Origin of the sequence: Pseudomonas sp. SCB32, from assembly GCF_009189165.1 — a bacterium.
Taxonomy (GTDB): domain Bacteria; phylum Pseudomonadota; class Gammaproteobacteria; order Pseudomonadales; family Pseudomonadaceae; genus Pseudomonas.
Genome location: NZ_CP045118.1, coordinates 3,900,765 through 4,013,571 on the forward strand (window position 1 = coordinate 3,900,765; position 112,807 = coordinate 4,013,571).

Here is a 112,807-nt window from a genome sequence, read left to right on the forward strand (position 1 = left end):
CTCGTTGATCTCGGCAGCGCCGCCTTCCTGAGCGCGGATGCAGCCGGCGTAGTAGCGGAAGTGGTCGGCGGCCAGCGGCACATCGGCGTTCAGCGTCTCGCGCACGGCCTTGCCGTTGTCCCAGGTTTCGGCGACAGCGAGCTGTTCCAGGTTCTGCTCGATGCGGTCGGCGATCTTCAGCAGGATCAGCGCGCGATCCTGCACCGAAGTGCGACCCCAACTGCCCGCGGCGGCATGGGCCGCATCCAGCGCGAGCTCAATGTCCTCGGCGGTGGAGCGCGGGAACTCGGCGATGACTTCACCGTTTACCGGCGAGGTGTTACTGAAGTACTGGCCCAGCACCGGCGCGATGAACCCGCCGCCGATGTAGTTGCGGTAGCGCGGCTTGAGCTGGAGAACGGAACCGGGCGTATTCGGAGCAGCGTAAATCACAGGCACACCTCATCTCTTGTTGTCAGCGAATGCATGTCCAAGCCCAACCTTCCGTAGGCCCAATCACACGCAGTCCGCGCAGTCTAGGGAGAGATGAATCACCGAAATATCGAGAAACGGCAGCGCCCAGCTCGTTGACTATCAAAATTCGGCAACACCGCAACACCGTCCGCCGGATGTGCCTTGCGCACTTATCTTTTCTTACAAAATAATTTTCCTGCTTCGCCACAAAGCCACCAGCCCCGGCGTACCTGAGGCGTGGGTAGGTACAACAAAAACAAGAGACCCGCTTTACCGTGAGGTAGCTATGCGATCCATCGATGAGCTGATTCACCCCGAATCTGCACCTCCTGCCTTGTTCACCCTCAGTGAAACCACTGATGTACTGCTTCAGGCATCTGCGTTGCCGAAATGGAATCAGGAGTACGTGCAGCTCAGCGAAGGCACCTTCTCAGGCGGCTTGCAGGATCTTTCTCTGGGGCCAGTTCAGATCTTTCGCGAAACGATGGACAAGGCGGTAGATCAACGGGGTCTCCCCTGGCGCAACAGCTTTGCGATAGGGGTACCGATAGCTATTGCAGGTGACGGCTACTGGTGCGGAGACAAGCTTGAGCAAGACTCCGTCTTTTTCCTGAAGCCTAATTCGGAGCTGAAATTCAGAACGCCTGAGCGCTCCGACATCTACGTCGCGGTGATCGACATGGAACTTCTCAGCTCCTATGCCGAATCGGTAGAGGAAATGGACGCAGCCCGCATCACCACGTTGAGTGGTACAAGCTCCGCTTCCCATCAGCTCTGCAGCTCGATCAGGACGAACCTCAGCCACCTATTCGATGGCTTAGCTGCCAATCCAACCGCGTTGGACAGCGAGCTAATTCGACAGGAATTGCTAAGCGAGACTATGCACACGCTTTGCGCGGGCTTGTCTCACCTCAGCAACATGACTCCACACAGCCCTGGTCAGTTTGTTCACCGCCACATCGTTGAAAAGTCACGCGAGTACATCCTGTCCCGGCAAAGCCAGCCACCCAGCGTCCTCGAAATTTGCAATGAGCTGCGGATAAGCCGCCGCACGCTTCACTATGCATTTCAGAAGGTGCTCGGCGTCAATCCAGTCAGCTACCTTCGTTACGTTCGCCTGCATGGTGCACGCCAGATGCTTCTGCTTTCCCCGCCTGGAAAGCTGCTAATTAGCGAAATCGCGGCCCGCTGGGGCTTCTACCATTCGGGCATGTTCTGCACCTATTACAAGCTCCTGTTCGGTGAAACCCCCTCAGCAACTATCGCCAGGATCTCCGGTGACGCTGCTTGCCAATACAAACGGATGTCGAAGGCGCGCTTGTCCAGGCACTGAACGGGGCTGCATCTCACTCCTCCGCTGGATTGAGCAGGAAGCGTGGCCGCGCTTCGCAATGCAGGCGACAGGCCCCCCCCCCCCAAAGCACACCATCCGTTCTAGCTACTTCATCTCGATTCCGCACGCAGCGGTTTTGATCATTTCGAAGCGTTTTGCACCAGTGTCCGCTTTGGGTCGGTAGCGGCCCTCCAGCTCCACGCTGGCCATTTGCCTTGATACAGGACAGAATCCTCCACTAAGAATCGGAGTTCAGGGAAAGAAGTTCATGACATGGCAGGTCATATTGCGGCTAGACGGGCAGGCCTATTCATCCGGCGCCATACAGAGGGCGGCCTACAGCGTCGCCAGGGATTTTGCTACTGAGATCCAAGTGCAGGATAAGCACGCTACCCTTCTGATCACTCCCAATCCGACCTCAGCTAACGCCTCCACCCTCTCCTCCGAGCAGGTCAAAGCTCTGCTGCTCCAGCAGCTAAATGATTTCGCCTTGCGCGAACGAATCCAGCAGGAAACGGCCGGCATCAGAGAAATACTGATCCGCGCGGCACTGATCGGCAGCAGCCATTGAATGAGCGCGGTCATTACCACGGACAGCAGCTATCGACTACTGCCTCTCCGTTTCATGCGTTTGGAAGGCGAAGGCGCGCAGGACGTGCTGATCACTGGAGATACTGGCGAACACCTGTTCATCACGGATACGCAACTGCGTGATCTGTTGAATAAGCGCCTGCGACCAGGAACCTCGCTCTACAAGGACTTGCTGGCCCGGCATTTCATCTATGAGCCAGGTGGCCATGACCCGCTGCCGGAAATGGCCGCGCAATATCGCAGCCGCAAGGACTTTCTCCTGCAGGGTCCGGCGCTGCACCTCTTTGTTGTCACTTTGCGCTGCAACCATACCTGCCAATACTGTCAGGTCTCGCGGGCACCGCTTGCCGGCAGCGGCCACGATCTCTCCGAGCAGGACGCACTGCATGCCGTGGAGCGCGTTTTCGAATCCACGTCTCCCACTCTCACTATCGAGTTTCAGGGTGGCGAGCCTCTGCTGGCCTTCGGGCGCATACGTCAGATCATCGAGCGTATGGTCGAGCGCAACGAAACCGAACAGCGTGACATCCAGTTCGTCGTCACCAGCACCCTGCATCACCTGACTGATGAGATCCTGGATTTCGCACACGATCACCGCCTTCAGTTTTCAACCTCACTCGATGGCCCTGCCGCCCTTCACAATGCCAACCGGCCGACTCCGACTCGCGACTCTTACGAACGCACCCTAGAGGGCATTCGTCGAGTGCGTGCACGTCTGGGTCACGATGCGGTATCGGCGCTCACGACACTCACCGCCAAAAGCCTCGAGCAACCGCGAGCGATCATTGATGAGTATGTGAAACAGGGCTTCTCCAGCATCTCTCTGCGGCCGTTGAGCCCATATGGGTTCGCCTCCAAGAGCGCGCAACGCCTCGATTATCCGATGGAGCGTTACGTTCGTTTCTACAAGGAAGCACTCGCCTATCTACTGGAGTTGAACCAGCAAGGCATCTACCTCTCCGAGGGCTATACCGCGTTACTGCTGAACAACATCCTGACGCCCTTCTCTTCCGGCTACGTCGACCTGCGTTCCCCGCTGGGCGCTGGGACTGGTGCTCTCGTTTACAACTACGATGGCTATGTCTATCCGTCCGATGAAGCTCGGATGCTCTTGGAGATGGGCGAGGACGGATTACGGCTCGGCAGCGTTCGACAACCGCTGCACGAGCTCCTGAACGCCCCGATCATGAGGCTCTTGCTGGAAGCTGGCGTTGCCGAGGCGCTGCCCGGCTGCTGCGATTGCGCGCTGGTCCCCTACTGCGGCGCTGATCCGGTGGAACATTTCGCCCGCTACGGAGACCCGATTGGCCATCGGGCCTTCAGCAGCTTCTGCGAAAAGAACATGAATCTGCTCCAGCACCTGTTCGGCCTGCTGCGTGATGGGGACGACAGTATCCAGCGAGTGTTGCTGTCCTGGCTGACTCGCCGCTCGTTCGCTGACATCCCCCATATCGGCTACAGGGGATAGTCCATGCTTCGCAGAGAGACTCAGTTCGATATCCAGAACCTGGTTGGCCCGCGCTTGTTGAAAGTGATCACCGCCAGCGAGCTTATCGAAAAAGGCACGGCCGTCTGCGCAGGGCATGCAACTTTTGATGACCTGGCACTCTGGGTCGAGGCGCACGAGCTACGGGAACACCCCGGCTTGCTGGCACTACCGGTGGGCGCCTTCCTGTGCCCAGACCAAGAAGCGCCCGATCTACCCCATGAGGTGTTACAGCTTCGAGCGCCGAAGGATCCGCAAGTCGTGCGCCCCGGAGACGTCATCGCCCTGACGCCGACCAGCAACCTGGTGCGCGTACTGTATCGACGTGGCGCCAACTCCAACCTGCTGTTCATCACCGATCGCTGCAACAGCTTGTGCTTGATGTGCTCGCAACCGCCGAAGGACATCGATGACCGCTGGCACATCGAGGAAAACCTGCGCCTGATCGACCTACTGGATTCGGGAGAAGAACACCTCGGCATCAGCGGCGGCGAGCCGACGCTGTATCGCGAAGGGCTACTGGCGATTCTCGCCAAGTGCAAGACCGTGCTGCCGGAGAAACCGATCCACCTGCTCAGTAACGGCCGGCTGCTGAAGGATCCCAGTTGGATCGCCGAGCTGAAACAGCTGGGCCATCCCTGCCTGAGTTGGGGCATCCCACTCTATGCCGACAATGCCACCGACCACGATCACCTGGTCCAAGCACCCGGTGCCTTCAGCGAAACCATGCAGGGGTTGTACAACCTCGCCCGAGCCAATCAGGCCGTGGAAATCCGCGTGGTACTAAACCGTCTGACCATTCCCAGGCTGCCCGAGTTAGCTCACTTCGTGTTTCGCAATCTTCCCTTCATCCGCCACGTCGCCCTGATGGGAATCGAAAGCACCGGCTTGGCGAAGAAGCATTACGAGGAACTCTGGATCGACCCACTGGACTACCAGGAACAGCTCAGCCAGGCCGCCTATTTTCTGCATAACCGAGGCGTGCCGGTTTCGATCTACAACCTGCCCCTATGCATCCTGCCAGCACACCTGTCGCGCTTTGCCCGCCAGAGCATTTCCGACTGGAAGAACTTATTCATCGACGCCTGCCAAAACTGCGCTGCAACCAGCCACTGTGCAGGCTTTTTCAAATCCCACACCGACCGCTGGCAGAGCCGCGGCATTCGTCAGTTATCCACGGAAGAATTCACCACCTACGCAAGGAGCACCCCATGAGTTTGCTCGACCGCTGGAAAGTCTTGATTGGCCACATCACTCTCCTACCAGTCGTCGGCACAGCCTTCGCGCAAGGCAATCAACTGCCACTCGCCGATTCAACCTGGGAACCCCGTAGCGACGCACAGCCGCCCGTATTCATGAACACACTGAATGCATCCGACGCGGTAAATATTTATGCAGCACACCGCTCGCACAGCTCCCATCGCTCGCATAGTTCACATAGCTCGCACTATAGCGGCTCTGGTGGATACAGCGCTCCGCGCTACTACAGCCCACCGGCAGCCCCAGCGCCGAGCTACACGCCCAATACCTACTACAGCGTCCCCAGCACCTCGAGCAGTAGTAGCAGTCAGTCGAGCTCAAGCTTCAACAATGCAACGACGCCATCGGTGGATACACCCTCTACGAGGACGGCACCTGCTCGACCTGCTGCCGGAGAGCTATCCAACTTGGTCATGCGGGTGCAGACCGCACTGCTGGTGCGCAAGTATTACGAAGGCACCATAGACGGCATCCTCGGCAAGACGACCCGCGGCGCACTGATGTCATTCCAAGCGGACACTGGCTTGGAAATTAATGGCCGTATGGATACCCCTACGCTGAATGCATTGGGTATTCGAATTCCCTAAATCCAGGCTGAGTAGCGACGACCATGACGATGCATGACATCAAATCCAACTTGTATCCTTGCGCCCATTGCGGGGGCGGCGGGACTTGTCGTAATGGGGAACAGCAGCAGTCCTGCGCGGTGTGTATCAAGGAGAACGAGCTGAAGGGCAAGAGTTTCGCAGGGTTGCCCTGCGCAGTGTGCGGTGGAATTGGTCAGGCGGAGCCCAAGACGGAACGCATCAACAAACGCCTCCCTGCGCTGGTCGGCCTCTTGGTGATTTTCACCTTGCTGCTGAGTGTGCTGCTCTGCGGAATACTACAGAGTCGCTACTTCAGCGAGGTCCTAGCCTTTTCCGGTCCCTTGATTGGCAGCGTGTTGGCGTACTATTACTCGTCCCAACGGCATACAACGAGCTAGCGCCGCGCCGCCCAAGCGAAGCGACGCAGTGCATCAAGCGCTTGATCACCTCAAGCGCTGAGCCAAGACTCCACGGTCGCATTGCCGTATTCGGCCTTCCAAGCCTTGAGCACCTTGTGATTACCGCCCTTGGTCTCAACAACTTCGCCAGTGTGCGGATTCTTGTAGACCTTGATTTGACGTTCGCGGCGAGTAGACTGCGCGCCACGTGGGCCACGACGCAGCACATCACGTGCGGAGTCCGGATCCAAGATAGCGATCACATCGCGCAGTGACTTGCCATACTGGTTCATCAGGCCCTTTAGTTTCTCTTCAAATTCGATTTCCTTCTTGAGCGCGCCATCATTTTTGAGCGACTCGAGATAAGCCAGTTGTTCGGCCAAAGCTCTTTCGGCAGCACGGAATTCGGCAAGTTTAGACAATGTCTTATTCCTCATTAGGAGCAGATAACTGGACAGTTCTGAGCTTACCGCTTGCGCAGAATTATTTCTATCTAGAATTCCCCACCTTACACCCATCAGCCTGTCTAATTAGACTACCGTCCCCACCTACAACTCAACGAGGACGCATCGAATCCGACCTTATGTCTATAGCTCACATAACTCAGCGACAACCTTCTGGAATCGAAGTAGCGGATAAGAGCTTGAAAAGTCAGAACGAGGGAATTACTTGAAAATACAAGCTCAATTTACTGCGGCTCATTCCATCCAAGCAAACAGCTTGTCCCAGTCGCGGTGGACAAGCCTCTCGCAGGCACGTGGTGCTCCGCCAAAGCAGCGATTAGAAACTCTTTCCATTCGCTCTTTAGAGTCATAGATAATCGGGGTCGCGTTCTAGTCAAGAAGAACCCCTCTTGCACCGATGAGAAGCGCGTGGCCTGCCGCGACATCATGCGCAGAAACAGGTACCAAGGAGACCCCTGCGACAGCATCACCGGCAGCCACCCGGGCCAAACGATAGGCAATGCTAGGCATTGGAACGAAGTCAGCCGGAGCACGGAGCTCGGTATTCAGCTCCGGCTTGAGAGCGGCAGCAGTGCTGACCAATACCTGGCTTCCGGGAACCAAATCCAAGTTGCCCAATCGCTCTCGGAGAGTCTTGCCATTTCGCCAAATGCCTCCGGCTGTGGATTCAACCGGTCGACGCAACAGCGTGGTTAAAACACTCGGCAGGAGTCGAGTAGCCCAGAGTTTTCCTGGGGCGCTCGTTCAACTGCCGAGCGACTTCATCCAGTTGATCCTGCGGAGTAGAGCGAGAGATCCATTCCCTTCGGGAAGTACTGCCGCAACAGGCCGTTGGTGTTTTCATTCGTCCCTCTCTGCCAGGGATTTTGAGGGTCACAAAAGTAGACCTGGATATCCGTCGCCAGGCAGGTCTTCCTTGCGAAGGCCGGGGAACATTGCGGCCATCTCCGGCGAGCCTTGGTGGTGTCCATGTAGTCGATCTTCGGCAGCAGAGGCGGCGGGTCACCGGTCAAGCACGCCTCCACAGTCGGCAGACGCCATCGATCACTCTGGGACCTGACTTACCAACGATGAGGCCAGCGCCTGGTTCAGCGCGAGTATTGCCACTTCTAGCTGGCCCACGGCGTGTTCGAGTTCCCCGAATGGAGCCTGGGGGGGCAGGCAAGCCTCCTCCAGCTGCCGGCAGCGTTCGACCAGTTGCTCCCCCTTTACCACTCGAGCAGCGCCCTTGATACGATGCGCCAGCTCACTCAGCTTGTCGGTGTCTCTCTCCTGCAGCAAGGCATTCAATTGCTGACAATCCTTGAGATTGTTATTGATCAGTTCGCCGAGTATCTGGCGAAACCTCACCGGTTCACTACTGATCAGCAGCTCCAGCGGGCCTAGGTCGATCAGGTTCATGGCTTCAGGCCGTGACACCAATTGCTCTGGCTGACAACGCTCAATCGGCTCCTTGTCGAACGCTTCCCCTGGCTGCAAGGCAAGCAGGCGCGCATCCAGTTCATCCAGGCCAAGCGGCTTGATCAGGCAATCGCTCATGCCGGCCTGGATGCACTGTTCGATTTCTTCCGGCTGGGCGTCAGCGGTCAGGCCGATGATCACTGTAGTGTCCAGACCCCGCTCCTGCTCAGCCTGGCGGACCGCCCGGGTGAAGTCGACGCCATTCATTAACGGCATGCGGCAGTCGGAGATGATGATGTCGAAGGGTTGTTCGCACCAACGCTCGTACGCTACCCGGCCATTTTCCGCCTCGAAAACGTCATGTCCGAGAAAGCTCAGTTGCTGATGCAATACCTGCCGATTGATCCGGTGATCATCCACCACCAGCACTTGCAATCGATACCTAGGGACGTCCTGGATCAACGCAGGCGCAGGCATCTGGCGTACGTCGATGTGCTCCAGCACCTGCAGGCGCATCTCGACATCAACCCGCGTGCCCCGGCCCAGGGTACTGGTGAGGTGCACCCTGCCGCCCATCATTTCGCACAGCGAACGGCAGATCACCAGGCCCAGCCCTGTGCCTTCGGTATGCTGAACATTGCGCAGGGCCTGGACAAAGGGTCTGAACAAGCGCTGCTGATCGGCCGTGCTGATTCCCACGCCGGTGTCTTCGATACTGAGATTGACAGTGAGCAGGCTGGCATCGATCAAGAGCCCAGAGATACTGACGGTGATCGAGCCCTCCTCGGTGAACTTGATCGCATTGCCGATCAGGTTGGAAAGGATTTGCTTGAAACGCTGGGCATCGATCAGCACATCACAGTTGATGCTCGAGTCGATATCGAGGATCAGATTCAGTCGCTTTTGCCGCGCCAGTCCTTCGAACACCCGGGCCACCGACTCCACCAGTTCGCGCAGGTTGGCGCGCTTGGGCGATAGACTCAAGCGCCCGGACTCGATACGGGCGATGTCGAGAATATCGCCGATCAGCTCGAGCAGGCTCTTTGCCGAGGCATGGGCGATTTCGATGCTGGCGCGGTCGATCGGCTTGCTGTCGGCGCGCTTGAGGGCAAGCTCGAGGATGCCGATCACGGCGTTCATCGGTGTGCGTATTTCATGGCTCATGGTGGCCAGGAAACTGGTCTTGGCACGGCTGGCGTCGTCGGCATGGGTCTTGGCTTCTTGCAGCTGCTGAACCAGCTGACGGTGTTCGGTGATGTCCAGCCAGCCACAGATAACCCCCTTGATCATACCTTTGGAGTCCCGGAACGGCTGCACCCAGTGGTTGATCCACACCTCCCTGCCCTGGAGCTGAACAGCATGCACCGACTCGATCGTCTGCCCGTCACGCATGGCCTGCAGGTAGTGGCGATGAAAATCCGGGAGGCTCTCGAAATTCTCCTTGGGTAATTGACGCACAGTTTTGTTCAGCACCTGGTCAGCGCTCAAGCCAACGCTTTTGAGGTAGCTACGGTTGCATGACAGCATGCGCCCCTTGATATCTCGCACATACAGCGGCGGCGGCATGCAGTCGGTCAGAGTTTCGACAAACTGCAGCTGATCGTTGAGCATCCGTTCAGCCTTGAGCCGGGCCTTGATCTGACTTCGCAGATAGAACACCCACGCCAGCAACAGCACCAGCAGCACCATGGCAGCGGCGACAATTTCGCTGATCACCCGCTGGTAGTCGATCCAGGTCTGACCGCTCATGCCCGGTGGCGAACGCCAGCGATTGGAAATCGCATTGAGCTCATCGGGGGCAATGCTCTGCAAGACCTTGTCGATGATCGATTGCAGCTCGACATCACTGCGGCGCATCGCGAAGTTGGTCGTCGATGGCCCGAGATCGAGCATCTGATTGATGGCCAGCTTGTCGCGAAACAACCGCTCGATGTAATAGCGCGCAGCGGGCAATGCCACCATGGCGGCATCGGCCTTGCCTTGATAGAGCAGGTTCATGGCATCCAGTGAGCCGCCCGCTTCGACCACCACGGCTTCAGGGTAACGCTGGCGCAATGGCTGGATGGCCACATGACCTGTGGGAACCGCCACACGACTGTCGGCCAGATTTCCCAGCTTGCCGTGCTGGTCAATGTCGCTGAGCAACACAAAGGGACTGTTGAGCAGCGGCCGGGAAAAGCGCAGGTACTCTTCCCGATCGGGGCTTGCCGTCATCAGCGCCAGATCGGCCCTACCGTTTTGCACCGCATCGATGAGCTGCGGGAAGCCGCCACTGCGAGAAACCACGTCAAAGTGCAGGCCGGTACTGAGGGTTATCATTTCGAGAAGATCGGCGATCGCACCAGAAAACACCCCGCTCGAATCGAAATACGCACCTGGCGCAAAGTCATCATTGATCACCAGCCGTACCACCGGGTGCCGCTGGATCCAGCGCAACTGCTCTGCGGTCAGATCGACGGGCTCTTCACCGGGAATGAAGCTGTTGCCGACCCAGCGCTTGGCAAGTGTGCGCAGCTGATCGACGCCGATGGCCTCGATAGCAACGTTGATCAGCCGCTGCAAGCGCGTGTTGTCGCCCCGCAGGGCATAACTGTAATCGCCTCCGCGAACGTCGGAGAAACGCTCAAAACGGACAAAGTTGTAGAACGAACGATTGATCAGGAAATATGCGCTGTACAGATCGTCCAGGTACAGGTCGGCCTGGCCAAAGGCGGTAGCAGCAATCGCCTTTTCATGACTGGCATATACCTGAAAATCGGCCTGCGGGTAGCGTTGCTTGAGCTCGGCGCTGTGTTCGTCGGTGATCGCCACGCGCATGTCGGCAAGATCGGCGGGCGAATGCCGGGATTCGGCATTGCGCTTGAACACCGCCAGCCGATCCCGGGCGTAGGGAATGCTCAACAGCAAGTCCGGGCGCGGCTCAGCACTGCCGTGAATGCTGATCACGTCGACGCGACCATCCTGCAATGCCTGGCGCGCATCCTGCTCATTGGCAAAGGCCACGATCTTCACCTGCAATCCCAACAACTGCGCGACCAGGGCAGTTGCATCGGCGCTGATGCCCTCGTACAGGTTGTCCTGGGCATTGACCGAAAACGGCGCAGACTCGGTTGCCGACACGCCGACCTTGAGCTCGGCCTTGTGCCGCAACCAATGCCAGTCTTCGGTCGAGATCGCCATATCATGGTGAGCGATATGCAGCTGGCTGGACAGCGCCTTCGGGGCCACAGGCAAGGATGCAGCCATGACCGGCGCGCTACTCAACAGCAGGCCGATGGACAGGCAGAAAGAACGTAGATACATGCGAGATAAAAAGCCGATAGAGCCTGGGGATCGCCGCGATGGGCGGCGCAATGATAGTTCAATGCCGTTGCTGTCGCTCGTTCATCAAGACCTGCCTCGCCCCGCTCGCTGCGCGCAGAAATCGATAAAGTGACTTTCCGGCATGGGCCGAGCAAACAGATACCCCTGGGCAAGGGTACCGCCCAGCTCAATCAGGCGGACCTGTTGCTCGACGGTCTCTACACCCTCGATGACCAGTGAGATACCCAGCGCCTTGGCCAGCGCCACCGAGCACGTGATGATTGCAGCGCTTTTGGGCTGGCTTTGCATCTTGCGCACGAAGGCCCGGTCAAGCTTGATCTGGCTGAATGGCAGTTCGCTGAGTCGATCCAGCGAAGAGTAACCGGCCCCAAAATCATCCATGGCCAGGCCACAGCCGAGCATACGCAGCCGCACCAGGCTCTCCAGGCTTCTGGCCGGTGCACTCATAAGGCAAGACTCGGTGATTTCGAACATCACACTGGTCGCGGGTACCTGCGAGCGCTTGAGCAGCAGTGTGATGCGCTCGGTCAGCACGCCGCAGTCCAGCTGTGCTGGACTCAAGTTGAACGCCAGGTTGATCTCGTGCCCTTGCGCAGACAGCCTTTGCTGCAACCCCAGGCCTTGCTCGAACAGCTGCCAGAACAAGCGGCTGATCAGATTGTGCTCTTCCATCACCGGTAAAAAATGCGCAGGCGACAGCACCCCCCATTGCGGATGCGTCCAACGCGCCAACACTTCTGCGCCGACCAGTAGCTGCCCCGCCAGGGTGACCTTGGGTTGGTAGTAGGCCTCAAACTCACCGTTGTCCAGGCCCTGCCGCACGTCGCTCAGGGTGGGTAGCTCTGCAGGCGACAACCGTCTGGGGGTGGCACTGCATTGTTCCCGGTAGCATTTGACCAACTGGCTGAATCCCTCCAGTTTGAACGGCTTGCCCAGATCGCCCAAAAAGGTCAGACCCAGGCAGTGAATCATCGCGACCGTGGCCTGACGCAGAACCGGGTCCAGTTCGCTGCATAACACTACCGCCCCGATTTTGCCGCTGCTACTGGCATGGCGAAGAAACGCCAAGCCATCCATGCCGGCCATTTTCAGGTCACAGAGGACAATATCCACAGCGTCGCAGGCAGACAGCACGGCAATCGCCTCATGGCCATCCGCCGCTTGCAGTACGCGCCCCGGCAGCACTTTTTCCAGCGCGGTCACGGTGACGAGGCGCTGGAAGGGTTCATCCTCCAGCACCAGAACAGTCAAGTTTTGCATTGCAGGTCTACACGCACGCAATCGAAGGGGAGGTAGTGTGCAAGGCTCGCCCCTGACATCTCTATGGGAGATTTCCTGCGCACGATAGGAAATTTCCCAAGACAAACTACAGCGATGTCCTACGCGACTAATGCTGTTAACCTTTACCGCCCAGGCCGTACCGTTCCGTAACAAGCGCGTTTTGAAGGTGAACTCACACTATGCATAGCGTTCTGATAGTTGACGATCATCCGGTCATTCGACTGGCCGTCCGGGTTCTACTGGAAAAGCACGGCATGCGCGTGGTGGGTGAAGCGGACAATGGACTCGATGCTGTTCAGCTGGTACGCGAACTCACTCCACAAGTGATAATTCTCGATATTGGCATTCCTAAACTGGACGGATTTACCGTTATTTCCCGGATCAAAGCACTGAATGTGCGTAGCGAAATACTGATCCTGACTTCGCAACCTGCCGACTCGGTGTGCCGACGCTGTATCCAGCTAGGTGCTCGTGGCTTCGTCAATAAAGAGGAAGACCTTGGCAGCCTGATCTCCGCGATCAAAGCGGTGGAAGCCGGCTACACCTTCTTCCCCTCCCTGGCGTTTGACAGCGTCGCTCCTTCAGAGCAACTAACGGAGCTGGAGCAGATTCGATCGCTGACTGATCGGGAAGTGACAGTATTGCAATACCTGGCCCAGGGTTACTCCAATAAGCGGATTGGTGAAATGCTCTTCCTCAGCAATAAAACCGTTAGCACCTACAAAACCCGCCTATTACAAAAGCTGGGAGCCGCGTCGCTGGTTGATCTGGCTGAGTTCGCCAAGCGCAACTCATTGACGCCCTAGTCGGCACTTAAAATACCTGTAGGAAATTTCCTAGGCCTGCGTCGGCAACGTCCCATCCACCTCGTCCATATCTACTCCTAAGCTTACTCCTGCTCAACGGCACACAGACATTCGAGCAGAAAGAGTGTTCCATTGAGTTCCCTGCAAGGACTTCAATATAAATCTAGGAGTATGAAATGAAAGTTCGTTCGCTGGCTGGCGCGATCATGGCAGTCACCCTGGCAACAACTTCGGCTGTGAGCTTTGCCAAAGATCAGGGTCACGGTGTGATTACCTTCAAGGGCGCAATTATCGATGCGCCGTGCTCCATCGCTCAAGAGTCGCAATACCAGACTGTCGAGATGGATCAAATCTCCAATGTCGCCTTGAAAAACGGCGGCAAATCCAGCCCGAAAACCTTCAAGATCGAACTGCGCGGCTGTGAACTGGGCGCCCTGAAGGCGGCGACTGCAACCTTCACCGGCTCGCCTTCGTCCAACCCTGACCTGCTGGCAATCAAGGGCACTGCCCAAGGCGCCAGCCTGGCCATCGCCGACCACACCGGCGCGCTGATCAAGCTGGGCAGTGCTTCGCCTGCGCAGGCGCTGACCGATGGCGACACATTCCTGCAGTTTAACGCCTATCTGCAGGGCGACATGGTCTCAGAAGGTGGCGGCGCAGAAGTGCCAGCCGAAATCGTACCGGGCAACTTCGAAACGTTCGCCAACTTCACCCTCGCTTATCAGTAACGGACGTCGTCACTGAAGCGACTCGCAGTACGCACAGGTTGCGTACTGCGAGGGGCTCGCGAGGTTTAGATGATTCGTTCAACCACACTGCTACTGACCCTCGGCATCCTGGGCGTGCCCATCAGTGCTGCCGATGCGCTCAAGGGGCGCGTGCAACTAGCCGGGAGCATCGTCGATAGCGCCTGCACCATCCGTGTGGGTAATGACAGTCAGACGATCGCGTTCAATCCTCTAGCGCTTAATAGCTTGGTAAGCGGCAATACATCACACCAGCAATCCCTGAATATTTATATCAGCGATTGCATTGCGTCGGACACACAGAACAAAACCGACCCTGCCCAGCGTTTCGAACTGACATTCGAAGGTCAGCCGGATGGTGAAAACTTCGCCATTCAGGGCGACGCGAAAGGCATTGCATTGCGAATTAAAGATGAACAAGGGCAGTTGATTTCACCCGGCATGTTAATTGAGCACAGCACACATTCCACCGACAGCTTGATGCTCAATTATTCACTTGCGCTCGTCGGTAGCGGACGTGCTCTGGAAGCGGGCGAATACCACGCCACGATCAAACTGAGTATTCAGCACTTCTGAACTGCAGACACTCAGCATTCAGTTCCGCTCAAGGATTTAGTCACGTGGATCACCGTAAGGTACTGGCTACCACGGCGTTGTTTTGTCTCGCGCCGTGGGCAACTGCAGCCGAAGAATTCCGATTCAACACCGATGTACTGGACCTCAAGGATCGCGAGAACCTTGATCTTGGCGTGTTTTCTTTGGCCAACTTCATCATGCCCGGCCAATACAGCCTGATGGTGCACGTGAACCGCGATACGTTGATGGAGTTTGCCGTCGACTATTTCCCGGCCGAAGACGATCCGAAAAGTAGTATCGCCTGTCTTTCGCCGGCCTTGGTCAATGAACTGGGCCTTAAAGAACAAGTCACCAAGTCCCTGACCTGGTCGCACGACGGTGCCTGCCTGGATCTGGGCAGCGTTCCTGGCATGCAGGCACGTGGCGACCTGGGCACCTCGGCACTGTACCTGAGCATCCCCCAGGACCAGCTGGAATACACCGCAGCGAACTGGGATCCGCCTTCACGTTGGGACGAAGGCATTTCCGGAGTGCTCTTCGACTATAACCTCAACGCCCAGACAACCGAGCGCAAGCAGGGTAAAGGCCGCAGTGACAGCCTCAGTGGCAACGGTACCGCCGGTATCAACCTGGGCGCCTGGCGCTTGCGCGGCGACTGGCAGACCCAGATGCAACGCAGTGACGACCAGCCTTCACTCGACCAATTCGCCTGGAGCCGCTTTTATGCCTTGCGTGCTGTGCCGTCACTGCGCTCGAACCTGATCGTCGGTGAAGACTACCTGGACTCCAACCTGTTCGGCAGTTTCCGCTACACCGGCGCCAACCTGAGCAGCAACGACAACATGCTGCCCCCCAACCTCAGAGGGTATGCCCCGGAAGTCACCGGTGTGGCGCGGACCAACGCGCGCGTGGTGATTCGCCAACAAGGCCGGGTGCTCTACGACACCCAGGTGCCGCCGGGCGCTTTTCGGATCCAGGACCTCAACGACGCGGTCTCTGGCCAGCTTGACGTGCGCGTCGAAGAGCAGGACGGCAGCGTCCAGGAATTCCAGATGGACACCGCCAGCATCCCCTACCTGACCCGTCCGGGCACGGTGCGCTACAAGCTGGCCGCCGGCAAACCCTCCGACTGGGAACATCAGATGGATGGCCCAGCGTTCGCCACCGGTGAGTTTTCCTGGGGTGTGAGCAATGGCTGGTCACTGTATGGCGGCAGCCTCGCTGCCAGGGACTACGGTTCCCTGGCCGTGGGCGTCGGTCGCGACCTGATGGCCTTCGGTGCGTTGTCGTTTGACGTCACCCAGTCGAGGGCGACGCTGCCGGAGCACGACACACTCAGCGGGAAGTCCTACCGTGCAAGCTATTCCAAGCGCTTCGATGAGTACGACAGCCAGGTCACCTTCGCCGGCTACCGGTTCTCCGAGGAGAACTACCTGAGCATGAACGAATTCATCGAAGCCCGACGTGGCGTCCAGTCGTTGAATCAGAGCAAGGAGCTGTATACGGCGACACTGAGCAAGCAGTTCCGTGATTCCGCGCTCAGCGTGAACCTCAACTACAACCACCAGACTTACTGGAACAGCCAGGCGAGCGACCGCTACAGCCTATCGTTGTCGCGCTATTTCGATGTCGGCGGTTTGAAGAACCTCAGCCTGTCGCTGACCGCATACCAGAACAAGGCCAACGGCACCTCCGATGACGGTGCCTACTTGTCGGTCAGCATCCCCTGGGGCGACACCGGATCAATCAGTTATGGCTCGTCGGCCAGCCGCGGCGACACTACCCATAGCCTGAGTTACTACGACCGTATCGATGAGCGTAGCCACTACATGCTCAGCGTCGGCAAGGCTTCAAGCGGTGAAAACGCCAGCGGTTTCCTATCCCATGACGGGGACCAGGCCCAGGTAGTGGCCAGCGCCAGCTACCAGGCCGGTGAGTACACCTCGGCCGGGCTGTCCCTGCAAGGCGGCGCCACCCTCACGGGCCAGGGCGCTGCACTGCACCGCAGCAACGTCATGGGCGGCACCCGGCTGCTGCTCGACACCCAGGGTGTGGCCGACGTACCGGTGCGCGGTAACGGCGGGGTAACCCGTACCAACCGGTTCGGCAAGGCAGTGGTGACCGACGTCAACAGCTACTACCGCAACCAGGCCAGCATCGTACTGGACAGCCTGGCCGACGATGTCGAAGCCACCCAGTCAATCACCCAGGCGACCCTGACTGAAGGCGCGATCGGCTACCGCCGTTTCGATGTGATCGCCGGCCAAAAAGCCATGGTCATCATCCGCATGGCCAATCGCAGCGCGCCGCCCTTTGGCGCCTCCGCACAGAACAACCGCGGCCAGGAAACCGGCATCGTCGGCGAGGAAGGATCGACCTACCTGAGCGGCATGAGGCCGGGCGAAACCATGTCGCTGCATTGGGACGGCAGCGCGCGCTGCCATTTCACCCTGCCCGACCAGGTGGTATCGCCTGACCGACAACTGGAGCTGCTGTGCCAGCCCACCAGCGACGCGGACAACTCCACCGCCTAATTCATTACACCAGGTACCACTATGAAGACTTGTTTCATACGTAACACCCTGCCTCTGCTTGCCTTGTTGGGCACCTGCGCGGCACAAACCAGCCTGGCCGCCGTTTCGCTGGACCGCACCCGGGTTATTTTTACCGGTAGCGAGAAATCGGTCAGCCTCAGCGTCAGCAACCAGAATACCCAGCTGCCCTACCTGGCCCAGGCCTGGATCGAGAACGAGCAGGCCGAGAAAATCACCAGCCCCTTGGTGGTGGTGCCACCGATCCAGCGCCTTGAAGCCGGGGCCAACAGCCAGGTGAAAATTCAGGGTCTTCCTGAACTGAGCCAATTGCCCCAGGACCGCGAATCGCTGTTCTACTTCAATCTGCGCGAGATTCCGCCACGTAGCGATAAACCCAACACCTTGCAGATTGCGCTGCAGACGCGGGTGAAACTGTTCTATCGACCTGCGGCGATCGCCCCAGGGGCCGGCGTCAACGAAGCCCCCTGGCAGGAAAAACTGACCCTGACCCGCCAGGACGACCGTTACCTGGTGAACAACCCGACGCCCTATTACGTCACGCTGATCGATGCCACACCCAACCTCAAGTCTGCCAGTGCAACCGACTTCAAACCCCTGATGGTCGCCCCCAGGGGGCAGCTCGACCTGGGCGTAAGCAGCAAGGCGCTAGGCGACAAGCCGGTGCTGACCTACGTCAATGACTACGGCGGCCGCCCACAACTGCAGTTCAGCTGCGTTTCAGGCACCTGTACTGCCAGTCCCGTTGCCAGCAAACGCTGATATCCGATGACCCATTCCAGTGAGGGCAAATCATGAAGCCTGGACCCCGTTGCTGTCTGGCAGTCTTGCTCTGCAGTGCCAGTGTTTCGGCTCACGCCGCCGGCAACCCTGCGCAATCGGCCGAGTTCCAGGTCACCGGTACCTTGATTGAAAGCGCCTGCTACCTGGACCCGAGCTCCACCTATCAGACCTTGTCGCTGGGCGAACTGAGCACCGCCCGCCTGCTGCGCATCGGCGACCAGGGTACGCCTGTGGCCCTGCACCTCAAGCTTCAAGGTTGTGTACGCAGCAACGGCGGCCGCCATGATGAGCACCAAGGCACCCTGGCCTGGAGTGCTATCGAGCCGGTGGTTGCGCTGGCTTTCAGGGCAGTGGCCGACACCGATACGCCCGAGCTGATCAAGGTGGTCGGCGCCGAGGGTTTTGGCCTGCGCCTGCTCGATGTTCAGGGTAATGATGTGCGCCTGGGCCGCACCGCCCCCGCCTGGTTCGTCTCGCCCGGGGACAGCCAACTGACCTATTACATTCGCCCTGAGCGCACTGCGGCCCCCCTGCGCCCAGGCGCCTTCCGCGCCAGCCTCAATGTGAGCCTGGCGTATGACTGAGGCCCCCGCAATGACTGCCGCACGTCCCGCACTGCTGGCACTGCTGCTCGGCTGTGCATCCTTGACCCAGGCCAGCGAGCAGCAGGTGGTTACGATCAAAGGTGTCGTCTATGCGGCGATTCCTTGCGTGATCAATAAAAACGCACCCATCAGTGCTCCCTTTGGCGATGTGCAGGTCGCCGGCATCGATGGCCAGTACAAGACCATCACCTTGGAGTACACGCTCGATTGCACCCGCTCGGCGACCAATGAACTACGGATGCAGGTGAGCGGCAACCCCGGGTTCGATCCCGCGTTGCTGATGGTGCCGGGTTACGACAACCTCGGCATCGCCCTTAAAAAAGATGGCGACCGGTTTGCGCTCAATACCTGGGCTGACTTCGACCCCCGTAAAAAGCCCGTTCTGCAGGCAGTACTGGTCAAACGCGAAAACAGCGAAATCAAAGCCGGTGCGTTCAAGGCCAGCGCAACCCTTGTGGTGGATTATCGATGAGCATCCTGCGTCGCACCTTGGCGATACTGTCGATCGCCGCCCTGCCCTTGTCGGGCGTTGTCGCGGACAATCTGCAGTTCACCGGCAACCTGTTGGCGCCGCCCGCCTGTACCGTCAGCGACAAGGGCGGGCGTATCGACGTGCGCTTCAAGCGCAATATTGCCGTCAACCGCATTGATGGCGAGCTCTACCGACAGGCGATTCCCTACCAGATCGAATGCCCGGGTGCGTCCAACGCCGATATCACCTGGCACATGCGCCTGACCCTCAAGGGTACCCATGCGCATTTCGACCCTACTGCGCTGAAAACCTCGGTGAACGACCTGGGCATCAAGGTGCTGCTCGGCGGTACCGCACTGACACCCAATGAACCCCGAGAGATCGATGTCAGCGCATCGACACCGCCCGTGCTGGAAGCTGTACCCGTAAAGCTAACCGGCGCGGCGTTGCCCAGCACCGACTTCACCGCTTCGGCGCTACTGATGGCCGAACTCTACTAGGAGGATCTATGGGCAAGTGGGCAATGACCCTGAGCGCCTGGATCGCCGCCTGCCTCTGGTTGCAGGCAGCAAGGGCGGCAGAAGACAACCTGTACTTTTCCGGCACCTTGGTGAATGAGCCTTGCATGCTTGCTGAGGAAGATGAGTTGATCAAACTGGACTTCAAAAGCGTGATCGACAAGGACCTTTACCTTAACGGCAGAACCAAGGGACATCCCATCGAGCTGCGCCTGCAGAACTGCGACCTGGAGGTCGGTAAGCGCATGGTCAGCATTACCTTCAGCGGCAACGAAAGCAGCGATCCACCCGGGCTTCTACCGCTTCAAAGCGCCACCGTACAAGGCCTGCTGGTGGGGCTGGAGACAACCGGCGGCACGGCCCTCCCGTTGAACAAGACCCACCGCATGGGCGTACTGAGCAGTGGCGACAATCTGCTCAGCTTCAATGCTTACCTGCAAGGCGCGCCGGAGGTGCTAGCCAATCGCAGTCTCGGACAGGGCGACTTTGAAGCCTCCCTGACCTTTGCCTTGAGTTACGAGTGATCACCATGAAAAAACCTTGCGGAACTGTGGTGCGCAGCGTTCTGGCAGCGGTGCTGTCATGCGGTGCTGCCGTCCAGGCACAAGCCATCACCATTACAACCACGGAAAGTCAGTATGAGCCGGGTGGCGTGCGTTATCACTTCGTCGTGAGCGACTGGAGTTCGGGCGCGCCAGGGCAGCCCAGCCCGTGCAATTCGAATGACGGGTGGGTATCAACTTGTAACATTATGCTGTATGCGTACAAACGTCCCGGGGCCAGCAGCTCGGTTGGAAAATATGGCCAGTGGGCCGTGCCGATTCGCCGCGGCAGCTCGACCATGGGCCAGCTACAACGGGATCTGGAAGCCAGGGGTTTTCGAATACCGCTCAGTGGGTCGATTCTAGTCTCTCACAAGGACGCCAATGATGAAGCCTGCATCACTTTCAGCTACTCGCACACCGGGCCCGCCATTGGCGGCGCGATAGGTCCTTTCGGACCCTGCAGCCGTGTAGCCGCGCCAGTCTTGTCGTGCGAGATCAAGGGAGATACCACGATCGACCACAAAAACCTGCCTGACAATGCCCTGGACGGGGCGAAGGCCTCGACCCAGCTCAATGTGCAATGCCGGGGCCCGGCCAGCGTGACCGTCTCGGCCTCCAGAACGAATGTCTATGGCGTACGGCTCAGGGACGACGACAGCCTTTACAGCAAGATCACGGTGAACGGCAAGGACGCCACGGCGGGCATCAATGTGCCAATTTCACAGGGCCTGGCCAGCCCACTGGATATCACCTCGACCTTGGTCACGCGCGGGACCGTTACACCAGGTGCGTTCTCTGGCTCCACGGTGGTTACCGTGTCGCCGCCGTGAGACAGCCATGTGCATTCAAGCGAGTGACCCGAAAGACTTGGAACTCCGTAGCGTCGTGCTAGATCAACGAGCGCTGCGCAGTGTCCATGGCTTGAATCAGTCTCTCCAGCGCGTTTGTTGGCGCTTGCCCCTGGCGGGTTATGCAATGGAACTCCGCCCTGTACGCAAGCCTCTGCGGGGCGATCGAACGGAGCATTGCGCGGGCGACCCAAATTTCGGCGTAGTGCGTCGGTAGATAGCCAATGCAGGTGCCGGAAGCTATCAAGGTGGCAATCGCTTCCATTGACAATGCGCTCACGGAGTGGCCGAAACGCAAGTTATGCGGCCTTCGGCTTTCGAGCATGTAGCCACGATCCACATAGTCCGCTGTCTCGATTTCCTCATTGCTGAGTTGTTCATCCGGGCGCTCAAAGAGCGAATGCCCGCGCCCGCAATACAGGTTCTGTTCCTCTTCGAACAACGACTGATAGTGCAGGCCCGATAGCTGGTGGTTGAAACAACCGACTGCCAGGTGCAGACGCCCTTCGAGCACCGCTTGTTCAAGTTCATCGGCGCGCATGATCTGCAGGTCTATTCGGGTGCGCGGCGACGCTTTGCGGAACAGACTCAGGGCCAGCGGTAGCGGAGCCTGGGGATGCGAAAGCAGGTTGTCGGCGCTGCCGATTTGCAGGAACTCCGGGTACTGCTCATTGAGCATCACCACCCGCTGGTGAAAACGATCGATATCGGCATACAGCTCCTGTGCGGCAGCGTAGGTCTGCGCACCCTGCTCAGTCAGCTGAAAACCGCCCTTGCCGCGTCGGCACAAGGAGTAACCGAGGCGAACTTCCAGGTCTCGAACCAGCGTGCTCAGACGTGGCAGGCTGGTATTCAAGCGCACCTGCGCGGCGGTGAAACCACCGGCTTCCACGACCGAACAGAAGATGCGCAGCCTGCGCAGATCCACGTCTGAAAGGTTGGTCAGCATCAAGACCTCCGATACACGTTCACGACCGCCATGAGGATCTGTCTTATACCAGCTAATTTCCCTCCGGTTTATCCGTCCCGGTTGTTCTCCCATCGTCCCTACCTCCCGCCTGGCACAACACGAAACACTGGCTCGCTTTAGTTGCGTTTTTCGAGCAAGTCAGCTTCTGCGTTTGAGAATTTACCGGCCATTTCCTGGTTCCGATACTTGCGGCGCTCCTGGGACAGCGGTCGCTAAAGGCGCTGAAAACACAGCAGCGGCCCACGCGAGCGCTACACCACCAACAAAAATAATCAATCTTTGACGGAGTGCGGCATGGCACCTCAACGCAACGGCGAGTCAGGCAGACCCACAATCGAAGCCCGCTCAATCGACTATGTGCCGCGGGCAGAAAGGCACGGGAAGGTCTGGCATCAGGGCCCCTTCTGGTTCAGTGGCAACTTCGTGTTTCTCACCCTGATGGTCGGCTTTGTTGGCCCGGGCATGGGGCTGAGCATCCTGTGGAGCGTCCTGGCCGTTGTCGCAGGCGCAGGCTTCGGCACATTGTTCATGGCCCTCCACGCCAATCAGGGGCCGAAGATGGGCTTGCCACAGATGATTCAGTCGCGGGCACAGTTCGGCAGCCGCGGGGCCATCGTTCCCTTTGCCGCGACTCTCTTTGTCTACGTGGGCTTTATCGTGTTCGGCGTCATTCTCGTGACCCAGGCGCTGCAATTGGTATTGCCTGGTTCGAAGTGGTTCTGGTACCCGATGCTGATTGCCGTGAGTATCGTCATCGCAGTGTTCGGCCATGACCTGCTGCACTTCGTGCAGCGCTGGCTGACCTATCTGCTGATTGCCGTGTTCAGCATCGTCACCATCATGGCCATCACCGCACTTCCTGCCGCCAGCCCGGCACCGGTAGAGGCCGGGTGGAACACCACCGCGTTCCTGGTGCAACTGTCGTTGGCCGCTGGCTACAACATCAGCTACTCGGTGTATGTCTCCGACTACTCGCGCTACCTTCCCGAAGACTCATCCAGCTCCAGATTGATCTGTTGGACCTACCTGGGCGCTGCGGCTTCTGCGGCCTGGCTGATGTCGCTGGGAGCAGTGCTTGCCAGCTACATACCTGGAGCCGATGGCATTGTTTCGCTGGTGCAGACCGGTGACTACTTTTTCAAAGGTTTCGGCACCCTTGTCGTACTGGTAGGCGCCGTTGCGCAGTTGTCGGTGACAGGCATCAACAGTTATGGCGCGATGCTGACCGGCATCAGTGCGGTCGATGGCTTTAGCCCTGTGCGCCCGACCATCCGGCTGCGGGTGACAGGCCTGACCATTGTCGGCCTGGTTTCACTGCTCGTCGCCCTCGCATTACCCGAAGCCTATATGGCCAGCTTCAACGGTTTTGTACTGCTGATGCTGTATTTCCTGATCCCCTGGACGGCGGTCAACCTCGTCGACTTCTACGCGATTCGCAAGGGCGAATACGCCATCACCGAAATATTCAACCCGCACGGCGTGTATGGCCGTTGGGCCTGGCGTGGGGTGCTCGCCTATGCCGTCGGCTTCGTGGCGATGATTCCGTTCTTCTCCATCCCGTTTTTTGTCGGGCCCGCGGCGCAGGCGCTGGGGGGCGCAGATATCGCATTCATTCCCGGGCTGTTGATTGCGGGCGGTATGTACTACCTGCTGGCACGCAATCTCGAGCGTTCGGCGGAAATTTCCGCGCAACGCCAAAGCCAGATGCTGCTTGAAAGGGTTTCCGGTTAAGACGCCTTGACCTCCAGGTTCCGGCTGCCGCACTGCGAGCAGGCGAACAACGCAACGAACATAGAGAAGGTATTTGGAATGACCAGCAATAAAGAAAAAATTGTCGCCATCGTGCAAATGCCCGCAGCGGTTCTCGATTTCGCCGAATCACTTCGCAGGGCAGCCAAGCATATTCGTGACGCAGCGCTTATGGGCGCAGAACTCGTAGTGTTCCCTGAGACCTGGCTCAGCTGCTATCCGGCCTGGGTGTTTGGCATGGCCGGCTGGGACGATGCGCAAGCGAAATCCTGGTATGCAAAGCTGTTGGCCGACAGCCCGGTCATCGGTTTGCCTGACGCCATGGACGATGACCTGGCTGTGCTCCGCGAGGCCGCACGTACCAACGAAATCACGGTAGTGATGGGCATGAACGAGCGCGCGCGTCGGCACGGGGGCTCGCTATACAACTCGCTTGTCACCATTGGTCCTGATGGCGTGATCCTGAATGTGCACCGCAAGCTCACCCCCACACATACCGAACGCACCGTATGGGCCAACGGTGATGCCGCTGGGCTGAGGGTGGTCGACACCGAAGTTGGCCGTGTCGGAGGGTTGGTGTGCTGGGAGCACTGGCACCCGCTGGCACGCCAAGCTTTGCACGCGCAAGACGAGCAGATTCACGTGGCGGCCTGGCCAGACATGCCTGAGATGCACCATATCGCCGCCCGATCATATGCCTTCGAAGGTCGCTGCTATGTAGTCTGCGCAGGCCAGTACCTCACCACCGATGATGTTCCGGCCGAATTACTGGCGGCATATCGCAGTGGAGTCGGTTGCGAGGCGCCAGAAGCGGGCCTGTTGTTCAACGGCGGTTCTGGTGTGATCGGGCCTGACGGTTCCTGGGTAACGGAGCCACTTTTCGATGAGCCAGGCATCGTGCTGGGAAAAATCGACCTCACGCAGATCGACGCCCAGCGCCATGACCTGGATGTGACTGGGCACTACTTGCGCCCAGATGTCTTCGAGCTATCGATCGATCGGCGCATTCGCACCGGTGCGAACATCTGCGACGTTTGATTCCACTCCCAACTCATTTTTGGGTGGCGCCGCACGGCTCCACCCAACCTCACAAAAGGTTGCTTCATGGGTAATGTGCTTTTAGTTACCGCATTGCTATCCATCTCCCTGGGCGCGCTTTCCGGCTTTGCGGTGCTTGCCGCGGTCGACTATCCAGCGATGCTGCGTGCTGTCGGCGTTATCAACCCAATGCGACTGCGCCAAGCACACCTGGACTGGATCATCATGGGGACGGTAATGGCCGTCACTGCTCTGGCCGTTCCTCAGCTTTCTGGTTGGGCGACGGTGCTGGTGATTTTCGGTGGTGTGGTTAATCCGCTGACATTTGTCCCGATGGCGTTTTCCACCAAGGTGGACAGCACCAAGATATTTCGCTTGGTTTCATTCCTCTCCTTTGTGTCGCTTACCACGGGGCTGGTAGCCGCAACGGTGGCACTTATCCGTGCCTGAAAGCGCTCATCTGGGGGCGGTACATTTGGCTGGCTGTTGCAACAAAGCATCCCCATCATCGAGGGGCCGCACCGGATCGGGCCAGGTTGCATTGCGCTGTTCATCCGCGCCCCCGACGGCAACGTCCTGGAGTTCAACCAACCATTGGCCAATAACAAGGAAACGTCATGAAGCTCTATGACCTGGAACTGTCTGGTAACTGCTACAAGGTCCGCCTGTTCGCCCACCTGGCAAACCTGGACCTGGATATCGTCCCCGTCGACTTTCTCGACGGCGAACACAAGCGAGCGCCGCTGATCGACCTCAATCCCTGGGGAGAGCTACCTATCCTGGTGGATGGCCAGCAGGTGCTGCGCGATTCTCAGGCGATCCTGGTGTACCTGGCCGGCACCTATGGTGGTGCGGCCTGGTGGCCAATGGAGCCGCACCTGCAAGCGGAAATCATGCAATGGCTTTCGACGGCGGCCAACGAGATCCAGAACGGCCCCTGCGCCGCGCGGCTCGTGGACAAATTCGGCTACAGCATCGACAAGGCCGATACCCTCGCCCGGGCTGCACGCATCCTGCCACTGCTGGACGCGCACTTGGCTAAACATGACTGGCTGGCGCTTTCCCGCCCGACCATCGCCGATTGCGCGGTGTTCCCCTATGTTGCGCTGGCGCCGGAAGGTGGTATCGACCTGGCGCCGTATACCCACATCGAACGCTGGATCAACCGGATCCAGCAACTGCCCGGATTCGTGCCAATGCCGGGGATCTGAAGGAGGCCTACCAGGACCACTTTTCCGTTTCCTGAAGCAACGACTGTCACCATCCTCTTGCGAAAATGATGGTAGATATCCTCTCCACAGCCGACCAAACCCGTAACAGAAAAGCCGCTCCTGAAGAGCGGCTTTCTGCTAAATCGAATAGTCCAATTCGGTGCTCGTCACCGCTGGCTGGCACTTAATGCGGCCTGCATTCTTTTCAAGAAGATTTCCTCGGCCTGAGTGCGGACCTGGTGAGCGCTCCACATCAATACAATCAATACCTCGCAAACGTTCATTTCAGGCATGAGTTTTCGCAGAAGCCCACGCTCCTCATACTCCCGGCATAAATGCTCAGGGAGCGAACTTATACCTAGGCCCGCTAAAACCAACCGCAAAATCTCACCTGTATTCGCCGACGACGCCGATATGTTATGGCGTATATATTTACTGCCATAGTGCTCTGACAGCTTTGGCAACGTCCCCCCTAGCGACTCTCCCGAAAAGCTCACGAGTTTAGATGACTTGATTTTTTCAAGCGTGACATTGCTGTCATTGAACAGAGGGTGAAAATTGCTGCAATAGAAAAAGGATTGCTCTCGACTGAGCGTAAGTTGGTTTATGTCAATGTCGCCGGGTTGACTAATGCCAATACCGAAAGTCGAGTCGTTGCGATGCAGAGAGCTTACTATTTCCTGGGTTGAGGCCACTTCAATACTAAAAGTGATACCAGGGTGATCTTCGTGCATGCCACGCAAGACATCGTCGTACTCCGGGCAATTCACTCCACTGACGGTTAGCAGGCGAATGCTGCCTTTAACATTACTGCGCGTCGTGTCGACTATAGAGTCAATTTCTCGGATGCTTTGCCGAGCCGTCAGTGAAACTCTGAACAGAGACGATCCTATATCTGTCAATTCGAATCGATGACTGTCTCTGTCAATCAACGTGCATCCGAGTTGCTCCTCCAGCCGTTTAATTGCTTGGCTAACGGCCGGCTGAGAAAGATGTAGCCTTTCTGCACCTCTACTGATGCTTTTTTCGGTCGCAACGGTACAGAACGTCTTCAGAAGATTCCAGTCCATGCGCTCGCTAACAGAGCGAGGCTCTCCAGAGTTTGATCCAGAAGCTTGTCTGAAGCCCATGTGCTAGACCCTCCATTGGCTTGGCGAATAAATAATATAATAAAATATGAATATGCGCCATCGACTGAATTCAATAGTGTTCCTCAAAATAACACAAAAGAGAGGATCGCCATATGAGTTTCCCCAACAAGTTTAGCTCACAGGAATGGTCAATTCGCTGCGATCTCGCGGCATTGTTCCGCCTGCTGGCATACTATCGAATGACGGATCTCGTTGATTCCCACGCATCGGCATGCATCCCTGGAGAGCCAGGATTCTTTCTAATAAATAAATATGGCGTTCCGTTCGAGAAAATGCGCGCAAGCGACCTTGTGAAAGTTGGCCTTGATGGGATTCCTGTATATCAAGGCGAAACCGATGGCCCAATGAATGTTGCCGGCGCTGTAATCCACTCCTCTATTCACCGCGCCAGACCGGACATGAAGTGCGTTATTCATACCCACACTGCCGCAGGGATCGCTGTCTCGACGCTTGAGGAAGGACTTCTGCCGCTGTCTCAGCATGCAATGAAGTTTTACAGGAAGCTGAAATATCACACTTACGGATCTTTTATCGACACCAGGCTAGAAGAAAAAGCAATGATTGAAAGTCTTGGTGACGCTAACGCAATGCTACTGCACAACCATGGGGCCATTGTCGGTGGGCGCACTATTGGTGAAGCATTTCACAGTGTTTACATGCTGGAGCGGGCCTGCCAGATTCATTTGCAAATCAGAAGCACTGATCAGAGTGTCGTTATTCCCGACCCCGAGATGTGCCAAAAGACCTATGAAACATTTGCAGCTGATTTTGACTGCGGAATCGTGGACTTAGCGTGGAACGGAGCGCTTCAAATAATTTCATCACAAAAGGACTCGTACTGCAGCTGAGTAATGCGCACCGAACTGACCGGCCAATTAAAATCCAAAACTACTGCGCATCACTAAAATTGCCACGGCAACTTTAGTGCGTGCCTTGTGCATGGTAATAACTTATGAAAAAGCAAGCAGCCGTAATTGGGTTTTTGTATTTAGCGCTCTTGGGCGGATGGAATGGCGTTTCCGCGACTGAAGAACAGGCTCCGCTGAAAATAGGCATGGAGATCACCTACCCACCATTCGAGTCCTACGACGAGAACAACAACATTGTAGGTTCTGACCCTGAGCTTGCAAGGTCAGTTGCCAAGGCCTTAGGTAGAACCGTAGAGTTCGTTGATACAAAATTCTTGAACTTGATAAACGGGCTTAACTCAAAAAAATATGACGCAATAATTTCTGGAATGTATATAACCGAAGAAAGAAAGCGCCAAGCTCTAGTCATTCCCTATGCCATAACAGGGTCAGCAATATTGGTGACACGAGGCAGTGAGTTTCAGCCTCAGACCCCAGAAGAGTTATGTGGCAAGAAAGTTGGATTGGAGCAAGGGAATTCCTGGCTGCCCAAGCTGCAAAAGCTTTCTCAGAGCTATTGTCTTCCTAACAAGAAGCCCGCCGTCACACTTAGTGAGTACCCCTCTGCACCAGAGGCAACACAAGCCCTGCTCTCTGGCAATGTGGAAGCCCAAGTAGAAATAGCTGGCGCTGCCCATATGATTTCTGAGCGCACAAGAGGGCGGGTTGTAATTAGCTCAAAGGAGCTGATCTCTCCGGAGGTACTGGGGGTATTTATAAGGAAGGGGAACGATTCGACGTACGCCGAGATCTCCAAGGCACTAGCGCTAAGTAGAGAAAATGGAGAATACCACGACATTCTAAAAAAATACGGCCTTGAACCAACTTCAGAACAATAAATACATAGCGCCGCGCTGATTTGGGCGGACGCTATTGAGAGGCAAATATGTCGTTCGATTGGAATTATTTCGCATCCCTATTCACCCTCGACTTGTTCTGGATAGCGTGCTTACAAGTCATAAAACTTAGTGCCGCAGCGTGGGTTTTGGGTGGGGTGATAGGGTTCTTGCTAGCCATGGCGAAGCTGTCCAGTTCGCAGCTACTTAGAAGTCCTGCTTCAACCTACATCTGGTTCTTTCGCAGCATCCCATTACTGGTGCTAATAGTGTTTGTCTACAATCTCCCGCAGCTGATCCCAGCTTCCGGGGGGGTGCTTTCAAATCCATTTTGGTCAGCTCTTATCGCACTCGTGATTACCGAAGCAGCGTATATGGCCGAGATTCATAGAGGGGGACTTATTTCTGTAGCCAAAGGGCAACGAGAGGCAGGAAAAGCGTTGGCTATTGGCGCGATCGGGGCCCAGTGGCTTATCGTAATTCCACAAGCCATTCGCATATCGCTTCCTACGCTTATCAACGAGTACGTTACGATTGTCAAGCTAACATCCCTTGCCTCAGTCATCTCCCTCACGGAGATCCTGACTGTTGGGCAACGCCTTTATGCACAGAACTTCCTGGTTATGGAAACTCTTGCTGCCGTGGGCGTGTACTACGTCTTGATCGTGACGGTCTTTGGGTTCTTCCTTGAACGATTCGAATTGTCTCTTGATCTGAGTCGGCGCAAACCCCAAACCTTAGATGCAGATCAGACCTATGCACTGAGGAGTCAGGCCATTGGACATAAAAAGCGCAATCAGTCGTATTCCATTAGTGGCGGGCCTGTTTTGCAGCTACTTGGGATTCATAAAAAATATGGCAATCACGAGGTTCTTAAAGGTGTCGACCTGGAAATCAAAAAGGGAGAGGTCGTTTCTATAATTGGCCCGTCCGGGTCAGGAAAAACATCTCTTATCAGGACTATAAATGGGCTGGAAGATATCAACCAGGGAAGCATCAGGCTGTTTGGTCAAGATTTCATTAAGAGTGGTGCCATGGCGAATGGTGAACTCCGAACCTTCCGGCAGCGTGTAAAGCATATCGGCATGGTGTTTCAGGGCTTCAATCTATTCCCTCACCGCACCCTTGTTGAAAATATCACACTTGCTCCCCAATACCATGGCGATTGCAAAAGTGAAAGTCGGCTAAATGCTTATGCACTTCTGGACCGAGTAGGGCTTCTCGCTCACTCATGCAAATACCCACATCAGCTATCAGGTGGTCAGCAGCAGCGAGTTGCAATTGCTCGCGCACTCGCCATGTCCCCGGACATCATGTTATTTGATGAACCTACCTCCGCGTTAGATCCTGAGTTGGTTGGCGAGGTGCTCGAGGTGATCAAGGGGTTGGCGGACGAGGGAATGACGCTAATAATTGTGACCCATGAAATGGAGTTCGCGATGTCCATTTCGGACAGAGTCGTGTTTATGGAAAATGGAAACATTCAGTTTGATGCGTCTCCCGAGGAAATCCGCGAGGCGGTTTCTGCTGAACGTGTCAGACGATTCATCGGGCTGCCTGAACCCGATGTGGAAGTAATCTGCTGAATATTGTCTAATTACTCAAGGAGTAGCGTTGGCGCTCCAGAGGCGTTGAATTTAAAAATTTTGCCTCCCCATGAGCGCCAACTTTAAGCTTATCGAGAAAGCAGGAGTCGATTGGAAAAAACCTCTCGCCCTGCTCCACATTATGAGTTCAGGACGAATAAATGCAGGCTCGTCCGACCTTATTCCTTTGGATTTTTCACTGGATATGTCGTTGTCCGCTGCGCCAGGCAGGAGTTTTCTTGGGTACCACCCAAGGTAACTCAGAAATTGCAAAGCTCTGCGTAGATGGGGAATTGAACCTGGATGAGTTTTTTCGTAAAAGAGAAGTGGATGTCAGCAAATGCATTTGTGACTGATATCGTTTGACGGTTTTTGTAGTAGTGAGGTGAACCTATGCCATTCGTATCTCTTCGCATCACCCAGGGCGCAACCGAAAGCCAGAAGCAGGAAATCATCCGTGAGTTCACCGCGACACTGGAACGTGTCCTGGACAAGCCCCCGGAGTGGACCCACATCGTGATTGAGGAAGTCGACCCCGTGAACTGGGGGCATGCGGGCTTTTCCGTCAAACAGCACGAGCAGTCTAAAAAGGGCAGTTGAGCGAAAGGCCGGCTCCGGATCAGGGCCGGCCTTCCAGCCCCCATTCACAGAAGCCCCCAAGGACACCTTCCATAAACCTGCCGCAGCTTAACAGCAAGAGCCTTCGAAGCCGTCGCGCAACTAGGCAGCGTCTCCGCTATCGCGGGGAGCTGAATGTGACCGCGGGAGCCGTCAGTCAGCAGGTCAAGCTCCGCTAAGGGCACCATGACTCGTAATTGATGACCCGCCGCTTGGGGATACCTGGTGCTGACCGGCAAAGGCAGTCCGCAGCAGGAGTGGCTCTCCCCTGCCGTGGCGCGGTCCAGGAAACAGTCCGAATTCATTGTCCCATGAGACTCAAGCTGGTGCTCCCTACGGAGCATGCCATCGACTGGTCGGCGACTCCCTCATGCGAGTTCATAGTCCCTGACGACGGTGATGAGGTCGACTAGGAGATCGGGGATTACGCGGTGAGCCGATCATCGACGGCAGCTGGTAGCCGCCAGTAATTAAAAAAGTTAAGTAAATTGGCATGACGGAAAAGCCGCCACATTCAAAATGTGGCGGCTTTTATCTGTGCTTGGGTGACAGTCCGCTTCGGGTCGGTAGCTGACGCTCTCCAGAGGCTGCAATCGGCCAATAGCTGCCTCTTGCAACCGGCTGAAATCGACCCATAGATGCCCTTGGCGGAGGGCTGCTAACGCTACACCGAAAACAAAAAAATCCCGCTGTTTAGCGGGTTTTTCGTTTCCGGCGGTGATTACCAGTTCATGGCATACATCTCCGGTCTTGAGTGGGGGTCACTTCAAATGAACCTTCAGCTCTTCGGAAGCCTGCAGCATTGCAGAGCGTACCGCCGGAACCTGGCTGACCACGTTCAGCAAGCCGTAGTCATGGATCATGCCGTTGTAGCGCACCGCAGTGACCGGCACGCCGGCTTGGTCCAGTTTGCGCGCGTAGGCTTCCCCTTCGTCACGCAGCACATCGGCACTCGCGGTCTGGACCAGCGCTGGCGGCAGGCCTTTCAACTGCTCAGTGGTAGCGCGCAGCGGCGAGGCGTAGATCGCGGCACGTTGCTTGGGGTCGGTGGTGTAGTTGTCCCAGAACCACTTCATCATGTTCTTGGTGAGGAAGTGCCCCTCGGCGTACTGGTTGTACGACGCTGTCTCGAAGTTGGCGTCGGTCACTGGCCACAGCAGCACCTGGTACTTGATGGCCGGGGTACCTTTATCCTTGGCCATCAGGCTGACCACGGCTGCCATGTTGCCGCCGACGCTGTTGCCCGCTACCGCCAGGCGCTTACCGTCGACATTGATTTCCTTGCCGTGCTCGGCCACCCATTTGGTTGCCCCGTAGGCCTGGTTGATCGCCGTCGGGTAATGCGCTTCAGGGGACGGGGTGTAATTGACGAACACCGCCACCGCCCCGGACCCGACGACCAGATCGCGCACCAGGCGCTCATGGGTCGGGAAGTCGCCGAGCACCCAGCCACCGTCGTGGAAGTACATGAACACAGGCAAGGTCCCCTTCACACCCGCCGGACGCACGATGGTCAAGCTGATGTCCTGGCCGTCGACGGTGATGGTGATGGTCTTCTCGCTGACATCCGCCTTGGGCAGGGTCAGTTTTACCCCGGCCTGAGCGCCGGTCAGTACAGCGCGGGCGTCCTTCGGCGAAAGCTGTTCGATGGGTTTACCACTGCCTGAGTTCAGTGCATCGAGGAATGCCTGGGTGTTGTGTTCGACGCCAGAGTCAGCGAATGCGTTACCGATCGACAAGGCAAGGAGCGAACCAGCGAGTGTTTGGCCAAAACGTTCATTTCATATTTCCTGTTTCTGGTGAGGCGGGAAGTTAGACGGTGACGTGCAGACGGACATCGACGTTGCCACGGGTCGCATTGGAGTACGGGCACACTTGGTGGGCCGCCTCCACCAACGCTTGTGCATCGACTTGCTCCAGGCCTGGCAGGTTGATGTTCAGGTCGATATCCAGGCCAAAGCCGCCTGGGATCTGGCCAATGCCGACCCGCGCAGTGATCGAGGCGTCGGCTGGAATGCTGCGTTTGCTCTGGCTGGCGACGAACTTCAGCGCACCGATGAAGCAGGCCGAGTAACCAGCGGCGAACAGTTGCTCAGGGTTGGTGGCGTCACCACCGGCACCGCCCAGTTCCTTCGGAGTGGCCAGTTTTACGTCGAGGTTCTCGTCGTTGGAGATGGCTCGGCCATCACGACCACCGGTTGCGGTTGCGACTGCGGTGTAGAGAACTTTCATGGCTTTCCTCACTTTTGAATGTCTTCGGGGGATTTTGTTAGCGATTAAAATATTTGTTCACTAACAATACACAACTAGTTATCGCTAAATAAATTTGCGCGTAAGCCTTTTAAAGATTCATCTGTCGCTGTAACAAATTGATTTTCAAAGGGTTACACCTCAGTCCGCTTGGGCTCGCCGCCGCGTTGATGATGCCTTACCGTCTCAAGCAGCGGCCGGAATCGGGCAGATTGCTTGTTGCTGCCAAGCCTGCGGTGTCATGCCTTCAGTCTTCACGAAGGTACGGCAGAAGTGAGATTGATCGCAGAAGCCGCATTCCAGCGCGATCTCTGCGAGCAACATCGTGGAAGCCTTCAATAACTCTCTGCTCTTCATGACCCGCTGTTCACGCAGCCATCGCTGCGGGGACATCCGGGTGCTTTCCTTGAACATGCGTGAGAACTGACTGCGCGACAATGCGCAAGCTTCGGCTAGTTCGGTCACTGAAATGCCGGTATCCAGCCTGTCCAGCATCAGTTGTTTGGCAGTTCTTATCTGCCAGGGTTTGAGCTGCCCTGTCGAAGCCAGTGCGAGAATCGCCAGCACGGTAGGTTTGTCCTTGTTCATACACATCCATTAATTCAGGTATGGGTTGAAAGCAAACGCTATCAACCCATCGCTCCACTCTTTGCGCCGCGCATGAAGGCTATATCCCGTTGCCTGAGCGCCCCCTGTGCGTGCGGCGAGAACGTTCGGTGCACGCGGGCGCTACAATGGCGCCCGCGCCGATTCCCCGGATCGGGCACGCCCGGAGCCAATTCCTGATGTTCACCCTTGTAAACCTGGACACACCGCCGCCCGAATCCCTGAAGAGTCAGGTGCTACAGATGGTGGTGGACTATTTCAGCGACATCAGCCCGGTGCCGCTGACGCCCAGCAATCCGCTCTATCAGCTGTATCAGTACGTGGTTGGCTACGAGGTGCACCTGTATCTGCAGACCATGGACGGCGCTCTGGATGGCACCGTGCGGTTGATCCTGGCCCTGGATGATGAAGACCCCTCCCAGGTGCTCGGTTTCGCCCTGTACCTGCCGAGCCAGGATGATGCCGAGGCCTGCACGCTGGCCTATATGGCGGTCACGGCCAGCCACCGCCGACGCGGCATTGCCCGGGCGCTGTTGCAACGGATGATCGAGCATCGTCCCCACGCCGAGCTGGCTTGCGCGGCGGGCAAGGTGCCGACCTTCGAGGCGATGGGCTTTCGGGTACTGGCGGCGCAGGGACCGCATGTGCTGCTGAACACCCGCGATCACCGCTCGGACGGAATGGTCGCTGTGCAGGATCTGGCCCCGATCTTCCAATCCAAGGAAGTGCGGCAGATCCACGCCTACCTGGTGAAGCAACACGGCAGGAAGGCCATGAGCGAAGCCGAGAAAAAGCGCGACCGCCTGCTCGACCAGATGGCCCATCAGGCCCAGGCATTGGTGACGGAACGTTTTCCCACGCTGCACTGATGGCCGAGGGGGACGGACTGCAAAGACCCGCTCATCTCCGGCGGCGCCTTGAGTCGCCGGGTTCTGCCCCCAGGTTCATGCGCTTCGGATACCAGACGGCCGTCAGCCAGGAAACCGAAGCATTACCGACGATACTCGTCCGGCAGGCCCCTCTGCCGGGCAAACATGGCGAGCCGCGTAAAGCAGGCATCACCGGCATCGGCCCTGCCCGTCTCAATGCCCTCATCGAGCGAAGGGCTGCAGCCTGCCGGCGCGATGCGCTCCTCCATCGAGTCGAGCACCAGCGAGCGCCGATAGAAGCGCCAGATGCCATCGCGTTTTTCGTAGCGGTCGAGATAGCGCCCCCGGGCGATGACCTCACGCAAATCCGGGCCGGGCGTGCGGTGGTAGGCCAGCACCGCCAGTTCGCCTTCGGCCTGATGCCCCTCGACAAGAAAGAGCATGTTCGAGATGACGTGGGAGGTCGATTCCCAGTTGGCCAGCATGCCGGGCAGCCAGGCGACATACTCGTCGGGCGAGCCGCGGAACATCGGGCCGTGATCGTCGATCGCGTCGTCGTGGTAGAGGCTGCGTAGGAGCCGTAGATCGCCGCGGTCGATCGCATGGCAATAAGTCCAGGCGAGTTGCTGGAGCGCGAATTTCTCGACCATCTCCGACAGGTCGACCGGGTGCGGCTGCAGCGTCGCAGTCCTGCTCGCGGCTGCATCGGGCAAGCCCTCGGTCGGAAGCGCGCCGGGCTCTGCGCGCCCCATAGCGTCCACCTTGCTCTGCTGATTCATGCTGCACTTCTCCGTGGCCACTCGGGAAATGTGGCTCAGGCGCTGAGCCACTCTCCTTCCCCGCCGACTTACTCCGTCGCAGATCCGGGGCAATGCCCTAGATGCCGTAGCCGCCGGACACGTTCAGTTGCTGCCCGGTGATGTAGGCCGCGTTGTCGGATGCCAGGAACACGGCGGCACGACCGATTTCCTCGGGCTTGCCCCAGCGCTTGAGCGCCAGCATCTGCAGCGTTTCGTCGATCCACTTCTGGTCGAACTGCCCCTGCTCCAGGAGCTGCGGGAACATGCCGGCCTCGATGACACCCACCAGGACGGAGTTCGCGCGGATGTTGTAGCGGCCTTCCTCGCGGGCGAGGCCCTTTATCAGCGACTCATTGGCGGCCTTCGGCGCGACCGACAGGCCATCACGATCCGGCCAGCGCAGGTGGCCGGCGGAGCCCAGCGTGACGAACGAACCGCCCCCCGCGGCGCGCAGGTGCGGCAGCGCGGCCTTGGCGGCATTGAAGAAGCCCATAACCTCGACATCGATGGCGCGCTTCCAGTCATCGGGACCCATTTCGCTGATATGCAGCTGGTTCACGAAAGGACCTGCCGCCCAGACGATAGTGTGCACGCGGCCGTGAGCGGCAATGGCGGCGTCCAGCGTCGCCTTGATCTGCGCGGGGTCGGTGACATCGACCGGGTGGGTGCTTGCGTTGACGCCCTCCTCGCGGATCTGGCCGGCGACGCGCTCCGCCACCTCGGCCTTGCTCCGATAGCCGACGGCTACCGGCACTCCAGCGCGTGCGAACTCAAGGGCAACGCCCTGCCCGATGCCACCGCTACCGCCAAAGATCAGTGTGGCGCCTTCTGGGAATCCGCTCTTTCGCATGGCTGCTTCTCCTGACCTCGGTGGTTCGACACATTGTCGTCGAGGAAAAGTATCAGCAAGCGATCCCGCCTCAATACGCTGATGCCTGGATTTTAATTGAGTATCATCAGGAGACACTTTTCGGTGGCGCGATGCGGTACGCGCGGGAAGGGTGACACCTCGGCCGGTGTCACTTGGCCCAGAAAATCCGCGGATCGGTCAGGCGAGCCATGCAGAGCATGCTGTACCACTCGGTCTGCCCCGCCGGCAGGGAGCGATCGTCGGTGGCGAGTTCGCGCATGCGCTGAGACAGCGACGCCATCATCTGCCGCAGCTGGTCGATCGATCCGCGCGACAACTTGACGGTTTCGAGCTGCCAGAGCGACTGCGAGTCATGGAAATCCATCGCCTCGAACTGCCGGCGCATGGCGTCGTTCACTGCCCGTCGCAACGGGCCTCCCGGAATCCACTGCGGATGCCGGACCGTCAACAGACGGACACGGTTACCGGGGAACAGGTCGAGCAGGCGAAGTTTTTCCAGGTGGCGCAAATGAAGGAAGATGCCTGGCTCATCCAGGCCGAACTCCTGCTGTATCTCCCGGGGTGTCCAGTCATAGCGCAACAGCAGGAAGATGAACGCGGTGAACGGGGCATCGGCCAAGCCCTGCTCCTGTTCCAGGCTCAACGCCTGAATCTTGTTGTCGCTGCGCCGCGCCGCCAGCTCGGCCAGATCGATGAGGCGGACACCGGCGATGGCGCAAACCGACTCGAGCATCGAAACGCTCAGACCATGCCCGGTCAACTTGCGCTTGATGGTCGTCTCGCTGACGTTCAGCTGCTCGGCGATACCGCAGTAACGGATATTGCGATCCTTCAACAAGCGCTTCAGCTCCGCGAGCAGCAGCGTTTCATCGGTGGCCCCATCGAGGTTCTTCGGATGCATGGTCGGGCGTCCTTCCAGTCGCACGTTCGGAGCGTTGGCATGGCCGTGACGAGTTGAGCGGCTCGGCGGGCACGAAGGGTGGGCAGGCACTCTATCTCCAGCCAACCTGGCTGAGTAGGCAACGCGCCGGGTGCCACGGCCCCAAGCATCACCTGTTCGATCTGCACCGGATCAGCGCCCCGCGCACTGTCAGTTCTGGCGGTCGCCGGCTTCGGCCACGGGCGGCCGCTCCTGAACCGAGCCCCATCTCCGCGCGCTTCCGTGAAATGCGTCATGGCCCTCCGCCAACACTTGCCTATGCTCTGCAATGCGCCCACCAACGGCGGCGCTTCCTGACCCGATCGGACCCGAGCATTTTCATGGCCCAATCCGCGAACCCCGCGACAGAAACGCCCACCACCCAAGCCAACACCCGCCTCTCCCCACGGCCGGAGTGGCGCCCCGCATGATCAGGCACCGCTCCATCACCCTGCGCGGGCTGATCCTGGTCTTCGTGCTGCTGAGCACCCTCGCCACGCTGTGCAACAGCCTGTTCGTCGCCTACCGGGTACAGCGCGATGCGCTGATCCACTCGGCACTGGAAGCCAACAGCGCCTACGCCGCGAAGGTCGCCTCCGGCATCGGCGAGTTCCTCGGCTCGGCGCAACGCCACCTGCGCTACAGCACCACGGTGCTGTCCCGGCACATGGACGATCCGACGCTCATCCGGGCCGAAGCCATGCGGCTGCAGGCGCAGGACTCGTACTTCAATTCCATCACCGTCGTCGACGCCTACGGCCAGGTACTGCAGGCCTACCCCGACGCGCTGCAGATCGTCGGCACCACGCTGCGCTCGGAGGGGGTCGCGCAGGCGCTGAAGGAGCGTCGCCCGCTGGTCAGCCAGGCCTATGAGTCGATGGCCGGGAATCTGGTGGTGTTCATCTCCCAGCCGATCTTCAGTCCCTCGGGGGAGTTCCTCGGCGTGGTGGGCGGCTCGGTGTACATCCTCAAGCAGAGCGTGCTGCATTCCATCATCAGCAGCCACTTTCAACACGACGGCACCTTTGCCTTCGTCGCCGACGGCAACCGGCGCCTGCTGTTCCACCCCGCCCCTCCCCGGCTCGGCGCGGTGATCGGCAAGAGTGCCTCGGTGGACGCCGCGCTGCGCGGTGAAAGCGGCGCGAAGCCGATCGTCAACTTCCAGGGCATTTCGATGATCTCCGGCTATGCGCCGGTGCCCGAGGCCAACTGGGCGGTGGTGGCACAGCAGCCACGTGAGCTTACGCTGGCGCCGTTGCACCGGCTGATGATCGCCATGCTCATCGACATCATCCCGGCGAGCCTGATCGGGCTGGTGATGATCTGGCTGGGCACGCTGTTGATCACCCGGCCCTTGCGGCAACTGGCCCAAGGCGCGAATCACCTCGCGGCAGCGGAGACCACTGGGCAGCTGCGCGACGTGAAGGCCTGGTACGCGGAAGCCGCCGCCATACGCCAGGCGCTGCTCACCGGTGTGCAACTGCTGCAGCAGAAGCTGGGCCAGCTCAGCCACGAAGCGCAGAGCGACCCGCTGACCGGCCTGGCCAACCGGCGGGCGCTGGATGCGGCGCTGGAACTGCTGCAGGAAACCCAGCGGCCGTACTCGGTGCTGGCCCTGGATATCGATCACTTCAAGCGGGTCAACGACACCTTTGGCCACGACGCGGGAGACGAGGCGCTGAAGCAGGTCGCGGCAACGCTCAAGCAGCACTCGCGAGGCGAGGACCTGGCCTGCCGCTCGGGTGGCGAGGAGTTCATCCTGCTGTTGCCGGACACGGCGCTGGACATTGCCGGCGGCATCGCCGAACGCATCCGCCAGGCCATCGAGGTGACCGAGGTGCCCGGGGTCGGGTTCCTGACCATCTCCATCGGTGTCGCCTACGGTGGCGGCGAGCCGGACGCCATGCTCAAGCGCGCCGACGAGCGCCTCTATCAGGCGAAACAGACCGGACGCAACCGGGTCGTCGCCAGCTGAGCGGACCTCACGCAGGGCGCCCCGCCGCTCACCATGAGACGCCATGGCGGGCGCGGCCCGTCGGTCGGTAGCCGTGAGAGCGCACCACAGGGATACGCACGGGACTCGAGGTCGAAACGGCCTGTCGTAAGCGATCGTCCTGCGATGAGAAGAAGGTGTGCTCCGGAAAAGGCCAAACGGGTTCGCGAAGTCGCAAGAAATGGCAAACAGAGCGCCCTTCTCGATCGCTCTTCCCAGCCCCTCCCCCGGAGGTGCCCCATGCGAGAGTTTCTCCCCATCCCCTTCGCCGGCCAACCCGGCAACAACGTTTTCTTCATCAACGCCCTGGCTCCCGCCGAATATCTGCGTGAAGCCGCACTGCGGCGCATCACGGCGGTCGAGGACCTGCTGCAACTGATGGAGGACGACAGCGATCGTGGCCTGATCCACGCCACCGCCCGGCTCGCCTCCGCACTGGCCCCGCTGGTGAGCGAGGCGCGCCAGCTCTACGAACTGGCGCTGGAGCGCCCCGGCTACAAGGCGGGGCCAGCAGAACGATGAGCACCGACCCGGCCATGGCCCACTAGGGCGCCGCCATGCAGACCATCGAGTCGATGCGCGCCCTGCCACGGCACCACCAGGAACCTCAACTGTTGGCCTTGCTGGAGCGCGCGCAGGAACACGTCGAGCACGGCTTCTGGCTCGCTCACCTGAAGGTGCTGAGCAACTTCCGGGAAATCCCCCGCGACGCCCTACTGCCGGCGCATCCCACTGACACCGACCCAGGGCAAGAACCTCGGACTATTGCGACGGGGCATGCACGAGGCGCAGCTCGCCTTGGCGCCGGACGGCCAGTCGGCCCCATGGAATGCGCTGTTCAAGGTACGTCGTGAGTACGGCGCGGGCGTCGCCCGCGAATGCTTCGAGGCGGGCTATCTGATCCGCTTCTTCCAGCTGCTGCAGGAGGCCCGGCACGGCGTGCCGCACTGGTCGCTCGGCAAGTGTTTCATCACGCCGAGCGTCCGCTACCGGCGCTCTCCGGAATGATTCGTCCGGCTGCCGCAGGCGAGTCTCCTGCGGCAGCCGGGCGAACGAAGGGGCTTACTTCTTGGACGTCAGCGTGCTGTAGGCGGTGATCAGGTTGCGGTAGTCCGGGATGTGCGCGGAGAACAGCGCGGCCAGGCCTTCGATGTCGTTGCGCCAGTCGCGGTGCAGCTCACAGGCCACGCCGAACCAGGTCATCATCTGCGCGCCGGCGGCCTCCATGCGGCGCCAGGCGGCATCGCGGGTGACTTCGTTGAAGGTGCCGGACGCATCCGCCACCACGAACACATCAAAGCCTTCGGCCAGCGCCGAGAGCGCCGGGAAAGCCACGCAGACCTCGGTCACCACGCCGGCGATGATCAGCTGCTTCTTGCCGGTGGCCTTGACGGCCTTGACGAAGTCCTCGTTGTCCCAGGCGTTGATGTTGCCCGGGCGGGCGATGTAGGGGGCTTCCGGGAACAGGTCCTTCAGCTCCGGCACCAGCGGGCCGTTGGGGCCGTTTTCGAAGCTGGTGGTGAGGATCGTCGGCAGCTTGAAGTACTTGGCCAGGTCGGCCAGGGCCAGGACGTTGTTCTTGAACTTGTCCGGTTCGATGTCGCGTACCAGGGATAGCAGACCGGCCTGGTGATCGACCAGCAGTACGGCGGCCTGGGTCTTGTCGAGACGGACGTAGGGCTTGCTCATGGCGTTTCCTCGTTTGCGGGTGAAGTGCCCGGCGCGATCGCCGGGCCAGGGTGAGTCAGCGTTGCGAGTCCAGTACTTCGTGCGCGGTCACTACTTGCTGCGCCTTGGTGTAGCTTTCGATCAGCAGACGGTAGTGGGGGAAGATCAGGCTATAGGCCTCGGCCCATTGGGCGGCGTCGGGGCGGTTCCAGGTGCGCTGGATTTCCGACGCCACCGCGGCGGTGTCCATCGGTACCACGCCGGCCTGTACCACACGGGCCAGGGTGATTTCCTGGGCGGCCTTGGAGTAGGTGCCGGAGGCGTCGATCACGGCGAAGACCCGATAGCCGGCGTTGACCGCGGCAATGGCCGGGAAGGCCATGCACACGCTGGTGATGGTGCCGGCGATGACCAGGGTCTTCTTGCCGGTCTTCTCCACGGCGGCGACGAACTCGGGGTTGTCCCAGGCGTTGATCTCGCCCTTGCGCGCCACGTATTGGGCGTGCGGTGCGGCTTCGTGGATTTCCGGAATCAACGGGCCGTTGGGACCTTGTGGTACCGACGCCGTGGTGATGACCGGGATCTTCGCCAGGGTGGCGATCCGCGCCAGGGTGATGGCGTTGTTGCGCAGCTCGGTCATGGGCATGTCCTTGACCGTCTGGAACAGGCCGCTCTGGTGGTCGATGAGCAGCATGGCGGTGTCGTCGGGATCGATCACCGGACGCTGGCCGTTGAAGTTGGCGATCTGAGAGAAGTTGCTCATGTTGGTTTCTCCTCGGAAGGGCCGTCCCGACCCACGGTGCCCCTCGCACTCCAGCGAGGGAGATGATCCAGACTAGGCGCTCGCCAAGTCCGGGATGTGACACTCATCGGATCAGTTGGCCGAAGCGGCCTTCGCGGAAGTCGTCGATGGCCTCGCGGATCTCTGTGTCGCTGTTCATCACGAAGGGGCCATAGCCGACGATCGGCTCGTTCAGCGGCTCGCCACTGAGCAGCAGGACCAGGGCATCGCTGTCGGCTTCCAGCAGCAGGCTGTCGCCTCGCGGGTCGAACAACGCCAGTTGCCCTTCCCGCAGGCTTTCGCCACTGCCCAGCCGCAGGTTGCCGCGCAGGACTACCAGGGCGGTGTTGCGCCCGGGGGTGACCCGCAGGTCCAGCGTGCGACCCGCATTCAGGCGCATGTCCCAGACATCCAGTGGGCTGAAGGTGTGGGCCGGGCCCGCTGCGCCGTGGTAGCGGCCGGCGATCACCCGCAGGGTGCCAGCGCCGTCGGGCAGCTCGACCTGCGGGATGTCCGCCGCCAGCAGCGTCTGGTAGGCCGGCGCGGTGCGCTTGTCACGTGCCGGCAGGTTCACCCAGAGCTGCGCCATGTGCAGCGTGCCGCCACTGCGGCTGAAGTCGGGCGAGTGGAATTCCTCGTGGAGGATGCCGTTGCCGGCAGTCATCCATTGCACGTCGCCGGGGCCGATGCGCCCACCGCCGCCGCTGGAGTCGCGGTGTTCCAGTTCGCCCTGGTAGACGATGGTTACCGTCTCGAAACCGCGGTGCGGGTGCTGGCCGACGCCGCGTGGGCTGTCGCTGGCGGTGAAGTCATGGGGACCGGCGTGGTCCAGCAGCAGGAAGGGGCTCAGGTGCTCACCCAGGTTGTCGTAGGAGAACAGCGAGCGGACCGGGAAGCCATCACCGACCCAGTGCGGCCGGGGTGCGCTGTAGATACCAAGAATCTGTTTCATGGGGTGCCTCCTGTAGTGCATGGGAGACACGATAAATCTGCAACAATGGAGTCGGTAGACGGCGATAATTCACCTCAGAGTTCCATCCGGAGAACACTGAAATGGAAGACCTCAACGATCTCTATTACTTCGCCCAGGTCGTCGAACACGGCGGCTTCGCCCCCGCCGGGCGCGCCCTGGACCAGCCCAAGTCGAAGCTCAGCCGACGCATCTCCTCGCTGGAGGAGCGCCTGGGGGTACGCCTGATCCAGCGCTCCACCCGGCATTTTTCGGTGACCGAGATCGGCCAGGAGTACTACCGCCACTGCCTGGCGATGCTGGTGGAAGCCGAAGGCGCGGCCGAGGTGATCGAGCGCCACCGTTCCGAGCCCCAGGGCGTGGTGCGGCTGAGCTGCCCCACCGCCCTGCTGAACTTCTGGGTCGGCCCGATGCTGGCGCGCTTCATGATCGAGCACCCGCTGGTGGCGCTGCATGTGGAAAGCACCAACCGCCAGGTGGACCTGATCCAGGAAGGCATCGACGTAGCCCTGCGGGTGCGCTTCCCGCCGCTGGAGAGCAGCGACCTGGTCATGAAGGTGCTGGGCGAGAGCCGCCAGCGTGTGGTCGGTTCGCCGTCGTTGCGCGAGCGGTTGACGGCGCGACCGATCCCCGCCGACGTGGCGGCGTTGCCGACGCTGCACTGGGGCTCGGTGCAGCGCGAATACCACTGGCAACTGGACGGCCCCAAGGGCGCCAGCGCCCAGGTGCGCCATCACCCACGGCTGGTCACCGATGACCTGATGGCGCTGCGCCAGGCCGCGCTGGCCGGGGTCGGCGCGGTGCACCTGCCGGCGGTGGTGGTGTGCGAGGACCTCAATGACGGCAGCCTGGTCAACCTGCTGCCCGACTGGTCGCCACGCACCGGGGTGGTCCACGCGGTGTTCCCCTCGCGTCGCGGCCTGCTGCCATCGGTGCGGGCACTGCTGGACTTTCTCGCCGAAGCGTTCGAGCGCAGCGACATGGCCTGAACCGCTCGCGCCTTAAGGCTGCATTCAGATTCGCCACGGATACTCTCCTAACGAACTATCTCCAAAGTGTTGGGGGGGACGTCATGACCCAGTCCGAATGGGAGTCACTGTTTCCGTTCCGCTTCGGTCCGCGCGACACGCACCTGGCGAGCCTGTGCCTGATCGGCCGTGACGATCCGCAGCGGCACGAGATCGAAACCTTCGTGCACGAGCGCTTCGACCGCATCTACCACGCCGACCTGCACCAGTACCTGCCCGAGCTGCTCAGCCTGCGCGACCGCCATGGCGCGCTGGTGGCGGTCGCCGGCATCCGCCTGGCGCTGCGCGAGCCGCTGTTCCTCGAACGCTACCTGGACGAGCCGCTGGAATATCCGGTATCGCGCCTCGCCGGTTATGCCGTGCCGCGCGAGGAGCTGGCGGAAGTGGGCAACCTGGCCGCCCGGAATGCCGGCAGCGCACGCCTGATCATTGCCGCGATGACCTGGCTGCTGGCCGCGCGCGGGCTGCGCTGGGTCGCCTTCACCGGCGCTGCGCGGCTGGTCAACAGCTTCCATCGCCTGGGCCTGGAGCCGACGGTGCTGGCGCCGGCCAACCCGGCCCGGCTGAACGGCGAGCTGGCCGACTGGGGCAATTACTACGACCAGCACCCCCAGGTGTTCACCGGCAGCATCCGCTACGGCCATGAACAGCTGGAGAACAGCGGGGCGTACCAGCGCCTGGGGCTCCCGGTGCTGCTCTACCGCGCGAGGCTCGTGCATGCGGCCTGAGCTGGAAGACTTCCTGCACCATCTGCGCCACCACGCCCGTGACCATGGCGAGCGCCTGGCGCTGCGGGGCGCGACCCAGCGCTACAGCTACGCGCAGTTGCTGGAGGCCGTGGAGCAGCGCGCGGCCCACCTCGCCGCACAACCGGGCGGCGCCTTGGCGCTGGTGCTGGACAATGGTCCGGAAGCCCTGATCTGGGACCTGGCCGCGCTGTTCAGCGAGCGCCCCTGCCTCATCCTGCCGCCCCTCTTCAGCAAGTCCCAGCGCGCCCACTGCCTGATGCAAAGCCAGGCCAGCCTGGCCCTGGTCGAGCCGGGCCTTGAGGACGAGCTGCGCAGCAACGGTTTCAGCCGTGGCGAGACCTTCTGGTACCGCCCGGCGGTGGTGGACGCCGGCCTGCCCCTGGGTACGGCGAAGATTACCTACACCTCCGGCAGTACCGGCACCCCCAAGGGCGTATGCCTGGATGCCGGCGCCCTGCTGCGGGTTGCCCGTGAACTGGAAGCCGCGAGCCGGCCAGCCGAGCCCGACCGCTACCTGGCGGTCCTGCCGCTGGCGGTGCTGTTGGAAAACCTCGGCTTGTACGCCGCCCTGTGCGCCGGCGCCACGCTCACCCTGCTGCCCACCGAACAGCTGGGGCTGAGCGGGTCGAGCAACGTGAACTGGAAGCGCCTGCTTGGCGCCATCGCCCTGAGTGGCACGCAAAGCCTGTTCCTGGTGCCGCAACTGCTGCTCGGCCTGGTCACCGCCATCGAGCGCGGCGTGATGCGTCCCGGCGCGCTGAAGTTCGTCGCCGTGGGCGGCACCCGGGTGGCGCCGTCGCTGCTGCAACGCGCCGCCGCCGTCGGGCTGCCAGTGTTCGAGGGCTACGGGCTCTCCGAATGCGCCTCGGTGGTCTGCCTGAACCGCCCTGGCGCGGTGCGTCCGGGCAGCGTGGGCAGGCCCCTGCCCCATGTACAGGTGAAGCTGGCCGAGGATGGCGAGGTGCTGGTCAGCGGCTCTGCCCTGCTCGGCTATCTCGGTGAACCGCCACACGCCGGGCAGTGGTGGCCGACCGGCGACCTCGGCCGTTTCGACGAGGACGGCTACCTGTACCTCGCCGGCCGCAAGAAGAACCAGTTCATCACCCGCTTCGGCCGCAACGTCAACCCGGAATGGATCGAAGCCGAACTGACGCAGAACGGCGTGGTGCTCCAGGCCTTCGTCCATGGCGAAGGCCTGCACCAGACCCTGGCGCTGCTCTGGCCGGTGGACCCGACCTGCACCGATCAGGCCCTGGAACAGGCGGTGCACCAGTGCAACCAGCTGCTGCCGGACTACGCCCGCGTGCATCGCTGGGCGCGCCTGCCGGAACCTTTCAGCAGCGCCAGCGGCCTGCTCACCGCCAACGGCCGCCCACGCCGCGCCGCCATTCTCGAACGGTACCGCGAAGCCCTTTCCGAAATGGTCACCGAGTGAGGCGCTGGCCCATGCCCTTCTTCGATAGCCTGCAGTCGGCCACCGCCACGGAGCGCGAAGCGCTGTTCGGTGTCCCGGTGGTCCGCGAGGCGCCAGGCCAGGCGTCGGAGATCGCCCGCCACCGGCATGTCGACACCCGCCGCGCCCTGCCAGGCGCCCGGTCGCAGCACGACGAGGTGCAGCATGCGCTTGCCTGAGTGCCGCGTAGTGCTCACCGGCGCCAGCGGCGGCATCGGTCTGCAACTGGCCGAGCAGCTCTGCGCGGCCGGTGCCCAGGTCCTGGCGGTGAGCCGCCACGCCGGCGCGCTGATCGAGCTGATGCAGCATTACCCCGAGCATCTGCACTGGCAGGCCGCCAACCTGCGCAATGGCGCGGACCGCCAGGCCCTGCTGGATAGGGTGCGGTGCAACGGCGGGCTCAACCTGCTGATCAATGCCGCCGGGGTCAACCAGTTCGCCATGCTCGACCAGTTGGATGAGTCGCGGCTGGACGACATGATCGAGCTGAACATCGCCGCCACCCTGCACCTCACCCGCCTGCTGGTGCCGATGCTGCGCGAGCAGCACGAGGCGCTGGTGGTCAACGTCGGCTCGATCTACGGCTCCATCGGCTATCCGGGCTATGCGGTCTATTGCGCCAGCAAGTTCGCCCTGCGCGGCTTCTCCGAAGCCATGCGCCGCGAGCTGGCGGACACCACGGTGGACGTGCTCTACGTGGCCCCACGCACGACCCGCACCGGCATGAACAGCGCCGCGGCGATGGCGCTCAACGACGCGCTCAAGTCCCGCACGGACGATCCCCGTGATGTCGCCCGGGCCGTGCTCGCAGCCATCGAAGGAAAGCGCGGCGAGCTCTACCTGGGCTGGCCGGAAAAACTCTTCGTGCGCATCAATGGCATGCTGCCCGGCATCCTCGATCGCGCACTGCGCAAACAGCTGCCGCTGATCCGCCGCCACAGCCGCCATGGGCAACAGCCCTGATGTCATGCGTGCCCGCTCCGTCGCTCCACCACCCGAGCGCCCTGCCCTAGGCGCCCCAGGCGCGGGACGGCGCGCCGGGTTCGATGCTTTACTCATGGAAATTCACGCAGTACAGGACTGATCATGCGTTTGCTGTTGGTAGAGGATGACCAGGCTCTGGGCGAAGGCGTTCGCACCGGCCTGCGCCAGGAGGGCTACACCATTGACTGGCTGCAGGATGGCGCCAGTGCGCTGCACGCCTTGCAGACCGAGGAGTTCGACCTGGTGGTGCTCGACCTCGGGCTGCCGCGCCTGGACGGTCTGCAGGTGCTCGGCCGCGTGCGCGCTTCCGGCTCGACGGTGCCGGTGCTGATCCTCACCGCCCGCGACGCTACCGAAGACCGCATCGCCGGGCTGGATGCCGGCGCCGACGACTATCTGGTCAAACCTTTCGATCTCAATGAACTCCAGGCCCGCCTGCGCGCCCTGCTGCGTCGCAGCAGCGGCAGGGCACGGGCGCTGATCGAACACGCCGGGGTCAGCCTCGACCCCTCGACCCAGCAGGTCCATTTCCAGGGTCAACCCGTGGTGCTCACGCCCAAGGAGTACCAGCTGCTGCACGAGCTGCTGGCGCAACCGGGCAAGGTCTTCACCCGTGACCGCCTGACCCAGCTGCTCTACGGCTGGGATGAAAGCGCCGAAAGCAACACCCTGGAAGTGCACATCTCGCACCTGCGCAAGAAGCTGTTCAGCGGCCTGATCCGCACCGTGCGGGGCATCGGCTACCTGGTGGAAGCCTGATGAGCTCGTTGCGCAACCGCACCCTGTGGCGGGTGATGCTCCTGCTGCTGGTGGGCACCGGCCTGCTGGCGCTGTACAACCACCACGACAGCAGCCACGAGATCGCCGAAATCTACGACGCCCACCTGGCGCAGAACGCCCGCCTGCTACAGGGCGTGATGAGCCTGCCGCTGGCCGGTGCCGAGCGGCGGACGCTGTACCACGCGTTCAACGAAGCGCTCAGCCAGTCCGGCGAGGGACGTCCCGGACACCCCTACGAAAACAAGCTGGCCTTCGCCGTGTGGAGCGATGACGGTGAACTGCACGTACGCTCGCCCAGCGCGCCGGGCTTCGATACCCCGCCGAGGGTACCCGGCTTCACCACCGAGACCCGCGACGGTCAGCAATGGCGTGGCTTCGTGCTGCCGGTGCCGGCGCAGAAGCTGGTGATCTGGGTCGGCGAGCGCTACGACGTGCGCGACGACCTGGTTGGCCGCATCGTCCGCCACACCCTGCTGCCCTTCCTGGCCGGCAGCCTGGCGCTGGCGCTGCTGGTCTGGCTTGCCATCGGCTGGGGGCTGGAGCCCCTGCAGAACATGGCGCGAGTCATCCGCGCCCGGCACGCCGATTCGCTGGAACCGTTGCAACTGGTGCCGCTGCCGCGCGAGCTGGAGCCGATGCAGGCGGCCCTCAACCGCCTGCTCAGCCAGGTGGATTCGCTGCTCCAGCGCGAGCATCGCTTCATCGCCGACGCCGCCCATGAGATGCGTACGCCGCTGGCGGTTCTGCGCCTGCATGCGCAGAACGCCACCCAGGCGGACAATGAGGAGCAGCGCCAGAAGGCCCTGGACTTCCTGATCGATGGAGTCGACCGACTCAGCCGGGTGGTCAATCAGTTGCTGACCCTGGCGCGCCTGGAACCGGTGTCCAACCGCAGCCTCTGGAAAATGCTGGATGTACAGACCCTGATCACCGACAGCCTCGCCGAGCTGACCCCCTGGATGCTGCGCCAGCAGGTCGAGCCCGACCTGGAGATCGCCAGCGGCGACTACCACACCCTCAGCGATCGCGCTGCACTGGAAGTGATCCTGCAGAACCTGGTCAGCAATGCGGTGAATTTCTCCCCGGCCGGCGCCACCGTAAGGGTCGCCCTCGAACGCCAGGGCAGCGACCTGCTGCTGACCGTGCAGGACAGCGGCCCGGGGATAGAGGAAGCCCGGCTGGAGCGGGCCTTCGAGCGCTTCTACAGTGAAGGCAACCCCAGCGGCGCGGGCCTGGGTCTGTCCATCGTCAACCGGGCGGTGCAGCGTCTGGGTGGCGAGGCACGGTTGAGCAACCGCCCCGAGGGCGGTCTGCAGGCGCGCATTCGCCTGCCCGTGCGAGGCGAACCTCGTCCCTGATCTTCATCCCGCGTCGAGAATAATTTCATAACCCATTTGGCCGATGGAGATTTTCCCTCGGCGGCTTATGCTTTCAGAAAAGAGCACCCGTACTCTGCCGTAAGGAGAAGGTGTCATGGAGAGGATTCCCAAGGAACGCGCAACAGCCATCCGCCGTCTCAAGAGCAAGTCCCCCGGACGCTCGAGAGTCAGGATGTCGGAGCAGGTCGCTGAGAAATCTCCTACAGACTCCGCTGAAAGCCGACCCTTACCATCTGCACACTTCATTTCCGTAACTGACTATCCCACCAAGCAATTCTTCATCCATGGCGACGCGTCCGATGTTTGCAGAGTGATTGGTTTTGCCGCAGAGGTGCCGCCATGGGTAAATCGCTGAAGGAACGTGCAACGGTCATCTGCCGCCTCAATGACAAGATTCTCTTCGTCCGCAAGGCCAAGTCGAAATGGAACCTGCCCGGCGGACGCATCGAACAGGATGAGCGTCCCGGCCAGGCCGCCCTGCGCGAACTGAACGAGGAAACCGGCCTGCACGCAGCGCAGCTCAGCTACCTCGCACCGCTGGAGCTGTACCAGACGCTGCATTACGTGTTCGAGACGCCGATCGATCCGGCCCAGCAACCGGTACCGCTGAACGAGATCGCCGACTGCCGCTGGTTCGGCCCGGAAGACGTGGAGCAGCGCAAGATCAACAAGTCGGTGCGCCGCCTGCTGCGCACCTGCCTGTCCAAGGCGAGCTGAGTCCTGGGTAACGCTGCGGGCAGAAGATGAGGGGTGCAAGGCGCCGGTGCTTCGCGGTATCTTCGGCGCCCTCTGAATGAACCCTCTGACAGGATTTTCCGCCCATGCGTCGCGTCACCCTGTTCTGCGCCACCCTCCTCTGCTCCGCCAGCGCCCTGGCCAAGGTCGAGGTACAGCCGGTGCAGCACAGCAAGGTCGGCCCGGTACTGGCTGTGCGCATTTCCGAGGACGTCGCGCCGGGTGACTACGAGCGCCTGCTCAAGGGGTTGATGGGCAATCCCGGCAAGTTCGCCCGCAAGGTGGCGCTGCTCGACAGCATTGGCGGCAGCGCGGCGGAGTCGATCAAGATGGGGCGCCTGTTGCGCGAGTCCGGCTTCGAGACCCTGGTGCCGTCCAACAGCGTGTGCCAGGGCTCCTGCGTGTATCTGCTGGCCGCCGGCCAGCGCAAGACGGTACGCGGTTACGTCGGCCTGCACCGCCCCTACTATCCGGGCGGCGACTCGTCCCAGGCCGGCGGCGCCTACAACGCACGCGGCTACCTGCGCGACATGGACATCCCCCTCGCGCTGGCTGACGACATGCAGGAGATCGAGCCGCAGAAAATGCATGTGCTTTCGCCGCAGGAGCTTGAGCGCTACCACCTGGGCGGCACGCCCCGCAGCCTCAGCGCCCGCTGACGGGCGACCCGGCCGGACACCGTCTCGGGCTCATGCCAGATGTGTGGCAGGCGTCTTGAAGCAGTGACCGTGGCCAGCCTCAACGGGTCGACAACGATGCTGCCAGCAGCCGTGTGCCCGGATTGATCATCTGGAAACCCGCTGCCGACATGCGGCGCCCTTGTGGGATCAACGGATCGGCGCGACGGCGGCCCATTGATCGGCATCCAGGTAGCCGAGCAGCTTGGGTGGCGTTTGACCGTCGTTGATGAGGAACAGCGACGACGCGTAGCCGGGCGTCTCCGATCTGGAGATGCTCACGGTGGCCTCCAGATCCTCGATGCACTCGCTATGGGTCACCAGGATCAGGTTGCGATGGGGAGCCTTGTGTTGCCGCGCCTGGTTCAGCATCGAGCCACGGCAGTTGGACAGCCACTCCTGCTGGTTCGGCGTCTGGCCGAACATCGAGGCGGCGGTCTGCTCGGCGCGGACCTGCGGGCTGCTGAAGATGTCGCTGTCGGCGATGCCGAGCACGCGGAAATGCCGGCCCAGCTCCTGGGCTGCGGCCTGGGCACGGACGGTAATGCCCTCGGGCGCGGACAGGCAGGGCGCGCTGGAGCGGTCGCAACGCTCGGCATGGCGCACCAGGATGATCAGGTCGCCCTGGCGCCAGTGCTCGCGCAGTGCTTCCAGGCTGGCCGGATCATGGGCGATGTTCTCGGCGGCCGGCGGGCGGATGAGCCAGAAACCGCTGATCAGCCCCAGGGTGAGCAATACCAGGGGAACCACCAGCAAGCGGTTGGCGAGGAGTCGTCGCACGTTCCGGGCGAAGAGAGACATTGGCTATTGGTTTCCGCTGGCTGGCCTACAAGGCTGTGTTCGTACCCATGCCCGGCATGCCTGGGGCACACCGGGACCCGGCCCACTCCTGGGGCTCACACCGCACTGTTGGTTGTCGGATGTGGGACTGGGAAACGTAGCGTCGGGCTTGTGAAGATGGCGTCATGAATTGCTGAAGATGTCGTTACCGGGCGCCGCGCGAGGCAGAGCGCACGCCGGTACGCGCGCGCACGACCGCCCGTCGGCAAGGCGCGCTGGGGGAACGGCGCGGTCGTCTGGCGGCATGCCCGGGTCACGGGAGTGCGGTATAACAAGGCACTTTGCCATCAGGATGCGCACATGCAGTACGACGCCCCCACCGACAGCGCGGTATACAAGACATTGCTCGAGTCGACCCAGGCCATTCCCTGGAAGATCGACTGGAAGACCATGACCTTCGCCTACATCGGTCCGCAGATCGAAGCGCTGCTGGGCTGGAGCCCGTCCAGCTGGGTCAGCGCCAACGACTGGGCAGAGCGCATGCACCCCGAGGACCGCGACCGGGTGGTGAATTTCTGCGTGTCGCAATCGCGCGAGGGCACCGACCACGAGGCCGACTACCGCGCCCTGACCATCAAGGGTGACTACGTGTGGATCCGCGACGTGGTGCACGTGGTGCGCGACGACAACGGCGAGGTGGATTCGCTGGTCGGCTTCATGTTCGACATCAGCGAGCGCAAGCGCGCCGAAGAGCAGCTGATCATGCTCCAGCGCCAGCTGGAGGAGTACTCATACAAGGACGGCCTCACCGGCGTGGCCAACCGGCGCATGTTCGACTCGGTGCTGGACACCGAATGGGGCAGCGCCCAGCGCAGCGGCCAACCGCTGTCGCTGATCCTTCTCGATATCGACTACTTCAAGCAGTACAACGACCACTACGGCCACGTCCGCGGCGACGACTGCCTGCGTAGCGTCGGCAAGGCACTGGCCGGCGCGCTGCACCGTCCGCGCGACTTCATCGCGCGCTTCGGCGGCGAGGAATTCGTCCTGGTGCTTCCGGAGACCGACAGCGAGGCCGCCCGGCATGTCGCCGAGCGCTGCCACAGCGTGCTGCGCGAGCAGAAGATCGCCCACGAGAAATCCAACGTTTCATCGCTGCTGACCATCAGCCTGGGCATCGGCACCGCCGTGCCCTCCTCCAGAGACCGCCCGCTGGACTTCGTCGCGGCGGTCGACCGGCTGCTATACCGGGCCAAGCAGGACGGACGCGATCGGCTGGTGGCGGCGCAATGGGATCGCGGTGACGACTTGCGCCAGGATGCAGCGCCCCAAGGGTCCTGAGGGGTCCTGGTAATTCCCGGCCCGAACATCGGGCGAGCTTCCGTTCCGAGTCTCGCCACGTTCAATGCTCGTCGCCCATGCTCAGAGACGTCCGAATACGGCTGCCTCGGACACGGCCGTCCATTCCCCAGTCGTGCCCTGGCCATATCTACTGCGCCGGAGGTCCAATCGCTTGCAGCGATGCCCTCCTCCCCCAGCGAGAGCCAACAAATGGCCAACTGACATCAGTCCTGATAGAATCTCCGCTTTTTTTAATCAGGGAGATATGTGGTGGCAGGGATGACGCGAAATCTATCCTTGGACTTTTTCCGAGGGGCATTCGCACTTGCGGTTGCACTGGGGCATTTCTATCACTGGAACGGAATAAGGGATATAGTACCCTCCTCCTTTATTCTGGCGGTGGACTTCTTCTTTATCCTGAGCGGATTCGTCCTTACAAAATCGGTTCTTGCCGACAAACGATCCGACTCCAACTGGTTCATCAGCTTTACAGAAAAGCGTTTCTACCGAATATTCCCCACTTTCCTATTTGTAGTTGCCATACATTTCGTAATCCTGAGGATTACCAAAAACATCCCCTATCCAACCGGTTTGGATTTGTTCAGAATCACAACACTGACGCAACTCTTCCCATTTGGTGGCGGCTCAAATTATACATTCGAACCAATGGGTGTGGGCTGGAGTATTTCTGCAGAGTTCTGGCTTGGAATGGTCTTCTTTGCCGTAGTTCATGCACTGAAGGCAAGGCACTCCGGCGTGCTGCTGTCTTGTCTAATCCTGATTTCCCTGTGGTTAGTCGTACTTATCAGCAGGACTTCGCCAGCACAGATGAATGCCCACTACCAGCTATGGAACAATGGAATTCCGTTCGGATTCATTCGTTGCCTGGTTGGATTCTGCTTGGGCGCCGCGGTGGCAATTCATGTGCGCTCCACTCAGATTTCCGAACTTACTGAGTCAATTGTCCAGATTATAGTAATTGGTGTCGGACTTTATCTCTTTGCAAAAACCACCTGGATTGGCCGGGACTCCTTCATTGCTCCATTCATCTTCACCGTCCTGATCTACTCCCTTGCCAGCCAGGCGGGAATCATTTACCACCTTACCAACAATAGAGTTGGCGACTTCCTAGGTAAAATTTCCTTTGCTGTTTACCTGGCACACCCCATCTTTGTGCTCTTCGTCAAGGAGCATATGGACATGACCAGTTTGTCCGCCGTCCTGTCGTACTTGATGATGGTGATTGGAGCCGGTTATCTCCTCCATGTGTTCATAGAACAACCCGCAATCGACTATGTGAACAGAAAGCAAAGGGCCTCGCGCAGTAATCTCGTGACCTCGTGAAACGGTTTACAGACCTGGACTATCGAAGCCCGCCAACCGGCGGGCTTTTTTGCAATGGAAGAAACAGCCTATCGATAGCCTCCATTCGACGACCTGACTCGACGACCAACCCCGACAGTCGCGGCAGGGCTGTCTAAGCTCTATCCCACGCACGCGTGCCGGCGGTAGGCAGCGAAGTTCGGAAACGGACTTCAGCTTTTCCGCCAAACTGGCGGTGGGACTGGCCCCGGTGCCGGCATAGCGTTGAGCCGACCCCGTAACCAGGACCCCTGACCATGCACGATATCGACCCCGTGGAAACCCAGGAATGGCTGGACGCACTGGAATCCGTACTGGAAAAGGAAGGTGAGGACCGCGCCCGCTACCTGATGACCCGCCTCGGCGAGCTGGCCAGCCGTACCGGCACCCAACTGCCCTACGCCATCACCACCCCGTACCGCAACACCATCCCGGCCGGGCACGAGGCGCGCATGCCCGGCGACCTGTTCATGGAGCGGCGCATCCGCTCGCTGGTGCGCTGGAACGCCCTGGCCATGGTGATGCGCGCCAACCACAAGGACCCCTCGCTGGGCGGCCACATCTCCACCTTCGCCTCCTCGGCGACCCTCTACGACATCGGCTTCAACTACTTCTTCAACGGCCCGACCGAGGAACACGCCGGCGACCTGATCTACTTCCAGGGCCACGCATCGCCCGGCATCTACGCCCGCGCCTATATCGAGGGGCTGGTCAGCGACGAGCAACTGGTGAACTTCCGCCAGGAGGTGGACGGCAAGGGCCTATCCTCCTACCCCCACCCGCGCCTGATGTCGCACTTCTGGCAGTTCCCCACGGTGTCCATGGGCCTGGGGCCGATCCAGGCGATCTACCAGGCGCGCTTCATGAAGTATCTGGAAAGCCGCGGTTTCATCCCCGCCGGCAAGCAGAAGGTCTGGTGCTTCCTCGGCGACGGCGAGACCGACGAGCCCGAGTCCCTCGGCGCCATCTCCCTGGCCGGGCGCGAGAAGCTCGACAACCTGATCTTCGTGGTCAACTGCAATCTGCAGCGCCTGGACGGCCCGGTGCGCGGCAACGGCAAGATCATCCAGGAGCTGGAAGGCGTGTTCCGTGGCGCCAACTGGAACGTGATCAAGGTGATCTGGGGTCGCTTCTGGGACCCGCTGTTCGCCAAGGACCACGCCGGCCTGCTGCAGGCGCGGATGGACGAGGCGGTGGACGGCGACTACCAGAACTACAAGGCCAAGGATGGAGCCTTCGTCCGCGAGCACTTCTTCGGCACCCGGCCGGAGCTGCTGGAGATGGTCAAGGACCTCTCCGACGACGAAATCTGGAAGCTCAACCGTGGCGGCCACGACCCCTACAAGGTCTACGCCGCCTACCACGAGGCGGTGCACCACAAGGGCCAGCCCAGCGTGGTACTGGCCAAGACCATCAAGGGCTATGGCACCGGCACGGGCGAAGCGAAGAATATCGCGCACAACATCCACGAGATCGACGTCGACAGCCTGCGCGCCTTCCGCGACCGCTTCGACATCCCGATCAAGGACGCGGACCTGGCCAAACTGCCGTTCTACCGTCCCGAAGAAGGCAGCGCCGAAGCGCGCTACCTGAAGGAGCGCCGCGCGTCCCTCGGCGGCTTCATGCCCCACCGCCACGGCAACAGCCAGAGCATTCCGGCACCGTCGCTGGAAACCCTCAAGGCCATGCTCGACGGCACCGGCGACCGCGAAATCTCCACCACCATGGCCTTCGTCCGGATCATCTCGCAGCTGGTCAAGGACAAGGAACTGGGCCCGCGCATCGTGCCGATCATCCCCGACGAGGCACGCACCTTCGGCATGGAGGGCATGTTCCGCCAGCTCGGCATCTATTCCTCAGTGGGCCAGCTCTACGAGCCGGTCGACAAGGAACAGCTGATGTTCTACCGCGAGGACAAGAAGGGCCAGATCCTCGAAGAAGGCATTACCGAGGCTGGCGCCATGTCCTCCTTCATCGCCGCCGGCACCGCCTACAGCAACTACCGCCAGCCGATGCTGCCGTTCTACATCTTCTATTCGATGTTCGGCTTCCAGCGCATCGGTGACCTGGCCTGGGCCGCCGGTGACAGCCTGACCCGCGGCTTCCTGCTCGGTGGCACCGCCGGACGCACCACCCTGAACGGCGAAGGTCTGCAGCACGAGGACGGCCACAGCCATGTGCTGGCCTCGGTGATCCCCAACTGCCGCACCTACGACCCGACCTACTCCTACGAGCTGGCGGTGATCATCCAGGAAGGCGTGCGGCAGATGATGGAGGAGCAGCAGGAGGTCTTCTACTACATCACCGTGATGAACGAGAACTACCCTCACCCGCCGCTGCCCGAAGGCGCTGCCGCCGGGATCATCAAGGGCATGTACCTGCTCGACGAGGACCGCCGCTCGGCCGCGCACCATGTGCAGCTGCTGGGTTCGGGGACCATCCTGCGCGAGGTCGAGGCGGCGGCGAAAATCCTGCGCAACGACTTCGGCATCGGCGCCGACGTCTGGTCGGTGCCGAGCTTCAACGAACTGCGCCGCGATGGCCTGGCCGTGGAGCGCTGGAACCGCCTGCACCCGGGCCAGAAACCCAGGCCCAGCTACGTCGAGGAATGCCTGAGCGGGCGCCGGGGACCGGTGATCGCCTCGACCGACTACATGAAGGTCTACGCCGAGCAGATCCGCCAGTGGGTGCCGAGCAAGGAGTACAAGGTGCTGGGCACCGACGGCTTCGGCCGCAGCGACACCCGCGCCAAGCTGCGCCACTTCTTCGAGGTGGACCGCCACTGGGTCGTGCTGGCGGCCCTGGAAGCCCTGGCCGACCGTGGCGACATCGAGCCGAAGGTGGTGGCCGAGGCCATCGTCAAGTTCGGTCTCGACCCCGAAAAACCCAACCCGCTGGATTGCTGAGGAGAGGCACGATGAGCGAGACCATTCGCGTACCCGACATCGGCAACGGCCAGGGCGAAGTCATCGAATTGCTGGTCAAGGTCGGCGACCGTATCGAAGCCGAGCAAAGCCTGCTGACACTGGAGTCGGACAAGGCCAGCATGGAAATTCCCGCGCCGAAGGCCGGCGTGGTGAAAGCCATCAAGGTGAAGGTCGGCGACACCCTTAAGGAGGGCGACGAAATTCTCGAGCTGGACACCGAAGGCGCCTCCGCTGAAGCGCCGGTTTCGGTGCTCTCTCCGCCCCCCGCCGAGGCACCGAAACCGGCTGCTGCGCCAGCACCACAACCGGCCTCCTCAGGTGGTGGCGTGGAGACCATCAAGGTCCCGGACATCGGCAACGGCCAAGGCGAGATCATCGAACTGATGGTCAAGGTCGGCGACCGCATCGAGGCCGACCAGAGCCTGCTGACCCTGGAATCCGACAAGGCCAGCATGGAAATCCCCGCACCCAAGGCCGGCGTGGTGAAAGCGATCAGGGTGAAGATCGGCGACACGCTCAAGGAGGGTGACGACATCCTCGAGCTGGAGACCGAGGGCGGCGCGCCGGCGGCCAGCACCCCGTCCGCTCCTGCCCCGGCGAGGGAAGACAAACCCACTGCCCCGCCGGCTGCTGCGCCTGCACCCGCCACTGGCGGCGTCGAGACCATCAAGGTGCCGGACATCGGCAATGGCGAAGGCCAGGTCATCGAGCTGATGATCAAGGTTGGCGACCACATCGCCGCCGACCAGAGCCTGCTGACGCTGGAATCGGACAAGGCCAGCATGGAGATCCCCGCGCCCAAGGCCGGTGTGGTGAAGGCGATCAGGGTGAAGATCGGCGATACGCTCAAGGAAGGCGATGAAATCCTCCAGCTGGAAATCACTGGCGGCGCGGCACCGGCCCAGGCTCCAGCACCGAGTGCAGAGAAATCGGCCGCTGCCCCTTCCGCAGCAAAAGCCGAGCCGCCCAAGGCCCCCGAAGTTGCCCCGGTCGGCGCGCCCAGCCGCGACGGCACCAAGGTCCACGCCGGCCCCGCAGTGCGCATGGTTGCCCGCGAGTTCGGCGTCGATCTGGCCCAGGTAAAGGGCACCGGCCCGAAAGGCCGCATTCTCAAGGAAGATGTGCAGCTCTTCGTCAAGGAACAACTCCAGCGCAGCAAGGCAGCCCCGGCTGGCGTCACTGGCGGCTCGGGCATCCCGCCGATCCCGGAAGTCGACTTCAGCAAGTTCGGCGAAGTGGAAGAAGTGCCGATGACGCGGCTGATGCAGGTCGGCGCCGCCAACCTGCACCGCAGCTGGCTCAACGTACCCCACGTCACCCAGTTCGAGTCCGCCGACATCACCGAGCTCGAAGCCTTTCGCGTGGCGCAGAAAGCCGTCGCCGAAAAGGCCGGCACCAAGCTGACCGTGCTGCCGATCCTGCTCAAGGCCTGCGCTCATCTATTGCTCGAGCTGCCGGACTTCAACAGCTCGCTGGCCCCCAGCGGCAAGGCGCTGATCCGCAAGAAGTACGTGCACATCGGTTTTGCCGTGGACACGCCGGATGGCCTGCTGGTGCCGGTGATCCGCGATGTCGACAAGAAGGGCCTGCTGCAACTGGCCGCCGAGGCTGCAGAGCTGGCGGAGAAGGCACGGACCAAGAAGCTCTCCGTCGACGCCATGCAGGGTGCCTGCTTCAGTATCTCCAGCCTCGGCCACATTGGCGGCACCGGCTTCACGCCGATCGTCAACGCGCCGGAGGTGGCGATCCTCGGGGTGAGCAAGGCCGCCATGCAGCCGGTGTGGGACGGCAAGGCCTTCCAGCCGCGCCTGATGCTGCCGCTGTCGCTGTCCTACGATCACCGGGTGATCAACGGGGCGGCGGCGGCGCGTTTCACCAAGCGGTTGGGTGAGTTGCTGGGGGATATTCGAAGTCTGCTGTTGTAAGGCAGGTGCTCACCTGTAGGAGCGCCCCATGGGTGCGATCGCGGGCATGGCCCGCTCCTCCAGGTGCGCCCGTCACGCTCCTACGGTTGTCCCCTGCGGCGATCACATCCGATCCAGCGGAATCTTCAGGTAACGCACACCGTTATCCTCCGCCTCGGGCAACACCCCGCCGCGCACGTTCACCTGGATCGACGGCCAGATCAGCGCCGGCGCATGGAGCGTCGAATCGCGCTGCTGGCGCATGCTGACGAAGCTCTCCTCGTCCACGCCGTCATGCACGTGCACGTTGTCCTGACGCTGCCGCTCGACGGTGGTTTCGTGCTCATGCTCCTCCCGGTCCGCCGACAGGTAGTCGTGGCACATGAACAGCCGGGTCTCTCCCGGCAGCGCGAACAGCCGCTGGATCGAGCGGTACAACTGGCGCGCGTCGCCGCCGGGGAAGTCGCAGCGGGCGGTGCCATAGTCAGGCATGAACAGGGTGTCGCCGACGAAGGCGGCATCGCCGATCCGGTAGGTCATGCACGCGGGGGTATGGCCGGGCGTGTGCAATGCCTCGGCCTCCAGTTCGCCGATGAAAAAGCGCTCGCCGTCTTCGAACAGGTGGTCGAACTGGCTGCCGTCGCAGGGGAAGCCTCCCCCCAGGTTGAGCAGCCCGGCAAAGGTGCGCTGCACTTGGGTGGTGCTCGCACCGATGGCCAGACGCCCGCCCAACTCGCCCTTGAGCCAGGCCGACGCGGACAGGTGATCGGCGTGCAGGTGGGTCTCCAGCAGCCACTCCACCGTCAGGCCCTGTTCACGCACGTAATCGCGGATACTTCGGGCATTGCCATAGCCAATGCGCCCGGCAGCGGCATCGTAGTCGAGTACCGGGTCGACGATGGCGCAATGGCCGGTGTTCGGGTCGGCCACCACATAGCTGTAGGTGGAAGTGGCCGGATCGAAGAAGGGTTGGATAGTGGCGCTCATGCGGGTCTCCTCTTCGCGTCGCGTTGCCATTCGTACCCGGCGTGCAGCCCCATGCCCACCAGCATGGCCAGGCAGAACAGCGCGCCCTGCCAGTAACCGGCGGCGAAGGTCACCAGCGCCGGTCCCGGGCAGATGCCAGCGATGCCCCAGCCGACACCGAACAGCAGGCTGCCACCGATCAGTTGGCCATCCAGGTCGCGGCGCTTCGGCAACTGCATGACGCCGCCCAGCAGCGAGCAATCATGCCGCCGCGCCCAGGTGAAGAACGGCAGTGCCACACCAATGGCGGCGGCCATCACCAGCGCCAACGACGGGTCCCAGTGCCCGGCGAGATCGAGGAAGCCCAGCACCTTTGCCGGGTTGGCCATGCCCGCCAGCAGCAGGCCGATGCCGAACAGCAGGCCGGCCAGAAACGCAACGATCTTGCCCATGCTTCAGGCTCCCAGCAGGTGACGCAGGATGAACACGGTGATGAAGCCGGTGGCCATGAAGCTCAAGGTTGCCACCAGGGAACGGCCGGACATCCGCGACAGGCCGCAGACGCCGTGCCCACTGGTGCAGCCAGAGCCGAAGCGGCTGCCGACACCGACCAGAAGCCCCGCCACCAGCAAGGTCGCCCAGCCGGCCTCGAAGCGAATCTCCGGCAGCGGCCGCAGCACCGCCCACAGCAAGGGCGCCGCCAGCATGCCGAGCAGGAACAACGGGCCTTCGCCACGCCAGCCGGCACCTTTGAAGAGCCCGCCGAGCAGGCCGCTGATGCCGGCGATACGACCATCGAGCACGGCGAACAGTCCTGCCGACAGCCCGATCAGCGCGCCACCGGCCAGGGCGCTCCAGGGCGTGAAGTGGGTCCAGTCGATCATTTCGGCACCTCTGCGCAGAACAGCCGATACAGGGTCTCGATCACCGCCAGCGCCTGGTGGCTGGCGATGCGATAGTAGACCTGCTTGCCTTCGCGACGGGTTTCCACCAGCTCCTCGCGGCGCAGCACTGCCAGTTGCTGCGAGAGGGTCGGCTGGGAAATGCCGGTGCGGGCCTCCAGCTCACCCACGTTCAACTCGCCCTGGGCCAACTGGCAGAGCAACATCAGGCGGTCCGTGTTGGCCAGGGCCTTGAGCAACTGGCAGGCGGATTCAGCGGATTGGTGCAGACGCAGCGCGTCGGCGGGGTCGAGCGTAGTAGCGGTCATGGCAACGATCTACAGATATACAATCTATATTTTTATATATTATTTTTCGTGCAATGACCAGCCAGATATCGCGCGCCTGGACCAACGGCTTCCCGGAGGTCATGCGGGAGCCGCGCCTACATCCACCGTTGCGCGCCCCCTCGGCGTACCGCGCGAGGCCTAACCGAAGCGTACGCAGTAGATCGGTGGCAGGTTGGCCGACAGGCACTGCCAGTGGTCGCCGCCGTTTTCCGACAGCCACAGGCCACCGGTGGTGGAGCCCATCGCCAGGCAGATACCGTCGTCGTCCACTGCCAGGCCATGGCGGTACACCAGGTCGAAGGCCGGCCCCTGCGGCAGGCCGCTGTCCAGCACCTCGAAACTGGCGCCGCCATCGCGGGTACGGGTGACCACGAAGTGGCCGTCTACCGGCACCCGGCAGACATCCTGCACCGCCGGGACGAACCAGGCGGTGTCCGGCTGGGTCGGGTGCACCGCGACGGCGAAGCCGAAGCTGGAGGGCTTGACCTGGACGTCATGCCAGCGCGCACCGCCATCGCTGGAGGTGAAGATGCCGTTGTGATGCTGCACCCACAGACGGTCCGGTTGCGCCGGGCACTGCACCAGACGATGCGGGTCCTGGATGGCGCCGTCCTCGCGCAGTTCCGGCGGCATGTAGTCGGCGTACATGCCCGCCGTGGTGTTGCGCCAGTTGGCGCCGCCGTCGTCGCTCTGCCAGACGCCGCCGCAGGACACCCCGACGGTCAGGTGCTGGCTGTCCCGTGGGTCGACGCTGACCGAATGGATGCCCGGCCAGTCGTAGCCACCGCCGAACCAGCGGGCACGCTCGGGGCGGTCCCACAGCGGGCGGTTCAGTTCCCAGTTGTCGCCGCCGTCGGCGCTGCGGAACAGCCCGCCGGGAATGGTCCCGGCCCAGAGCACGCCGGGCTCGGCCGCGCCGCCCGTCTCCAGGCACCAGATCTGTTGCAGGGTCCAGGGCGCGGGCGGCGCATCGCCCTCCTTCGGTTGCGGCAGAGGGTCGGGCTGCGGCGGGTAAACCGGCACGGCGACTTCCTGCCACTCCTCACCTGGGCGCTGGCGCCACAGCTTGCAGCCGAAGTGGCCGAGGTTGAGCGCGGCGTAGAGGGTTTCGTCGCGGGGGTCGGCCAGCACCACGCTCAGGGGCTCGCCAAGGAATTCGCGGCGGGCTTCCTGCCAGCCGTTCACGTCGCGCGCAAAGGTGAACAGCCCCTTGCGGGTCGCCACCAGCAATCGATCGTCCATAGCCGCCTCCTCAGCCGCCGCTCAGGGCCTGCACCACGTAGACCTCGCTGTCCGCCGCCAGGGCATCGCTCAGGCGGACGCGGTCGCGCAGGCGCAGGCCGTCGATGAAGATCGTCAGGTGCCGGCGCAGCCCGCCCTGGTCGTCCAGCAGGTAGCCGCGCAGGGCGGGCGCCTCGGCGAACACCGTCTCCAGCGCCGCGCGCAAGGTCGGCGCCGTCAGCTCGCGCTCCTCCAGCGCGACGTGGCGCTGGATCGAGGGGGCGAAGACGATTCGGCTCATGGGCTGACCCGGTCCTGACGAAAGATGCTCCCAGTGTAGGGGAGGCTCGAGCCCCCATCGGCGCACGCGACCGGCTGTATCCGAACACCCGCGGCGCCTCTGGAACGGCGCTCGTGGCGACGGGGCTCAGGCATTCAGTTTCGTTTTTTAGAATCTAATCATCTCGAAAATCACATTTAATAAACGCATGAGCCTGTGCGAGGCTGCTCGCATCGTCAGCCATCCCGTCCAACATGCACCTGCTCGTTTCGCCCGCACCGCTGGAACCCGTCGCCGCCCGCAAGGCCGGCAGCGCTACCCGTCTGCCGCGCAAACATGCCCGATGGCTCGAACTGCAACCGCTGACCCTGCCTCTCGAACTGGCCTTCTGGGCGCTCTGGCATTGCCGCCACGCGCGCCCACCGGATAGCGCCAGCCGCTGACGGGCCGCCGCGCCCGAACTCCATCGACGGAACTACGCTCAGGGAAGGCCCGCGCCTCCTCGAACAAGACGTAGCCCGTTGCGTCGCTTGCCTGCCTTTATCTCCGCACCCGAGGTGCGGCCCTGGCCTGCAGGTCGTCAGCGCATCCGCCTGGATGCTATCGAGAGCCCCATGAATTTCGCCTCCGTGCAAGAAGCCCAGTCCTTCCTGGCCCAAAACCCCGATATCGAGATGGTCGAGCTGTTCATCCTCGACGCCAACGGCGTGCCGCGCGGCAAGCTGTTGCACCGCGAAGAGCTGCTCGCCGTGTACCAGTCCGGCCGGCCACTGCCCAGCACCATCCTCGGTCTCACCATCCACGGCGAGGATGTGGAGGACTCCGGGCTGGTCTGGGACGTCGGCGATATCGACTGCCGCGCCTATCCGCTGGCCGGCAGCCTGGTGCGTCTGCCCTGGCGGCAGATTCCCACGGCGGCGGTGCAGGTCAGCATGCACCCCGTGGAAGGCAAACCGGCGGACATCGCCGACCCGCGCCATGTGCTGATCCACGTGATCGACCAACTGAAGGCCGACGGCTTCCACCCGGTGATGGCCTGCGAGCTGGAGTTCTACCTGCTGGACGCCAAGCGTGACGCCAATGGCCGTCCACAGCCTGCACTGGACGCCGACGGCGGCCGTCCTCGCGCCACCCAGGTGTATGGCCTGCGCGAGCTGGAACAGATCGAGCCGTTCCTCGCCGACCTCTATGCCGCCTGCAAGGCCCAGGGCATTCCGGCCCGCACGGCGATTTCCGAGTACGCGCCGGGCCAGGTGGAGATCACCCTGGAACACGGCGATGCGCTGGTCGCCATGGACCAGGCCGTGCGCTACAAGCGCCTGGTAAAAGGCGTGGCGCACAAGCACGGCATGCAGGCCTGCTTCATGGCCAAGCCGTTCGACGACCTGGCCGGCACCGGCATGCACATGCACGTGTCCCTGGCCGATGCCGCGGGCAACAACCTGTTCGCCAGCGAAATGGCTGATATTGAAAGCGGGGCCGGCACTCCCCTGCTGCGCCAGTCCGTGGGCGGCATGCTGAAAAGCCTGCTCGACTCGCTGCTGCTGTTCTGCCCCAACGCCAACTCCTACCGCCGCTTCCAGGCCAACAGCTACGCGCCGCTGGCGCCGACCTGGGGTTGCGACAACCGCACCGTAAGCCTGCGTGTACCGGGCGGCCCGGCCCACACCCGGCACGTTGAGCACCGCATCTGCGGCGCCGACGCCAACCCCTACCTGGCCGCCGCCGGCATCCTCGCCGGCATCCATCGCGGCATCCGCGAGGAGATCGACCCGGGCGCGCCGGTGGAAGGCAACGGCTACGCCCAGGCCAAGGAACTGCTGCCCACCGACTGGCTCACCTCGCTGCGCGCGCTGGAGCGCTCCAGCTGGGCGCGCGATGCCCTGGGGCATGAATTCCTCGGCGTCTACCTGAAGGTCAAGCAGGCCGAGTACCGGCAGTTCATGGGCGAGGTCGGCGAGCAGGACTGGCGGTGGTATCTGACCCAGGCTTGATATCCATCTTCTGGGCCCCCGCATTCGCGGGGGAGACGCAGAAACTCGCCACTCACGTCATTCCCGCGAACGCGGAAAACCAGAATCGCAGAACTTACAACCCGCTCCCGAGCAATCCCCTCTCCCTTCAGGTAGAGGACCAAGGAGAGGGAAAACGAACAACAACAGGACCACCGAAATGAACGCTGCACTGAACCCCGCCACTCCTGCCCCCGAGCGCGCGAAGTCCTATTACTCCGCGAGCCTCAACGAAGAGACCCGCTACCCCACGTTGCAGGGCGAGGTGAACGTCGACATCGCCATCATCGGCGGCGGCTTCACCGGCGTCGCCACCGCCGTGGAACTGGCGGAGCGCGGCTACAAGGTCGCCATCGTCGAGACCAACAAGGTCGGCTGGGGCGCCAGCGGGCGGAACGGCGGGCAGGTCACCGGCAGCCTCTCCGGCGACTCCGCCATGAGCAAGCAGATGCGCCAGTGGCTGGGCGACGACGTCGAGGATTTCATCTGGCACCTGCGCTGGCGCGGCCACGAGATCATCAAGAGCCGCGTGGAGAAATACGGCATCCAGTGCGACCTGAAGTTCGGCCACCTGCACGCCGCGATGAAGCCGTCGCACATGGACGAATTGAAGGCCACCTTCGATGACGCCAAGCGCCGTGGCATGGGCGACGAGATCACCCTGCTGGACAGCGCCGGCGTGCGCGCGCACCTGGAAAGCGACCTCTACTGCGGCGCCATCAAGAACACCCGCAACATGCACCTGCACCCGCTCAACCTGTGCATCGGCGAGGCCAAGGCCGCCGCCAGCCTGGGCGCGCTGATCTTCGAACACTCCGAGGTGCTGGATATCATCCACGGCCCGCGCCCGGCGGTGGTCACCTCCGGCGGGCGGATCAACGCCGCGCAGGTGATGCTCGCCGGCGACGTCTACCACAAGCTGGAGCGCAAGCAGCTCAAGGGCATGATCTTCCCGGCCATGGGCGGCATCGTCACCACCAAGCCGCTGGGCGAGCTGGCCAAGCGCCTGAACCCGCAGGACCTGGCGGTCTATGACTGCCGCTTCGTGCTCGACTACTACCGCATGACTGGCGATGGTCGCCTGCTGTTCGGCGGCGGCGCCAACTACTCCGGCCGTGACTCGCGCGATATCGCCGGCGAGCTGCGTCCGTGCATCGAGCGCACCTTCCCGGCGCTCAAGGGCGTGGACATCGAGTTCCAGTGGAGCTGCGCCATGGGCATCGTGATGAACCGCATCCCGCAACTGGGCAAGCTGTCGGAGAACGTCTGGTACTGCCAGGGCTACTCCGGCCACGGCGTGGCGACCACCCACATCATGGGCGAGATCATGGCCACGGCGATGACCGGCGACCTGGAGAAGTTCGACACCTTCGCCCAGTGCAAGCACATCCGCGTGCCGATGGGCGACGTGTTCGGCAACCCGATGCTGGCGGCGGGGATGTGGTACTACCAGATGATGGAGAAGTTGCGCTGATAGCCGGCTGAGCCCTGTTTGCACCGCTGGATCGCGGACAGAGTCCGCTCCTACAGGTTGATACCGCCTCCGTAGGAGCGGACCTTATCCGCGAATTCCCTTGCGGCGGAATCCGTCAAGGCAGACCAGTTCCTGAATACTGCGCCAGTTGTAGGATGGGTAGGGCGAAGCGAAACCCATGCTGTCGGTGCACGGATCGATGGGTTTCGCGTTGCTCTACCCATCCTACGACCAGCCGCGTCACCTCTGCGCCCGCACCCGCCCCACTCGACACCACCGCCCCGCTCAGGGATAAAGGCTGCACTTCGCCGTTAGGAGTGAGCCATGCGTTTCCCCTCAATGACCGCCCTCCGCGTGCTGGATGCCGTCGCCCGCCTGGGCAGCCTGTCTGGCGCGGCCAGCGAGCTGAGCCTGACCCGCAGCGCCGTCAGCCACCAGTTGCACAGCCTGGAAGACTGCCTGGGCATTCCCCTCACCGAGCGGGTCGGCCGTGGCATCGCGCTCACCTACCACGGCGAATGCTTCGCCCGTGAAACCCAGCGCGCCCTGGCGATCCTCAACGAGGCGCGGCGCTTCGCCAATGCCGAGGAAATCTCCGGTCGCCTGTGCGTGAGCTGCACACCGGGCTTCGCCACCTACTGGCTGTGCCACCAGATAGGCAAGTTCCAGCGCGCCCATCCGCAGGTGGAGCTGAACCTGGTCTCGCCACGGATTCCCGACGATGTCTCCAACCGCGACGTCGACCTGTTCATTGCCTACGGCGTGGGCGACTGGACGGACCTGCACGTCGACCTGATCGCCACCCTCGACACCTTCCCGGTGTGCAGCCCATCGCTGCTCAACTCCATCGGCGGCCTGGACTCGCCGGAAGACCTCGCCAACCTGCCCTTCCTGCACATGGTCGATCACTCCGACTGGCTGCTGTGGACGGCCGCCGCCGGGGTGAAGAACCTCAACGTGCGCAATGGCATCGTCTTCTCCGACGCGCACCTGGTGCAGTCGGCGGCCATCGCCGGGCAGGGCGTGGCGATGGGCGATGCGCTGGTCAGCGGCGATGCCATGGCCAAAGGGCAACTGGTGCGGCTGTTCAACGTCGCCATCGAACCGCCCAACCGCTACTACTTCGTCACCGACCCGGCCAAGTCCGAACGCCCGGACGTACGGGCCTTCAAGGCCTGGATGAAGGCGGAACTGCGGATGTCCGAGCAGTTCCGCCAGGGCGGCCGCAACGTGATGATTGGTGAATGATTTCGAACAATGAGGGCAAAAAAACGCGATTGAAGCGGAGAGAGATTTGACAATACTGCATTAAAAAAAGGCCGCTGATTTTTACCCAGATCCTCACCCGGCGACCTCTCGAACAAGAACAAGAAATCGAGGTAAGTGCAGTGGAGCGACAGCCCCAACTTCGTGCCATCGGCATCGGCAAGAGCTACGGCAGTTTCAACGCGCTGGACGCAGTGTCCATCGACATCCAGCAAGGCGAGTTCCTTACCCTCCTCGGCCCGTCCGGCTCGGGCAAGACCACCTTCCTGATGATCCTCGCCGGCTTCCAGGACCCGTCCCGCGGCAAGCTGGAAGAAGGCGGCGTCGACATCACCCGGCGCCCCGCCGAAAAGCGCAACTTCGGCATGGTGTTCCAGGGCTACGCCCTGTTCCCGCACATGACCATCGAGGACAACGTCGCCTTCCCGCTGAAGATTCGCGGCGTGAAGACCGAGGAGCGCAACCGCCGCGTGCGCCGCATGCTCGAAGTGGTCGGCCTGGGCGAGCATCTGGGCAAGCGCCCCGGCGAGCTCTCCGGCGGCCAGCAGCAACGCGTGGCCATTGCCCGCGCCCTTGTGTTCGAGCCGGACATGCTGCTCCTCGACGAACCCCTCTCGGCGCTGGACAAGAACCTGCGCGAGCAGCTGCAGGCGGAACTGCAGCGCATCCACCGCCAGGTTGGCACCACCTTCGTCTTCGTCACCCACGACCAGAACGAAGCCCTCGCCCTGTCCACCCGCATTGCCATCTTCAACCGTGGCCAACTGGCCCAGGTCGATGACCCGCAGACCATCTACAACCAGCCGAACAACCGCTTCGTCGCCGAGTTCCTCGGCAAGATGAACCTGTTCCCACTGACCCAGGTGGGCCGTGCCGGTGAGCTGGCCTGCGGGCGCTACGGCGAAGCCGAGCTGCGCGCCGAATACTCGCCCGCCATGCAGGCCGCCGCCCCGCTGCTGGCGGTGCGTCCGGAGCACATGCAATTGCACAGCGTGCCGCCGACCACCGCTGGCCACAACGTGGTGCAGGCCGTGCTCACCGCCAAGACCTACCAGGGCGCCAGCACCGAGCTGGGCCTGGCCACCGCCGCCGAGGGCGCTCTGCCCATGAGCCTGGCGGTGCACGCCGACCACCAGGCCTCGCGCCTGGAGCACGGCGCCAAGGTCTGGCTGAGCTGGCCCATCGAGAAAAGTTTGCTGCTGGCCTGAGCCACCGAACGCGTTCGTTTCCTTTTCGTCATCCCTTCCGACCGGGAGCTGCACTCATGTTCAATCCGCATCAGCAAGACTGCATCGAAGTCCTCATCGAAAAGACCCGCCGCGGGCAGATCGACCGCCGCACCTTCCTCAAGGGCATGGGCCTGATGGCGGCCCTGCCGCTGGCCCTGCGCAGTGGCGTCAGCTTCGCCACCGGCGACAAGCCGCTGGTGGTGGTGAACTGGGGCGGTGACGCGATAAAGGCATTCGGCAAGGCCTGGACCGAAGGCTTCTCCAAGGCCACCGGCATCCCGACCAAGATCGACGGCAGCGGCCCCACCGAAGGTGCCATCCGCACCCAGCTGTCCAGCGGCCGGGTGAGCTGGGACGTGGTCGACGCGGAAAGTTCGGTCCTGCAGATCCTCGGCAAGGAAGGCCTGGTGCAGCCCATCGACTACAACGTGGTCTCCAAGGACAAGGTGCTGCCGGGCTTCGCCTACGAATACGGCATCGCCGACTACATGCTCAGCTACGTGATCGCCTACGACAGCCAGCGCTTCGGCGACAAGGCGCCCAAGACCTGGGCGGACTTCTGGGACGTGAAGACCTTCCCCGGCAAGCGCACCCTCTACAAGTGGATGAACGGCATGCTGGAGGCCGCGCTGCTGGCCGACGGCGTCACCCCGGACAAGCTCTACCCGCTGGACGTGCCGCGCGCGCTGAAGAAGATCGAGGAGCTCAAGCCCCACGTGCTGTCGTTCTGGGGCTCGGGCGCGGAGACCCAGCAACTGCTGATGGAAGGCGAAGTGTCCATGGGCGCCATCTGGAACACCCGTGCCCAGGTGATCTCCGAGGACAGCGAAAACCGCATCAAGTGGACCTTCGACAATGCCCTGCTGGGCTGCAGCAACTGGGGCGTGCTCAAGGGCAACCCGGCGGGCACCGAGGCGGCCATGAAGTTCATCGCCTACGCCCAGGACCCGCAGTCCCAGGTCGAGCTGTTCAAGATGTTCGGCAACGGCCCAGCCAACCCCGCCGCCGCCACGCTGATCCCCGAGGATCGCCGCCACCTGAACTGCACCGACCCGGCGAACCTGCCCAAGCAGGTGATGCTCAGCCACGAGTGGTACACCGACCACTACGGGGCGACCCTGGAGCAGTACCTGACGCATATCTCCAAGTAACGCGGAGTGCCGGACCATGGCCGATAACGCCCCCTCGCGGCTGAAGCTGGGCGCGCTGCTGCTGCCACTGCCGGTCGTTCTGATCCTGTTCTACGTACTGCCCTTCCTCGGCGTACTCGGCTGGAGCTTCACCCTGCCGGAGCCGGGGATCGAGCAGTACCAGCGGATCATGACGGACCCGGCGATCCACGACGTGCTCTGGCGGACCTTCCGCCTTTGCACCACGGTCAGCGTGGTCTCCCTGGTGATCGCCTACCTGATGGCCTACTGCTGGGTGTACAGCCCGCCGTTCTGGCAGCGCGTGGTGGAAATCTGCGTGTTCATCCCGTTCTGGCTGTCAGTGCTGGTACGCGCCTTCGGCTGGCTGATCGCCCTGCGCAGCAACGGCCTGCTCAACGGCTGGCTGCAGAACCTGGGCATCATCAGCGAACCGTTGCAGCTCACGCGCAACGAGCTGGGGGTGGTGATCGGCATGGTCCACTTCATGGTGCCCTTCGCCCTGTTCCCGCTGGTCTCCACCATGCGCCGCCTTGACCCGCGCGTGCTGCTGGCCGCGCGCGGTCTGGGCGCCGGGCAACTGCGCACCTTCTGGAGCATCTTCGTGCCGCAGACCATCCCCGGCATCCTCGGCGCCTTCATCATCGTCTTTGTGTTCTGCCTGGGCTTCTTCATCACCCCGGCAATCCTCGGCGGCGGGCAGACGGTGATGGTGGCCGAGTACGTCTACCTGCAGATGTTCCAGACCAGTAACTGGGGCCTGGGCGCGGCGCTCTCGGTGGTGCTGCTGATGCTGGTGAGCGGGATGATCTGGGCGCTGCTGCGCATGACCCGCGTCGACAAGCTGGTGGGATAGCAGGTGTTTTCTAGGCTCCCGCATTCGCGGGAGTGACGCCCTTTTTCGTCATCCCCGCGAACGCGGGGACCCAGAAAAGAATTTAGGAATCGAACGATGAACTCACACGAAACCAAGGCGCCTAGCCGCTTGCTGGCGACCATGGCGATGATCTTCATGGTCTTCCCGCTGCTGGCGGTGATCCCGGTGTCCTTCACCAGCAAGCGTTTCCTGTCGATGCCCAATGGCAACTGGTCGCTGCGCCACTACCAGGCGCTGGTGGACAGCCCGGAATGGCTCTCGGCGATCAGCCAGAGCCTGATCGTCGCCACCGCCACCTGCGTCATTGCGACGGCGTTGGCGGTGAGCTTCAGCCTCGGCATCTGGTACCTGCGCTCGCGCCTGGCGACCCTGCTGATCGGCCTGGTGCTGTTGCCCATGGCGATCCCGCCGATGATTTCGGCGATGGTCCTGTACTTCATGGAGACCAAGGTCAGCCAGTTCGCCCCCGGCCTGGGCTACGACACCCTGTTCGGCCTGACCATCGCGCACATCGTGATGGTGGTGCCCTACGGCGTGGTGACCATGCTGGTCGCATTGAGCCAGCTGGACCGACGCATTGAACTGGCCGCGCGCAACCTCGGCGCAAGCCTGGGCCAGACCACCTTCATGGTGGTGCTGCCGAACCTCAAGCTGGGTGTGGCCAGTACCGCGCTGCTGTGCTTCGCGCTGAGCTGGGAAGAGATCGCGGTGACCCTGTTCGTCACCAGCACCGAGGTGAACACCCTGCCCCGGCAGATCTGGTCCGGCCTGCGCGACAACATCGACCCGGCGGTGGCGGCCATCTCGGTGGTGCTGATCGGGCTGACCTTCGTCGCGCTGATCGGGAGGATGGTTGCCCAGAAGCTTGCGGCGCGGCCCGCAGGAAGCTGAGGTACATCCCTGTAGGAGCGAGCTTGCTCTCGAACCAGCTTCCCGGCAGCTCTTACGCTGGGCGGTTCGCGAGCAAGCTCGCTCCTACGAAAAGCCTCTCGTCAGGCAGATCACTCCGCCTTCTTGCGAATCCAGCCTCGTAGGATGGGTGGAGCGCAGCGATACCCATGCTGTCTGCGCACTGAATCGATGGGTATCGCTACGCTCCACGCCATCCTACACAGCGCTCATGCCACGAAATGGGTGCAGAACGCCCACACCCCGGCAGATCAATCCGCCTTCTTGCGAATCCAGTACAGGTAGGTCCCCGCCTCTTCCTGCTGCTCCACCAGTTCATGCCCGAGGAACACGCAGAACTTGGGGATGTCGCGGCGGGTGGAAGGGTCGGTGGCGATTACCTTGAGCAGGCCGCCGGCCGGCAGGTCGCGCACCTTGTTGTGCAGCATCATGACCGGCTCGGGACAGTTCAGGCCGGTGGCGTCGAGAATCGCGTCGACAGGCTGGGACATCGGGTAACTCCAGAAAAACGAATGAGGCATTGTCGCGCAAAGGACACCGATCGGTCACCCCGCGTCCGTCCGAGTCACCGAACCTTGGTTGGGCGGCAGGCGCTGCGGGCGCCGGGCATGCTGGCGCATTCGCCCGATCCGTCCACGCTCTTCAAGGAGCCTCGATGCGCGCCTTCCTCTGCCTGTGCCTCGTGCTGCTCGCCGGCTGCGCCGCCCGCGACCAGGTTCCCGACTTCAGCGCCAGCGCCGGCAAGGACCTGCCGGCCACCTGGTTCGAGGCGGTCATCATCGCCCGCGACGGCACGAAACTCTCCGCCACGGTCTTCCAGCCGGCACTCAAGGCCGGAGAAACCGCCCCGTTGATCGTCCACACCCACGGCTGGGGTGGCTGGAGGGTGACCGGGCCGGAAGGTTTCTACGGCAAGACCATGATGTCCGGACGCGCCGCGCTCAAGGCGTGGAAGGCCGGTTACTGGGTGGTCAGCTACGACCAGCGCGGCTGGGGCGGCAGCGACGGGCGCATCGAAATGATGAACCCGCAGTTCGAAGTGCAGGACGCCAGCGCGGTGATCGACTGGGCCGCCGCACACCTGCCCCGCATACTGATGGACGGGCCGAATGACCCGCGCGTCGGCATGCTCGGCGAAAGCTACGGCGGCGCCGTGCAATTGCTGGCCTCGGCGGAAGACCCGCGCATCGACGCCATCGTCCCCATCGCCACCTGGTATGACCTGGCCGATGCCCTGGCGCCGGATGGCCAACTGAAGATCGGCTGGGGCGGCGTGCTGGTCAGCCTGGGACTGGCCACCGGCTATGACCTGGGCAAGTTCGTCCAGTCCGACTATCTGCACACCGCCGGCGGGCGCATGGCCGGGCCGGTACAGGCTGAACTGCACGACCACAGCCTGTCGCGCTACTGCTCCGAGGGCCGCCGGCCCCACGCCGACGCGCTGCTGATCCAGGGCATGCGCGACACCCTGTTCCCGCTCGACCAGGGCCTGCAGATCCGCCAGTGCCTCAAGCAGGGCCCGGCCGACGTGCGCCTGCTGGGCATGCAGGGCGGGCATATCCTGCCCCCGCCGCTGCAGGCCTGGAGTGGGCTGCCGCCCTTCAACAACGAGCCGGTGATCCACTGCGGTCCGCGCGCCATCAACCTCTACCAGGGCATCGTCGCCTGGTATGAAGAGAAGCTGCGCGGCCGAGCCGGCGCCGCCGACAGCGTGCCGGACCTGTGCATCAGCCTGGACCTCGACCAGGGTGTGGCGCTGAACGAACTGCCGCCCCCCGGCCCGACCGTGGCGCTACCGGCAACGGCGATCCGCCCGGCGGTGAGCGGCTTGGTGCAACCTTCCAGGTTCGTCCCATTGCAGCAAGTAAGCGAGCACAGCGCCCTGCTCGGCAGCGCGGAAATCCGTCTGGCGCAGCCGCTGTCCCCACAGCCCGACGCCCAGGTGTTCGTCGCGATGGCGATTCGCAGTGCTGACGGCCACACCCGTCGGCTGGATGAGCAGGTGAAACCACTGGCGAACCAGGGCACTACGCGGTTGAACGCGGTCAGCGCGAGCCTGGCGCCGGGGGACGAGATCGGACTGCTGGTGAGCGGCTTCAGCGGCCAGTACCTGTTCAACAGTTCCTGGCGGATTTCGCCGGTGGAATTGCAGGGCGAGGTGCAATTGCCGAGCCTGGTGCCGCTACAACCTCGCGTAGCCGAAAACCGGTGATCGACCTGTAGGAGCGGGCCATGCCCGCGATCGCGCCCATGGGGCGCTCCTACAAGGGGTTTCGGAGTTCGCCGGGACGATCCGCGATCTGGCCGGAAGGACGGTCCATCAGCGCAACGGCCCGCCCGGTTCCTCGTCCAGCTGTGCCAGCAGCATCGGCTCGCCCTCCCCGTCGGCCGGCAGCAATGCCCACTGCTCCTTCGTACCCAGCCGCCGATAGCTCTGCTTCACCTGGCCACCCAATGGCAACGGCGCCTTGAAGTGCGCATCCAGCCGCACGTTCTCGGCAAGACGGCGGCCGGTCAGGCTGCGCGCCAGACCCCACATGCCATGGGCGAAGGGTTTGCCGAAGCCGTAGTGGGAAGCCATCAACCGCGACAGGTGCAGCGGATTGAAGTCACCGCTCAGGCCCGCATAGCGCCAGCCGACGATCTTCGGCACGCGCCATTGCACACCGGCATGGATCGGCGCTTCCAGGGTATGCCACTGGGCCCGTTCCGGCAGCGGATCGGGCTCGGCACCGGGTTCGAGGAAATCGCCACGGCGCAGGTAGGTGGTGATCGACTGCCAATAGAGCATGTCGTGGTGCCAGGCCTCGGTGAGCACGTCCACCTCCAGGCCCAGCGCGCTGCGCCGGCTGGTCAGGATGCGGCAGTCGAACTGCAGCGGTTCGTGCTCGTCGAGCATGCGGTAGCGCTGGATATGACTGCGCAAGTGGATGAGCCCGAGCACCGACAGCGGCATGCGCGAGCGGCTGAGCAGGCGCAGGTGCAACGGCAGGCTGATCACCTGCGGATACAGCAGCGGTACGCCCAGCGACGGATCGAGGCCGAAGTGCTGGCGGTACGCGCGCAGGTGGCGCAGGTCGAAATGCAGGGTTCGGCTATCCATCGCCAGGTAGGGCACGCGCTCGCCCTGGCCGAGGCCTCGGCGCGGCAGCAGCATGCGACTGTAACTGCCCAGCAGGGAGGGCAACTTTCGCTTCACGAAGGTCTCCGGAAGATCTCGCGCCGCACAGCATGGGCCAATGCGGCGCGCCGCGACAAGTCACCGAAGGTCGGGTGGCGCAGCGTGGCAGTTCCGCGTCGTCAGCACTCGCCCCTATCCAGGCGACGCGGCAAGGATCGCGCCGATGCGGTCCTGCTCCGGCAGCGCGGTGAAGCCCGTCCCGCGCGCCCCCTGGTGCGGAACGATCAGAGCGAAAATACGCAGCTGGCGCATGGGTCGCTCGGCGTCGTCGGCCTCCTGACAGACGAACTCGGCATAGGCGGTAGACGGCCTGGCCCGTGCGTAACCGGGGACTTCAAGGCGCGCGGCGCGCTCGGACAGCTCGGCGCAGACCTCGTTCTCGATTCCCGGACGGCGATGCAGTAACAGAGTGTTCATCGCGGTGTCTCTTCGGCCGCGCACTGTAGAGGTTGCCTGCGACGGTTACATTCAGATTCGCAGGAGTTCTCCGACCATGGCCGTCATTTGGCAGGAACCCTCATACCGGGCTACCGGTCCAGAACAGATGGCAAGACCCTGCACAGCGGTCTAGCTTGAGTGTTCTGGTGCACCGCCGCCAACGGGCGCCGGTGATGACCGCGCATGGCGGAGATCGATACCAATCGCGTTTTTTCTGCGATGGATCAGGGTGCTTTACCCACCCTTCGCCACGTATCGGCAGCACGTTGCCGATCCAAGTCTGAGGAGAATGTCATGCCTGCCGTGGATAGCCTGAAGAGCCTGCGCACCCTGGAAGTCGCCGGCAAGACCTATCACTACTACAGCCTGCCCGAAGCGGCGAAGAGCCTGGGGGACCTGGGCAAGCTGCCGATGTCGCTGAAGGTCCTGCTGGAGAACCTGCTGCGCTGGGAGGACGACAACACCGTCACCGGCGATGACCTCAAGGCCCTGGCCGGCTGGCTGAAGACCCGCAGCTCCGACCGCGAGATCCAGTACCGCCCCGCCCGCGTGCTGATGCAGGACTTCACCGGCGTGCCGGCGGTAGTCGACCTCGCCGCCATGCGCGATGCCATGGCCAAGGCCGGCGGCGACCCGCAGAAGATCAACCCGCTGTCCCCCGTCGACCTGGTCATCGACCACTCGGTGATGGTCGACAAGTTCGCCAGCCAGGCCGCCTTCGCCCAGAACGTCGAGATCGAGATGGAGCGCAACGGCGAACGCTACGCCTTCCTGCGCTGGGGCCAGAATGCCTTCGACAACTTCCGCGTGGTGCCGCCGGGCACCGGTATCTGCCACCAGGTGAACCTGGAGTACCTGGGGCGCACCGTCTGGACCAAGGATGAAGACGGCCGCACCTACGCCTTCCCCGACACCCTGGTCGGCACCGACTCCCACACCACCATGATCAACGGCCTCGGCGTGCTCGGCTGGGGCGTCGGCGGTATCGAGGCTGAGGCAGCCATGCTCGGCCAGCCGGTATCGATGCTGATCCCCGAAGTCGTCGGCTTCAAGCTGACCGGCAAGCTGAAGGAAGGCATCACCGCCACCGACCTGGTACTGACGGTCACCCAGATGCTGCGCAAGAAAGGCGTGGTCGGAAAATTCGTCGAATTCTACGGCGACGGCCTGGCCGACCTGCCCCTGGCGGACCGCGCCACCATCGCCAACATGGCTCCGGAATACGGCGCCACCTGCGGCTTCTTCCCGGTGGACCAGATCACCCTGGGCTACCTGCGCCTGTCCGGCCGGCCGGATGAAGTCGTCAAGCTGGTGGAGGCCTACTCCAAGGCCCAGGGCCTGTGGCGCGAGAAGGGCCACGAGCCGGTGTTCACCGACTCGCTGCAACTGGACATGGGCGAGGTCGAGGCCAGCCTGGCCGGGCCGAAGCGCCCGCAGGACCGCGTCGCCCTCGGCCACGTCAGCCAGGCCTTCGACGACTTCCTCGGCCTGCAGATCAAGCCCTCCTCCACCGAGGAAGGCCGCCTGCTCAGCGAGGGTGGCGGTGGCGCCGCGGTGGGGGCCTCGACGCCATCCGGCGAAATCGAGTACCAACAGGACGGCGACACCCACCGGCTGAAGAACGGCGCCGTGGTGATCGCCGCCATCACCTCCTGCACCAACACCTCCAACCCCAGCGTGATGATGGCCGCCGGCCTGCTGGCGAAGAAGGCGCTGGAGAAGGGCCTGCAGCGCAAGCCCTGGGTGAAGAGCTCCCTGGCACCCGGCTCCAAGGTGGTCACCGACTACTTCCGCGCCGCCGGCCTGACTCGCTACCTGGACGAGCTGGGCTTCGACCTGGTCGGCTACGGCTGCACCACCTGCATCGGCAACTCCGGCCCGCTTCTCGATCCGATCGAAAAGGCCATCCAGCAGGCCGACCTGACCGTCGCCTCGGTGCTCTCCGGCAACCGCAACTTCGAAGGTCGCGTGCACCCGCTGGTGAAGACCAACTGGCTGGCCTCACCGCCGCTGGTGGTGGCCTATGCCCTGGCCGGCACGGTACGCACCGACCTGACGAAGGACCCACTGGGCACCGGCAAGGACGGCAAGCCGGTCTACCTGAAGGACATCTGGCCGACCCAGCAGGAAATCGCCGCGGCGATCCAGAAGGTCGACACGGCGATGTTCCACAAGGAGTACGCCGAAGTCTTCCAGGGCGATGAGAAATGGCGTGCGATCCAGGTGCCGGACGCCAAGACCTACACCTGGCAGGACGACTCCACCTACATCCAACACCCGCCCTTCTTCGAGCATATCGCCGAGGCGCCGCCGAAGGTCGAGGACGTCCAGAAAGCCCGCATCCTCGCGGTACTGGGCGATTCGGTGACCACCGACCACATCTCCCCAGCCGGCAACATCAAGAAGGACAGTCCTGCCGGGCGCTACCTCAGCGAGCACGGCGTGGCCTACGCCGACTTCAACTCCTACGGCTCACGGCGTGGGAACCATGAGGTAATGATGCGCGGCACCTTCGCCAACATCCGTATCAAGAACGAGATGCTTGGCGGTGAGGAAGGCGGCAACACGCTCTACGTACCCACCGGCGACAAGCTGGCGATCTATGACGCCGCCATGCGCTACCAGCAGGACGGCACGCCGCTGGTGATCGTGGCCGGCAAGGAATACGGCACGGGCTCGTCCCGCGACTGGGCGGCCAAGGGCACCAACCTTTTGGGCGTGAAAGCGGTGATCGCCGAGAGCTTCGAGCGCATCCACCGTTCCAACCTGGTGGGCATGGGCGTGCTGCCGCTGCAGTTCAAGGACGGCAAGGACCGCAAGGCCCTGAAGCTCACCGGCAAGGAAGTGCTGAGCATCAGCGGGCTGTCCGGGGAACTGAAGCCGCACATGAATCTCAAGGTCGGCGTAACTCGCGAGGATGGCAGCCAGGACAGCTTCGAGGTGCTCTGCCGCATCGATACCCAGAACGAGGTCGAATACTTCAAGGCCGGCGGCATTCTCCACTACGTGCTGCGCAGCCTGATCTGAACCCCTCGGGGGTGGCCCGCAACGGGCCGCCCCACGACTTTCGCAGGATTCCGTGACTGATAGCACCCGGCTATCATCCAGTGCAGCTCTGACATTTTTCTGAAACAACCATCAACTTGCTGATCCGGCGGCCGATATCCCGACCAAGCGATTTGCTTCTGCTGTGGAATGCCCCTCACATGCGCAACAACCAGCCGATCACCCAGCGTGAACGCACCTTCCCCGCCGACCAGCGGCTGATCTCCACCACCGACGCCCGCGGCGTGATCACCTACGTCAACGACGCCTTCACCGCCATCAGCGGCTTCTCCCGCGAGGAACTGCTGCGTGCACCGCACAACCTGGTGCGCCACCCGGATGTGCCACCAGCGGTGTTCGCGCACATGTGGACCACCCTGAAGAAGGGCCGGCCATGGATGGGCATCGTCAAGAACCGCTGCAAGAATGGCGATCACTACTGGGTCAGCGCCTACGTGACGCCGATCTTCGAACGCAACGAGATCATCGGCTTCGAATCGGTGCGGGTGAAGCCCACCGCCGAGCAGGTACGCCGTGCCGAGGCGCTGTATGCGCGGATCAATGCCGGCAAGACGGCGATCCCGAGCCGCGACCGCTGGCTGCCGGTGCTGCTGGATTGGCTGCCCTTCATCCTGATCGGCCAGGTCGCCTTTCTCGTTGGCGCCTGGCTCGATTCCCACTGGGGTTTCCTGCTCGCCGCGCTGCTCTCGATCCCGCTGGGCCTCGCCGGCCTGAGTTGGCAGCAACGCGGCCTCAAGCGTCTGCTGCAGCTGGCCGAACAGACCACCTCCGACCCGCTGATCGCGCAGATGTATACCGACAGCCGAGGCGCACAGGCGCGCCTGGAAATGTCCATCCTCAGCCAGGAAGCGCGCCTGAAGACCTGCCTGACCCGCCTGCAGGACACCGCCGAATACCTGACCGAGCAGGCCCGCCAGGCCGACACCCTGGCGCACCACAGCTCCGCCGGATTGGATCGCCAGCGCCAGGAGACCGAACAGGTGGCCACGGCGGTCAACCAGATGGCCGCCACCACCCAGGAAGTGGCCGACAATGTGCAGCGCACCGCCGACGCCACCCGCCAGGCCAACGACCTGACCAGCCAGGGCCGCCTGATCGCCGCGGAGACCCGCGAGGCCATGCAGCGCCTCTCAAGCTCCGTGGGTGAAACCGGCGAAGCGGTCAGCCAGCTCGCTCGCGACAGCAACGAGATCGGCGGCGTGGTGGATGTGATCAAGGGCATCGCCGACCAGACCAACCTGCTGGCGCTCAATGCCGCCATCGAGGCCGCCCGCGCCGGTGAAATGGGACGGGGCTTCGCCGTGGTGGCCGACGAGGTCCGCTCGCTGGCCCAGCGCACCGCCGAGTCCACCGAACAGATCCACCAGCTGATCGCCAACCTGCAGCACACCGCCACCGAGGCCGTGCGCGCCATGGAGGCCGGCCGTCGCCAGGCCGACGAAGGCGTGGAGCGCGTGCTGCGTGCCGACAATGCCCTGGTGGGCATCAGCGATGCGGTGGCCAACATCACCGATATGACCACCCAGATCGCCGCCGCGGCGGAAGAACAGAGCGCGGTGGCCGAAGAGATCAACCGCAACATCAGCACCATCGCTGACCTGGCCGACCAGACCTCCGGCGAAGCCCAGCGCACCGCGCAGCTCAGCGAAGAACTGACCCAGACCGCACACCGCCAGTATTCGCTGGTGGAGCGGTTCAACCGCTAGGTTCGCCCGCTCCTGGCGTCTCCCCAACCCTCTCCCGGAAGGGAGAGGGGTCGCAATGGGCTATTGGCAAAACACGGCCGCGACCTGGAAAGCCATTAACCAGGCCGAGGACATGGCGCCCCTAGCCCATCACGCGCCGAACAACCCCCTCTCCCTTCCGGCAGAGGGCTGAGGCGCGGGAGCGGATTGATCCGCTCCCGCACAGCCCGCCGAGTGAGCGAACGCGTCCTTACTTGAAGTCCCACTGCATCTGCGCCGGGATGCTCACTTCCTGCGAGGAATGCACGCAAACATCCACATAGTCGGTGAAGCGCGGCGGCGGGGCGATGCCTTCGTCCAGCAGGCGCTGGTTGTCGAACAGGTAGTTGAGGTCGGCAAAGCCGCTGTACAGGCGCAAGGCACGCAGCACCAGGCGCGGGTTGGCCTTGCCGATGCGGCTTTCGAAACTGCCCGCCAGCTCGCGCAGGTCCTCGGCGCTGACCTTGCGGTAGCGCTCACCCACCGGTTCCTCGCCACGGGCGAGTGCGTAGGCGCGGTCGATCTCGCCGAAGGTGCAGGAGGAGCCGTGGCCGGCGGAGATGTGGTAGAGGCTGTGACTCAAGGTCGGCTTGAGCGCCAGGGCGACCAGCGCCTCGGCGCAGTAGTCCACCGGGATCACGTCGATCTGTTCGTCCAAGCCGCAGGTGAAGCTTTCCAGGGCGAAGCCCATGCGGAACACCCAGAAGATGCTGCCCGAGGCGCGGCAGCCCAGCTCACTATGGCCGACCACGATGGACGGCCGCGCCACCACCAGCGGCAACTGCGGCAGTTCTTCGCGCATCCGGCGCTCGATCTCGGCCTTGGAGGCGGTGTAGTCCACCAGTTGCTCCTCGCTGTCCGGGAACTCCCAGGACTCGCTGACCGGCGACTCGCGTTGCGGCCCGCAGCACATGGCGGTGCCGACGTGCAGGAAGCGCTTGAGGTTGCGCGACTGGCTGAGCAGGCGGGCGAAGGCGAAGGTGCCCTCGACGTTGACCGGCCAGATGCTCGGGTTCTTCGAGAACGACGCCACGGCGGCGCAGTTGATCACGTGCTCCACGCGCATCAGGCGGGCGCGCTCGCCTTTCAGCCAGGTCGTGTCGAGGAGGTCGCCGCAGAGGATCTGGCTGTCTTGCAGGGCGGCCAGCGAAGCCTCGGAAACGCAGTGCAGGCGAAGGTTGTCGCGTAGCCGCTCCAGCCCCTGTGCGGGCGAGTCGGCACGAACCAGGAACAGCAGCGCCGGGGTATGTCCTTCGGCGATCAGTTGAGCGGCAACTGCGCCGCCGAGGAAACCGGTGGCGCCGGTCAGCAGCAGGCTGTGCGCGGCGCCGGGGGCGAATCGGGGAGTTGGGGTGGCAATGCGATCAGCGTATTGGGGGTTCATGGCAGCCTTCGGCCTGTCCTCTGGAAGCGGGGCGCCGGCTCCTGGGAGCCGACGCCGGCGAGGATAGGTTGGCCTGCATTAAGGAGCGATTAGCGCAATAGGAAAGCTTCGATCCTTGCAGCGGCACTTTCCAGATGCTGCTCGTGGGTCAGTCCGGAGGCCTTGAGCGGCTTGAGGTCGTGGTCGCCGGCGGCCAGCCAGTGCAGCTGGATGGCCGGTGACAAGTCATAACCCTCGACCGTGGGCCGGTCGCCCAGCGCATCGCGCTCGCCCTGGATGATCAGGGTCGGCGTCTTCAGCTCGGCGAGATGTGCCACGCGAGGCTTCTCCGGCTTGCCGGCGGCGTAGAAGGGGTAGCCGAGGCAGACCAGCGCATCGGCGCCCAGCTCATCCGCCAGCAGGCTGGCCATGCGCCCGCCCATGGACTTGCCGCCAATCGCCAGCTTGCCGGGCACTTCGGCACGCACCTGCGCATACACCGCGCGCCAGCACTCCAGCAGCTGCTTCTGAGGATTGGGCGGACGCCGCCGTCCGTCTTCCCGGCGCATCGCCATGTAGGGGAATTCGAAGCGCAGCACGGCGATGCCGCGCTCCGCCAGGCGCGCGGCGATGTCGTCCATGAAGGGACTGTCCATCGGCGCACCCGCGCCATGGGCGAGGACCAGCGTAGCCGACAGCTCGCCCTGTGCCGGGTTCCGTAGCAGCGACAAAGCACCGCAGGCCAGAGCTTTCCGGGTTTCTGACGGCAATTGACCGGAATCAATATTCCTCGAGGGGCCTTTATCCATCCTTCACTCCGCTAATTCCTAATTAGTACCTATCCCAAGGGGGAGGGGCGGCATCTGCCGTAAAAAACCTGCCGGGATGGGCATAGCCCATAACCGTGGATGGAAGCCCATAAATGAGCACAACCAATCAGACCGCTTATAACTATAAGGTGGTCCGCCAGTTCGCCATTATGACAGTGGTCTGGGGGATCGTCGGCATGGCCGTCGGTGTCCTGATCGCCGCGCAACTGGTGTGGCCAGAACTCAACTTCGGCCTGCCGTGGACCAGTTTCGGACGCCTGCGTCCGCTGCACACCAACGCCGTGATCTTCGCCTTCGGCGGCTGCGCACTGTTCGCCACCAGCTATTACGCTGTGCAGCGCACCTGCCAGACCCGCCTGTTCTCCGACACCCTCGCTTCCTTCACCTTCTGGGGTTGGCAGCTGGTGATCCTGCTGGCCGCCATTACCTTGCCGCTGGGCTACACCTCCTCCAAGGAGTACGCCGAACTGGAATGGCCGATCGACATCCTGATCACCATCGTCTGGGTCAGCTACGCGATCGTATTCTTCGGCACCCTGATCAAGCGCAAGACCAAACACATCTACGTGGGCAACTGGTTCTTCGGCGGCTTCATCCTGACCGTGGCGCTGCTGCACGTGGTCAATAACCTGGAGATCCCGGTCAGCCTGACCAAGTCCTACTCGCTGTACTCCGGCGCGACCGACGCGATGATCCAGTGGTGGTACGGCCACAACGCCGTGGGCTTCTTCCTCACCGCCGGCTTCCTCGGCATGATGTACTACTTCGTGCCCAAGCAGGCCGAACGTCCGGTCTACTCCTATCGCCTGTCCATCGTGCACTTCTGGGCGCTGATCGCCGTATACATCTGGGCCGGCCCGCACCACCTGCACTACACCGCGCTGCCGGACTGGGCACAATCCCTGGGCATGGTGATGTCGCTGATCCTACTGGCTCCGAGCTGGGGCGGCATGATCAACGGCATGATGACCCTCTCCGGTGCCTGGCATAAGCTGCGCACCGACCCGATCCTGCGCTTCCTGGTGGTCTCCCTGGCCTTCTACGGCATGTCCACCTTCGAAGGCCCGATGATGGCCATCAAGACCGTCAACGCCCTCTCCCACTACACCGACTGGACCATCGGCCACGTACACGCCGGCGCTCTGGGCTGGGTCGCCATGGTGTCCATCGGCTCCCTGTACCACATGATCCCGAAGGTCTTCGGTCGCGAGCAGATGCACAGCGTGGGCCTGATCAACACCCACTTCTGGCTGGCCACCATCGGCACCGTTCTGTACATCGCCTCCATGTGGGTCAACGGCATCACCCAGGGCCTGATGTGGCGCGCGGTCAACGCCGACGGCACCCTCACCTACTCCTTCGTCGAAGCCCTGGCCGCCGGCCATCCCGGCTTCATCGTGCGGATGATCGGTGGTGCGGTGTTCCTGATGGGCATGCTGGTCATGGCCTACAACACCTGGCGCACCGTAGCGGCCGCCAAGCCGGCTGAAATGCACGCCGCGGCGCAGATGGCCTGAGGAGACCGACATGAAACACGAAGTACTCGAGAAGAACGTCGGCCTGCTGGCGCTGTGCATGGCGGTTGCCGTGAGCATCGGTGGCCTGACCCAGATCGTTCCGCTGTTCTTCCAGGACGTGACCAACACCCCGGTAGAGGGCATGAAGCCTTATACCGCCCTGCAACTGGAAGGCCGTGACGTCTACATCGCCAACGGCTGCGTGGGCTGCCACTCGCAGATGATCCGTCCGTTCCGCGCCGAGACCGAGCGCTACGGCCACTACTCCGTCGCCGGCGAAAGCGTCTGGGACCACCCGTTCCTGTGGGGCTCCAAGCGTACCGGCCCGGACCTGGCTCGCGTCGGCGGCCGCTACTCCGACGACTGGCACCGCGCGCACCTGTACAACCCGCGCAACGTGGTGCCGGAGTCGAAGATGCCCGCCTACCCCTGGCTGGTCGAGAACAAGCTCGATGGCAAGGACACGGCGAAGAAACTGCAAGTGATGCGCACCATGGGCGTGCCCTACACGGACGAAGACATCGCCGGCGCCAGCGACGCCGTCAAAGGGAAGACCGAAATGGACGCGCTGGTCGCGTACCTGCAGGTTCTCGGCACCTCCATCAAGAACAAGCGGTGACGACATTGGATATCGGGACCATTCGTGGCCTGGGCACCGTCATCGTGATGGTCGCCTTCGTCGGCGTTCTGCTCTGGGCATACAGCGGCAAGCGCAAGCAGCGTTTCGACGAGGACGCGCTGCTGCCTTTCGCGGATGACCCGGTCGCCAAGCGGCACGCTGAGCAAGAGCAAGCTTCTAGGAGCAACAACGCATGACTACCTTCTGGAGTCTGTACGTCACCGTTCTAACCGTCGGTTCGCTGATCGCCCTGCTGTGGCTGGTCTTCGCCACCCGCAGCGGCCAGAACGCGAACACCACCGACCAGACCATGGGCCACGCCTTCGACGGCATCGAGGAGTACGACAACCCGCTGCCGAAATGGTGGTTCCTGCTGTTCGTCGGCACCATCGTCTTCGCCGCTGGCTACCTGGTGCTCTACCCGGGCCTGGGCAACTGGAAAGGCGTCCTGCCGGGCTATGACGGCGGCTGGACCCAAGACAAGCAATGGGAGCGCGAAGAGGCCCTGGCCAAGGAGAAGTACGGCCCGATCTTCGCCAAATACGCCGCGATGCCCGTAGAAGAAGTCGCCAAGGACCCGCAAGCCCTGAAAATGGGCGAGCGCCTGTTCGCCACCTACTGCTCCATCTGCCACGGCTCCGACGCCAAGGGCGCGGTCGGCTTCCCGAACCTGACCGACCAAGACTGGCGCTGGGGCGGCGACGCCCAGAGCATCGAGACCACCATCCTCGGCGGCCGCCACGCGGCCATGCCGGCCTGGGGTGACGTGCTGGGCGACAAGGGCGTGCAGGACGTGGCCGCCTTCGTCACGGCCAAACTGGACGGCCGCAAGCTGCCCGATGGCGTGACCGAAGAGCAGGTCGACAACGGCGGCAAGGTATTCGCCACCAACTGCGTCGCCTGCCACGGTCCGGAAGGCAAGGGCAATCCGCTGATGGGCGCGCCGAACCTGACCCACCCGGGCGCCTTCATCTACGGTTCCAGCTACGCGCAACTGCAGCAGACCATCCGTCACGGCCGCCAGGGCCAGATGCCGGCGCAGGAGCAGTACCTGGGCAAGGACAAGGTGCACATCCTCGCCGCTTACATCTACAACATCTCCGGCCAGGCGAAGTAATTACCCTCCCCTCACTCGCGCCCATCACCGGGCGCGAGTTCCCCCGCATCTCGCGACGAAGTGTCGCACCCTCCTACTCCCCATTCTTCACACCCTCAAAGTTCGCGTCTAAGCTGGTTTCCATTCGCAAACCTGCAATATGACTACCCTGACCTGATTCAAGGATTGATCGGGGCGACTCGGGATAACCGGCGAACAGCGGCCGAAAGCGCTCTGAAGCAGGCATCGAACCAGCCCTGGCCCTAGGCTCGGCGCGTTGCATTGCCTATCTGCTTTCTCCATACTTGCCGCCGTTTTTTTGTCCATAAATACTCAAAAACCGTGGAACCTTAGAATGAGCACAGCAATCAGTCCGACTGCTTATAACTATAAGGTCATCCGCCAGTTCGCCATCATGACGGTGGTCTGGGGGATACTTGGGATGGGGCTCGGTGTTTACATCGCATCACAGTTGGTTTGGCCCCAACTGAACCTGGACCTTCCCTGGACCAGTTTCGGGCGTCTGCGTCCGCTGCACACCAACTTGGTGATCTTCGCCTTCGGCGGCTGTGCTCTGTTCGCCACCTCCTACTACGTCGTACAGCGCACCTGTCAGACCCGTCTGATCTCCGACACCCTCGCCGCCTTCACCTTCTGGGGCTGGCAAGCGGTGATCGTGGCCGCCGGCATCACCCTGCCGCTGGGCTACACCACCACCAAGGAATACGCCGAGCTGGAATGGCCGATCGCGATTCTCCTGGCCGTGGTCTGGGTCACTTACGGCGTGGTGTTCTTCGGCACCATCGTCAAGCGCAAGACCAAGCACATCTACGTCGGCAACTGGTTCTACGGCGCCTTCATCGTGGTCACCGCGATGCTGCACATCGTCAACCACATGTCGATCCCGGTCAGCCTGTTCAAGTCCTACTCGCTGTACTCCGGCGCCACCGACGCGATGATCCAGTGGTGGTACGGCCACAACGCCGTGGGCTTCTTCCTGACCACCGGCTTCCTCGGCATGATGTACTACTTCGTTCCGAAGCAGGCCGAGCGTCCGATCTACTCCTATCGCCTGTCCATCGTGCACTTCTGGGCGCTGATCACCCTGTACATCTGGGCCGGCCCGCACCACCTGCACTACACCGCACTGCCGGACTGGGCCCAGTCCCTGGGCATGGCGATGTCCCTGATCCTGCTGGCTCCGAGCTGGGGCGGCATGATCAACGGCATGATGACCCTCTCCGGCGCCTGGCATAAGCTGCGCACCGACCCGATCCTGCGCTTCCTGGTGGTTTCCCTGGCCTTCTACGGCATGTCCACCTTCGAAGGCCCGATGATGGCCATCAAGACCGTCAACTCGCTGTCGCACTACACCGACTGGACCATCGGCCACGTACACGCCGGCGCTCTGGGTTGGGTAGCGATGATCTCCATCGGCTCCCTGTACCACCTGATTCCGAAGGTCTTCGGCCGTCAGCAGATGCACAGCGTTGGCCTGATCAACGCCCACTTCTGGCTGGCCACCATCGGTACCGTGCTGTACATCGCCTCCATGTGGGTCAACGGCATCACCCAGGGCCTGATGTGGCGCGCGGTCAACGCCGACGGCACCCTCACCTACTCCTTCGTGGAAGCCCTGCAGGCCAGCCACCCGGGCTTCATGGTCCGTGCGCTGGGCGGCGCCTTCTTCGCCTCCGGCATGCTGCTGATGGCCTACAACACCTTCCGTACCGTACGCGGTTTCAAGCTGGCTGACGCCGATGCCGCCGCTCAGATTCCCGCTGTAGGAGCCCACTGATGAAGCACGAAGCAGTCGAGAAGAACATCGGCCTGCTGGCCTTCTTCATGGTCATCGCCGTGAGCATCGGTGGTCTGACCCAGATCGTCCCGCTGTTCTTCCAGGACGTGACCAACAAGCCGGTGGAAGGCATGAAGCCGCGCACCGCGCTGCAGCTCGAAGGCCGTGACGTCTACATCGCCAACGGCTGTGTGGGCTGCCACTCGCAGATGATCCGTCCGTTCCGCGCCGAGACCGAGCGCTACGGCCACTACTCCGTCGCCGGCGAAAGCGTCTGGGACCACCCGTTCCTGTGGGGTTCCAAGCGTACCGGCCCGGACCTGGCCCGCGTTGGCGGCCGCTACTCCGACGACTGGCACCGCGCGCACCTGTACAACCCGCGCAACGTAGTGCCTGAGTCGAAGATGCCCTCCTACCCCTGGCTGGTCGAGAACAAGCTCGACGGCAAGGACACGGCGAAGAAGATGGAAGTGATGCGCTCGATGGGCGTGCCTTACACCGACGAAGACATCGCCGGCGCCCGTGACGCCGTTAAAGGCAAAACCGAGATGGATGCGCTCGTGGCTTACCTGCAAAGCCTCGGGACCATCATCAAAAGCAAACGGTGAGTGCAATGGATATCGGGACGATTCGCGGCCTGGGTACTGTCGTGGTGATGATTGGCTTCATCGGCGTTCTCCTGTTCGCCTACAACGGCAAGCGCAAGCAGCGCTTCGACGAGGACGCCCTGCTGCCCTTCGTGGACGACCCGGTAGCCATGAAGCACGTCGAGCAAGAACAAGCTTCTAGGAGCAACAAAGAATGACTACCTTCTGGAGTCTGTACGTCACCGTACTTACCCTGGGCACCATCTTCGCCCTGGCGTGGCTGCTGTTCGCTACCCGTCGCGGCCAGCGCAGCGAAGCCACCGACGAAACCGTCGGCCACTCCTTCGACGGGATCGAGGAATACGACAACCCGCTGCCGAAGTGGTGGTTCATGCTGTTCGTGGCCACCTTCGTCTTCGCGCTCGCCTACCTCGCCCTCTACCCGGGCCTGGGCAACTGGAAAGGCCTGCTGCCGGGCTATCAGGACAAGGCCGAGTTCGCCAATGGTGAGGCCGGCTGGACCGGCGTGCACCAGTGGGAGAAGGAGATGGCCAAGGCCGACGAGAAGTACGGCCCGCTGTACGCCAAGTTCGGCGCCATGCCGATCGAGGAAGTCGCCAAGGACCCGCAAGCCCTGAAAATGGGTAACCGCCTGTTCGCTTCCAACTGCTCGGTCTGCCACGGCTCCGACGCCAAGGGCGCCCACGGTTTCCCGAACCTGACCGACGAAGACTGGCGGTGGGGCGGCGAGCCGAAGGACATCGTTGCCACCATCGAAGGCGGTCGCCACGCGGCCATGCCGGCCTGGGGCGAAGTCATCGGCGATGCCGGCGTTCACGACGTAGCCGCTTTCGTCACCACCAAGCTGGACGGCCGCAAACTGCCCGAAGGCGTGACTGACGAGCAGGTCGCCAACGGTCAGAAGATCTTCCAGACCAACTGCGTGGCTTGCCACGGTCCGGAAGGCAAAGGCACCCCCGCCATGGGCGCGCCTAACCTGACCCACCCGGTTGCCTTCATCTACGGCTCGAGCTTCGCCCAGCTGCAGCAGACCATCCGCTACGGCCGCCAGGGCCAGATGCCGGCTCAGCTGGAGCGTCTGGGCAAAGACCAGGTTCACCTGCTCGCTGCGTACGTATACAGCCTGTCCCACGGCGAAGGTCAGAAGAGCGCCGAATAAGCCTCCCCTGCCCTACTCCATAGCAACACCCAGCGGCGCCGGTTTCCATACCGGCGCCGCTCTATTTCTGGGTCCATAATTTCTTACGCGACCAACTGTCGCACGGTTGCGACACCCACCACGCCGTATCATTGTCAGGCGTGCAAGCCTATTTCTGACCCTGCTCGGCATGTATCGACAGGGCGCCCTCCCGCTGCCGTGGAATGCACTGATGAGCAAACAGATTCCCGTCCATGACATCACTCCGCCCACCAAGGGCAAGGGTGATAGCGTCGACCTTTATGCCTCTCGGGAAAAAATCTATACCCGAGCCTTCACCGGATTCTTTCGAAATCTCCGAATGGCCGGAGGCGCCTTCCTCTTCCTCCTCTACTTCGGCACCGTATGGCTGACCTGGAACGGTCGCCAGGCAGTGCTCTGGGACCTGCCCGAGCGCAAGTTCTACATCTTCGGCGCGACCTTCTGGCCACAGGACTTCATCCTCCTCTCGGGCCTGCTGATCATCAGTGCCTTCGGGCTGTTCTTCATCACCGTATTCGCCGGCCGCGTCTGGTGCGGCTACACCTGCCCGCAGAGCGTGTGGACATGGATCTTCATGTGGTGCGAAAAGGTCACCGAGGGTGACCGCAACCAGCGCATGAAGCTCGACAAGGCCGCCATGAGCGGCAACAAACTCCTGCGCAAAGTGGCCAAGCACAGCCTGTGGCTGCTGATCGGCCTGGTCACCGGCCTGACCTTCGTCGGCTACTTCGCCTCGATGCGTGAACTGCTGCCGGACCTGGTGACCGGCCAGGCCGACGGCTGGGCCTACTTCTGGGTCGGCTTCTTCACCCTCGCCACCTACGGCAACGCCGGCTGGCTGCGCGAGCAGGTGTGCATCTACATGTGCCCGTATGCGCGCTTCCAGAGCGTGATGTTCGACAAGGACACCCTGATCGTCTCCTACGACCCGCGTCGCGGCGAGACGCGCGGCCCGCGCAAGAAGACCGTGGACTACAAGGCCCAGGGCCTGGGTGACTGCATCGACTGCACCATGTGCGTGCAGGTCTGCCCCACCGGCATCGACATCCGCGACGGCCTGCAGATCGAGTGCATTGGCTGCGCCGCGTGCATCGACGCCTGCGACAGCATCATGGACAAGATGAACTACCCGCGCGGGCTGATCAGCTACACCACCGAGCACAACCTGTCCGGACAGACAACCCACCTGGTGCGCCCGCGCCTGATTGGCTACGCCATCGCCCTGTGCGTGATGATCGGCCTGCTGATCACCGCCGTGGTCATACGCCCGCTGGTGGGCTTCGATGTCAGCAAGGACCGCGTGCTCTACCGCGAAAACGCCGAAGGGCGGATCGAGAACGTGTACAGCCTGAAGATCATGAACAAGGATCAGCAGGACCACACCTACGTGCTCGGCGCCAAGGGCCTGGACGGCCTGATCCTGGAAGGCAAGAAGGAAATCTCGGTGGCTGCCGGCGATATCGTCAGCATGCCGGTGGAGCTCTCCATGGATCCGGAGAAACTCCCCTCCACCACCAACGAGGTGAGCTTCACCATCCAGTCGGTGGACACCCCGTCCATCCACAAGGAATCCTCCAGCCGCTTCATCGGCCCGCGAGTTCATTGAACTGCAGCTGAACCAATTGGCACCCCATGTTGCGCATGGGGTGCCAGTGCCGCCCGAAGCACGTAGAATCCGCCCGCCCCTGCAACGGTCAGACCGCGCCCGTGCGGGCCATTCCAGCGAGAGAAAAGAGAATGCAATCGGCCATGAAAACGCCCGTGCAACCCTGGTACAAGCACCTCTGGCCATGGATCATCATCGGCATGCTGGGCACCTCGGTGTTTCTCAGCCTGATGATGGTCAACATCGCAGTGAACAACCAGGACTCCCTGGTCAGCGATAACTACTACGAGGCCGGCAAGGGCATCAACCGCTCCCTTGACCGCGAGCACCTGGCGCAGCAGCTCAAGCTGCGGGCGAACATCAGCTTCGACGAGCTGACCGGCGAAATCGACCTGCGTCTCTCCGGCAACAGCCATCCGGACAAGCTCACCCTCAACCTGCTCTCCCCCACCCTGGAAGCCCAGGACAAGCACATCGAACTGCTGCCCAGCCCGGCCGAAGCCGGCCGCTACACCGGCAGCCTCGACGCCGCCGTCAAGGGTCGTCGCTTCGTCGAGCTGCTCGGCGAGGAAAACGGTCAGGCCTGGCGTCTGTTCGAAGAAGAGAAAGTCGCCCCCGGCGGTTCGTTCGTCCTTGGCGACGAGCCCCTCAAGGGAGACGAAGCCGAGCGCCCATGAGCGCCCCGCTGCCCTGCTACCACTGCGCCCTGCCGGTTCCACCCGGCAGCCGTTTCACAGCGCAGGTCCTCGGTGAAACCCGCGAATTCTGCTGCCCGGGCTGCCAGGCCGTGGCCGAAGCCATCGTCGCCGGCGGCCTGGAAGGCTACTACCGCCACCGCACCGAAGCGGCGCCCAATCCCGACGTACTGCCCGAGCAACTCAGTGACGAGCTGAAGCTGTTCGACCGCCCCGACGTGCAGCAGCCCTTCGTCCGCCACGAGGGCGAACTGGCGGAAACCACCCTGATTCTGGAAGGCATCAGTTGCGCCGCCTGCGGCTGGCTGATCGAGAAGCACCTCAAGGGCCTGCCCGCAATCGCCGAGGCCGGCCTCAACCTGTCCAACCATCGCCTCCATGTGCGCTGGTCCGACAGCCAGATGCCGCTGAGCGCGCTGCTCGGCGAGCTGCGCAAGATCGGCTACGCCGCCCATCCCTACCAGCCCGACCGCGCCGCCGACCAGCTGCACCAGGAGAACCGCAAGTCCCTGCGCCAGCTGGGCGTCGCCGGCCTGCTGTGGTTCCAGGCGATGATGGCGACCATGGCCACCTGGCCGGAATTCAACATCGACCTCAGCCCAGAGCTGCACGAAATCCTGCGCTGGGTGGCGATGTTCCTCACCACACCGATCGTCTTCTACTCCTGCCAGCCATTCTTCCGTGGCGCCCTGCGCGACCTGCGCACCCGCCACCTGACCATGGATGTCTCGGTCTCCCTGGCCATCGGCGGCGCCTATCTGGCCGGCATATGGACGGCCGTTACCGGCCACGGCGACCTGTATTTCGACGCCGTCGGGATGTTCGCCCTGTTCCTGCTCTCCGGCCGCTACCTGGAGCGCCGCGCCCGCGAGCGCACCGCCGCCGCCACCGCGCAACTGGTCAACCTGCTGCCCGCTTCCTGCCTGCGTCTGGATGAGCTGGGCCAGAGCACCCGCGTACTGCTCAGCGAGCTGAATGTCGGAGACCGCGTGCTGGTGCAGCCCGGCGCGGTGATTCCCGCCGACGGCCTGATCCTCGACGGCCAGTCCAGCGTCGACGAATCCCTGCTCACCGGCGAATACCTGCCGCAACCGCGCCAGACCGGCGATGGCGTCACCGGCGGCACGCTGAACGTGGAAGGCCCGCTGACCGTACAGGTCAACGCCCTTGGCAGCGACAGCCGGCTCTCCGCCATTGTTCGCCTGCTGGAACGCGCCCAGTCGGACAAGCCGCGCCTCGCCGAACTCGCCGACAAGGCCGCGCAGTGGTTCCTCATCGCCCTGCTGGTGCTCGCCGCCGTGGTCGGCCTGTTCTGGTGGCATCACGATGCTTCCCGCGCCTTCTGGGTGGTCCTGGCGATGCTGGTGGCGACCTGCCCCTGCGCCCTCTCCCTGGCTACGCCCACCGCGCTCACAGCGGCCACCGGCAGCCTGCACAAGCTCGGCCTGCTGCTGACCCGCGGCCACGTGCTGGAAGGCCTGAATCACATCGACACGGTGATCTTCGACAAGACCGGCACCCTCACCGAAGGCCGCCTGACCCTGCGCGCCGTGCGGACGCTGAGCGAGCTCGACAGCGACAGCTGCCTGGCCCTGGCTGCCGCGCTGGAGAACCGCTCCGAACACCCCATCGCCCGCGCCTTCGGCCGCGCGCCGCAGCCTGCCGAAGGCGTCGAGAGCCATCCGGGCCTGGGCCTCGAAGGGCAGGTTGGAGAGCGCCGCCTGCGCATCGGCGAGCCGTCCTTCGTCTGCGCCCTGAGCCACAGCGTGGCGCCTGCGCACCCGCAGGAGCCCGGCCAGTGGCTGTTGCTCGGCGATGAGCGCGGCGCCCTGGCCTGGCTGGTGCTGGACGACCGCATCCGCGGGGACGCCGCTGACCTGCTCGACGCCTGCCGTACCCGTGGCTGGCGGACCCTGCTGCTGTCCGGCGACAGCTCGCCGATGGTCGGTCGGGTCGCCGCCGAACTGGGCATCGACGACTGCCGCGGCGGCCTGCGCCCGGACGACAAACTGGAGGTCCTGCGCCAGCTGCACCAGGAAGGCCGCCGCGTACTGATGCTCGGCGACGGCGTGAACGACGTGCCGGTGCTGGCCGCCGCCGACATCAGCGTCGCCATGGGCTCGGCCACCGACCTGGCGAAGACCAGCGCCGACGCCGTGCTGCTGTCCAATCGCCTGGACAGCCTGGTGCAGGCCTTCAGCCTGGCACGCCGCACCCGCCGGGTAATCATCGAGAACCTGATCTGGGCAGGGCTGTACAATGGGCTGATGTTGCCCTTCGCCGCCCTCGGCTGGATCACACCCGTGTGGGCCGCGGTGGGCATGTCGATCAGCTCGCTGACCGTGGTGCTCAATGCCCTGCGCCTGACCCGGCTGCCCAGGACCGTCGACGCCTCCTCAGCGACCCACGCGCGCCCCGCCGTCCTGGAGACGAGCCAGGCGCTGCCACGGAGTTGAAATGCCCGCACTCTACGTCATGATCCCGATCGCCGTGCTGATCGTCGGCATCTGCATCTGCATCTTCTTCTGGGCGGTGAACAGCGGCCAGTACGACGACATGGACAGCCCGGCCCACAGCATCCTGTTCGACGACGAAGACCCCAAGCACCAGGCTGGGGTCGACGAAGCCGAAGGCACCGATCCGAAGGACAAGCACGATGCCTGAACTGGCGCCCCTGCTGGCGTCGGCGCTGATCCTCGGCCTGCTCGGTGGTGGCCACTGCCTGGGCATGTGCGGTGGTCTGATGGGCGCGCTGACCATGGCGATTCCACCCGAGCAGCGTGCCCGGCGCCTGCGCCTGCTGCTGGCCTACAACCTCGGACGCATCCTCAGCTACGCCTGCGCAGGGCTGCTGCTCGGCCTCGCCGGCTGGGCCATCGCCCGCACGCCGTTCGCCGCGGCGCTGCGCATCGTCGCCGGGCTGCTGCTGATCGCCATGGGTCTGTACCTGGCGGGCTGGTGGAGCGGTCTCACCCGCATCGAAGCACTCGGGCGTGGCCTGTGGAAGCACATCCAGCCCTTCGCCAGCCGCCTGCTGCCCGTCGCGACCGTTCCCCGCGCGCTGCTGTTGGGCGCTCTGTGGGGCTGGCTGCCCTGCGGCCTGGTCTACAGCACGCTGCTGTGGGCCACCAGCCAGGGTTCGGCCATCGACAGCGCGCTGCTGATGCTCGCCTTCGGCCTGGGCACCTGGCCGGTGTTGCTGGCCACGGGCCTCGCGGCAGAGCGCATCACCGCCCTGCTGCGCAAACGCAGCGTACGCATGGCCGGTGGCATTTTGGTGATCCTCTTCGGCCTGTGGACCCTGCCCGGTCCGCACCAGGCATGGATCATGGGCCACGAGATGCACGCGAACGTCGCCCACGGCCACCATAAAGCCGCTTGATACAGGTCAACAGGCCTCTGTCGGACTCTCCCTAGACTGCGCAGGAAAAGCTCGCCAACCGGGGACCTCGGCATGCTCGACAATATTCGCTGGGACGCAGATCTGATACGCCGCTACGATCTGTCCGGCCCGCGCTACACCTCCTATCCCACCGCTGTGCAGTTCCACGAAGGCGTCGGCCCCTTCGATCTGCTGCACGCGCTGCGCGATAGCCAGAAGGCACAGCGTCCGCTCTCGCTCTACGTGCACATCCCGTTCTGCGCGAACATCTGCTACTACTGCGCTTGCAATAAGGTCATCACCAAGGATCGCGGCCGCAGCGCGCCCTATCTGGCCCGGCTGATCCGCGAAATCGAGATCGTCAGCCGCCACCTGGGTCGCCAGCAACAGGTCGAGCAATTGCACTTCGGCGGCGGTACGCCGACTTTCCTCAGCTCCGGCCAGTTGCGCGAGCTGATGAGCCAGTTGCGCACCCACTTCCACTTCCTCGACGACGACTCCGGCGACTACGGCATCGAGATCGACCCGCGCGAAGCCGACTGGTCGACCATGGGCCTGCTCCGCGAACTGGGCTTCAACCGCATCAGCCTCGGCGTGCAGGACTTCAACCTGGAAGTGCAGCAGGCCGTGAATCGCCTGCAGAGCCTCGACGAAACCCGCGCCATCATCGATGCCGCGCGCACCCTGCAGTACCGCTCGATCAACATCGACCTGATCTACGGCCTGCCCAAGCAGAACCCCGACAGCTTCGCCCACACCGTCGAACAGGTGATCGCCCTGCAGCCCAACCGGTTGTCGGTGTTCAACTATGCGCACCTGCCGGAGCGCTTCATGCCGCAACGGCGGATCAATGCCGACGACCTGCCCTCCCCCGGGCAGAAGCTGGAAATGCTCCAGCGCACCACCGAGCAATTGGAAGCCGCCGGCTACCGCTACATCGGCATGGACCATTTCGCCCTGCCGGACGACGAGCTGTCCATGGCCCAGGAGGACGGCACCCTGCAACGCAACTTCCAGGGCTACACCACCCACGGTCATTGCGACCTGGTAGGCCTGGGCGTTTCGGCGATCAGCCAGGTCGGCGATCTCTACAGCCAGAACAGCAGCGATATCGCCGACTACCAGAGCTCGCTGGACCAGAGCCAGCTCGCCACCCGCCGCGGCCTGCACTGCAACAAGGACGACATCATCCGCCGTGCGGTGATCCAGCAGCTGATCTGCCACTTCCAGCTGGACTTCGACGAGATCGAGGAGCTCTACAACATCGACTTCCGCGGCTACTTCAATGAAATCTGGCCGGACCTCGAACGCTTCGCCGCCGATGGACTGGTCACGCTCACCCCGCGCGGCATCGACGTCAGCGCTTCGGGTCGGCTGCTGGTACGCAGCCTGTGCATGCTGTTCGACCGCTACCTGCCGACGCAGAACCTTCAGCGTTTCTCACGGGTGATCTGAGCCTTTCGATAACACGACAGAAGGACGAGGCCGACTGTCGCACCCATTGCAACAGGATATGTCCGACACCTTCGGGTGAAGAAAGGGCCCTGAACCGGCCCTCTTCGGACGGCCTCGAGCTGTTTCGAAGTCCTTCCTGGCCCCCTCCTCCATCGCTCAAATAGCCGTTTCAGAGGGGCCGGCAACTGGCGCCGAGTCCTTCGACTGGGGTACCCTTGGTTTTTGTGTGCCTTCCCATTCAAGGAACTCCCAATGGCCGAAACCATCAAAGTGCGCGCCCTCCCCCAAGCACACTGCAAGGACTGCAGCCTGGCGCCCCTTTGCCTCCCCCTGTCGCTGAACACCAACGACATGGACGCCCTGGATGAAATCGTCAAACGCGGCCGACCGCTGAAGAAAGGCGAGTTCCTGTTCCGTCAGGGCGACGCTTTCGGCTCGGTCTTCGCCGTCCGTTCCGGCGCACTCAAGACCTTCAGCATCACCGACGGTGGCGAGGAGCAGATCACCGGTTTCCACCTGCCCAGCGAACTGGTCGGCCTGTCCGGCATGGACACCGAGAGCTACCCGGTATCGGCCCAGGCGCTGGAAACCACGTCGGTCTGCGAGATTCCCTTCGAGCGCCTGGACGAGCTGTCCGAGCAGCTGCCGCAACTGCGCCGCCAACTGCTGCGGGTGATGAGCCGTGAGATCCGCGACGACCAGCAGATGATGATGCTGCTGTCGAAAAAAACCGCCGACGAGCGCATCGCCACCTTCCTGGTGAACCTCTCCGCGCGTTTCCGCGCCCGTGGCTTTTCGGCCCAGCAGTTCCGCCTGGCCATGTCGCGCAACGAGATCGGCAACTACCTGGGCCTGGCGGTGGAAACCGTCTCCCGTGTGTTCACCCGCTTCCAGCAGAACGGCCTGATCGCCGCCGAAGGCAAGGAAGTGCACATCCTCGACTCCATCGAGCTGTGCGCACTGGCCGGTGGTCAACTGGAAAGCTGAACCGCTTGAAAGCTGACTGAATAGTTGACTTTCCGGTCATCGAAAACGGGCTCGCCGATTGGCGGGCCCGTTATACTTTCGGCTCTGCAAATACCGCATCAGGTGCACAACCAGCATGATCCTCAATCAACTCGACCTGAAGTCCATGATCCGCGCCGTTCCCGACTTCCCCAAGCCGGGCGTGATCTTCCGTGACATCACACCGCTGTTCCAGTCGCCGCGAGCCCTGCGCTTCGTCGCCGACAGCTTCATCCAGCGCTATGTCGAGGCCGAGTTCACCCACATCGGCGCCATGGACGCGCGCGGATTCCTGATCGGTTCGATCATCGCCTACGAGCTGAACAAGCCCCTGGTGCTTTTCCGCAAGCGCGGCAAGCTGCCGGCCGACGTGCTGGCCCAGGCCTACGAGACCGAGTACGGCGAAGCCCTGCTGGAAGTCCACGCCGACAGCCTGTGCGAAGGCGATAGCGTGCTGATCTTCGATGACCTGATCGCCACCGGCGGGACCCTGCTGGCCGCCGCGCAACTGGTGCGCCGCATGGGCGCCAGCGTGTTCGAGGCCGCCGCGATCATCGACCTGCCGGAACTGGGCGGCTCTGCCAAGCTGACCGATGCGCAGATCCCCACCTACAGCCTGACCGCCTTCTCCCTCGACGAACGCTGATCGGCGCTGCTTCCTCTCTCTCCAGACAACGGGCGCTACGGCGCCCGTTGTCGTTTCCGGCGGCCCCATCCTAAGGCTGGTCGTGGCCGCCTTGGCCTGATCCGACCCGGCCACGGCCGGATATGACCTGGAGATTGTCCGACAATGCTCCGAACATGACATCAGCTAATGACACAATCAGAGGTGGCATAGCGAACTAACGACAGGGCTTGCCCGGGTCGCCGCACCTGACGTGCGCCACCCTCCCGCACAACAACAAGGAGTTAGTCATGAACGCCAGCACCACGCCGATCCGCGCCAATTTCCCGGTCCGCCGCATGGACTTCAGCTTCAGCGAAACGCCGAAATACTGGTGGGACGGTCAACCCTTCATGACCCACTTCATGAATAACCTGTCCTCGCTGTTCCCCTACGGCGAAAAGTTCTTCGTCGATAGCGTGCGCGCCGTGCGTGAGCGCATCCAGGACCCGCAATTGCAGAAGGACGTCAGCGCCTTCATCGGCCAGGAGGCCATGCACTCCAAGGAGCACGCGGCCTACAACGAATACGCCGACCAATATGGCATCGACCTGGAGCGCCTGGAGCTGCGCATCAAGGTGCTGCTCGAATCGATCAGCAAGGTCACGACCAGGAAACACCAGCTGGCGATCACCTGCGCCCTGGAACACTTTACCGCGACCATGGCCGAGCAGCTGCTCAAGCGCGAGGACCTGAGCAGCCAGATGAAGTCGGACAAGATGTACAAGCTGTGGATGTGGCACGCCGTTGAGGAGAATGAGCACAAGGCGGTGGCCTATGACGTCTACCAGCAGGTCTACGGCGGCTACTTCACCCGCACCGCGGTGATGCTGCTGACCACCGTGATCTTCCTCGGCGTCATCGGCGGCTTCCAGATCCACTTGCTGCGCCGCGACGGCCAGCTGTTCAACTGGCGCAGCTGGAAGCACGGCCTGGGGGTGCTGCTGCATCCGCGCCGCGGTTACTTCGTCAACCTGATCCGCCCCTGGCTGGATTACTTCCGCCCCGGCTTCCACCCCTTCGACCATGACACCAAGTCGCTGGAAAGCCGTTGGAAGGAACAGCTGGATTTCGCCGGCTGATCCCTACGGCACAAAAGAAAACGCCAGGCATAGCCTGGCGTTTTTCATTCAGCCCGATGCACCCAAGGCGATCTCTGCGTAGGAGCGGACTCCGTCCGCGATGGCATCCGGCGCGATGCGAACCTATCGCGGACAGAGTCCGCTCCTACGCATGCCGGCTAGCCCTCCTGCCGGCGCGGCAGGTCATCCACCGTGTCGAACCAGGAAAGCTGCGACGAGCACCAGATATGGCACTGCGGCTTCATGCGTTCCGGTTCATCCAGGGTCACGGTATTGAGCCCGACGGTTTCGCCATCTCTCACACGGAATTCCAACGGCGTACCGCATTTCACGCAAAAGCGCCGCTCCCCCTCCGTGCTCGACCGCCACACCCCCAGCTCGCCGGACAGGTACCGGAAGCCCGCCAGCGGTATCACCGCCCAGGGCACCGCCGGCGCGGCACTGGACTTCTGGCAGATACGGCAGTGGCAGTAACCGGTCTCCTCCGGCTCGGCGTCGACCCGGTAGCGCACCGCGCCGCAGGCGCAGCCGCCGAACAGGGGCAAGGGCAACATGGCGATCTCCTGATACGGCAAAGGACAATTCAGAGCCTAGCCAGCATGCCGAAAGTCTGCAGCACCGCGACGCCCGTGAAGAGCAACAGGATTTGTCGCCCGGCCAGGACGCAGACCTCCTCGCGCTGCTCCGGCGGGCGCTCCAGGTAGTCCAGCGACTGCTGGAACAGTTGCCGGCTGATCGAGCGCGACAGCTGGTTCAATTCGTCTTCGTCGACATCCGGCAGCAGGTGGAACTGGCGGATGTCCTCGGCCATGTCCTCGCCGAACTCATCCATCACCCGTGCCAGCGCCACGCGCAGCACCGGTGATGGGCCATGCAGTTCGCGCACGCCAATGATGAAGGCCTCCGGATGGCTCTCGACGAAGTCGAAGAACAACCGCACGGTTTCCCGCGTCACCCGCAGGCCGCGCTCCAGGTCCAGGCCAAAAGGCACACTGGCGGCGCTCTCCCCTGACTGCGCGCGCTCGGCGGCTTCGCGGCGCAGATCACGCAGCGGCTGACGCAACTGGGTGGCGATATCGCGGATGATCGCCAGGCCCAGATCGTCCACATCGTCGAAATGCCGATAGAAGGTGTTCGGGTTCAGCCCCGCCTCTCGCGCCAACTCCCGCAATCCCAGGCTGCTGAGGCTGCGCCGCCCCGCCGCCAGGCGCAGCGCCGCATCGATCAGCGCGCGTTTGCCCGCGGCTTCCGCCGGCCGTTCTTCCTGTCCGATTTCCATGAGATTGGCGCCCGACCCCACCTAAGGTTGGTTGTTCCAGAAGTATACAGATGTCTACATTCGTACCACGTAGACAGTTGTATACGCCAGCAATAATCATAACAGGAGCTTGGCCATGGGTACGGGTACGCAACCTCAGACTGCCCCGAGCAGACACTGCAAGATCGCCATCGTCGGCACCGGTTTTTCCGGGCTGGGCATGGCGATCCGCCTTAGGCAGGAAGGCGAGAACGACATCCTGCTGTTCGAGAAGGACGCCGGCGTTGGCGGTACCTGGCGGGTCAACAACTACCCGGGCTGCGCCTGCGACGTGCAATCCCATGTCTATTCCTTCTCCTTCGAGCCGAACCCGGACTGGACACGCATGTTCGCTCGCCAGCCGGAGATCCGCGCCTACCTGGAGAACTGCTGGAAGAAGTACCGCCTGGAAGACAAGACGCTGTTCAATACCGAGATGCTGCGCTTCGAGTGGAACGACGAGCAGCAGCTCTGGCACCTGTTCGACGCCGCCGGCAATCACTACACCGCCAAGGCCGTGGTGTCCGGCATGGGAGCGCTGTCGATCCCCTCGATCCCTGCACTCAAGGGCCTGGAGAACTTCCAGGGCAAGGCCTTCCACTCCCAGCAGTGGGACCATGACTATGACCTGAAGGGCAAGCGCGTCGCGGTGATCGGCACCGGCGCCTCGGCCATTCAGTTCGTCCCGGAAATCCAGCCGCTGGTGGCCAAGCTCGACCTCTACCAACGCACCGCGCCGTGGATCCTGCCCAAGCCGGACCGCGCCATCAGCGACAAGGAGCGCGCGCGCTTCCGCCACTTCCCGGCCGTGCAGAAGCTCTGGCGCGGCGCGCTGTACAGCATGCTCGAAGGCCGCGTGCTGGGCTTCACCTTCGCCCCCTGGGCGATGAAGCTGGTGGGCCGACTGGCGGAGCGCTTCATCCGTCAGCAGGTGAAGGACCCGGACCTGCGCCGCAAGCTCACCCCCGACTACACCATCGGCTGCAAGCGCGTGCTCATGTCGCACAACTACTACCCCGCGCTGGCGGCCGCCAACTCCTCGGTGATCACCGACGGCATCCTCGAGATCAAGGCCGGCAGCATCATCACCAGTGACGGCCGCGAGCGGCCGGTGGACGCCATCATCTTCGGCACCGGCTTCACCGCCAACGACCCGATTCCGCGCGGCGTGGTGTTCGGCAAGGATGGCGTCGACCTGCTCGACACCTGGAAGAACGGCCCGGAAGCCTATAAGGGCACCATGACCCGTGGCTTCCCCAACCTGTTCTTCCTCATGGGCCCCAACACCGGCCTGGGCCACAACTCCATGGTCTACATGATCGAGTCGCAGATCGCCTACGTGCTGGGCGCCATCAAGCTGATGGACCGCCGCGAACTGCACAGCGTCGAAGTGAAGGGCGAAATCCAGGATCAGTGGAACGCCAAGCTGCAGCGCGGCCTCAACCACAGCGTGTGGAACACCGGCGGCTGCAAGAGCTGGTACCTGCACCCGGTGAGCGGGCGCAACTGCACGCTGTGGCCGGGCTTCACCTGGCGCTTCCGCGCGCTGACCAGCCAATTCGATCCGTCCGCCTATCATCTGAAGGCCAAGCCCCTGGGCAGCGCCGTCGTCCAACCGCAACGCCACGCCGAGGAGGTGCCGGCATGAAGAACTTCGAGAACAAAGTTGCCGCCATCACCGGCGCCGGCTCCGGCATCGGCCGCGCCCTGGCCATCGAGCTGGCCTCCCGTGGTTGCCACCTGGCCCTGGCGGACGTGAATGCCGCCGGCCTGGAGGAAACCCGCCAGTTGCTCTCGTCCTCCGGCATACGCGTGTCCATCGACACCGTGAACGTCGCCGACCGCGAGCAGGTGCACGCCTGGGCCGACAAGGCCGCCCGCGAGCACGGCAAGGTCAACCTGGTGTTCAACAACGCCGGCGTCGCCCATGCCGGCACCGTGGAAGCCAGCGACTACGAAGAGTACGAGTGGATCACCAACATCAACTTCTGGGGCGTGGTCTACGGCACTAAGGCCTTCCTGCCGCACCTGAAGGCCTCCGGCGACGGCCATGTGGTCAACGTCTCCAGCGTCTTCGGCCTGTTCTCCCAGCCGGGCATGAGCGCCTACAACGCCACCAAGTTCGCCGTGCGCGGCTTCACCGAGTCGCTGCGCCAGGAGCTGGACATGGAGCGCGGCGGTGTTTCCGCCAGTTGCGTGCACCCCGGCGGAATCAAGACCAACATCGCCAAGACCGCGCGGATGAACGACAGCATGGTCAAGGTCACCGGGCAGAACGCCGAGGCTGCCCGCAGCCAGTTCAACGACCAGTTGCTGCGAACCACTCCGCAGAAGGCCGCGCAGGTGATCATCCGCGGCGTGGAACGCGATTCGCGGCGCATCCTGATCGGCCCGGATGCCCACGCCATCGACGTGATGCTGCGCCTGCTGCCGGTCTGGTACCAGAAAGTGGTCACCCTCAGCATGGGCCTGGCCAAGCGCTTCGCCCCCAAGTCCAAGCGCAAGCAAGGCGCTGAAGGATACGAAGCCAAGTAAGAGTCCCTTTTCCCCCCCTCGGGCCGGCACCCACCCACTACCCCTGGGTGGGCGCCGTTTTTTTTGTTTCAGCGGCGGGTCAGCACCACCTCCAGATACTCGCTGGGCACCACCAGCGACGCCGGACCGGCACGGTTGCTCGCCTCCAGCAGCTGGGTCAGGTCGCGTTCCAGTCCTTTCGCTTGGGCTTCCGGCAGGCTAGCAAAGGCCTTGTGCAGCGGGCCGTACCAGTCACGGAAGATCTCGATGAAGTGCGCCGCCGAGCGATAGCGGAAGTTGAAGATCTGCCGCGAGGCACGCAGCTCACTGATCGAGTCGCCGAACAGCTCGCGCAGATTTTCCTCCCGCCCCCAGGCCGACGGTGGACGCACACCGGCAGCCGGCGGCACGTAGCCCGAAAGCACCTTGAACAGCTGGCCGATGAAGCCCTCCGGCGTCCAGTTGGCCAGGCCGATGCGCCCGCCGGAGCGGCAGACGCGCGCCAGCTCGGCAGCCGCCTTCGGCTGGTCGGGGGTGAACATCACGCCGAAGGTCGAGACGACGGCATCGAAACTGCTGGTGTCGAAAGGCAACGCTTCGGCATCGGCCTCGCGGAACTCCACTTCCAGGTGTTCGGCGCGGGCACGTTCGGCGCCCAGCTCCAGCAGGCGCGGCACATAGTCGGTGGACATGACCCGGCAACCGCGCCGAGCCGCCGCCAGGGTGGCATTGCCGTTGCCGGCGGCGACATCCAGTACCCACTCGTCGCAGAGCAGGTCGCAGGCTTCGGCCAGGCGCTCGCCGACGATCTGCAGGGTCGTGCCGATCACGGCGTAGTCGCCGCTGGCCCAGGTAGCCATCTGGCGTTGTTTCAGGGCATTGAGATCGATGGCGGTGCTCATCTGTGCATCTCCTGGCGGCCAGGGCGCGCTCATTCGGCGGTGGTCGGATCGAGGGTGGTGACGACCTGCGATATCCGGTTGGCCGGGAAGCCACCCAGTCGTGCGTGCTCACGCACGGCGGCCTCGTCGGGGGCGATGTACAGGCAGTAGATGCGGTCATCGACGACATAGCTGTGCAACCACTGCACCTGGGGACCCAGTTGGCTCAGGACTTTGCAGGATTTCTGCGCGATGGCCTTGAAATCGCGCTCGGAAAGGGCTCCGGCGCCGGGGATTTCGCGCTCGATTACGAACTTCGGCATGACATTCTCCTGGTGGGTGGAAATGGACGGGGACCGCAACCTCCCGCACCTTCATGCTGCGCCGCACGCTGTTTTCCGTCCTGCTCAAGCGTCGCCCTTCCCTGCCCGATCGTCCGGCGACCTGTCGCAGCCGCCCTTTCACACCCAGACTTCGGAGAGGGCCCTGCCCGGAGGGACACGTCATGAGCTCGAAAACCAGCCTCACCGCCCAGCAGCGCCCTGAACCCCTGGTGCGCCCGGATACCAACAGCGGAGTCGATTGATGGATGCCCTGTCGGAAACCCTGCGGGTGGTGCGCCTGATCGGCGCCATCTTCATCAATGCACGCTTCACCGCGCCCTGGTGCTACCAGTCGCCCCGCGCCGATTCGGTCATCGAACTGCTGGAGCCCGGCGCCGAGCAGTTGGTGATCTTCCACCTGATCACCGAGGGCGAATGCTTCGTCGAGATGGGCAAGGCCGCACCGGTAAAGCTGGTGGCGGGCGATGCTGTGCTGTTCCCCCAGGGCCATGCCCACCGCATGACCTCACAGCCCGGCGTGCCACCCGCCAGCGGTGCGCAGCTCGAAGCGGTACTCGCACGTCGCCCCCGGCAACTGGCCTACGGCGGCGGTGGCGCGACGACCCGACTGGTGTGCGGCTACCTCGCCTGTGACGCCCGCCTGGCACGGCTGCTGCTCGCCGGACTACCCGCCTTGGTGAAGGTCAATGTACGCGGTTCCGACGCGGGCGCCTGGCTGGAGTCCTCGGTTCAGTACGCCCTGGCCGAGGCGCGCTCGCCGCGCCCCGGCGGCGCCGGTGTGCTGGCCAAGCTGGCGGAAGTGCTGTTCATCGAAGTGCTGCGCCTTTACATGGCACAGCAAGACGAAGACCGCACCGGCTGGCTGGCCGGACTGCACGACCGTATCGTCGGCAGCGCGCTCGGTGAGCTGCACAGGTCACCGGCCCACGCCTGGAGCCTGGAAGAACTGGCGCGCTGCGCCGGCACCTCCCGCTCGGTGTTGGCCGAGCGCTTCCAGTGCCTGGTCGGCTGCCCGCCGATGCAGTACCTGACCCAGTGGCGGATGCTCCTGGCCGCCAATCTGCTGCGCGGCAGCAATGCCCCGCTGGCGCGCATCGCCGAGGACGTCGGCTACCAGACGGACACCGCCTTCAGCCGCGCCTTTCGCCGCGAATATGGCTGCCCGCCGGCGGCGTGGCGACGGAGCCAGGCCGCTGGGGCGCGCCCATCCTTGTAGGAGCGAGCTTGCGCGCGAACGCTTACCGGCGGCAATGGCGTCAGGCGGGTTCGCGAGCAAGCTCGCTCCTACAGAAAAGCACCCTCGCTGGCCCGCTCCTACAGCGGAATTCCGAAGGGGCTCCTGGAATCACAACCGCATCTGCTTGGCGATGATCTCGTTCATGATCTCCCGCGTGCCGCCGCCGATGGAAAGGATGCGGTTGTCACGGTACAACCGTTCGACGAGGCTCTCGCGCATGTAGCCCATGCCGCCCAGCACCTGCACCGCGTCGTAGGTCACCCGGTCGGCGACATCCGTGGCGAAGTTCTTGGCCATGGAGATTTCCTTGATCACGCTCTTGCCGACGGCCATCTTCGCCGCCTGGCGGTAGGTGAACTCGCGGGAGACCTCCACCTGCGTAGCCATCTCCGCCAGCCGGTGCTTGAGCACCTGGAACTTGCCGACAGGCTTGCCGAACGCCTCGCGCTCGCGGCTCCAGGCCAGCGCCTCGTCCAGCGCCAGCTGCGCGGTCATGTTGGCCATGATCGCCAGGGCCAGGCGCTCGCTCTGGAAGTTCGCCATGATGCAGGCGAAGCCCATGTTCTCCGCGCCAATGAGATTCTCCACCGGCACCTTGCAGTCGTCGAAGAACAGCTCGGCTGTGTCGGACGCCCACCAGCCCATCTTCTTCAGCTTGCGGCTGACGGTGAAGCCGGGCGTGCCCTTCTCCACCAGCAGCAGGCTGACACCACCGAAGCCATCGCCGCCGGTGCGCACGGCCACCGTGTAGTAGTCGGCACGCACGCCGCTGGTGATGAAGGTCTTGCTGCCACTCACGCGGTAGTAGTCGCCGTCGCGCACCGCGCGGGTCTTCAGGCTGGCGACGTCGGAGCCGCCGGAAGGCTCGGTAACCGCCAGCGCCATGATCTTCTCGCCGGCCAGCACCTGCGGCGCAATGCGCTCGCGCAGCTCCGGACGGCCCCACTTGATCAGCGGCGGCAGGCCGATATCCAGTGAGCCCAACCCCGCTACCAGGCCGCCGGAGCCGCAGCGCATCAGCTCTTCGCTGGCCGCCACCTTGGCGAACAGGTCGCCCTCGTGGCTGCCGCCCAGCGCCTCCGGATAGCCGATGCCGAGGATGCCGGCCTCGCCCGCCTTGCGGTACAGCTCGCGGGGAAACTCCTCGGCCTCTTCCCAGTCGGCGACGTGGGGCAGGATTTCACGCTCGACGAAGCGCCGCACGCTGTCACGGACCAGGCGGTGGCTGTCATCGAAGTACTCGGTGAACATGGACATGGCAAGGCTCCAGGCGATTTCCCTGAAAACTTACCGAGCGCTTGCTTGGTTTTCAAGGCGAGACATCCGCCATCGGCTAGGACAGATGCGCCGATCCGAACCGCTCGCGGTACGCCGAAGGCGCCACGCCCGTTGCACCACGGAAGGCGTTGCGGAAGCTTTCCACAGTGCGGAAGCCGCATTGTTCGGCGATCCGCTCGACGCTGTCGGCGCTGCTTTCCAGCAGCTCGCGGGCACGAAGCATGCGCTCGTGCTGCAGCCAGGCCTTGGGCGTCATGCCAGTGGCTTCGCTGAAGCGGCGCAGGAAGGTGCGCTCGCTCATCGCCACGCGACCAGCCAGCTCGCCCACGGAAATGGACCGATCCAGACGTTGCCGGGCCCAGTCCAGCAGTCCGGCGAGGTCATGCCGGGGCGCCTTCGCCGCCGGCGCGGGGATGAACTGCGCCTGGCCGCCAGCACGCTGCGGCGACATCACCAGGCGGCGGGCGACGGTATTGGCAACCTGCGCGCCGAAGTCCCGCGCCACCAGGTGCAGACAGGCATCGATGCCCGCCGCGCTGCCGGCGGAGGTGATCAGTTTTCCGGCATCCACGTAGAGCACCTGCGGATCGACTTCAATGGTGGGGAAACGCGCCGCCAGTTCATCGGCGTAGCGCCAGTGCGTGGTTGCCCGCTGGCCGTCCAGCAGCCCGGTGCCAGCCAGGACGAAGACGCCCGAACAGATCGACAGCAGCCGTGCGCCTTCGTCGTGGGCTTTGCGCAGCACCTGCACCAGTTCGGCGGACGGCGCCTCGGCGCGGTCCCGCCAGCCCGGCACTATGATGGTGCCCGCGGTGTCCAGCGCTTCCAACCCGCCATCGGCCAGCACCCGGATGCCACCCAGCGCACGCATTGGCCCCGCATCGACGGCGACAATGCGCTGGCGATACCAGGGGAAGTCGAACTCGGGCCGTGGCAGGCCGAAGATCTCCACGGCGATGCCGAATTCGAAGGTGCACAGGCCGTCGTAGGCGAGGACGGCGACGTCCAGGGGATCACGCTGCATTTGGCGGAAAACTTCCGATAACTGTCCAAGCCGCCACTGTAGCCGGCTTCGGCGGCCACATACAGTGGCGCCATCTTCCACAGGAGCCTTGCCATGCCCAGCCTCGTCAGCCAGTTCCCCGCCGCCCTGCCCGCCGACGCCCTCGCCCACTTCAGCCGCCGCCTGGCCTTCGAGACCGACTGTTCGGACGTGAACGACGCCCTGCAGAACGGCGAGCAGGATTTCATCCTGCTCGATGTGCGCGGCCCCGCCGCCTACGCCCATGGGCACGTACCCGGCGCGCTGAACCTGCCGACGCGGGAAATCGATGCGCGGCGCATGGCGCAGTTTCCGCCGGGCACGCTGTTCGTCGTCTACTGCGCCGGGCCGCACTGCAACGGCGTACACCGCGCCGCCGCGAAGCTCGCCGCGCTGGGGCTGCCGGTAAAGGAGATGATCGGTGGCATGACCGGTTGGCTGGACGAGGGCCTGGCGCTGGTCGGCGCTGAGGGCGATTCGATTCGCGCAGGTGGCGAAGGTATCGCCTGTGCCTGCTGAGCCCTGACGCAACAAGGCCGGAATATTTCCGGCCTTGTTCGAATCGGTGTCAGTCGCGCGGATGCTGACGGATCAGCCGCCGATCGGCCGCCGTCCCGCCAGGGCATGGGCCAGGGTACCGCCATCGACCAGCTCCAGCTCGCCACCCAGCGGTACGCCGTGGGCGATGCGCGACAGCACCAGGCTGCTGCCGCCCAGAAGCTGGGCGATATAGTGGGCGGTCGCCTCGCCTTCCACCGTGGGGTTGGTGGCGAGGATGATCTCGCTGAAGTTGCCGGCCTTGATCCGCGCTTCCAGTTCAGGAATGCCGATGGCGTCCGGGCCGAGGCCATCCAGGGGCGACAGGTGCCCCTTGAGCACGAAATAGCGCCCGCGATAGCCGGTTTGCTCGACGGCGAATACGTCCAGCGGGCCTTCCACCACGCACAGCAGACTATCGTCGCGGCGCGGGTCGGAACACTGCGGGCAGAAATCGTCTTCGGACAGGGTGCGGCACTGCTTGCAGTGGCCGACGCCCTCCATCGCCTGGGTAAGCGCCTGGGCCAGACGCAGGCCGCCGCTACGGTCGCGCTCCAGCAGCTGCAGCGCCATGCGCTGGGCACTCTTCTGCCCCACTCCGGGCAGGATGCGCAGGGCGTCGATCAGTTGGCGGATCAGCGGGCTGAAGCTCATGGGGCGGTCTCGGTTTCGGGAGAATTTGAACGAAGGAACGCGCAGTTACCGCTCGCATACCTGGTCAGCCGGAAGGCGAGTGCGTTCGCTTTTAGAAAACAGGAAAAGAAGAAGTCCGGCAACGGGCCGCTCAGGCACAAGCAGGGCAAGGCGCCGGCGGGTGAGGATCCGGAGTGTGCTACAGCACATGCGGATTCCGAACCCGACGGCAACGCCGCCATGCGCCGGGCATGGCGGCACGATCAAACTCAGAAGGGCATCTTGAAGCCGGGCGGGAGCTGCATGCCGGCGGTCATGCCGGACATCTTCTCCTGATTGTTCTGCTCGATCTTGCGCACGGCGTCGTTCACCGCGGCGGCGATCAGGTCCTCGAGGATTTCCTTGTCTTCCTGCATCAGACTGTCATCCAGCGAAACGCGCTTGACGTCATGGCGACCGGTCATCACCACGCTCACCAGGCCGGCGCCGGACTGGCCGGTCACTTCGGCGTTGGCCAGCTCTTCCTGCATCTTCTGCATCTTTTCCTGCATCTGCTGGGCCTGCTTCATCAGGCCGGCCATGCCACCTTTCATCATGTCGAGTTCCTCGATTCGTTCAGTCGTCAGCGCAGGCGGTCAAGCCTTTGCTTCCAGGGGTTCGATAGTACCGTCGCGGACGACCGCGGCGAACTGTTGTTTCATCTGCAGCACGTAGGGGTCGGCGGCAATCGACGCCTCGGCCTGGCGCTGACGCTCGGCGCGCTTGCGCGCGGCGGCCTGGGCCGGGGTTTCCTGCTCGGGCTTCTGCAGGCTCACCTGCAGGGTCAGAGTGCGGCCGTGGAACTGGTTCAGCGCATCGTTCAGGCGACGCTGCTGGTTGGGGTTGAACAGCGCGCTCTGCCCCGGGTCCAGGTGCAGGTGCCAGTTGTCACCGTCCACCGCCACCAGGGTGCAGTTGGCACCGATGCTGGCGGTCAGTCCGGCCAGGCCCAGGCGCGGGAACAGGTCCAGCCACTCGGCGGCAAGGCCTGTGGCGGGCATGGCGGCGGGTTCGGGCTCCGGCTCGGCCTGCTCCTGCGGCGCCTCGTTCTCGAGATAGCCGTAGGACTCCATGTCGACTTCGTAGTAGTCCTCGGCGGGCGGCGGCTCTTCGTCGCGGTCGTCGTCCTCGACAGGTGCCTCGGCAACGACTGGGGCCGGCGTTGGAGCTGCGGCTTGCACCGGAGCAGGCGCAGCCGCTACCGGTGCAGGTGCAGGTGCAGGTGCAGGTGCAGGTGCAGGTGCAGCAGGCTCGACCGGTGCGGGAGCGGCAGCAACCGGTGCGGCGGGCTCGTCCCACGGCAGGTCGACTGGCGCCTCGGCAACGGGCGCTTCCGGTTCGGCGACTGGCGCAGCAGGTTCGGCTTCGATGGCCACTTCCGGCACTGGTTCGACCGAAGCGGGAGTCGCTTCGACCACCGGCGCAGCAGCAACAACAGGCTCAGCCACCACAACCGGAGCCGGAGCCGGAGCCGCCTGAAGCTGTGGCGCAGCAACGGCCTGCGCGACCTCAGCTGCGTGGGCTACGGGCGCAGGCGCTGCAGTCGGCGGGGCAATGGATGCAACCGGCACCGCAACGGCGGCGCCGGCCACTGGGTTCAGGTTGGAATCAGCCGTGGCCTTGCTGATCCCCAGGTCCTTTAGTGGTGACCTGGGTGCGCCCTCGGCATCGGCCGGGCGGAAGGCCAGCATGCGCAGCAGCACCATCTCGAAGCCGCCACGGGGATCGGGCGCCAGCGGCAGGTCGCGACGGCCGATCAGGCCCATCTGGTAATAGAACTGCACGTCCTCGGCGGGCAATGCCTGGGCCAGCGCCAGCACACGGTCGCGGTCGCCCTGGCCGTTATCCACGGCCTCGGGCAGCGCCTGGGCGATAGCCACGCGGTGCAGCACGTTGAGCATTTCCGCCAGCACACCGCTCCAGTCAGGGCCTTGCTCGGCCAGGTGGCGCACTGCCTCGAGCAGCGCCCGGGCGTCGCCTTCCAGCAGCGCATGGAGCACGCCGTAGACCTGGCCGTGATCGAGGGTGCCGAGCATGGCGCGCACATCAGCGGCCAGCACCTTGCCCTCGCCGAAGGCGATGGCCTGGTCGGTAAGGCTCATGGCGTCGCGCATGGAGCCGTCGGCGGCACGGCCGAGCAGCCACAGGGCGTCTTCCTCGAAGGGCACGTTCTCGGCGCCCAGTACGTGGGTCAGGTGCTCCACCACCCGCTCCGGCGGCATGTTCTTCAGGGAGAACTGCAGGCAGCGCGAGAGGATGGTGACCGGCAGCTTCTGCGGGTCGGTGGTGGCGAGCAGGAACTTCACATGGGGCGGCGGCTCCTCCAGGGTCTTCAACAGGGCGTTGAAGCTGTGGCTGGAGAGCATGTGCACTTCGTCGATCAGGTAGACCTTGTAGCGCCCACGGGTCGGCGAGTACTGCACATTGTCGAGCAGTTCGCGGGTGTCCTCGACCTTGGTGCGGCTGGCGGCGTCGACTTCGATCAGGTCGACGAAACGACCTTCATCGATCTCGCGGCAGACCGAACACTGCCCGCACGGAGTGGAGCTGACGCCGGTCTCGCAGTTCAGGCACTTGGCCAGGATGCGCGCGATAGTGGTCTTGCCCACGCCACGGGTTCCGGTGAAAAGGTAGGCGTGGTGCAGGCGCTGGTTGTCCAGCGCGTTGATCAGGGCCTTGAGCACATGGGTCTGGCCGACCATTTCGCGGAACGAACGCGGACGCCATTTGCGGGCAAGAACCTGATAACTCATTGATATCCATCGCGACAGGTGAGCAGAAGTGGGCTAATCCTAGCGAAGCGGACCGTAAATTGCACTCGATGTCCGTTCTGGCCTTTGGTACATCTTGGCAAGGCCCGACCCGTACAGGCATTGTGTCGCCACTACGCCGCCATCGGAGTCTTGATGCGCCTGCTCGCCATCGTCCTGCTGTTCAGCTCTGCCGTCGCCCTTGGCGAGGAGCGCCCCCTGCGCTTCTCGGTGGTCGACAGCTGGGCGATGCCCCTGGCGCGAATCGAAGACGGCAAGCTGACCGGCGGTATTCTCTTCGAGCTGTTCACCGAGACTGCCCGCCAGGTCCATCGGGCACCCTACTTCCACATCCTGCCCCGCGCCCGCGTGGAACAGGCGCTGCTCAGCCACCAGGTGGACGTGCGTTGCTATGTCGCGCCGGCCTGGACCGAGCACGACTTCCATGATTACCGCTGGAGCGTGCCACTGATGACGCAGCGCGACCTGCTGGTCAGCCGCGCCGGCCTCAAGGGTGATCTGCAGAGCCTTTCCGGGCAGGCCATCGGCACCGTGCTTGGGTACCACTACCCGCGCCTGCAGCCGCTGCTGGAGAGCGGCCGGGCAACCCGCGACGAAGCGCGCAACCAGGAACTGGTACTGAAGAAATTGCAGATCGGTCGTTATCAGTACGCGATCAGCAGCGAAATCGCACTGGACTGGTTCAACCGCTCGCAACCGCAAGGCCAGCGCCTGACGCCCGCCAGCATCATCGAGGAAACCCCACTCTCGTGCATGGTGCTGGACAGCCCGGAAGCACCCGCCGACGAGATTCTTTCGGCCCTGGCGGCGCTGAAGACTTCTGGAGAGATCGAGCGAATCCTCAGCCACTATCGTTGAGGTGACGGTCCGCTGAGGTAATGAGGCGCTGACAGGATGTGGCCTGGGCGAAGGCCGGTGCTCGACGCCCGGAACGGCGGAGCGATTTTCCTGGCCCTGAAATGGAGGCGGCCCCGCCAGCCACACCCCGGCACACAATGTCCCCGCCTTGGCTGCTTCCTTCCGGACCTGACCAGGTAAGCGAGTAATCGTTGCGGGGGGACCGACAGGGCCACCATTGCAAGTCTCGCCAGATCGGCGAGCCGCGCCATTGTAGCGGCTTGTTCGCAAGTTACAAGCACTTCAAGCACTTAGGTGCGTCCTCCAGGCAATTCCTGATGCGATTCACGAATCGACGCAATAAGTCGGAGAATTGCCCTACAAAAATCTGCACCAGCGCCGAAGCTTGGGGAACGGCGCGCCCTTTCGTGGCGGCCATCACCGAGCGAGGAATGCCGACATGCCGATTGCCCTGCGATCCACCACCCTGCTGGCCATGCTGTTCAGCAGCCAACTCATGGCCGCAGGCGCGGTGGTCCAGTTCGGTGGCGCC

General features: G+C 63.0%; 107 protein-coding genes, 1 other RNA gene and 5 pseudogenes (2 of these 113 only partly in view). 75 read left to right on the forward strand and 38 right to left on the reverse strand.

All coding sequences use genetic code 11. The features are described from left to right. On the reverse strand, nt 1-432 hold the 5' portion of the coding sequence (locus GA645_RS17720) for an aldehyde dehydrogenase family protein (protein ID WP_152228182.1). Its footprint begins 1,089 nt before the window's first position; the window shows 432 of its 1,521 coding nt (coding positions 1-432); it begins with the start codon at nt 430-432; its stop codon lies beyond the left edge, outside the window. Nucleotides 433-739: 307 nt separating this feature from the next. Here GA645_RS17720 and GA645_RS17725 point away from each other — a divergent pair, with 307 nt between their 5' ends. From GA645_RS17725 to hxsA, 5 genes are all read left to right on the forward strand, one after another. Further along, complete coding sequence (locus GA645_RS17725; protein WP_152224300.1) at nt 740-1,786, forward strand: helix-turn-helix domain-containing protein; 1,047 nt, start codon at nt 740-742, stop codon at nt 1,784-1,786. A gap of 268 nt (nt 1,787-2,054) precedes the next feature. Then, a complete protein-coding gene (gene hxsD, locus GA645_RS17730) occupies nt 2,055-2,357 on the forward strand; it encodes a His-Xaa-Ser system protein HxsD (protein ID WP_152224301.1) in 303 nt (100 codons plus the stop codon). Beyond that, on the forward strand, nt 2,358-3,845 hold the full coding sequence (gene hxsB, locus GA645_RS17735) for a His-Xaa-Ser system radical SAM maturase HxsB (RefSeq protein ID WP_152224302.1): 1,488 nt from the start codon (nt 2,358-2,360) through the stop codon (nt 3,843-3,845). A 3-nt stretch (nt 3,846-3,848) separates the two neighbouring features. Further along, complete coding sequence (gene hxsC, locus GA645_RS17740) at nt 3,849-5,078, forward strand: His-Xaa-Ser system radical SAM maturase HxsC (RefSeq protein WP_152224303.1); 1,230 nt, start codon at nt 3,849-3,851, stop codon at nt 5,076-5,078. Then, on the forward strand, nt 5,075-5,710 hold the full coding sequence (gene hxsA / locus GA645_RS17745; protein WP_152224304.1) for a His-Xaa-Ser repeat protein HxsA: 636 nt from the start codon (nt 5,075-5,077) through the stop codon (nt 5,708-5,710). Before hxsC ends, hxsA begins: the two co-directional genes overlap by 4 nt. A 448-nt stretch (nt 5,711-6,158) precedes the next feature. Here the strand turns inward: hxsA and GA645_RS17755 are convergent, their stop codons facing one another. The 4 genes and pseudogenes from GA645_RS17755 to GA645_RS17780 form a co-directional block, all read right to left on the reverse strand. Continuing rightward, a complete protein-coding gene (locus tag GA645_RS17755) occupies nt 6,159-6,530 on the reverse strand; it encodes a histone-like nucleoid-structuring protein, MvaT/MvaU family (RefSeq protein ID WP_152224305.1) in 372 nt (123 codons plus the stop codon). A 709-nt stretch (nt 6,531-7,239) separates the two neighbouring features. Further along, a pseudogene (locus GA645_RS17765) lies at nt 7,240-7,477 on the reverse strand (IS30 family transposase); the annotation flags it as partial. Between the two features lie 139 nt (nt 7,478-7,616). Further along, on the reverse strand, nt 7,617-11,276 hold the full coding sequence (locus GA645_RS17775) for a transporter substrate-binding domain-containing protein (protein WP_152224306.1): 3,660 nt from the start codon (nt 11,274-11,276) through the stop codon (nt 7,617-7,619). Between the two features lie 84 nt (nt 11,277-11,360). Beyond that, nucleotides 11,361-12,557, reverse strand: a complete 1,197-nt coding sequence (locus GA645_RS17780) for an EAL domain-containing protein (RefSeq protein ID WP_152224307.1) — start codon at nt 12,555-12,557, stop codon at nt 11,361-11,363. A 200-nt stretch (nt 12,558-12,757) separates the two neighbouring features. On the opposite strand from GA645_RS17780, the gene GA645_RS17785 reads away from it, so the two are divergent. The 10 genes from GA645_RS17785 (at nt 12,758) to GA645_RS17830 (ending at nt 21,011) form a co-directional block, all read left to right on the forward strand. Then, nucleotides 12,758-13,384 carry a response regulator transcription factor gene (locus GA645_RS17785; RefSeq protein ID WP_152224308.1) on the forward strand — a complete coding sequence of 209 codons (627 nt, stop codon included), beginning with the start codon at nt 12,758-12,760 and terminating at the stop codon, nt 13,382-13,384. Between the two features lie 176 nt (nt 13,385-13,560). Beyond that, nucleotides 13,561-14,112, forward strand: coding sequence for a fimbrial protein (locus tag GA645_RS17790; RefSeq protein WP_152224309.1), 552 nt, complete (start codon nt 13,561-13,563; stop codon nt 14,110-14,112). A gap of 69 nt (nt 14,113-14,181) precedes the next feature. Then, nucleotides 14,182-14,706, forward strand: a complete 525-nt coding sequence (locus tag GA645_RS17795) for a fimbrial protein (protein ID WP_152224310.1) — start codon at nt 14,182-14,184, stop codon at nt 14,704-14,706. A gap of 44 nt (nt 14,707-14,750) precedes the next feature. Continuing rightward, nucleotides 14,751-17,240 carry an outer membrane usher protein gene (locus tag GA645_RS17800; protein ID WP_178119575.1) on the forward strand — a complete coding sequence of 830 codons (2,490 nt, stop codon included), beginning with the start codon at nt 14,751-14,753 and terminating at the stop codon, nt 17,238-17,240. Between the two features lie 21 nt (nt 17,241-17,261). Further along, a complete protein-coding gene (locus GA645_RS17805; RefSeq protein ID WP_152224312.1) occupies nt 17,262-18,020 on the forward strand; it encodes a fimbria/pilus periplasmic chaperone in 759 nt (252 codons plus the stop codon). 32 nt (nt 18,021-18,052) lie between these two features. Beyond that, entirely contained in the window at nt 18,053-18,625 is a 573-nt protein-coding gene (locus GA645_RS17810) for a fimbrial protein (protein ID WP_152224313.1), read from the forward strand. A gap of 10 nt (nt 18,626-18,635) precedes the next feature. Beyond that, nucleotides 18,636-19,118 carry a fimbrial protein gene (locus GA645_RS17815; RefSeq protein WP_178119576.1) on the forward strand — a complete coding sequence of 161 codons (483 nt, stop codon included), beginning with the start codon at nt 18,636-18,638 and terminating at the stop codon, nt 19,116-19,118. Further along, complete coding sequence (locus GA645_RS17820; RefSeq protein WP_152224315.1) at nt 19,115-19,618, forward strand: fimbrial protein; 504 nt, start codon at nt 19,115-19,117, stop codon at nt 19,616-19,618. The genes GA645_RS17815 and GA645_RS17820 overlap by 4 nt, the downstream gene beginning before the upstream one ends. Nucleotides 19,619-19,626: 8 nt before the next feature. After that, on the forward strand, nt 19,627-20,160 hold the full coding sequence (locus tag GA645_RS17825) for a fimbrial protein (protein ID WP_152224316.1): 534 nt from the start codon (nt 19,627-19,629) through the stop codon (nt 20,158-20,160). After that, nucleotides 20,157-21,011 (forward strand): hypothetical protein, encoded by an 855-nt coding sequence (locus GA645_RS17830; RefSeq protein ID WP_152224317.1) that lies wholly within the window; start codon nt 20,157-20,159, stop codon nt 21,009-21,011. Before GA645_RS17825 ends, GA645_RS17830 begins: the two co-directional genes overlap by 4 nt. 58 nt (nt 21,012-21,069) lie before the next feature. On the opposite strand, the gene GA645_RS17835 is transcribed toward GA645_RS17830, so the two are convergent. Beyond that, complete coding sequence (locus tag GA645_RS17835; protein ID WP_152224318.1) at nt 21,070-21,978, reverse strand: LysR family transcriptional regulator; 909 nt, start codon at nt 21,976-21,978, stop codon at nt 21,070-21,072. A 315-nt stretch (nt 21,979-22,293) separates the two neighbouring features. On the opposite strand from GA645_RS17835, the gene GA645_RS17840 reads away from it, so the two are divergent. From GA645_RS17840 to GA645_RS17855, 5 genes and pseudogenes are all read left to right on the forward strand, one after another. After that, complete coding sequence (locus GA645_RS17840; RefSeq protein WP_152224319.1) at nt 22,294-23,730, forward strand: cytosine permease; 1,437 nt, start codon at nt 22,294-22,296, stop codon at nt 23,728-23,730. A gap of 78 nt (nt 23,731-23,808) precedes the next feature. Continuing rightward, a complete protein-coding gene (locus GA645_RS17845) occupies nt 23,809-24,786 on the forward strand; it encodes a carbon-nitrogen hydrolase family protein (RefSeq protein ID WP_152224320.1) in 978 nt (325 codons plus the stop codon). 66 nt (nt 24,787-24,852) lie between these two features. Continuing rightward, nucleotides 24,853-25,236 carry a hypothetical protein gene (locus GA645_RS17850; protein WP_152224321.1) on the forward strand — a complete coding sequence of 128 codons (384 nt, stop codon included), beginning with the start codon at nt 24,853-24,855 and terminating at the stop codon, nt 25,234-25,236. A 30-nt stretch (nt 25,237-25,266) separates the two neighbouring features. Then, nucleotides 25,267-25,407: pseudogene (locus GA645_RS29335) on the forward strand (VOC family protein); the annotation flags it as partial. Then, entirely contained in the window at nt 25,404-25,997 is a 594-nt protein-coding gene (locus GA645_RS17855; protein ID WP_152224322.1) for a glutathione S-transferase family protein, read from the forward strand. The pseudogene GA645_RS29335 and the gene GA645_RS17855, both read left to right, overlap by 4 nt. Nucleotides 25,998-26,164: 167 nt before the next feature. Here the strand turns inward: GA645_RS17855 and GA645_RS17860 are convergent, their stop codons facing one another. Further along, nucleotides 26,165-27,127 (reverse strand): LysR family transcriptional regulator, encoded by a 963-nt coding sequence (locus GA645_RS17860; RefSeq protein ID WP_256675959.1) that lies wholly within the window; start codon nt 27,125-27,127, stop codon nt 26,165-26,167. A gap of 113 nt (nt 27,128-27,240) precedes the next feature. On the opposite strand from GA645_RS17860, the gene GA645_RS17865 reads away from it, so the two are divergent. From GA645_RS17865 to GA645_RS17880, 4 genes are all read left to right on the forward strand, one after another. Further along, nucleotides 27,241-27,996 carry a class II aldolase/adducin family protein gene (locus GA645_RS17865; protein WP_152224323.1) on the forward strand — a complete coding sequence of 252 codons (756 nt, stop codon included), beginning with the start codon at nt 27,241-27,243 and terminating at the stop codon, nt 27,994-27,996. Nucleotides 27,997-28,100: 104 nt separating this feature from the next. Next, on the forward strand, nt 28,101-28,895 hold the full coding sequence (locus GA645_RS17870; RefSeq protein ID WP_152224324.1) for an ABC transporter substrate-binding protein: 795 nt from the start codon (nt 28,101-28,103) through the stop codon (nt 28,893-28,895). A gap of 47 nt (nt 28,896-28,942) precedes the next feature. After that, a complete protein-coding gene (locus GA645_RS17875; RefSeq protein ID WP_152224325.1) occupies nt 28,943-30,478 on the forward strand; it encodes an amino acid ABC transporter permease/ATP-binding protein in 1,536 nt (511 codons plus the stop codon). 393 nt (nt 30,479-30,871) lie between these two features. Next, entirely contained in the window at nt 30,872-31,078 is a 207-nt protein-coding gene (locus tag GA645_RS17880; protein ID WP_152224326.1) for a 4-oxalocrotonate tautomerase family protein, read from the forward strand. Nucleotides 31,079-31,857: 779 nt separating this feature from the next. Here the strand turns inward: GA645_RS17880 and GA645_RS17885 are convergent. The 3 genes from GA645_RS17885 to GA645_RS17895 all read right to left on the reverse strand — a co-directional run bounded on the left by GA645_RS17885 (nt 31,858) and on the right by GA645_RS17895 (nt 33,934). Further along, complete coding sequence (locus GA645_RS17885) at nt 31,858-32,835, reverse strand: alpha/beta hydrolase (RefSeq protein ID WP_152224327.1); 978 nt, start codon at nt 32,833-32,835, stop codon at nt 31,858-31,860. A gap of 73 nt (nt 32,836-32,908) precedes the next feature. After that, nucleotides 32,909-33,328 carry an organic hydroperoxide resistance protein gene (locus tag GA645_RS17890; protein ID WP_152224328.1) on the reverse strand — a complete coding sequence of 140 codons (420 nt, stop codon included), beginning with the start codon at nt 33,326-33,328 and terminating at the stop codon, nt 32,909-32,911. 204 nt (nt 33,329-33,532) lie between these two features. Next, nucleotides 33,533-33,934, reverse strand: a complete 402-nt coding sequence (locus tag GA645_RS17895) for a helix-turn-helix domain-containing protein (RefSeq protein ID WP_152224329.1) — start codon at nt 33,932-33,934, stop codon at nt 33,533-33,535. A 197-nt stretch (nt 33,935-34,131) separates the two neighbouring features. Here GA645_RS17895 and GA645_RS17900 point away from each other — a divergent pair, with 197 nt between their 5' ends. After that, nucleotides 34,132-34,821, forward strand: a complete 690-nt coding sequence (locus tag GA645_RS17900) for a GNAT family N-acetyltransferase (protein WP_152224330.1) — start codon at nt 34,132-34,134, stop codon at nt 34,819-34,821. A gap of 122 nt (nt 34,822-34,943) precedes the next feature. Here the strand turns inward: GA645_RS17900 and GA645_RS17905 are convergent, their stop codons facing one another. From GA645_RS17905 to GA645_RS17915, 3 genes are all read right to left on the reverse strand, one after another. Then, nucleotides 34,944-35,600, reverse strand: a complete 657-nt coding sequence (locus GA645_RS17905; RefSeq protein ID WP_152224331.1) for a nuclear transport factor 2 family protein — start codon at nt 35,598-35,600, stop codon at nt 34,944-34,946. 97 nt (nt 35,601-35,697) lie between these two features. After that, nucleotides 35,698-36,471, reverse strand: coding sequence for an SDR family NAD(P)-dependent oxidoreductase (locus GA645_RS17910; RefSeq protein WP_152224332.1), 774 nt, complete (start codon nt 36,469-36,471; stop codon nt 35,698-35,700). A 169-nt stretch (nt 36,472-36,640) separates the two neighbouring features. Beyond that, complete coding sequence (locus GA645_RS17915; RefSeq protein ID WP_152224333.1) at nt 36,641-37,393, reverse strand: helix-turn-helix domain-containing protein; 753 nt, start codon at nt 37,391-37,393, stop codon at nt 36,641-36,643. Nucleotides 37,394-37,838: 445 nt separating this feature from the next. Between GA645_RS17915 and GA645_RS17920 the strand changes: the two genes are divergently transcribed. The 3 genes from GA645_RS17920 (at nt 37,839) to GA645_RS17930 (ending at nt 40,412) form a co-directional block, all read left to right on the forward strand. Further along, nucleotides 37,839-39,386 carry a diguanylate cyclase gene (locus GA645_RS17920; RefSeq protein WP_152224334.1) on the forward strand — a complete coding sequence of 516 codons (1,548 nt, stop codon included), beginning with the start codon at nt 37,839-37,841 and terminating at the stop codon, nt 39,384-39,386. A 258-nt stretch (nt 39,387-39,644) separates the two neighbouring features. Beyond that, nucleotides 39,645-39,926 carry a hypothetical protein gene (locus GA645_RS17925; RefSeq protein WP_152224335.1) on the forward strand — a complete coding sequence of 94 codons (282 nt, stop codon included), beginning with the start codon at nt 39,645-39,647 and terminating at the stop codon, nt 39,924-39,926. 255 nt (nt 39,927-40,181) lie between these two features. After that, the gene (locus GA645_RS17930) at nt 40,182-40,412 is read left to right on the forward strand and encodes a hypothetical protein (protein WP_152224336.1); all 231 of its coding nucleotides are present in this window, start codon (nt 40,182-40,184) and stop codon (nt 40,410-40,412) included. Between the two features lie 54 nt (nt 40,413-40,466). On the opposite strand, the gene ycaC is transcribed toward GA645_RS17930, so the two are convergent. The 3 genes from ycaC to GA645_RS17945 form a co-directional block, all read right to left on the reverse strand. After that, nucleotides 40,467-41,093, reverse strand: a complete 627-nt coding sequence (ycaC, locus tag GA645_RS17935; RefSeq protein WP_152224337.1) for an isochorismate family cysteine hydrolase YcaC — start codon at nt 41,091-41,093, stop codon at nt 40,467-40,469. Nucleotides 41,094-41,148: 55 nt separating this feature from the next. Further along, nucleotides 41,149-41,835, reverse strand: coding sequence for a hydrolase (locus GA645_RS17940; protein ID WP_152224338.1), 687 nt, complete (start codon nt 41,833-41,835; stop codon nt 41,149-41,151). Nucleotides 41,836-41,938: 103 nt separating this feature from the next. Then, entirely contained in the window at nt 41,939-42,805 is an 867-nt protein-coding gene (locus tag GA645_RS17945; protein ID WP_152224339.1) for a pirin family protein, read from the reverse strand. 101 nt (nt 42,806-42,906) lie between these two features. Between GA645_RS17945 and GA645_RS17950 the strand changes: the two genes are divergently transcribed. From GA645_RS17950 to GA645_RS17990, 9 genes and pseudogenes are all read left to right on the forward strand, one after another. Then, complete coding sequence (locus GA645_RS17950; RefSeq protein WP_152224340.1) at nt 42,907-43,812, forward strand: LysR family transcriptional regulator; 906 nt, start codon at nt 42,907-42,909, stop codon at nt 43,810-43,812. Nucleotides 43,813-43,895: 83 nt separating this feature from the next. Continuing rightward, nucleotides 43,896-44,579, forward strand: coding sequence for a thermostable hemolysin (locus tag GA645_RS17955; RefSeq protein ID WP_152224341.1), 684 nt, complete (start codon nt 43,896-43,898; stop codon nt 44,577-44,579). Then, entirely contained in the window at nt 44,569-46,035 is a 1,467-nt protein-coding gene (locus GA645_RS17960) for an AMP-binding protein (RefSeq protein ID WP_152224342.1), read from the forward strand. The genes GA645_RS17955 and GA645_RS17960 overlap by 11 nt, the downstream gene beginning before the upstream one ends. Before the next feature lie 11 nt (nt 46,036-46,046). Beyond that, nucleotides 46,047-46,142, forward strand: a pseudogene (locus GA645_RS28915) (biliverdin-producing heme oxygenase); the annotation flags it as partial. A 76-nt stretch (nt 46,143-46,218) separates the two neighbouring features. Continuing rightward, a complete protein-coding gene (locus tag GA645_RS17970; protein WP_152224343.1) occupies nt 46,219-47,016 on the forward strand; it encodes an SDR family oxidoreductase in 798 nt (265 codons plus the stop codon). 123 nt (nt 47,017-47,139) lie between these two features. Continuing rightward, on the forward strand, nt 47,140-47,796 hold the full coding sequence (locus GA645_RS17975; RefSeq protein ID WP_152224344.1) for a response regulator: 657 nt from the start codon (nt 47,140-47,142) through the stop codon (nt 47,794-47,796). After that, nucleotides 47,796-49,175 (forward strand): ATP-binding protein, encoded by a 1,380-nt coding sequence (locus GA645_RS17980; protein ID WP_152224345.1) that lies wholly within the window; start codon nt 47,796-47,798, stop codon nt 49,173-49,175. Before GA645_RS17975 ends, GA645_RS17980 begins: the two co-directional genes overlap by 1 nt. A 360-nt stretch (nt 49,176-49,535) precedes the next feature. Further along, the gene (locus tag GA645_RS17985; protein ID WP_152224346.1) at nt 49,536-49,913 is read left to right on the forward strand and encodes an NUDIX hydrolase; all 378 of its coding nucleotides are present in this window, start codon (nt 49,536-49,538) and stop codon (nt 49,911-49,913) included. A gap of 104 nt (nt 49,914-50,017) precedes the next feature. Next, entirely contained in the window at nt 50,018-50,590 is a 573-nt protein-coding gene (locus GA645_RS17990) for a hypothetical protein (protein ID WP_152224347.1), read from the forward strand. Nucleotides 50,591-50,758: 168 nt separating this feature from the next. On the opposite strand, the gene GA645_RS17995 is transcribed toward GA645_RS17990, so the two are convergent. Next, complete coding sequence (locus GA645_RS17995; protein WP_256675960.1) at nt 50,759-51,388, reverse strand: histidine phosphatase family protein; 630 nt, start codon at nt 51,386-51,388, stop codon at nt 50,759-50,761. Nucleotides 51,389-51,748: 360 nt separating this feature from the next. On the opposite strand from GA645_RS17995, the gene GA645_RS18000 reads away from it, so the two are divergent. The 4 genes from GA645_RS18000 (at nt 51,749) to aceF (ending at nt 58,943) form a co-directional block, all read left to right on the forward strand. Further along, complete coding sequence (locus GA645_RS18000) at nt 51,749-52,729, forward strand: GGDEF domain-containing protein (protein ID WP_152224349.1); 981 nt, start codon at nt 51,749-51,751, stop codon at nt 52,727-52,729. A gap of 279 nt (nt 52,730-53,008) precedes the next feature. Beyond that, nucleotides 53,009-54,073, forward strand: a complete 1,065-nt coding sequence (locus tag GA645_RS18005) for an acyltransferase (protein WP_256676196.1) — start codon at nt 53,009-53,011, stop codon at nt 54,071-54,073. A gap of 275 nt (nt 54,074-54,348) precedes the next feature. Beyond that, nucleotides 54,349-56,997: a pyruvate dehydrogenase (acetyl-transferring), homodimeric type gene (gene aceE, locus GA645_RS18010; RefSeq protein WP_152224351.1), complete on the forward strand. Its 2,649-nt coding sequence runs from the start codon at nt 54,349-54,351 to the stop codon at nt 56,995-56,997. Between the two features lie 11 nt (nt 56,998-57,008). Further along, entirely contained in the window at nt 57,009-58,943 is a 1,935-nt protein-coding gene (aceF, locus tag GA645_RS18015; protein WP_152224352.1) for a dihydrolipoyllysine-residue acetyltransferase, read from the forward strand. A 102-nt stretch (nt 58,944-59,045) separates the two neighbouring features. On the opposite strand, the gene GA645_RS18020 is transcribed toward aceF, so the two are convergent. From GA645_RS18020 to GA645_RS18045, 6 genes are all read right to left on the reverse strand, one after another. Then, on the reverse strand, nt 59,046-59,909 hold the full coding sequence (locus GA645_RS18020) for an MBL fold metallo-hydrolase (RefSeq protein WP_152224353.1): 864 nt from the start codon (nt 59,907-59,909) through the stop codon (nt 59,046-59,048). Then, on the reverse strand, nt 59,906-60,340 hold the full coding sequence (locus GA645_RS18025; RefSeq protein ID WP_152224354.1) for a DUF6691 family protein: 435 nt from the start codon (nt 60,338-60,340) through the stop codon (nt 59,906-59,908). Before GA645_RS18025 ends, GA645_RS18020 begins: the two co-directional genes overlap by 4 nt. 3 nt (nt 60,341-60,343) lie before the next feature. Beyond that, a complete protein-coding gene (locus GA645_RS18030; RefSeq protein WP_152224355.1) occupies nt 60,344-60,772 on the reverse strand; it encodes a YeeE/YedE family protein in 429 nt (142 codons plus the stop codon). Beyond that, nucleotides 60,769-61,098: a helix-turn-helix transcriptional regulator gene (locus GA645_RS18035; RefSeq protein ID WP_152224356.1), complete on the reverse strand. Its 330-nt coding sequence runs from the start codon at nt 61,096-61,098 to the stop codon at nt 60,769-60,771. The genes GA645_RS18030 and GA645_RS18035 overlap by 4 nt, the downstream gene beginning before the upstream one ends. A gap of 159 nt (nt 61,099-61,257) precedes the next feature. Then, nucleotides 61,258-62,361 carry an exo-alpha-sialidase gene (locus GA645_RS18040; protein ID WP_152224357.1) on the reverse strand — a complete coding sequence of 368 codons (1,104 nt, stop codon included), beginning with the start codon at nt 62,359-62,361 and terminating at the stop codon, nt 61,258-61,260. A 10-nt stretch (nt 62,362-62,371) separates the two neighbouring features. Continuing rightward, on the reverse strand, nt 62,372-62,641 hold the full coding sequence (locus GA645_RS18045; RefSeq protein WP_152224358.1) for a MoaD/ThiS family protein: 270 nt from the start codon (nt 62,639-62,641) through the stop codon (nt 62,372-62,374). A 233-nt stretch (nt 62,642-62,874) separates the two neighbouring features. Here GA645_RS18045 and GA645_RS18050 point away from each other — a divergent pair, with 233 nt between their 5' ends. The 8 genes from GA645_RS18050 (at nt 62,875) to GA645_RS18085 (ending at nt 71,517) form a co-directional block, all read left to right on the forward strand. Next, nucleotides 62,875-63,063: a hypothetical protein gene (locus GA645_RS18050; protein ID WP_152224359.1), complete on the forward strand. Its 189-nt coding sequence runs from the start codon at nt 62,875-62,877 to the stop codon at nt 63,061-63,063. Nucleotides 63,064-63,234: 171 nt separating this feature from the next. Then, the gene (locus GA645_RS18055) at nt 63,235-64,614 is read left to right on the forward strand and encodes a glutamine synthetase family protein (protein WP_152224360.1); all 1,380 of its coding nucleotides are present in this window, start codon (nt 63,235-63,237) and stop codon (nt 64,612-64,614) included. A 178-nt stretch (nt 64,615-64,792) separates the two neighbouring features. After that, nucleotides 64,793-66,106 carry an FAD-binding oxidoreductase gene (locus tag GA645_RS18060; protein ID WP_152224361.1) on the forward strand — a complete coding sequence of 438 codons (1,314 nt, stop codon included), beginning with the start codon at nt 64,793-64,795 and terminating at the stop codon, nt 66,104-66,106. Between the two features lie 324 nt (nt 66,107-66,430). After that, a complete protein-coding gene (locus tag GA645_RS18065) occupies nt 66,431-67,354 on the forward strand; it encodes a LysR substrate-binding domain-containing protein (protein WP_152224362.1) in 924 nt (307 codons plus the stop codon). Nucleotides 67,355-67,494: 140 nt separating this feature from the next. Then, nucleotides 67,495-68,580 carry an ABC transporter ATP-binding protein gene (locus GA645_RS18070; protein WP_152224363.1) on the forward strand — a complete coding sequence of 362 codons (1,086 nt, stop codon included), beginning with the start codon at nt 67,495-67,497 and terminating at the stop codon, nt 68,578-68,580. A gap of 56 nt (nt 68,581-68,636) precedes the next feature. Then, nucleotides 68,637-69,752 carry an ABC transporter substrate-binding protein gene (locus GA645_RS18075; protein ID WP_152224364.1) on the forward strand — a complete coding sequence of 372 codons (1,116 nt, stop codon included), beginning with the start codon at nt 68,637-68,639 and terminating at the stop codon, nt 69,750-69,752. Nucleotides 69,753-69,768: 16 nt separating this feature from the next. Then, a complete protein-coding gene (locus GA645_RS18080; RefSeq protein ID WP_152224365.1) occupies nt 69,769-70,605 on the forward strand; it encodes an ABC transporter permease in 837 nt (278 codons plus the stop codon). A 96-nt stretch (nt 70,606-70,701) separates the two neighbouring features. Further along, on the forward strand, nt 70,702-71,517 hold the full coding sequence (locus tag GA645_RS18085) for an ABC transporter permease (RefSeq protein WP_152224366.1): 816 nt from the start codon (nt 70,702-70,704) through the stop codon (nt 71,515-71,517). Between the two features lie 269 nt (nt 71,518-71,786). Here the strand turns inward: GA645_RS18085 and tusA are convergent, their stop codons facing one another. Further along, a complete protein-coding gene (gene tusA / locus GA645_RS18090) occupies nt 71,787-72,026 on the reverse strand; it encodes a sulfurtransferase TusA (RefSeq protein ID WP_043251558.1) in 240 nt (79 codons plus the stop codon). Between the two features lie 164 nt (nt 72,027-72,190). On the opposite strand from tusA, the gene GA645_RS18095 reads away from it, so the two are divergent. Further along, complete coding sequence (locus GA645_RS18095; RefSeq protein WP_152224367.1) at nt 72,191-73,747, forward strand: alpha/beta hydrolase; 1,557 nt, start codon at nt 72,191-72,193, stop codon at nt 73,745-73,747. A gap of 108 nt (nt 73,748-73,855) precedes the next feature. On the opposite strand, the gene GA645_RS18100 is transcribed toward GA645_RS18095, so the two are convergent. Together GA645_RS18100 and GA645_RS18105 are read right to left on the reverse strand one after the other, a co-directional pair. Next, complete coding sequence (locus GA645_RS18100) at nt 73,856-74,734, reverse strand: MaoC family dehydratase (RefSeq protein ID WP_152224368.1); 879 nt, start codon at nt 74,732-74,734, stop codon at nt 73,856-73,858. Between the two features lie 129 nt (nt 74,735-74,863). Beyond that, nucleotides 74,864-75,133: pseudogene (locus GA645_RS18105) on the reverse strand (23S rRNA (cytidine(2498)-2'-O)-methyltransferase RlmM); the annotation flags it as partial. A gap of 315 nt (nt 75,134-75,448) precedes the next feature. Between GA645_RS18105 and acnA the strand changes: the two are divergent. After that, nucleotides 75,449-78,181, forward strand: coding sequence for an aconitate hydratase AcnA (gene acnA, locus GA645_RS18110; RefSeq protein WP_152224369.1), 2,733 nt, complete (start codon nt 75,449-75,451; stop codon nt 78,179-78,181). Nucleotides 78,182-78,360: 179 nt separating this feature from the next. Further along, complete coding sequence (locus tag GA645_RS18115) at nt 78,361-79,926, forward strand: PAS domain-containing methyl-accepting chemotaxis protein (RefSeq protein WP_152224370.1); 1,566 nt, start codon at nt 78,361-78,363, stop codon at nt 79,924-79,926. Nucleotides 79,927-80,155: 229 nt separating this feature from the next. On the opposite strand, the gene cprA is transcribed toward GA645_RS18115, so the two are convergent. Beyond that, nucleotides 80,156-81,328, reverse strand: a complete 1,173-nt coding sequence (cprA, locus tag GA645_RS18120) for a cationic peptide resistance protein CprA (RefSeq protein ID WP_152224371.1) — start codon at nt 81,326-81,328, stop codon at nt 80,156-80,158. An 89-nt stretch (nt 81,329-81,417) separates the two neighbouring features. Beyond that, nucleotides 81,418-82,116 (reverse strand): alpha/beta fold hydrolase, encoded by a 699-nt coding sequence (locus GA645_RS18125; protein WP_256675961.1) that lies wholly within the window; start codon nt 82,114-82,116, stop codon nt 81,418-81,420. A gap of 113 nt (nt 82,117-82,229) precedes the next feature. On the opposite strand from GA645_RS18125, the gene ccoN (GA645_RS18130) reads away from it, so the two are divergent. The 17 genes from ccoN (GA645_RS18130) to GA645_RS18210 all read left to right on the forward strand — a co-directional run bounded on the left by ccoN (GA645_RS18130) (nt 82,230) and on the right by GA645_RS18210 (nt 98,844). Next, nucleotides 82,230-83,654 (forward strand): cytochrome-c oxidase, cbb3-type subunit I, encoded by a 1,425-nt coding sequence (gene ccoN, locus GA645_RS18130; protein WP_152224373.1) that lies wholly within the window; start codon nt 82,230-82,232, stop codon nt 83,652-83,654. A 10-nt stretch (nt 83,655-83,664) separates the two neighbouring features. Beyond that, nucleotides 83,665-84,273 (forward strand): cytochrome-c oxidase, cbb3-type subunit II, encoded by a 609-nt coding sequence (gene ccoO / locus GA645_RS18135; RefSeq protein ID WP_152224374.1) that lies wholly within the window; start codon nt 83,665-83,667, stop codon nt 84,271-84,273. 5 nt (nt 84,274-84,278) lie between these two features. After that, complete coding sequence (locus GA645_RS18140; RefSeq protein ID WP_152228188.1) at nt 84,279-84,470, forward strand: cbb3-type cytochrome c oxidase subunit 3; 192 nt, start codon at nt 84,279-84,281, stop codon at nt 84,468-84,470. Further along, nucleotides 84,467-85,390, forward strand: coding sequence for a cytochrome-c oxidase, cbb3-type subunit III (ccoP, locus tag GA645_RS18145; protein WP_152224375.1), 924 nt, complete (start codon nt 84,467-84,469; stop codon nt 85,388-85,390). Before GA645_RS18140 ends, ccoP (GA645_RS18145) begins: the two co-directional genes overlap by 4 nt. A gap of 334 nt (nt 85,391-85,724) precedes the next feature. After that, nucleotides 85,725-87,167, forward strand: coding sequence for a cytochrome-c oxidase, cbb3-type subunit I (gene ccoN / locus GA645_RS18150; protein WP_152224376.1), 1,443 nt, complete (start codon nt 85,725-85,727; stop codon nt 87,165-87,167). Next, nucleotides 87,167-87,775, forward strand: coding sequence for a cytochrome-c oxidase, cbb3-type subunit II (gene ccoO, locus GA645_RS18155; protein ID WP_152224377.1), 609 nt, complete (start codon nt 87,167-87,169; stop codon nt 87,773-87,775). The genes ccoN (GA645_RS18150) and ccoO (GA645_RS18155) overlap by 1 nt, the downstream gene beginning before the upstream one ends. A gap of 5 nt (nt 87,776-87,780) precedes the next feature. Next, nucleotides 87,781-87,972 (forward strand): cbb3-type cytochrome c oxidase subunit 3, encoded by a 192-nt coding sequence (locus GA645_RS18160; RefSeq protein ID WP_152224378.1) that lies wholly within the window; start codon nt 87,781-87,783, stop codon nt 87,970-87,972. Then, the gene (gene ccoP, locus GA645_RS18165) at nt 87,969-88,934 is read left to right on the forward strand and encodes a cytochrome-c oxidase, cbb3-type subunit III (protein ID WP_152224379.1); all 966 of its coding nucleotides are present in this window, start codon (nt 87,969-87,971) and stop codon (nt 88,932-88,934) included. Before GA645_RS18160 ends, ccoP (GA645_RS18165) begins: the two co-directional genes overlap by 4 nt. Nucleotides 88,935-89,145: 211 nt before the next feature. Then, nucleotides 89,146-90,561 carry a cytochrome c oxidase accessory protein CcoG gene (gene ccoG, locus GA645_RS18170; protein ID WP_152224380.1) on the forward strand — a complete coding sequence of 472 codons (1,416 nt, stop codon included), beginning with the start codon at nt 89,146-89,148 and terminating at the stop codon, nt 90,559-90,561. Between the two features lie 131 nt (nt 90,562-90,692). Further along, nucleotides 90,693-91,238, forward strand: coding sequence for a FixH family protein (locus GA645_RS18175; RefSeq protein ID WP_152224381.1), 546 nt, complete (start codon nt 90,693-90,695; stop codon nt 91,236-91,238). Beyond that, nucleotides 91,235-93,712, forward strand: coding sequence for a heavy metal translocating P-type ATPase (locus tag GA645_RS18180; protein WP_152224382.1), 2,478 nt, complete (start codon nt 91,235-91,237; stop codon nt 93,710-93,712). Before GA645_RS18175 ends, GA645_RS18180 begins: the two co-directional genes overlap by 4 nt. A gap of 1 nt (nt 93,713) precedes the next feature. Beyond that, complete coding sequence (gene ccoS / locus GA645_RS18185) at nt 93,714-93,920, forward strand: cbb3-type cytochrome oxidase assembly protein CcoS (protein ID WP_152224383.1); 207 nt, start codon at nt 93,714-93,716, stop codon at nt 93,918-93,920. Further along, complete coding sequence (locus GA645_RS18190; RefSeq protein WP_152224384.1) at nt 93,913-94,638, forward strand: sulfite exporter TauE/SafE family protein; 726 nt, start codon at nt 93,913-93,915, stop codon at nt 94,636-94,638. Before ccoS ends, GA645_RS18190 begins: the two co-directional genes overlap by 8 nt. Before the next feature lie 72 nt (nt 94,639-94,710). Then, nucleotides 94,711-96,093 (forward strand): oxygen-independent coproporphyrinogen III oxidase, encoded by a 1,383-nt coding sequence (gene hemN, locus GA645_RS18195; protein ID WP_152224385.1) that lies wholly within the window; start codon nt 94,711-94,713, stop codon nt 96,091-96,093. 252 nt (nt 96,094-96,345) lie between these two features. Beyond that, nucleotides 96,346-97,080 (forward strand): transcriptional regulator Anr, encoded by a 735-nt coding sequence (gene anr / locus GA645_RS18200; protein WP_015477764.1) that lies wholly within the window; start codon nt 96,346-96,348, stop codon nt 97,078-97,080. Between the two features lie 115 nt (nt 97,081-97,195). Next, entirely contained in the window at nt 97,196-97,744 is a 549-nt protein-coding gene (locus tag GA645_RS18205; RefSeq protein ID WP_152224386.1) for an adenine phosphoribosyltransferase, read from the forward strand. 269 nt (nt 97,745-98,013) lie between these two features. Next, nucleotides 98,014-98,844 (forward strand): metal-dependent hydrolase, encoded by an 831-nt coding sequence (locus GA645_RS18210; RefSeq protein WP_152224387.1) that lies wholly within the window; start codon nt 98,014-98,016, stop codon nt 98,842-98,844. A 158-nt stretch (nt 98,845-99,002) separates the two neighbouring features. Here GA645_RS18210 and GA645_RS18215 read toward each other — a convergent pair whose 3' ends face one another. Together GA645_RS18215 and GA645_RS18220 are read right to left on the reverse strand one after the other, a co-directional pair. Next, on the reverse strand, nt 99,003-99,398 hold the full coding sequence (locus GA645_RS18215; RefSeq protein ID WP_152224388.1) for a GFA family protein: 396 nt from the start codon (nt 99,396-99,398) through the stop codon (nt 99,003-99,005). A 29-nt stretch (nt 99,399-99,427) separates the two neighbouring features. Beyond that, entirely contained in the window at nt 99,428-100,123 is a 696-nt protein-coding gene (locus GA645_RS18220) for a TetR family transcriptional regulator (RefSeq protein ID WP_152224389.1), read from the reverse strand. A 77-nt stretch (nt 100,124-100,200) separates the two neighbouring features. On the opposite strand from GA645_RS18220, the pseudogene GA645_RS18225 reads away from it, so the two are divergent. Both GA645_RS18225 and GA645_RS18230 read left to right on the forward strand, forming a co-directional pair. Then, nucleotides 100,201-101,789 (forward strand): annotated as a pseudogene (locus tag GA645_RS18225) (flavin-containing monooxygenase). Beyond that, complete coding sequence (locus GA645_RS18230) at nt 101,786-102,676, forward strand: SDR family oxidoreductase (protein ID WP_152224391.1); 891 nt, start codon at nt 101,786-101,788, stop codon at nt 102,674-102,676. The pseudogene GA645_RS18225 and the gene GA645_RS18230 overlap by 4 nt, the downstream one beginning before the upstream one ends. Nucleotides 102,677-102,744: 68 nt before the next feature. Here GA645_RS18230 and GA645_RS18235 read toward each other — a convergent pair whose 3' ends face one another. Together GA645_RS18235 and GA645_RS18240 are read right to left on the reverse strand one after the other, a co-directional pair. Then, nucleotides 102,745-103,557, reverse strand: coding sequence for a class I SAM-dependent methyltransferase (locus GA645_RS18235; RefSeq protein ID WP_152224392.1), 813 nt, complete (start codon nt 103,555-103,557; stop codon nt 102,745-102,747). A 29-nt stretch (nt 103,558-103,586) separates the two neighbouring features. Then, nucleotides 103,587-103,859: a DUF4242 domain-containing protein gene (locus GA645_RS18240; RefSeq protein WP_152224393.1), complete on the reverse strand. Its 273-nt coding sequence runs from the start codon at nt 103,857-103,859 to the stop codon at nt 103,587-103,589. Nucleotides 103,860-104,121: 262 nt separating this feature from the next. Here GA645_RS18240 and GA645_RS18245 point away from each other — a divergent pair, with 262 nt between their 5' ends. Further along, entirely contained in the window at nt 104,122-105,096 is a 975-nt protein-coding gene (locus GA645_RS18245; RefSeq protein WP_152224394.1) for an AraC family transcriptional regulator, read from the forward strand. 129 nt (nt 105,097-105,225) lie between these two features. Here the strand turns inward: GA645_RS18245 and GA645_RS18250 are convergent, their stop codons facing one another. Continuing rightward, complete coding sequence (locus GA645_RS18250; protein WP_152224395.1) at nt 105,226-106,374, reverse strand: acyl-CoA dehydrogenase family protein; 1,149 nt, start codon at nt 106,372-106,374, stop codon at nt 105,226-105,228. Nucleotides 106,375-106,450: 76 nt separating this feature from the next. Continuing rightward, entirely contained in the window at nt 106,451-107,419 is a 969-nt protein-coding gene (gene ftrA / locus GA645_RS18255; protein ID WP_152224396.1) for a transcriptional regulator FtrA, read from the reverse strand. Between the two features lie 93 nt (nt 107,420-107,512). Here ftrA and GA645_RS18260 point away from each other — a divergent pair, with 93 nt between their 5' ends. Further along, nucleotides 107,513-107,956, forward strand: coding sequence for a rhodanese-like domain-containing protein (locus GA645_RS18260; protein ID WP_152224397.1), 444 nt, complete (start codon nt 107,513-107,515; stop codon nt 107,954-107,956). Nucleotides 107,957-108,028: 72 nt separating this feature from the next. Here GA645_RS18260 and recR read toward each other — a convergent pair whose 3' ends face one another. The 3 genes from recR to dnaX form a co-directional block, all read right to left on the reverse strand. Continuing rightward, nucleotides 108,029-108,628, reverse strand: coding sequence for a recombination mediator RecR (gene recR, locus GA645_RS18265; RefSeq protein WP_152224398.1), 600 nt, complete (start codon nt 108,626-108,628; stop codon nt 108,029-108,031). A 248-nt stretch (nt 108,629-108,876) separates the two neighbouring features. After that, entirely contained in the window at nt 108,877-109,203 is a 327-nt protein-coding gene (locus GA645_RS18270) for a YbaB/EbfC family nucleoid-associated protein (protein ID WP_017516839.1), read from the reverse strand. Between the two features lie 39 nt (nt 109,204-109,242). Beyond that, nucleotides 109,243-111,399 carry a DNA polymerase III subunit gamma/tau gene (gene dnaX / locus GA645_RS18275; protein WP_152224399.1) on the reverse strand — a complete coding sequence of 719 codons (2,157 nt, stop codon included), beginning with the start codon at nt 111,397-111,399 and terminating at the stop codon, nt 109,243-109,245. Between the two features lie 153 nt (nt 111,400-111,552). Between dnaX and GA645_RS18280 the strand changes: the two genes are divergently transcribed. Next, the gene (locus GA645_RS18280) at nt 111,553-112,275 is read left to right on the forward strand and encodes an ABC transporter substrate-binding protein (protein WP_152224400.1); all 723 of its coding nucleotides are present in this window, start codon (nt 111,553-111,555) and stop codon (nt 112,273-112,275) included. A gap of 111 nt (nt 112,276-112,386) precedes the next feature. Here the strand turns inward: GA645_RS18280 and ffs are convergent. Next, nucleotides 112,387-112,483, reverse strand: an RNA gene (ffs, locus tag GA645_RS18285) — signal recognition particle sRNA small type. A gap of 231 nt (nt 112,484-112,714) precedes the next feature. Between ffs and GA645_RS18290 the strand changes: the two genes are divergently transcribed. Continuing rightward, on the forward strand, nt 112,715-112,807 hold the 5' portion of the coding sequence (locus tag GA645_RS18290; RefSeq protein ID WP_152224401.1) for a hypothetical protein. The gene runs 273 nt beyond the window's last position; the window shows 93 of its 366 coding nt (coding positions 1-93); its start codon is at nt 112,715-112,717; the stop codon falls past the right edge of the window.

Bases quoted from the DNA above. Each gene is read 5' to 3' on its own strand.
- GA645_RS17725 (WP_152224300.1), top strand. From the start codon at position 740: ATGCGATCCATCGATGAGCTGATTCACCCCGAATCTGCACCTCCTGCC.
- hxsD (WP_152224301.1), top strand. From the start codon at position 2,055: ATGACATGGCAGGTCATATTGCGGCTAGACGGGCAGGCCTATTCATCC.
- hxsB (WP_152224302.1), top strand. From the start codon at position 2,358: ATGAGCGCGGTCATTACCACGGACAGCAGCTATCGACTACTGCCTCTC.
- hxsC (WP_152224303.1), top strand. From the start codon at position 3,849: ATGCTTCGCAGAGAGACTCAGTTCGATATCCAGAACCTGGTTGGCCCG.
- hxsA (WP_152224304.1), top strand. From the start codon at position 5,075: ATGAGTTTGCTCGACCGCTGGAAAGTCTTGATTGGCCACATCACTCTC.
- GA645_RS17775 (WP_152224306.1), bottom strand. From the start codon at position 11,276: ATGTATCTACGTTCTTTCTGCCTGTCCATCGGCCTGCTGTTGAGTAGC.
- GA645_RS17780 (WP_152224307.1), bottom strand. From the start codon at position 12,557: ATGCAAAACTTGACTGTTCTGGTGCTGGAGGATGAACCCTTCCAGCGC.
- GA645_RS17785 (WP_152224308.1), top strand. From the start codon at position 12,758: ATGCATAGCGTTCTGATAGTTGACGATCATCCGGTCATTCGACTGGCC.
- GA645_RS17790 (WP_152224309.1), top strand. From the start codon at position 13,561: ATGAAAGTTCGTTCGCTGGCTGGCGCGATCATGGCAGTCACCCTGGCA.
- GA645_RS17795 (WP_152224310.1), top strand. From the start codon at position 14,182: ATGATTCGTTCAACCACACTGCTACTGACCCTCGGCATCCTGGGCGTG.
- GA645_RS17805 (WP_152224312.1), top strand. From the start codon at position 17,262: ATGAAGACTTGTTTCATACGTAACACCCTGCCTCTGCTTGCCTTGTTG.
- GA645_RS17810 (WP_152224313.1), top strand. From the start codon at position 18,053: ATGAAGCCTGGACCCCGTTGCTGTCTGGCAGTCTTGCTCTGCAGTGCC.
- GA645_RS17815 (WP_178119576.1), top strand. From the start codon at position 18,636: ATGACTGCCGCACGTCCCGCACTGCTGGCACTGCTGCTCGGCTGTGCA.
- GA645_RS17820 (WP_152224315.1), top strand. From the start codon at position 19,115: ATGAGCATCCTGCGTCGCACCTTGGCGATACTGTCGATCGCCGCCCTG.
- GA645_RS17825 (WP_152224316.1), top strand. From the start codon at position 19,627: ATGGGCAAGTGGGCAATGACCCTGAGCGCCTGGATCGCCGCCTGCCTC.
- GA645_RS17835 (WP_152224318.1), bottom strand. From the start codon at position 21,978: ATGCTGACCAACCTTTCAGACGTGGATCTGCGCAGGCTGCGCATCTTC.
- GA645_RS17840 (WP_152224319.1), top strand. From the start codon at position 22,294: ATGGCACCTCAACGCAACGGCGAGTCAGGCAGACCCACAATCGAAGCC.
- GA645_RS17845 (WP_152224320.1), top strand. From the start codon at position 23,809: ATGACCAGCAATAAAGAAAAAATTGTCGCCATCGTGCAAATGCCCGCA.
- GA645_RS17850 (WP_152224321.1), top strand. From the start codon at position 24,853: ATGGGTAATGTGCTTTTAGTTACCGCATTGCTATCCATCTCCCTGGGC.
- GA645_RS17855 (WP_152224322.1), top strand. From the start codon at position 25,404: ATGAAGCTCTATGACCTGGAACTGTCTGGTAACTGCTACAAGGTCCGC.
- GA645_RS17860 (WP_256675959.1), bottom strand. From the start codon at position 27,127: ATGGGCTTCAGACAAGCTTCTGGATCAAACTCTGGAGAGCCTCGCTCT.
- GA645_RS17865 (WP_152224323.1), top strand. From the start codon at position 27,241: ATGAGTTTCCCCAACAAGTTTAGCTCACAGGAATGGTCAATTCGCTGC.
- GA645_RS17870 (WP_152224324.1), top strand. From the start codon at position 28,101: ATGAAAAAGCAAGCAGCCGTAATTGGGTTTTTGTATTTAGCGCTCTTG.
- GA645_RS17875 (WP_152224325.1), top strand. From the start codon at position 28,943: ATGTCGTTCGATTGGAATTATTTCGCATCCCTATTCACCCTCGACTTG.
- GA645_RS17880 (WP_152224326.1), top strand. From the start codon at position 30,872: ATGCCATTCGTATCTCTTCGCATCACCCAGGGCGCAACCGAAAGCCAG.
- GA645_RS17890 (WP_152224328.1), bottom strand. From the start codon at position 33,328: ATGAAAGTTCTCTACACCGCAGTCGCAACCGCAACCGGTGGTCGTGAT.
- GA645_RS17895 (WP_152224329.1), bottom strand. From the start codon at position 33,934: ATGAACAAGGACAAACCTACCGTGCTGGCGATTCTCGCACTGGCTTCG.
- GA645_RS17900 (WP_152224330.1), top strand. From the start codon at position 34,132: ATGTTCACCCTTGTAAACCTGGACACACCGCCGCCCGAATCCCTGAAG.
- GA645_RS17905 (WP_152224331.1), bottom strand. From the start codon at position 35,600: ATGAATCAGCAGAGCAAGGTGGACGCTATGGGGCGCGCAGAGCCCGGC.
- GA645_RS17910 (WP_152224332.1), bottom strand. From the start codon at position 36,471: ATGCGAAAGAGCGGATTCCCAGAAGGCGCCACACTGATCTTTGGCGGT.
- GA645_RS17915 (WP_152224333.1), bottom strand. From the start codon at position 37,393: ATGCATCCGAAGAACCTCGATGGGGCCACCGATGAAACGCTGCTGCTC.
- GA645_RS17920 (WP_152224334.1), top strand. From the start codon at position 37,839: ATGATCAGGCACCGCTCCATCACCCTGCGCGGGCTGATCCTGGTCTTC.
- GA645_RS17925 (WP_152224335.1), top strand. From the start codon at position 39,645: ATGCGAGAGTTTCTCCCCATCCCCTTCGCCGGCCAACCCGGCAACAAC.
- GA645_RS17930 (WP_152224336.1), top strand. From the start codon at position 40,182: ATGCACGAGGCGCAGCTCGCCTTGGCGCCGGACGGCCAGTCGGCCCCA.
- ycaC (WP_152224337.1), bottom strand. From the start codon at position 41,093: ATGAGCAAGCCCTACGTCCGTCTCGACAAGACCCAGGCCGCCGTACTG.
- GA645_RS17940 (WP_152224338.1), bottom strand. From the start codon at position 41,835: ATGAGCAACTTCTCTCAGATCGCCAACTTCAACGGCCAGCGTCCGGTG.
- GA645_RS17945 (WP_152224339.1), bottom strand. From the start codon at position 42,805: ATGAAACAGATTCTTGGTATCTACAGCGCACCCCGGCCGCACTGGGTC.
- GA645_RS17950 (WP_152224340.1), top strand. From the start codon at position 42,907: ATGGAAGACCTCAACGATCTCTATTACTTCGCCCAGGTCGTCGAACAC.
- GA645_RS17955 (WP_152224341.1), top strand. From the start codon at position 43,896: ATGACCCAGTCCGAATGGGAGTCACTGTTTCCGTTCCGCTTCGGTCCG.
- GA645_RS17960 (WP_152224342.1), top strand. From the start codon at position 44,569: ATGCGGCCTGAGCTGGAAGACTTCCTGCACCATCTGCGCCACCACGCC.
- GA645_RS17970 (WP_152224343.1), top strand. From the start codon at position 46,219: ATGCGCTTGCCTGAGTGCCGCGTAGTGCTCACCGGCGCCAGCGGCGGC.
- GA645_RS17975 (WP_152224344.1), top strand. From the start codon at position 47,140: ATGCGTTTGCTGTTGGTAGAGGATGACCAGGCTCTGGGCGAAGGCGTT.
- GA645_RS17980 (WP_152224345.1), top strand. From the start codon at position 47,796: ATGAGCTCGTTGCGCAACCGCACCCTGTGGCGGGTGATGCTCCTGCTG.
- GA645_RS17985 (WP_152224346.1), top strand. From the start codon at position 49,536: ATGGGTAAATCGCTGAAGGAACGTGCAACGGTCATCTGCCGCCTCAAT.
- GA645_RS17990 (WP_152224347.1), top strand. From the start codon at position 50,018: ATGCGTCGCGTCACCCTGTTCTGCGCCACCCTCCTCTGCTCCGCCAGC.
- GA645_RS18000 (WP_152224349.1), top strand. From the start codon at position 51,749: ATGCAGTACGACGCCCCCACCGACAGCGCGGTATACAAGACATTGCTC.
- GA645_RS18005 (WP_256676196.1), top strand. From the start codon at position 53,009: ATGACGCGAAATCTATCCTTGGACTTTTTCCGAGGGGCATTCGCACTT.
- aceE (WP_152224351.1), top strand. From the start codon at position 54,349: ATGCACGATATCGACCCCGTGGAAACCCAGGAATGGCTGGACGCACTG.
- aceF (WP_152224352.1), top strand. From the start codon at position 57,009: ATGAGCGAGACCATTCGCGTACCCGACATCGGCAACGGCCAGGGCGAA.
- GA645_RS18020 (WP_152224353.1), bottom strand. From the start codon at position 59,909: ATGAGCGCCACTATCCAACCCTTCTTCGATCCGGCCACTTCCACCTAC.
- GA645_RS18025 (WP_152224354.1), bottom strand. From the start codon at position 60,340: ATGGGCAAGATCGTTGCGTTTCTGGCCGGCCTGCTGTTCGGCATCGGC.
- GA645_RS18030 (WP_152224355.1), bottom strand. From the start codon at position 60,772: ATGATCGACTGGACCCACTTCACGCCCTGGAGCGCCCTGGCCGGTGGC.
- GA645_RS18035 (WP_152224356.1), bottom strand. From the start codon at position 61,098: ATGACCGCTACTACGCTCGACCCCGCCGACGCGCTGCGTCTGCACCAA.
- GA645_RS18040 (WP_152224357.1), bottom strand. From the start codon at position 62,361: ATGGACGATCGATTGCTGGTGGCGACCCGCAAGGGGCTGTTCACCTTT.
- GA645_RS18045 (WP_152224358.1), bottom strand. From the start codon at position 62,641: ATGAGCCGAATCGTCTTCGCCCCCTCGATCCAGCGCCACGTCGCGCTG.
- GA645_RS18050 (WP_152224359.1), top strand. From the start codon at position 62,875: ATGCACCTGCTCGTTTCGCCCGCACCGCTGGAACCCGTCGCCGCCCGC.
- GA645_RS18055 (WP_152224360.1), top strand. From the start codon at position 63,235: ATGAATTTCGCCTCCGTGCAAGAAGCCCAGTCCTTCCTGGCCCAAAAC.
- GA645_RS18060 (WP_152224361.1), top strand. From the start codon at position 64,793: ATGAACGCTGCACTGAACCCCGCCACTCCTGCCCCCGAGCGCGCGAAG.
- GA645_RS18065 (WP_152224362.1), top strand. From the start codon at position 66,431: ATGCGTTTCCCCTCAATGACCGCCCTCCGCGTGCTGGATGCCGTCGCC.
- GA645_RS18075 (WP_152224364.1), top strand. From the start codon at position 68,637: ATGTTCAATCCGCATCAGCAAGACTGCATCGAAGTCCTCATCGAAAAG.
- GA645_RS18080 (WP_152224365.1), top strand. From the start codon at position 69,769: ATGGCCGATAACGCCCCCTCGCGGCTGAAGCTGGGCGCGCTGCTGCTG.
- GA645_RS18085 (WP_152224366.1), top strand. From the start codon at position 70,702: ATGAACTCACACGAAACCAAGGCGCCTAGCCGCTTGCTGGCGACCATG.
- tusA (WP_043251558.1), bottom strand. From the start codon at position 72,026: ATGTCCCAGCCTGTCGACGCGATTCTCGACGCCACCGGCCTGAACTGT.
- GA645_RS18095 (WP_152224367.1), top strand. From the start codon at position 72,191: ATGCGCGCCTTCCTCTGCCTGTGCCTCGTGCTGCTCGCCGGCTGCGCC.
- acnA (WP_152224369.1), top strand. From the start codon at position 75,449: ATGCCTGCCGTGGATAGCCTGAAGAGCCTGCGCACCCTGGAAGTCGCC.
- GA645_RS18115 (WP_152224370.1), top strand. From the start codon at position 78,361: ATGCGCAACAACCAGCCGATCACCCAGCGTGAACGCACCTTCCCCGCC.
- cprA (WP_152224371.1), bottom strand. From the start codon at position 81,328: ATGAACCCCCAATACGCTGATCGCATTGCCACCCCAACTCCCCGATTC.
- GA645_RS18125 (WP_256675961.1), bottom strand. From the start codon at position 82,116: ATGGATAAAGGCCCCTCGAGGAATATTGATTCCGGTCAATTGCCGTCA.
- ccoN (WP_152224373.1), top strand. From the start codon at position 82,230: ATGAGCACAACCAATCAGACCGCTTATAACTATAAGGTGGTCCGCCAG.
- ccoO (WP_152224374.1), top strand. From the start codon at position 83,665: ATGAAACACGAAGTACTCGAGAAGAACGTCGGCCTGCTGGCGCTGTGC.
- ccoP (WP_152224375.1), top strand. From the start codon at position 84,467: ATGACTACCTTCTGGAGTCTGTACGTCACCGTTCTAACCGTCGGTTCG.
- ccoN (WP_152224376.1), top strand. From the start codon at position 85,725: ATGAGCACAGCAATCAGTCCGACTGCTTATAACTATAAGGTCATCCGC.
- ccoO (WP_152224377.1), top strand. From the start codon at position 87,167: ATGAAGCACGAAGCAGTCGAGAAGAACATCGGCCTGCTGGCCTTCTTC.
- GA645_RS18160 (WP_152224378.1), top strand. From the start codon at position 87,781: ATGGATATCGGGACGATTCGCGGCCTGGGTACTGTCGTGGTGATGATT.
- ccoP (WP_152224379.1), top strand. From the start codon at position 87,969: ATGACTACCTTCTGGAGTCTGTACGTCACCGTACTTACCCTGGGCACC.
- ccoG (WP_152224380.1), top strand. From the start codon at position 89,146: ATGAGCAAACAGATTCCCGTCCATGACATCACTCCGCCCACCAAGGGC.
- GA645_RS18175 (WP_152224381.1), top strand. From the start codon at position 90,693: ATGCAATCGGCCATGAAAACGCCCGTGCAACCCTGGTACAAGCACCTC.
- GA645_RS18180 (WP_152224382.1), top strand. From the start codon at position 91,235: ATGAGCGCCCCGCTGCCCTGCTACCACTGCGCCCTGCCGGTTCCACCC.
- ccoS (WP_152224383.1), top strand. From the start codon at position 93,714: ATGCCCGCACTCTACGTCATGATCCCGATCGCCGTGCTGATCGTCGGC.
- GA645_RS18190 (WP_152224384.1), top strand. From the start codon at position 93,913: ATGCCTGAACTGGCGCCCCTGCTGGCGTCGGCGCTGATCCTCGGCCTG.
- hemN (WP_152224385.1), top strand. From the start codon at position 94,711: ATGCTCGACAATATTCGCTGGGACGCAGATCTGATACGCCGCTACGAT.
- anr (WP_015477764.1), top strand. From the start codon at position 96,346: ATGGCCGAAACCATCAAAGTGCGCGCCCTCCCCCAAGCACACTGCAAG.
- GA645_RS18205 (WP_152224386.1), top strand. From the start codon at position 97,196: ATGATCCTCAATCAACTCGACCTGAAGTCCATGATCCGCGCCGTTCCC.
- GA645_RS18210 (WP_152224387.1), top strand. From the start codon at position 98,014: ATGAACGCCAGCACCACGCCGATCCGCGCCAATTTCCCGGTCCGCCGC.
- GA645_RS18215 (WP_152224388.1), bottom strand. From the start codon at position 99,398: ATGTTGCCCTTGCCCCTGTTCGGCGGCTGCGCCTGCGGCGCGGTGCGC.
- GA645_RS18220 (WP_152224389.1), bottom strand. From the start codon at position 100,123: ATGGAAATCGGACAGGAAGAACGGCCGGCGGAAGCCGCGGGCAAACGC.
- GA645_RS18230 (WP_152224391.1), top strand. From the start codon at position 101,786: ATGAAGAACTTCGAGAACAAAGTTGCCGCCATCACCGGCGCCGGCTCC.
- GA645_RS18235 (WP_152224392.1), bottom strand. From the start codon at position 103,557: ATGAGCACCGCCATCGATCTCAATGCCCTGAAACAACGCCAGATGGCT.
- GA645_RS18240 (WP_152224393.1), bottom strand. From the start codon at position 103,859: ATGCCGAAGTTCGTAATCGAGCGCGAAATCCCCGGCGCCGGAGCCCTT.
- GA645_RS18245 (WP_152224394.1), top strand. From the start codon at position 104,122: ATGGATGCCCTGTCGGAAACCCTGCGGGTGGTGCGCCTGATCGGCGCC.
- GA645_RS18250 (WP_152224395.1), bottom strand. From the start codon at position 106,374: ATGTCCATGTTCACCGAGTACTTCGATGACAGCCACCGCCTGGTCCGT.
- ftrA (WP_152224396.1), bottom strand. From the start codon at position 107,419: ATGCAGCGTGATCCCCTGGACGTCGCCGTCCTCGCCTACGACGGCCTG.
- GA645_RS18260 (WP_152224397.1), top strand. From the start codon at position 107,513: ATGCCCAGCCTCGTCAGCCAGTTCCCCGCCGCCCTGCCCGCCGACGCC.
- recR (WP_152224398.1), bottom strand. From the start codon at position 108,628: ATGAGCTTCAGCCCGCTGATCCGCCAACTGATCGACGCCCTGCGCATC.
- GA645_RS18270 (WP_017516839.1), bottom strand. From the start codon at position 109,203: ATGATGAAAGGTGGCATGGCCGGCCTGATGAAGCAGGCCCAGCAGATG.
- dnaX (WP_152224399.1), bottom strand. From the start codon at position 111,399: ATGAGTTATCAGGTTCTTGCCCGCAAATGGCGTCCGCGTTCGTTCCGC.
- GA645_RS18280 (WP_152224400.1), top strand. From the start codon at position 111,553: ATGCGCCTGCTCGCCATCGTCCTGCTGTTCAGCTCTGCCGTCGCCCTT.